This is a genomic window from Rickettsia endosymbiont of Hedychridium roseum, assembly GCF_964028255.1.
Lineage (GTDB): Bacteria > Pseudomonadota > Alphaproteobacteria > Rickettsiales > Rickettsiaceae > Rickettsia > Rickettsia asembonensis.
In genome coordinates this window covers 1,210,025-1,325,367 of the sequence record NZ_OZ034753.1, presented here as the reverse complement: position 1 = coordinate 1,325,367, position 115,343 = coordinate 1,210,025, and the positions used below count along the sequence as shown (strand labels likewise).

Below are 115,343 nucleotides of genomic sequence, written 5' to 3'. Positions count from 1 at the left end.
AGCGGCTGAATTTGTAAAAAAGTTGAGGAATTTGTTACGTTATATCGGCAGCTGCGACGGTGATATGGAAAAAGGCTCAATGCGTTGCGATGCTAATATTTCAGTAAGACGTAGTGGCGAACCACTAGGCACAAGATGCGAAATTAAAAATATTAATTCAATTCGTAATATTATTAAAGCAATAGAATTTGAAGCTAAAAGACAAGTAGATTTGCTTGAAAGCGGTGAAGCAATAATTCAAGAAACACGCTTATTTAATGCCGATAGCGGCATCACTAGAACTATGCGTTTAAAAGAAGAAGCACTTGATTATAGATATTTTCCTGATCCTGATTTATTACCGCTTGTTATTTCTGATGAGTTAATAAATGAACTAAAAGCAAACTTACCTGAGCTACCTGATCAAAAGACTGAAAAATATACGAAAGAATTTGGCTTAAGTAAATATGATGCCGAAGTAATAGTAGCCGATGAATCGGTTGCTGAGTATTTTGAGAAAGCAGCAAATGAATGTAACCCTAAAATGCTTACTAATTGGCTAACTAGTGAGTTGTTCGGACAATTAAACAAAGCATCGATAGGAATAAATGAATGTAAAATTACTCCTAGTAACTTTGCAAAACTGGTAAAATTAATAGAAAATGATACTATTTCCGGTAAAATTGCAAAAACCGTTTTTGAAATTATGTTTGAAACCGGTAAAGCACCTGATAAAATAGTAGAGGAAAAAGGACTAATGCAAGTTTCGGATAATAACGTGCTGAACACAGTAATTGACGAGGTAATAGCTGAAAATCCTGAATCAATAGAGGGTTATAAAAGTGGTAATGATAAATTATTCGGTTTCTTTGTAGGCCAAGTAATGAAAAAAACCGGCGGTAAGGCTAATCCGACGCTTGTGAATCAGCTTTTAAAGGATAAGCTGGATTCTTGATGTTTACCGATGTTGTCTGCATGGCTTCTATGTCATTCCTAGCTAAAGACATTATTGCGTGGCTTGGTTTCATCGTCATTGCGAGCAGGTATTATTGCGTGGACCGGTAAAATCCACTGTGTCACCTAGTTCGCTTGACCACGGGGTCCATAACAACAATAAAAAATACTAATAATTTTAGTATTTTTAACTGGACCCCGTGGTCAAGCCACGGTATGACACACCAAACGGGTTTTTCAAGCCATACAACAAGCTCAATGCCTTACGGAAATGACACGGAACACACTAAAACTTAAAACATTATTTTTATGAAATTTCTAAAAATATTTCTACTATCTTTCTTACTAGTTTCTTGTGAAAAAAAAGAAACGGAAAAAACTTTAATAGTCGGTACTGCCGCAGATAATCCTCCTTATGAATTCATCCAAGACGGAGAGATTGTTGGGATTGATATTGATATTATAAAAGCAATAAGTGAGCGTCTAAATAAAAAAGTTATCATAAAAAACTTCGACTTTAACGGTTTACTTGCAGCTTTAGTTAGTGAAAATATTGATGTTGCGGTGGCGGAGCTTTCCGTAACACCGGAGCGTTCCGAATATATCAGCTTTTCCGATAACTACGCTACTGCAAGATTTGCCATAATATATAGAACAGGCGATAATATACAAAATAGCAAAGATCTAGAGAATAAAATAGTAGGGGTACAGCTCGGTAGTGTTTTAGAAAAAAAAGCACAAGATCTATCACAGACAATGAATATTAAAGTTCATTCTTTAGCAAATCATTTAATGTTAGTTGAAGAGTTAAAAGCCAGAGTCATAGATGCTATTATTTCTGAGGAATTTCAAGGCAAGAAATTAAAAGAAAATAATTCAAATTTAGAAAGCAGTACTTTAGAAGAATTTTCATCAGATTTTGCTATAGGTATGTCTAAAAACTCAGGACTAATTAATGAAATTAATGAGGCAATCGATTCATTAAAAAAAGACGGAACCATTAACAAAATTATGAAAAAATGGCTGGGACAGTAACAGAAAGTCAATTTAAAGATACTATGAGTCGATTCCCCCAGGGAGTGACTATTATAACAACAAATTGTAATAACGAGCTTTTTGGCTTTACTGCTAGTTCTCTTACTTCTGTATCTTTAAAACCACCGTTAATATTATTTTGCCTCAATAAAAACTCTTTTAGTATAAACAGTTTTCAGAAAAGTGATAAATTCGCAGTTAGTATTTTAGCAGAGAATCAAATTGATATCTCAAAACATTTTGCTAAATCACAACCTAATAAATTTACAAAAATTGCTTATGAGCTTGGCAATAAAACCAATTGTCCTTTAATAAACGGTGCAACTTGTTATATAGAATGTAATAAATATGCTTCTTATGATGCCGGTGACCATGTTATATTTATTGGTGAAGTAATAAATACTGCTATTAAAAATGATTTAAAGCCTCTATTATATTTTCATAAATCTTATACAAATTTACAATAAATCAAACATGATTAATATCGGTCTTAGCGGTTCTACCGGTAAAATGGGAAAAACCATTACAGAGAGAATAGATAAATTTAAAGATTGCAAAATTTCAGCAAAATTTAATAGTACTAATAATTTAGATGATTTAGATAATTTTTGTAAAAATTCTGATGTAATCATCGATTTTTCTACTCCTGAAATATTAGAAAAATTAATTAATTATGCATTAAAACATAATACAAAATTAGTAATCGGAACCACAGGACTTCAGCCTCAACATTTTAAGCTTTTAGAAAAAGCAGCTCAAACTTTACCTATTTTATATTCTGCAAATATGAGTATCGGGGCTAATTTGCTCAGCTATTTAGCAAGAAAGACAACAAAAATACTAGATGATTACGATATTGAAATTCTAGAAACCCATCACCGTAATAAAAAAGATTCACCCTCAGGAACTGCTATTATGCTTGCTGAAACAATTGCAAGCGAAAAAGGATTAAATATAGCATTTAATCGTGGCAACAGACCGAGAAGCGAAAAAGAAATAGGTATTTCCTCGCTTCGTGGTGGAAATGTTCACGGTATACATGAAATATCTTTCCTAGGTGACGATGAAATAATCACTTTAAAACACGAAGCTCTGAATAAAAACTCTTTTGTCATTGGTGCAATTAAAGCTGCTATTTGGCTACAGGATAAATCACCGGCTTTATATTCAATGCAAGATATTTATAATTATCACTTGAAAAAGAGCCTTTAAAGGGCTATATTTTATTATTATACCTTGGTAAATGAAGAATTGGTAGACGAAGCTCAATTTGAAAAAGAGCAAGGGGTCTGTAAACCGAGGAGCGGAGCGTATACTTAATACGTGAGCATCCGAGGGCTTACAAAGACGACGTAGCCAATTTTTCAAATTCAGCGAGTATAAATAACATAATCCTAAGGTTACTTATGATCGATTATACAAAAACTTTAACTGCCACCTCAAAGAATAAAACTTTTGATGAAGGCTTAAGAAAATACATGCTTAAAGTATATAATTATATGGCTTTAGCACTTTTACTAACCGGTGTAGCAGCCGTAACGACTATATCAGTTGAACCTATTTATAATTTAATGTTTCAAACAGGTTTCGGCACTATTATAATGTTTGCTCCGCTCGGTATCGCTTTATATTTCTTTATGGGCTTCGGACGAATGAACCTGAAAACGGCACAAATATTATTTTGGGTTTATGCCGGTTTAACCGGTATGTCGCTTGCATATTTAGCTCTTATTTATACCGGTGCCTCGATAGCTCGTACTTTCTTTATTTGCTCTTCCGTTTTTGGAGCAATGAGTTTATACGGTTATAGTACAAGTAGAGATCTAACATCTATGGGTTCATTTTTTGCAATGGGTCTTATAGGTCTTATCATTGCTTCATTAGTCAACTTGTTTCTAAAAAGCTCGGCTCTTTCTTTTGCTACTTCTCTTATTGGAATAGTAGTATTTATGGGATTAATTGCTTGGGACACTCAAAAGATTAAGTCTATGTATTACATGGCAGGAAACGATGAAGTAGGACAAAAGCTTTCTATTATGGCAGCCTTTACTTTATATTTAGATTTTATAAATCTTTTCCTATATTTAATGAGATTTTTAGGCAATAGAAGAGATTAATTGGTATCCTTTCTGCAAAGTCATGATTTATTCATGGCTTTGTTTTTTTCATTGTCATATCACGATCAAATCTATAGTACCGAATAGTTTTTAAAAAGACCTCGATGTTATATCCCCACAAAAGCGGGATCTTGTTGTATGGATACCGACTCCTCATTGTGAACGGTCTAAGCGAGTTGGCGTTGTTGCGTGGATACCGATGTCATTCCTGCGAAAGCAGGAATCCAGCATAAAGCGAGATAAATCGAGCTTTTAATTTCAAAAATTTGCTGTACTTATACTTTTTTCTGGATTCCCGCTTTTAGCTAAGAATGACATAAAGAGCATTTACCGGTCCACGCAACAATGCCAAGCTAGTTCGACAATCCAGAAAAAATAATAAAAAAATTCTGCAAATTAGAATTTTTTCTTCCCTGCAATTAATAATAATTAATTAATTTATATAATAAATTTTTGAAGCATTAGTTAATATAATCAGGTTATTTTATGTCTAAAGAGAAAACTCAACAGGAATTATTATTACAAGAGCAACTTTTTAAAGCCCTGAAAACAGAAGATACAGCATTGAATGCCAAAATATCTAGAGCCTGCGAAGCCATTGCCTCATCTGCTATTGATCTTTACTAATGACCAATCCCCTACTACTGCAAGTCTATATGTTAGTCAAATGGAATTAGCCAATTTGGATGGTCGGGGTTTGGCTAAAGCCACAACAATAATAAAAAATGCATTTCCAGGAGATAAACACAGGGAATTCAGAGAAATAATCGATGCACCTCTTTTACAGCATTTAGTTATGGAAGAGGCAATTGAACGACAAGTTGGATTAGATAATAGCCGATATAACGCAGATTACAGAAAACTTGAAGAAATAAGAAATCCTAATGACCCTAAAAAAGCAATTGATGCTATGCTACGTGATAAGAGGGTGGCACAGCAAGCTGAGTTTGAGGAGAAAGGAAAAAAGGCAGCAGGAGTTTCTGCCGGTTATGTTGCTAAAGATGAGCTAGGAAATACTTTTATTTTTAAACATTTTTATAAAACTCATGCTGCATGCCAAAAAATACAAGATAATAATGCACGAAAACAGGCTATTGCTGACCGAAGAGACGGGGTACAAGAATTAATAGGCTCTACCATGTATCAATTTTTATTACATGATCGAGCACCAAAAGAAGGGCTGGTAAAAGCGGATGAAAAACACCCTGATTCACTTTATGTACGTTCTAAATTTTTTGATAATGCTGTAACACTAACAGAATTTTCCGGTTTATCAGGTCAAACTAGAGTCAGAGCTAATGATCAAAATTTAAAAAAGCTGGAAGGATTTGAAAAAGCCATAGCTGCTTGTCATATGCTGGGGTAAGTAGATTATCATGCTGGTAATTTAATGGTGCAGGATGGTAAAACAATAACCAAAATTGATCATGGTCGCTCTTTTTTAGCATTTCATAAGGATTTTGGCAGTATGATCCAATCAACAAATGAAATGTTTGCACATCCTGGAGTCGGCTACAGTGCTGCTATTAAAGCAGGTAATTTCTCATTTAGTATCGATAAATATAGCGAATCGTTAAATCAAATGATAAGTCAATTTGATGAGAAACAGATGGAAGCAATAGTTGATCAAAAAATTGATGAATTTAAAAAAGCTGGGTTTGATCCGAAAAATATTGCGTTATCCACTAATATTAAAAATTTTGATGATTTGAGGAAACACTATAAAGGCAGTATAAAAGAAAATCTTATTAATATGCAAGAAGTTGCCAAAGGAGCTGAGATAGTAACAAAATTTAGTAATGTTTTACCTGAATTTAACAATGGTGGTTGGTTAGAGGCTTTCGCTAACTCACCTGTAAAAGACCCAGTACTCTATGCAATAAATAATAACATTAAAATTGAAGGTATAGATGCTAAAGAGTGGGCGTATGAAAATAATTACCAAATTAAAACTTCTATAGGCTTGAAAAAAGAAATAATTAAGGAACAACAATGGAGCAAAGATTTAGAAGGAAAATGGAAAGAAACAGAAGTTGAGGTTAAGAAAGATAAAGTAGAAGTACAAATTTCTGATCCTGTAAAATCAATGCGTACACAAGATAAATCTACAGGCGAAAAGTTGGAGTCACTAATCGTTGATTTTACAAAGCAGGCAACAACTAAAAACATAACCGATAAAGAAGTAACAAAATTCTACGACAATATAATGAAAGAGCTAAAAAAAGAAAATTATCTTACCGAGCAGGATATTGAGGGTATAAAGAAAGATTTAAAATATCAGGATAATATCGAAAATACGACCAACTTATTAAATGCTAAATCTTTCAAATTAAATTCCAAAGATACTATATATTACAAGGTAGGAAATTTTTGTGAAAAGATAGGTTTATCTAACGTTTCAAACTATTTTATGAAAAAAATTTCTCCTGAAAATTTAAATAAAATTCATGATACACATAAGCTGATAGCAGAAAGTATAAAAATTGGCAGCATATTAAAACAAAAAGGAAATCAAGGCATTCAGCCAAAAAGAGTAGAAGCGGTAAAAGAAATTGCATTCTCTAAATTACAAGCTAAAAGGGAAAATCAGAAACAAAGATAGGCATTGTTGAGGATATGCCTTAAACGTCATTGCGAGTAGTCACGGTATTGTTGCGTGGATACCGAGTCGTCATTGTGGGTGCCTGAAAACTTTGTTGCATGGCTTTTAAAAAGCGTTTAATGTCATTCCTGCGAAAGCAGGAATGACATAAAGAGCATTTACCGCTCCACGCAGGCAACGCCAGCTCGCAATGACAATGCCTAAAAGGTGCTGTCTCACTAAGTGTGTAAATTTCTAGGATAGGTTATATTAACAATAATATAATTTATCAGGAATAACATGAGTAACAGTAACCAAGAGAAGATAAAACAAGCAGTAGATTTGCTAATAGATAAAGATACTGATTTAACGAGTTTTTTTGCCAAAGACGGGATATTAAAGCAGTTAACTAAAAATATATTTGAAAGAGCCTTAAAAGCTGAGATGGATGAGCATCTTGTCTATAACAAATATGGCAGGATAGAGACTGACAATAGTAGAAATGGTGTATGCAAAAAAAGCCTAATTACTGAAGGTGGAGTATTGGAACTTGAAGTACCACGTGATAGAAATGCTGAATTTTCTCCTGTACTAGTGCCAAAGCGTCAGACTAGGATTAGATGGATTAGATCAGAAGATATTATCCTTATATGCTAAAGGGATGAGCCTCTCTGACATTAAGATTCAGATTCATAAGCTATATGGTGCAGAGAACAGTGAAAGCCTTATTAGTCGGGTTACCGATAATGTTATGGATGAGGTCAGGAGTTGGCAGAATAGGCCTCTGGAAGCCATATATGCTATAGTATATTTTGATGCACTTATAGTTAAAGTACGTCAAGATAAGAGAATTATCAATAAGGCAGTATATGTAGCTTTAGGTGTAGATTTAACCGGAAGGAAAGATATTTTAGGCTTGTGTATTAGCGAGAATGAGGGAGCTAAATTTGGTTAAATAATTTTACTGAAATGAAAGACAGGGGATTAAAAGATATCTTAATTGCTTGTAGCGATAATCTAACGGGCATGAGTGAGGCGATATCTGCAGTATATCCACAAACTGAGCATCAGCTGTGCATTGTACATCAAATCAGAAATAGTTTGTCATATGTAAGCTATAAAGATCGTAAAGAACTTGCAGCAGATTTGAAGCTAGTATACAGCTCTATCACTGAGGATGAAGCACTTACTGCCTTATCTGATTTTGATATGAAATGGGGCAAACAGTACCCACATATTGCAAAATCATGGCAAAATAATTGGCAGAATTTGATAATTTTTTTACAATACCCAGAAGTGATTAGGCGTATCATTTATACAACCAATGCAATCGAAGGTTTAAATAGTCAATTACGCAAGGTTACTAATAACAAAAGGGGTTTTCCTAACGACGACTCTGTATTTAAGACTTTGTACTTGACAATTGACTATATTACGCGAAAATGGAATATGCCTATCCAAAATTGGGGAGAGGCCATGGCTCACTTTTTGATAAAATTTGATGGGCGAATTTAATGCCTATTTTAGAATTTACACACTTATATATCCAGAGCCTATTTAATATATCACCTGAACTTTTTATATCTCTTAAAAAATTTTCTAATCCCTGTACTAGATTTTGACCGCCGCTTTCTAATGTTTCACGTAAAACTTTTGGGTTACAAAAAGCAAAATTTGAAGGTGAAAAAGCATCGATAAAATGTTTAGTTACAAACTCTAAATGTTGCTTGAGATCATTTGATAGCTCATACTGTTCTATATTCTTCTTAAGCCACTCACTAGATAGTAAATAATATTGTTTAACAAAGTCAAAATAAGCATTATCCTCCCATGAAGAATCTTTAAATCTTTTATCTCGATTATCCGGAGAAAATACAGCTTTTGCCGGACTACCAACAAATTTTGCAAAGCTATTCGTTGTAAGCTCTCTTAACTTATCAATATATTCAATATTAAGCTGACAAAATTTTTCAGGATTTGCCCAAAACTGTTCTACCATTAAAGAAGCTATAATCCTGTTTTTATCACTATCAATTAGGCTCCTAGGTATCTCCCCCCTACCTTGCATGAAATGCAAAATAAGCTCTTGATATTTATCGGCTATTTCTTTGAAATTATTAATTATCGTCTCGTGCTGGATGTTATACATGTTTAGTTCTGATAATGTTATATGATTGTATGGCTCTCTATGTCATTCCCGCTTTCGCGGGAATGACATAAAGCAACCCTATATCTTTAAACCATCCCACATACTATCAACCTTGTCGATAACTTCCTTACTCATTTCTATTTTTTTACCCCATTTTCTATTTGTCTCAGGGTATATTTTATCGGTTGCATCTATTCCCATTTTACTACCAAGCCCTGAATCAGGTGATGCAAAATCTAAATAATCTATCGGAGAATTATCTATAAAGCTCGTATCGCGCCTTGGATCGCTTCTTGTTGCTATTGCCCAAATTACTTCTTGCCAATTATGAACATCAATATCATCATCTACAACTATAATAAACTTACTATACATAAATTGCCGTAAGTACGACCAAATCCCAAGCATTATTCTTTTAGCATGACCGGAATAAGATTTTTTAATCGATACTACCGCGACTCTATATGAACAACCTTCAGGTGGAAGCCAAAAATCGACTATTTCCGGAAATTGCTGCTGCAAGATAGGAATAAAGATTTCATTTAATGCTTCACCTAAGATTGACGGCTCATCAGGCGGTTTTCCGGTATAGGTACTTAAATATACTGGATTTTTCTTCATCGTTATTGCAGTTACGGTAAAGACCGGAAACTCCTCAACATCATTATAATATCCGGTATGATCCCCAAAAGGGCCTTCAGGCAAATATTCCTCTAAACTTACATAACCTTCTAGCACTATTTCACTATGTGCAGGTACTTTTAAGTCAATAGTTTTGCATTGCACCAGTGCTATTTTTTCATTACCGAGTAAACCTGCAAAATTATATTCTGAGATATTCTCAGGTATCGGTGTAACCGCTGCCAAAGTTACCGCTGGATTTGCCCCAATAACGATAGCGGCAGGAAACGGCTCTTTTTTTGCTTCTTTCCAACGTTTATGATGCTCTGCTCCGCCCCGTAACTTTAACCAACGCATCAATAGCTTATTAGGAGCTATTGTTTGCATCCTATATATACCAAGGTTGTAATTATCTATTTTATCATTACTAGGTCCTTTAGTAACTACTATCCCCCAGGTAATTAAAGGCGAAATATCATCAGGCCAACATCTTTGGATCGGCAATATATTGATATTCGGTTTGTCAATGACGATTTCATGACAGGCTGCTTTTGATATTGTTTTAGGAGACATAGCAAAGACACGCTTAGCAAGAGGTAACATTGATAATGTTTCTTTAAAAGATGCGGGAGGTTGCGGCTGTTTAAGGAATGCTAGTAAAACGCCAAGCTCTCTTAATTCTTTGGGTGACTTAAGTTTAAGTCCCATACAAATACGATTTATACTAGCATAAAGATTAGTTAGAACAGGTATATCGGATTTAGTGCCGTCGGCTTTTATAACATTTTCAAAAAGTAATGCAGGTCCGCCTTGTGCTAATACTCTTCTACTGATTTCAGTAATTTCTAGGTCAGTTTTAACTTCAATAGAAATACGCTTTAACTCACCGTTTTTTTCTAAAAATTTTAAAAACTCCGGTAAATCTTTAAAGCTCATAGTTCTATTTTTTTGTTTATAATGTTTGTTTTATATTGGTCTCTTTTTATGTCATTCCCGCGAAAGCGGGAATCCAGTAATCATTTAATGTCATACCGCGACTTGATCGCGGTATCTTAGGACCAAGACTGTGATACAAGATCCCGTGGTCAAGCCACGGGATGACAATAAAAAATCTGGATTCCCGCTTTCGCAGGAATGACATTAGAGATACTTTCCCTACTTACTAAAATTAGCTTTTACTTGCATATCATTCTGAATAATTGTGTAGTTAATTAGCTCGTCAATTACAGAATTTTTAATATTATATATTATATTTTTTTCTGAATTTATATGAATATTTTTAGCCGTTAATTCATCGATAGTTCTAGATTTAATATGTGCAAAATATACTTCATCACCTACTTGGAATATAGGTGTATTACTTCCTATTTTAGTATTAAAAATTGATAATAATATTTCAGGAGTTAGGGTTAGATCATTTTCCATTTCGGATCTAATATAGCTTTTTTTGCTTATTTTTATTCCGGTAGCTTTAAGCTCTTTTATGTTCTCTTGATCTGAATTATACTCCTTTGCTAAATCCTTGATAATTTTTAAGTTTACATCTGCAATATTCCGCTTTATCCAAGCTTTATTTACCTGCTCTTTAATAGCGTCAAATTCAGGTATTTTTGCCGGCTGAATCGACTTTAATTCTACCAATATAAGATAGCTTTTATCTTCTGCTTCTATAGGATAAGATAATTCTCCTTCCGAAAGCTCAAAAATACTATCAACATTTTCGGAAATTATTTTATCTTCAATAAGCTCTGCATAACTTATATAGTTAACGTTTTGTATCGGTAGCTTATATTTTTCGGCAATTTCAACTAAGCTAGAACCGGCTGCCGTCTCATCTTCCAGCTTTTTAGCAAACTCCATATTAAGTATATCGATTTTTTGAGCCTTTAATAAATCCTGTAATTGTTTCTGTACTGCTTCAAAACTTTGATCACCGAATTCATCTTTATTTTCATTATAAAACTCTAACAACTCATCTTGAGTAACTGAGACTTTTAAATCCTTAATATTAGCTTTAATATAAGAAAAGCTGCGTTTCTCAGGTACTTCAAACGAGGTTTTATTATCTTGGTAAAAATCCTTTAATTGCTGATCGGTAGGAGTAGAGATTTGTAAATCTTTCGGTTTATTTTGTAAATCTATCTGCACTAATTCTACTTCTCTTTTTTCAGCCATATAATCTACTATATTGTCAGTCATAGCTTTAGGAACATAGAAACTTTCTACAAAAGTACCGACAAAAATATTTTTTAGAGCTTTTTCTTTGAAGTTTAATAAATATTTTTCTTCATCCATATAAGAATTTCTAAAATAAGTTTTAAAAATTTTTATATCGAAAACACCTTGCTCATTTTTAAAAACCGGTGATTCTTTGACTAAAATTTTAACTGTATCATCACTTAGATCTAAGTCGTAATAGCCAACTAAATAATCTAAAACATTATCGTAAACAAGCCTTTTTAGGATTCGGTTATCAATATTTAACTGTGCTATTTCTTCATCCGTTAAACTTGTTCCTGTTTGCTTACTTATAGCATTAATTTCTAAAGATTTCGCTCTCAAAAAATCTTCTTGGGAGATATTTTTCACATGAGAAAAAGTAACAATATCACCGTTTCTTCTTCCGTTTAATACATCTTTAATACCAAAGCCGACAAAAGCAAAAGCTATCATTGCGAATAAAACTCGCATTATAAAACTATCGGCAGTTTTTCTAATATTATCTAACATAATTTTCCTCAGTGTCACCCCGTGGCTTGTACCTGCGGGGTCCATAAAAAAAAGACTGGATACCGTGGACAAGCCACGGTATGACACAGTACAAATATACACAATAGTACATTATAAAGCAAAAAAGCCTATATAGTCAAACTATATAGGCTTTTATATTGTTTTTTGTAGACGTTCAATGTTATTCCTGCGTGGTTCGGAAAACATACTCTATGTCATTCCCGCGGAAGCGGGAATCTAGTAATTAAAAACTTTTAAAAAGCTCGATTTATCTCGCTTTACCTGGATTCCTGCTTTCGCAGGAATGACATAAAAGGAGTCCCACAGGATGACATTAGAAGTTTACACGTACTTTTACACTACCTTGCTGAGCGAAATACTTACTTCCGATATTGGTATCGTAGTTAATACCGTATTCCATCATTTTGTGCTTAGCAGTAACACCGACGCCGACATCAAAGCTTGTTTTGCTTAAAGCTGTTGGTTGGGAAAGGAGCAGTCATAATACCTTGTAATCTTGCATCAATCGCCGGAACTTTATTCTTGAATGCATAATCAACCATTGCGTAAAGCTCAGGTGTTAGCACTACTTCTTCATTGACATTGATATTACTTGATACTTTAGCACCGAGTAAACCATCGAAGCTATTATAGTTCTTGCCTTTAACTATAAGGTTTTGGTTAGTAGTACCGGTTTCCTTATAGCTCTTATCTTTGATAGCTGAATATCTAAGCCCTGCAAGCGGTGTTAGGTTAATATTTTCAGGCATCATATAGGTATAACCAGCCATTAACTGACCTGTATAGCTTTCAGATTTATACTTACCGCTTGCGGTTTGATAGCCGACAGTCTCTAGTGCCGTTGCAATAACGCGTCTTGATTTACTTCTTATCTTATTATCTGAGTAAGATGCTATAGCTTCAACGAAGAGATTTTCATAAGGTACATTATATAAACCGTATACGGAATAGATGTTATTCTCTACCTTATTCTTATCGCCCGTCTTATTATTTTTCAGCTTAATATCGGTATCGGCTCTTGTATATGCAGCCCCTAGTGCTAGATCATCGCTAACTAAGCCTTCAAAACCTATAGTACCACCGGTTGTATCCGACTTATAACCGCTTATATTGTTACGCATCTTCTGCGTTGCATTACCGACAAACGGACTTATCCATGCACCAAACTTAGCATCTCTGTCCTCATCACCGGCAGCTACGGCAGCCGGCTGTATTGCATCCATTCTAGCATTTAGATTAATTAAGCTACTTGAGATATTACTTAGTATAACTTGATTATTAATAGCAGCTATAGTATCGCTAGGCTTTACAACGTCTTGCATGAGGTGAGTTACAGCATCTGCTTCTTGGATTGGATTCAGTTTACCCCAGTTACCGAAAGCTAAACGTGCATCTGAACCGATTGGTGCTTGCTCCATTAACTCAAGCGATTTCTTTATATTTGCAGCATTTGGGATATTTGCAAGCGGTCCGCCCGGTTTGAAGTCGTTATCTATAACTTCTTGAGATACATCTTTCGCAAATAACGTTAAAGTCGATTCATCAAAAGTAAAGTTGACAAAGCGGTTGTCATTATTAACGGTTACTTTAACATTACCTGCGGGAGTAGGCTTTAATCCACCTGCCGCTTCTGCAGATATTACCGTATATTTTGTATCCGGACTTATATTATTAATGTCGAAATTAGTAGCAGTAACAACAAGTGCTAAAGTTGAAACCCCTGATAAATCAAGAGTACTACCTGATTTAATTAGGATATTACCTCCTGACTTAGCTGCTCCGTCAAAAGTAGTATTTAAGGTTAGCGTATCGGTAAAGCTACCGGTACCGGTATATGTTACTTGATTTGTACCTAAAGTAAGTGTAGTACCGCTACCTGTTATATTACTATTAAAGGCTAGGCTATTACCGAAATTAATAGTAGCATTATTAGCTGCAAAGCTGGTAGCCGTTACATTTTTAGCAAAATTAGTGATAGAAGCTTTAGCTAAAGTAACTGCACCGGTGTTAGTAAATGTATCGGCAAAACTTGTAGTACCGCCGAGCGTCGCCGCACCTTTTGCATTAACACTGCTTGCAAAGTTTGTTGTGCCTGCCGTTGTGATATCACCAACCGAATTAGCCGCAGTCCCTACAACACCGCTAACACTACCGCCATTCGTGAAGTTTAACTTCAGAGCCTGACCGCCAGTTTTATTTATGCTGTCTGTTAAGTTAAAGTTTGCAGGTAATGTTAAGAGTGCAGTACCGTTACCTTGGATTTCAGTAATACTAGTATTACCGCCTTGGGTTATGCTTACAGCCCCGGCACCTACTTTCAACATAGCAATATTAGTAATAGGTCCATTAATAGTACTTGCACCGGTTGCAATGATTGTACCGTTAACACCACCGGTACTTGTAACACTACCGGTGATATTTTTATTTGCACCAAGTGTTATAACTGCTGCTTGATTATTGAAATCTACATTACCGTTAATATTACCGTTTTGAGTTAAAGCAGTAGCAGCACCGAATGATAAATTAGAGTTGATATCCTTATTATAGGTAACTGCCGGCACTAATAATTCTAAATCGTTAGCAAATATCTCAGTATCTATTTGGAATGTTCCGTTTCCTCTAAATTCTAATTCTTTTAATTTATTTACTACAGTACCGTAAGTAGCATTTCCGACACTTGCAAGAATTACTTTCCCGCTCGCAGCTCCTGAATCTACAGCAAGTTTACCTTTATTTGGAGCTAATGGATCAAGTACAGCATTTAATGTTATCGTACCGTTTACCAGCTGCACTATTTTTTAATACTAAAGTTGCGTCTTCATGAGCAAAATTAATAGTCTGACCATTTGCTAAAATTCCTACATTACCGCCATTTGCATCAATCGTATAAGAACCACCAGCGGCAGCAATCGCTGCACCTGCAGGCGATACACCTGCAGCACCGATATTTATTACATTAATTTGGTTAGTAATACCGCCTACATCAACAAAATTTGTAGTACCTAAGATATTAAATGCGAGAACATTCGTAGTATCTATATTATTAAAGGCTACACTACCTAAAACATTTAATGATGCTAATTCACTTCCTGCCGTACCTATTGTTTTAGCTCCACCGTCACCTTGTAAGGTTACAAGTTTTGTTGTACCAGCAAGAAGTAACGTACCGCCACCGGTTGCAAACGCCGGTAAATCATTTTTAAGAGTTATAACTCTATTATCTGTAGTACTATCGTTAAGTAAGAAAAGCTTTGAGTTTGCTCCTTTAAAATTAATCGCTTGAGCGTTTAATATATCAACATCAGCGTTCTTAGCATTTATTGCAAAAGACTTATTATCTTGAATGTCAATTTGTGCAACTGTGCCTATACTAGCATCATTTGCAACCACTGTACCACCGGCATTAATATTAAGTATACCGGTAGCACCGTTTTCTATAATTCCGCTTAAGTTATAAGTGTTACCGCCGGGACCGTTAAACTCTAAAGTACCACCGGCTGCATTAGCACTGAAGTTTACGTTTGTAGCTACTAAATTACCGCCGACTTGTATCGTACCGACTGCATTATTTCCATTATTTGCAACACTAGCAAAATTTACGGTTTGTGCATAAATATCACTTGTAAAAACAAGATCCGCAGCACCATTATCAACTTTAGCATTCAGAGCTTTTAGAGATGCTCCATTTGTACCTACCGCTCCGGTAACCCCTACTCCGGCTGTTGTTAATGTACCGTTACCCCCTGCTGCAGTTACTGCTCCGGTTATACCGTTATTTGCTGTTAACGCACCGTCTACTGCAAAATTTACTGCTGCCGTGATTGCGTTTGCTGCCTTTACATCCGCTGCTCCATTATTAATGGTCACATTTGTTGCATCAATACTTGTTACGTTACTCGCTCCATTAAAAGTGACTTGCTTTAGTATATTTGCTCCGCCGTGAGTACCTATTGCTCCGCCAACATCTCCTGCATTAACTATAAGTGTACCGTTATTACCGACAGATGTTACAGCGTTAGAAATACCGGCACCCAAAGTTAATGTACCGTCAGCATTGAATACTGCCGTACCGGTAACTGCTCCAGTCGCACTTAATTTACCTGCCTGTGCAAAATTAATCGCTCCATTTACTGCACCTATTGTATCAACTTCACCACCATTCACAACAATATTTGTTGCTGCAAGCATAGTAGCATTATATATGGTTACGCCAGCATCAACAGTTATTGAAGCTAAGCTCTTAGTTGCACCTACCGCAGCAGCAAAAGTGGTATCTGTGCTAACTCTTAATACACCCTGACCGGCAGCTCCACCGTCTATAGTCCCGTCAAGCATTATCAAGTTTGGGGCTCCGGAATTTATAGTTAAACCTGCGTTGGCACCGTTTAAGGTAATATTCCCCAAACCGTCATAAGTATCGGCGTCACCAGTTCCTAATCCATCTTCACCGGTTAAAGTTAGCGTAAAGTTATTACTAATGCTAACAGGAAATGCCGTACCGCTTACCGCCACCGAGCAAAACAGAACCTAAAAAAATATATTCATTTACCGTAAATAAATCTGGAGCGAAACCGTGTATATCTATTGCCGTAATGTTTACTGCTGCATCAGCGTCAACCGTAACAGCATCATTTCCATACTGTAAAACACCACCACCAAACGGTCCTGCAGGATTAAAGCCCGCTCCTACGGTAAAGTTTGTATTTGCATCTATCGTTGCAGCACCGAGTGCCCCGCTACTACTCAGCATTATCGCTGCGGTTGAGGTGGTGAATAAAGCGGTCTTAAGACCTTTTTGAATTGCTTTTTGAAATAATTTTGGAGAAATATTCGCCATAATATGTAAACCTTAATAAAAATTAAATAACTTAGGAATTGTTACAATTTTAATACAATTTTTTTAATATGTCTATTATAATTAATAATTATATATAATATTTTACAAATTTAGTATGAATATGTGGCATTTGCATTCTGCAGGGGCGGTAGCTTTGCGGCGTGGACCGGTTTTCCGTCATTGCGAGAAGAATTACATAGTAATTCGACGAAGCAATCCAGTAAAAATGCTAATTTATAGCATTTTTTTAATTATTTTTTCTGGATTTCCGCCTCCGCGGGAATGACATAAGAGCATTTACCGGTCCACGCGGGAAGACCTTGTTGCGTGGACCCAACAATCAGTTCGGTGTCATACCGTGGCTTGACCACGGTATCAAAAAAAAACAATAAAAATACTAATAATTTTAGTATTTTTAACTGGATCCCGTGGTCAAGCCCCGGGATGACAGGGAGGGAATCGCTCCACGCAGGCAACGCCCGCTCACAATGACTATTTAGTATCCGTATTCTCCTAACACCTTAATAACATCATCATACATATAATCGTCATAAGCACCGGCTTCGAGTAATAATTTTGTAGCTACGGTACAATTATTACTCTTTGCTAAGCCTAGAGGATTTAAGCCCGATTTATCACGATAATTAATATCCGTAGTGTGTTCAATCAAAAACTGGATTAATTCTTCACCGCAATTAGCTTTTATAGCATGATGTAAGCCGCTACGTCCTAATGGGTCTTTATACTGGGCATCAACACCCTTACTATATAAAGTTTCTACTAACTCCAAATCATCAGCATATATTGCTTTTTGTAAAAGCTTTTGTCCTAAAGCTTTATCAAATCCTGCATTATATTTAATCAAAACTTTTACTAGTTTCGAGAGATTTATATTCTTGTCATAAATTTGAGCTACTTTTTCCAGAAGAGTTTGCTGCCCCGTGTTTTTACCGACTAGCGTATGATTTACTAGATACTCTATTAATTTCATATCTTCAGAATCAATAGCAAGTTCAAAAATCTTATAACCGAGTTCGCTTTTAATATCAAATTTAGCACCTTTGCTAATTAATGCTTTTACTGATGAAATGTTCTTCGATTCTACGGCTAACTCTAAAGGGGTTTTATTATTATGATTTTTATCATGAAAAAACCGTACTATTTCTCCACGCCCCATTGCTTCTGCCCAATCATGTAAAGTATATCCATATTTATCGTACTTTTGAAATTCCGTATTTTCATATAAATATTCTACCATTTCTACATTACCGATTTTTATTGCTAAATGAATAGCAGACCAACCATACATGTTAGGAGCAATTTTTCCTCCCATCTGAACTAAAAATTTTACTGTTTCTAAATCATTACCAAGTATTGCTAACTCCAAAGGAGTTCTACATTTAGCATCTGCAGCATTAATATTTTTTTCATTACATAAGGCTTTTACTAACTTTATTTCTTTAGCTCCTACCGCTATATGTAAATCCGACCATTTATTATCTCTTATAGCCATCGGGTTTACTTTCGCTATCTTAGCTTTTAAAGCTTTAAGACGTGATATTATATTAGAAGTAGTTTTGGTATATGGGATGTAGTAACTTGGGTATCTGGTTCCAGTATTAGAGGTAGTCATTGAATTATTTCCATTATTTAATATATTGCGGTGGCAATTATTAAAATATATTAATAATAATGTCAATGAAAAATGTAAGCCGAGCCGTCATTGCGAGGAAATTGCATAGCAATTGACGAAGCAATCTCAGGATATTTGACGAGATTGCCACGCAGCCTAGGGCGGCATTGTTGCGTGGATACCGATGTCATTCCCGCGGAAGCGAGAATCTACCGTGTCACCCCGTGGTCAAGCCACGGGATGACAGCTAAAAGTACTGGATTCCCGCTTTCGCGGGGATGACATTAAGAATACGAGAATGACATTTACCTCTCAGGCAGTAATATCTCTCTTTTACCTGTATGATTAGGAGGCGAAACTATTCCCTCTTTCTCCATCTTCTCAACTAAGTTGGCAGCTTTGTTATAGCCGATTCTAAGCGATCTTTGGATATAGCTAATGGAGGATTTACGCTCGTCACGCACTATCTGCACGGCTTTTTTGTAAAGCACTTCATCAGATGTGCCGTCACCGATATCAATGTTACTATCGTCTTCTTCAGGTTGCTCGGTAACGGCAGAGATATATTCAGGCGTACCGGTCTCTTTCAAATATTCCGTAATTTTCTCGATTTCGGCTTCATTAACAAACGGTCCGTGTACCCTACTTATCTTTGAAGTATTACCCATAAATAACATATCACCCATACCGAGTAACTGCTCGGAGCCTTGCTCGCCTAAAATCGTTCGGCTATCGATTTTAGAGGTAACTTTAAAGCTAATACGGCTTGGAAAGTTGGCTTTAATGACACCGGTAATAACGTCTACAGAAGGTCTTTGAGTTGCCATAATAATATGGATGCCTGCCGCTCTTGCCATCTGAGCAAGCCTTTGAATCAACATCTCGATATCCTTACCGGCAACTAGCATTAAATCAGCCATCTCATCGACAATAACCACTATGTAAGGTAGCTTTTCCATATTCATCGTAACGGTTTCGTAAATAGGTTTACCTGTTTCAGGGTCAAAACCCGTTTGAATCGAACGCTCAATTACTCTATTCTCTTTAACCGCTTCTAAGATTTTTGTATTATAACCTGCAATATTCTTAACACCGATATTGCTCATCATTCTATAGCGATTTTCCATTTCCTTAACCGCCCATTTAAGAGCAACTACCGCTTTAGAAGGCTCGGTTACCACAGGAGTTAGCAAATGCGGTATTCCATCATAAGCCGATAATTCAAGCATTTTCGGGTCAATCATGATAAAGCGGCATTCTTCAGGAGTATAGCGGTACAAGAGCGAGACTATCATAGCGTTAATACCGACCGATTTACCTGAGCCGGTGGTTCCTGCTACTAATAAATGAGGCATTTTAGCAAGATCGGCAATCAGCGGCTTACCTGCTAAATCTTTACCCAAAACTAATGGTAATAAAGTTGATTTGTCTTGGTATTCGGGAGTTTCTATCAGTTCTTTTAAACAAAAGAATTCACGCTGCTTATTAGGAAGCTCAATGCCAAGCACATTTTTACCGGGTATGACTGCTATCCTTGTCGATAGAGCCGAAAGCGAGCGTGCTATATCGTCGGATAATCCTACTACCCTTGATGTTTTCGTACCTGCTGCCGGCTCAAATTCATATTGAGTTACAACAGGTCCTTGATTGATATTAATTATATGCCCTTTAACTCCAAAATCATTCAGCACGGTTAATAGCTCCTCGGCTTTTTGTTTTAGCTCTGAGGAAGAAGCCCCTTTTACATGATGGTTTTCAGGATCACGTAATAACGAAATAGGCGGCAATTCTGCTATTTCGCTTTGAGATATTTTAGGAACTGCTGGGGGTTTGCTAAAGAATTTTATAGGATTTGCAGGTACGGGTTTTGCTTCTTCAGTGAATTTTACTTTTTCACTTACAGGCTTTTGGTAAGAAGAAGTTATATTTATCTTATCATTATTGCTAGTAGGGAATAATCTTACTGAAGATAATTGTGAAAATATATTATGTAAAAAAGATTGTACCCGATAGATTAAAAATTTACCTAGCTTAATAATAAAATTACTTAAAGAAGTAAATTTAATTTCAAGTAAAACAACTAATATAATAAAGGTAAAAAATATTAATAATAAGTATAGTTGATTTGTAAATCGCTCAAAAAAATTAGAAGCTATTATTCCAACAGCTCCGCCTGCATTTGCAGGTATGAATTCTAGCTTAATCTTAGATAATAATGTGCTACTGCTAATGAGAGCAAGCAACATTACAAATATACGGATAAATGAGCCGCGATATCTTCCATACCAACAATTTCTACCCCAAACAAAGCAAGCAAGCGGTATAATAAAAGCAGCCAACCCAAAAAATTGATATAAAAAGTCTGATAAATAAGAGCCAGGAATTCCGACTAAATTACTAGGATACTCTGTTGTAACCGAGTTAAAAGACGGATCGTCTATATTATATGACGTGAGAACAGTAACAATAGCAAACCCAATTATCCCTAAGATAACAGCTTGTACTTTATTGTTTGAAAGAATTTTATTTATGTAATATAGCATAGTTTTAAATATTAAGCTAAATTATGAGTTTTATATCTTTTTCTATAATATTCTATAGGCTTTTCAATAAAGAAATAAATTAAAAAAGAAATAATTATTACTGTTATAAAAGTAACCAACGTATTAAGAAATGTCCCATTATCAGCCCAATATGAAATAGCAGGTAATATATTATACAAGACAATTAAATGACAACAATATATTAGGTAAGAGAGTAAAGCAATTAATTTGTCTAACTTATTATCTGTGGTTAAGTCAAATATTTTTCCTAAAGATAGAGCAAATAAACAATAACAAAGTAATTTTTTTAATTGAGGCTCTATTGGGATAAAAGGAAAAGTAATAATTATTAATATAATATATAAATAGAGTAATTGACTAAGCCAAGACTTTTTTTCGTTTATTTCTTTACCAGAATAAATATAAAATGCTTGACTACCAATTAAGAAAATTGCAAGTTCAGAAGGAAAGAATCTATAAGACCAAGGATCTCCTATAAATCCGTTAAGTTGAAGGATAATTCTAGTAATTAAAGATATACAAATTATAGATAAAATATAGATATTTTTCTTTTTTAGAATCCAAGGTGCTATTAAATAAAAAGAAATTTCTAACCCAATTGACCAACCAGGAGGTATCAATAAAAATTGATAAAGAGGAGGGGTGGAATCAATAAAGTATTTTGTAAAATGTACTGTATTATTATTAATTCCAATAAACATTGTTACATCTTGAAATAACATTGTTAGGTTTGTAAAAATTAAAAAAAACCAGCCGGAAATGGAAGATTATACAATTGACTTAAAAAAGAAAATTTTTGCTGCAAGAAGAAAGTAACTAAAATACAAAAGATATAAGTAGGATAAAGCCTTAAATATCTACTTTTCCAAAATTTTATTTTGCTTGTATAATTGCTCTGAATCATAGCCATATAAAAGCCGGAAATCATGAAAAAAGATTGTACTGCGATTTCTGAACCTACAAATTTAAGAAATGGATGAGAATTTGAATGTGAAGCTACAACAGAAAGAGCAAATAATAACCTAACTACACCCATTATGTTAAATAATAATTATATTAACAATATTATATAATATCCAAAACCTAAATCAAGTAACATAGCAACACTTCTCAATAATAGGATAAGTTATTTACATTAAAAGAACCATTTTGTATTATGAAAAATATATTTTTTTTACTTAGAGGGAAAGGTAACCAAAATTCATGACCATAAAAATCCACACGGAAAAAGATTTCATAAAGATGCGGCTAGCTGGAAAATTAGCTGCAGAGACGCTCGATTTTATTACTGATTACGTAAAACCGAACGTCACTACTAATAGTTTAAATGACCTTTGTCATAATTTTATTACTTCTCATAATGCCATTCCTGCACCATTAAATTATAAAGGCTTTCCAAAATCGATTTGTACTTCTATAAATCATGTGGTTTGTCACGGCATTCCAAACGATAAACCGTTAAAAAACGGTGATATAGTAAATATTGATGTTACAGTAATTTTAGACGGTTGGTACGGCGATACTAGCCGTATGTATTATGTCGGTGACGTAGCAATTAAGCCAAAGCGTCTTATTCAAGTAACTTATGATGCAATGATGAAAGGGATTGAAGTAGTTAGACCCGGTGCTAAACTCGGTGATATTGGCTATGCTATTCAAAGCTATGCCGAGAAACATAATTATTCTGTGGTTAGAGATTATACCGGTCACGGTATCGGAAGAGTTTTTCATGACGAACCATCAATATTAAATTACGGTCGCAGCGGCACGGGTCTAACGTTAGAAGAAGGGATGTTTTTCACCGTTGAACCTATGATCAATGCCGGTAATTATGATACTATATTAAGTAAATTAGATGGATGGACGGTTACTACACGTGATAAATCATTATCGGCTCAATTTGAGCATACTTTAGGCGTGACTAAAGACGGTTTTGAAATATTTACGTTATCACCTAAAAAACTTGATTATCCTCCATACTAAACTATAGGATAAAAATTGATTGTATGGTTTGATACAGTGATTTGATGTCATTCCTGCGAAGCAGGAATCCAACAGAACATATTAAAAAACTTGTTTTTTATATGTATTTTGTACTAATAATTATAGGTTATTTTTTTGGATTCCTGCTTTCGCAGGAATGACATCAGCAACAAATTTGAGTAAACATAAAGAATGTTAGAAAATAATTTGATAGAATTTAGTAATGATGATACGCCTCATTATATAGGTCACCGTAAAAGAGTAAAAGAACGCTTCGTCGCTGCTGGAGCAGAACATTTTTCCGATTACGAATTACTTGAAGTAATGTTATTTTCGGCTATCCCTCGTAAAGACGTAAAACCTCTTGCTAAAAAATTACTTGATCATTTTGATATTACGGATTTAATTAACCTTGATAAGGAAAGGCTACTTAGTATTAAAGGCACCAATGAAAATTTATATATCAATTTTGCTTTAATACGTGAGTTGATAAATAGAGTATTGAAACAAAAAATAATAAATAAAAATATTATTGCTTCTTGGAGTTCTTTGATTGATTATTTAAAAGTTAATATGGGTAATATGCGACTAGAGTAATTTCGTATATTATTTTTGAATAAGAAAAATATTTTAATTGCCGATGAGGTTTTAAGTCAAGGAACTATAGACCAAGCTGCAGTATATCCACGTGAGATAATTAAACGAGCTTTATTTAATGAAGCAAGCAGCCTTATACTTGTGCATAATCATCCAAGCGGCAGCCCTGAACCTTCAAAAGCCGACAATTCATATGACAAATAAGATAGTAGAGACATGCCAAACCGTAAATATTATGGTACATGATCATGTCATTATAAGTAATAACAAATATTATAGTTTTAAATCTAATATAATATGTTACTATGAATATAAATAGCTATAGCACTTTAGACTTTTTACATAACGTAGCTGATAAGGAGGAATTTGAAGGAGACACGGAACGCAGCACCGCAGCATACATACTAGTACGTGAGGATGCGAGTACCGGATCGACGTACAAATTACCCTTAGAAGCAAGTTATGTAGGAAGTCTATTGTTTATGTTTTCTTTTATAGCAACCGCTATATTAACATATATATTAACTAAATATCTTCCTGCAATCGGTTTAGTTGATGTACCTAGTAGTCGTCGCTCTCATGATAAGATAACACCGCGCGGCGGCGGTCTTGCTATTGTAATTGTCGTAATGATTGCTTTGAGCGGGTTTGAATATATAACGAGCAATAACCTTGCTAATTCAATAAAAATATTACCGTTATTATTGGTAATTGCCTCGATTTCCTTTTTAGATGACTTAAAAGCCGTACCTATTCTAATTCGTTTAATATTCCACTTAATTTGTGCAGTCTTTGCTATTTTTCTTTTTTCGCAGGTAAATTCCATTCATATACTAATATATTATATTTTAGTTATAGCTTTAAGCGGTTTTATTAATATATATAATTTCATGGACGGTATAGACGGTATGAGTTGTGTGGAATCTATCCATCTATCTAGCACCATGCTTATATTATGTTTCTTACAATTTCCTGCTATTGATAATCCGTATTTTATAGCTAGCGTAAATGTGATTATTCTTGGTTGTTCTTGTGGTTTTTTAATATTTAATTGGCATCCGGCAAAAATATTTTTAGGAGATGTGGGAAGTATTAGCCTTGGATTCTTAACGGGCCTTTGCTTACTCTTGCTTGCTCTTACAAGCACTAATTTATTTGTAGCTTGTGCTATTGCTAGCTTATATTACATCACTGATGCAGTGCTAACCATATTAATTCGGCTACTCAATAAAGAAAAAATTTGGCAACCTCATCTAAAACATTTTTTTCAAAAAGCAGTACAAAAAGGTAAGTCTCATAAACAAGTAGTATCGATTATAGCAGTTTGTAATATATTTTTAATGATTATATCGGTTACATCTTTATATTTTCCCGTAATATCTATAATGCTTGCAATAGCCGTCATAACTTTAACAGTGCAGAGTTTATTAAAATGAAGCTAATTAAAGAGGATATCGATAAAATAGTTAGACGTATATTTGCCAAACAACATCCATTGCTGCCTGAAATCATGATTAACTGGAATAAAATAGTCGGATTTAACTTCAGCACTAAAGCATTACCTTTAAAAATCACCACATATACTTACAAAAAACAAAAGATTAATACGCTATTTATACAAGCAGAAGATAATGCTACGGCAGCAGAATTACCTTATTATCAAGATATTATTCTAGAACGTATTAAAATTTATTTAGGCTTTGAAGCAATACATCAAATGAACGTAACGTTTTATAAAGGAAAATCTAAGATATGATAACTCTATTATGTCATTCTTAACTCAGTAGTGTATACCTAATCGTCATTGCGAACGGGCGTAGACGTTGTTGCATGGCTCAAAAAAAGCATACAATATCATTACCGCGAAAGCGGGAATCCAGAAAAAATATAAATACAGAAAATTTTTGAAATTAAAAGCTCGATTTATCTCGATTTATGCTGGATTCCTGCTTTCGCAGGAATGACATCGGTATCCACGCAACAACGCCTCCTCGCAATGACGATTTGGTATCCATACAAGCAAAAAGCACACAAATAAAAAAAGGAGTTTTATTAAAGACTCCTTTTTCGTGTTAATAGTTTGTAAAAAGATTTGAGATCTAATTACATATCAAATCTTAATCCTGCCATTAAGTTATTACCTTTATAACGGGTTCCACCAAATTTAACCTTATTTCCGGCAACATTTTTAGTATTAGTTTTTGATTTACCGTAATCTGTCCAGCTATAAACGAGTTCTGCTTTCACACCTTGTGCTACTTCAAATGAAGTCCCTAAAGATAATTGATAAGCAAAGTTGGTTTTGTTTTTAGTGGTTCCTGAAAAATTAGTACTACTAATAACATTATTATTAGCAACAGTCTTAGTTGAAATATTTACTTTTTCTTTTACTAACGCAGCACCGACACCTGCTCCTGCAAACACTTTAAACATACTTACATCAATAAAATCTACATAACCGTTAAGTAATGCACTTACAATAGTAGGTTTATGTTTTACTGATACTGTAGTAGCAGTGGTGGTAGTGCCACCAGGACCACTTGTAAGTACACCTCCTGGAATCACAACACCATTAATAATAAGTTGTCCACCTGCTGAAATAACTGATGGTACAGTAGTAACAGTAGAGCTAGAGGTTGAGGTTGAAACATTTGTAGACTTTTTCATGTGGTTATTTGTTACCATTCCAATTGTAAAATCAGTTCTTAAATTATCCATGATATAATAACCTGCTCCAATATTACCGGTAAAACCTGTATTGGATTTTAACTTAACACTGCTATTTGAAGGCTTTGCTTTATCAAAAATCACGCCACCGGCATTAAGTTTTAAATAATATTGATTTTCCATAGATGATGACATCGATGAATTAGTAGATGAATCTACGGAAGAATTCATATCGCAATCAGCGAATGAAAGACCGGAAGTTAAAAGTGCTGTGCTTGCAGCTGCTATTAAAAGTAATTTTTTCATATTGTTAAATTTTTCCTTTAAATTTTATTAGTTGTTAGTAAAAACGATATTAGATAATAATTTTTACCTAAATTCAATAAAAAATAGTTTTAGGTGACATTTCTGAGTTGTCGCTTAATGTCACTCCGTGGCTTGACCACGGAGTCCAGTCTTTTTTTTATATTTCTAGATACCGTGGTCAAGCCACGGTATGACATTGGGCTATCACTTAAAACTATTAATATATTCTTGTTAATTATATATCAAATCTTATACCGGCTGTTAAGTTATGGCTTTGATAACGCATGCCACCGGTTGGTACACTTGTTCCTTGGTAAATTACATTCTTACTTTTTGTTCTACCATCATCTATCCAGCTATAAGCTAGTTCTGCTTTAACACCGTCGGCGATTTGTGCAGAAGTACCTAAAGTTAGCTTGTAAGAGATATTAGTTCTGTTTTTAGTGTTAGATGAAAGACCTGTTATACCATTATATGTAATTTTCTCTTTAACTAATGCAGGACCAACACCAGCACCGGCAAAAACATCAAACATATCAAAATTAGTTAAATCTACATAACCGTTAATAAGTAAACGTGTAATAGTAGGTTTACGGCTTGCTGAAACGTTAGTACCGGTAAAAGGTGCATTAGTTGCAGCTCCAGATTTCTTTAACTTTCCACCTATTATAGTGCCTAATGTTAAATCGGCTCTAAAATTTTCGGAAATATAATAACCGATACCTAAATCAACCGGAACAGTCGTATTAGATTTTAATTTAACACCGGTTGCCTTATCTTTTTCTTTATTAAACATTGCTGCACCGGCATCTATTCTTAAATACCATTCATTATCCATGCCCTCAGCAAATGATACGCTAGAAGATAAAATTGTTGCACTTGTAGCAGCTATTAAAAGTAACTTTTTCATGGTTAGCACCTCAAATTAAATAATTAAACATTATCTTTAATGGCATATATAACATATTATATTTTTTAGTTCTATATTTAATCGGTAATTAGATTCATATAATAAAGCTTTTATAAAGTTTTGTGACAAAATAAACACATGTATTTAATTCATATTATTTATATATTTATTAAACTTATTTTTCTCATCTTTAAATTTATCGGCATCAGGCAAAGCAGGTTTTTTTTTGGTAATATTTTTCCATCCTTTATTTTCTATAAAATCTTTTGCACGTTCTACCCATTCTATTAACTCCGGTGATTCGGGTTTGATAGCATCTATAGGACAATCAGGAACACATACGCCGCAATCTATACATTCATCAGGATTGATAACTAGCATAAATTCACCCTCGTAGAAACAATCTACAGGGCATACGTCAACGCAATCGGTATATTTACATTTTACGCATTCATCAGTTATAACATAGGTCATTTTGTTATCTGTTTTTGATTTTGTCGATTAATATAGAAGTTCTTAAAAGTAATACTAATAGAAAATATAATATAAAACTGATAAACATGATAATTAAAGGCTTTAGCATTGAAGAGTGAATAGTTGGACTCCCTAGCCTTAAAACACCAGCAGGCTGATGCAAACTATACCAAATATTTACCGAGAATTTTACTATCGGTATGTTAATCAGTCCGATAAGAGCAATAATAGAAGCAGGATTTTGTGCCTTTCTTATATTATCCGCACTATTTACTATGATAATATAGCTTAGATATAATAAAAATAATATGAGCATAGAGGTAAGTCTTGCATCCCAAACCCACCATGTTCCCCATATAGGTTTTCCCCATAAAGAACCTGTTACTAAGCTAATCAAAGTAAAAGTAGCCCCAACGTAACTAGAAGCTACGGCTAGCAAATAGCTAATAGTAGTTTTCCATACTAAATAGCTAAAGCTGCATGCTGCCATGAAAACATAAATACCAAGGGCCATCCAAGAAGCAGGAACATGAACATACATAATGCGTACAAACTCACCTTGTTGATAATCTACCGGCGAAACTATTAGAGCTAAATAAAGACCTATAATCATCATGACAAAAGTAGATATAGCTAATATAGGTATTATAACCTTTAATAATTTATTAAAATAATAGGGGGTTAATAGTTTTAACATATTTTCTTACTTCTTTATATCATTCTTGCGAGAGGCTTACGTGCGTGGATACCGATGTCATTCCTGCGAAAGCAGGAATCTAGCATAAAGCGAGATAAATCGAGCTTTTAATTTCAAAAATTTTCTGTATTTATACTTTTTTTTCTGGATTCCCGCTTTCGTGGGAATGACATAAAGAGCATTTACCGGTCCACGCAACAATGCCTTGCGAGAAGAATTATATAGTAATTCGACGAAGCAATCTCAGGAGTTTGTTATTATTTCATGAGATTGCCACGCAGCCTACAGCTGCTCGCAATGAGGACTCCGGTATCAACAGTTCTACCATGATTATCGTATCCTCTTAAAAAACTCTTTCATTAATAGCCTCGAATCTTCCGCAAGAATTCCGCTATATATTTCCGGTCTATGAAAACAAGCACTACTATTAAAATATCGTAAATTACTTTCTACTGCTCCGTGCTTGGAATCAGAAGCCCCGTAAAATAAACGTTTTAACCTGCTATGAGATATAGCTGCCGCACACATAGCACAAGGTTCTAAAGTAACGTAAATATCATAATCATTTAAATTTTTAGAAGATATAAGATTACATGCTTCATTAATAGCAATAATTTCAGCATGATAAAGAGCGTTATTTTTTTCTTCGGTATTATTATGACTACTAACAATTATTTTTTGATTTAACCTATCTACAATCACTGCTCCAACCGGAACTTCATTTTTATCAAAAGCAATCCGTGCTTGTTTTAAAGCTTGCTCCATGAAAAAATTATTAAAATCCGTTTTTTTATCTAACAATATATTCACGGTAATTTATGTGTTCTTTGATTCCAAAAGGATCTTGGTGGATAATTATTTCAGCCTCCGGAAATTCCTGCAATATTTCAAAAGCAATCTCATCGCTAATTTTATGAGCATTATAAAGCGACATATTGCCGTCCATTTCCAAATGACACTGAATAAAAGCTTTTTGAGCAGCATATCTAGTTTTCATTTCGTGCATACCTTTCACGCCTAAATGGTTATTAACTATCGAGATAATTTTTTGTCTATCTTGTTCAGGTAATTCATGATCAACTAAATTTTTAAATGCCTTTTTAAATAAAGAATAAGAAGAGTGAAATATATATAACGAAATAACTACACCAAATAATGGGTCAACAAACCAAAAATAATCACTTAAATTTATAGAGATAATTACTATAACATTAGTTAGTAAGTCTGTGAAATAATGAAGCTTATCGGCTTTTACTATCTCCGATCCTGTTTTTTTAATTACATAAGTTTGATAAAGTACTAAAATAATTGTTAAGAATATACATACATACATTACTGTAGTACCGTCACTGATATTCTCCGGTTTTGTTTTTTCAAATAAAGATTTAACCGAAGAAAAGCCTACAAAAAAAGCTGAAGCAAAGAAAAATATCGATTGAGAAAAAATTGTTAAATCCTGCATTTTTTCATGCCCAAATCGATGATGATGATCGGGCGGTTGCAGGGCAAATCTTAAAGCTATTAAATTAATAAAGGAAGAAGTTATATCAAGCATTGAATCAATTAAAGAAGCAAAAATTGATTGCGAATCGGTAACAACCCAAGCGTATAATTTTATACTTAAAATAATTAATGCCGTAGTAACCGATAAATAAGATGCCGATTTTATTAACCGATTACGGCTATTAGTATCCATAACGAATCTTTCCAATTTATTTTTTGTAGTTTAACAAAGAAAATATAAAATTCAATTATAATTAGGTTCCGTGAACAAAATTAAAAATAATATTTTAAAATACAAATAATTTAAATTTTGTTTACAGAATCTAGTTTTAACTTTACAAAATTCTAAAAACCATATACTTATTAAATTATATATTTAATAAGAGAGAATTTATATGAAACTATTATCTAAAATTATGATTATAGCTCTTGCAGCTTCTATGTTACAAGCCTGTAACGGTCCGGGCGGTATGAATAAACAAGGTACAGGAACACTTCTTGGGGGTGCCGGCGGTGCATTACTTGGTTCTCAATTCGGTAAGGGCAAAGGACAGCTTGTCGGAGTAGGTGTAGGTGCATTACTTGGGGCAGTTCTTGGTGGACAAATAGGTGCAGGTATGGATGAGCAGGATAGAAGACTTGCTGAACTCACTTCACAAAGAGCTTTAGAAGCAACACCTAGCGGCACTAGCGTAGAATGGCGTAATCCGGATAACGGTAATCATGGTTACGTAACACCTAATAAAACTTACAGAAATAGCACTGGTCAATATTGCCGTGAGTACACTCAAACAGTTGTAATAGGCGGAAAACAACAAAAAGCATACGGTAATGCATGCCGCCAACCTGACGGACAATGGCAAGTTGTCAACTAAAATGTTATACCGAAAAGTACTCTATGTCATTCCCGCGAAAGCGGGAATCCAGAAAAAAGCGAAATTATCTTGAGCTTTTAATTTAAAAAATTTAGTGTGTTATACTTTTTAGTGTCTAGATTCCTGCTTTCGCAGGAATGACATAAACAACACTCATAGGGGAGAGCATTTATGACTTTCATAATAACAAGTACGGCGTTTAAGCATAATGAGCGTATTCCTGATAAATTTACTTGTAAAGGACAGAATGTTTCTCCGCATTTAGAGTGGAATGATGCTCCTATAGATACTAAATCTTTTGTGCTTATCATGGATGATCCTGATGCACCAATAGAAATAGCACCACCGCACGGTATATGGGATCATTGGATAATATATAATATTCCTGCTTCTATTACTGAGCTTTCAGAAGGACAAATAGATAGCAATATTAAAATTTTAGATAATAGCTGGAAAGAAAAGAAATACGGAGGTCCTTGTCCACCTGCCGGTAAACCTCATCGTTATTTTTTCAAACTATACGCTCTAAATGATTATCTTGAGCTTGATGAAAACGCTAGCAAGCAAGATTTAGTATTAGCTTTGCAAAAACATTTACTAACTGAAACTGAATTAATCGGCATTTATTCTACGTGATGTCATGGCTTACCCGCATTAAACCGTCATTGCGAGCAGGTGTTGTTGCGTGGATCAATTTCACCTCTGTCATCCCGCGACTTGATCGCGGGATCCAGTTAAAAATACTAAAATTATTAGTATTTTTATTGTTTTTTGGATACCGTGGTCAAGCCACGGTATGACACCGAACGGATTTTTTGGTCCACGCAACAATGCCATGCAGGAATGACGTAAAACTTTAAACACAAAATATTATCTTGGAAAAACCTATAATCGAGTTTCGTAACGTATCTAAAAAATTCGGTAATAAATTGCCGATAAATAACGTTAGCTTTACCGTCAAAAAAAACAATATCACTACTTTAATCGGACCTAACGGTGCAGGTAAAACTACCATAGTACGGTTAATGCTTGGGCTTGAAAAACCGACAAGCGGTGAGATTATAATTGATTCCAAATTAAAAATCGGATATGTACCACAGAAGTTCGGCCTAAGCCCTGATTTACCTATTACGGTGAAAAAATTTTTAGATTTGTTAGCACCGAGTAATTTTAATAACAATATTAAAGAGATTAACTCATTTATTGATTTGGAACATATAAAAGATCAAGAAATTTCTAAGCTCTCAGGAGGGCAGTTTCAAAAGGTAGTTCTTGCATGTTCAATAGTTAATAATCCTGACTTAATTATTTTAGATGAACCGCTGCAATCTTTAGACGTAACAAGCCAGCAGGAATTTTATCAGCTTATTAATCTGATTCGTAAAAAGCTAAATATTACGGTCTTTATGATCTCTCACGATTTATTTACCGTAATAAAAAACTCCGATCAAGTGATATGCTTAAACGGTCATATATGTTGTAGCGGAATACCAAACGAAATAACTCCTAACTCTGAATTCTCAAATGCACTTTCTTCTCTAGGCTTCTATACCCACCACCACGACCATAGGCATTAGACTTACTCCAAATATTGCTTTAAATATCTGCCGGTATGGCTTTCCGCACAAGCAGCAATGTCTGCAGGAGTGCCGCATACAACTATCTTACCGCCTTTGTCACCCCCCTCAGGACCGACTTCAATAATATAATCTGCCGTTTTTATAACATCTAAATTATGCTCGATAACTAAAACGGTATTTCCCATATCAACGAGTTTATGTAAAACTTTCAGCAATTTATTAATATCGTCAATATGTAGTCCCGTAGTCGGTTCATCAAGTATATAAAGCGTTTTACCGGTTGAACGTCTTGATAATTCTTTAGCAAGCTTAACACGTTGTGCTTCACCGCCTGAAAGAGTAGTAGCAGACTGACCGATTTTAATATAGCCTAGACCTACTTCATTTAAGGTAATTAGTTTTTCATAGATTAACGGAATTTTCTCAAAAAATTGCATTGCATCTTCTACCGTCATCATCAAAATATCGGCAATAGATTTGCCTTTATATTTTATTTCAAGTGTTTCTCTATTATATCTGTGACCATTACAAATATCACATTTTACATATACGTCAGGGAGAAAATGCATCTCTATTTTAATTAGCCCGTCACCTTGGCATGCTTCACATCTACCGCCTTTAACGTTAAACGAAAATCTGCCTACTTTATACCCTCTAGCTTTTGATTCAGGTAATTCCACAAACCAATCCCTAATATGGGTAAAGGCACCTGTATAAGTCGCAGGGTTTGAACGAGGAGTTCTACCTATCGGGGATTGATTAATATCGATAATTTTATCAATATATTCAAGTCCTTTTAATTCTCTATATTTGCCGGGAAATACTTTACTAGTCGGCTCTAAATGCTTTAGAGCCGCTTTATATAGAGTATGAATCATCAAGCTTGATTTACCACTTCCCGATACTCCCGTTATAGCAGTAAAAGTACCAAGTGGAATTTTGATATCAACATTATCTAAATTGTTAGAAACTGCCCCAAGTAATTCAATTGACCTATTATCATGCCCTACTCTTGTTTCAGACGGCACTTTGATTGTTTGACGACCACTTAGATACCTACCTGTAATACTTTCTTCAAAATTCTTTATTTCTTCTGCATTGCCTTCTGCAATAACACGACCGCCGTGAATACCGGCTCCCGGTCCTATATCGATAATATGGTCTGCTTCATACATTGTTTCTTCGTCATGCTCGACTACCAAAACGGTATTACCCAGATCTCTAAGTCTTTTTAGGGTTTCGATTAATCTTGTATTATCTCGTTGATGAAGCCCTATAGACGGCTCATCAAGTACGTATAAAACACCACTAAGCCCTGATCCTATTTGAGATGCAAGACGAATACGCTGACATTCTCCTCCCGATAAAGTACCTGCTTCTCGTGATAACGTTAGATAATCAAGCCCGACATTCATAAGAAATTTTAATCTCTCAGTAATTTCTTTGAGTATACGCTCAGCAATAAATAATTGCTTTTTATTTAATTTTTCTTCTAAGTGACTAAACCATTTTTGCAAGGCTGCAATACTCATACCCGCTACTTCGCCTATATGAAAATTCGCTATTTTAACGCATAATGCTTCGTCTTTTAATCTAAACCCTGAGCAGGCAGTACATTTATGTTCTGACTTAAATTTAGCTAGTTCTTCTTTAATTAAAACTGACTCTATAGTACGGTCCTTTTCCTGCAAACTTGGTATTATACCGGCAAAAGGTTGTTTTATTATTTGCGTTTTAGAACCGTCGTGAAATTCAAACTTTATTGCCTCTTCTCCTGAACCTTCAAATAAAATATCCTTAACATTTTGTGATAAACTTACAAAAGGTACTTCAATAGAAAATTTATAATGATCGGCAAGAGCCTTTAATGTCTCTAGGATAAATTTAGAAGATGTGCTACCCCAAGGCACTATTGCACCGTCTTTAATAGAAATTCTTTGATCTGGAACAATTAATTCTCTATCAAAGAAAAACTCTTTACCTATCCCTTCACATTTAGGACATGCTCCAAAAGGACTGTTAAAAGAAAAAATTCGAGGCTCTATTTCAGTAAGCTGAAAACCGGATACCGGACAAGAATATTTTTCGGAAAAAGTAATACGTTGATTTTTTTCAAATTCGGTCTTAACTGCCGGCGGCAATTCTACAATTTCTAAATAAGTAATACCTTCGGCAAGATTTAACGAACTCTCTAAGCTATCTGCAAGCCTATTACCTAAACTTTCGTCTAGAACTATTCTATCAACGATGACTTCTATATTATGCTTCTTATTTTTATCAAGTTTCGGTAAATCATCAATTTCACAAACTTCACCGTTAACTATTAATTTCTGAAAGCCTTGCTTTTTCAGGTTCATAATTTCACGTTTGAACTCCCCCTTATGTCCTCTAACAATAGGAGCAAGTAAATATACTTTCGTGCCTTTAGGTAGTTCATTAATTATATCTACCATCTCAGAAATCGTTTGGCTATGTATCGGAAGACCGGTTGCCGGAGAGTAAGGAATACCCACCCTTGCATATAATAACCTAAGGTAATCGTAAATTTCCGTTATAGTTCCAACCGTAGAACGAGGATTTTTAGAAGTAGTTTTTTGGTCAATTGCAATAGCAGGCGATAATCCGGAAATAGATTCCACATTCGGTTTATTTTGTAAATGCAAGAATTGCCTTGCATATGAAGATAAGCTTTCAACATATCGCCTTTGACCTTCTGCATAAATAGTATCAAAAGCTAAAGAAGACTTGCCTGAACCACTAAGACCGGTGATAACAACAAATTTATTCCTTGGAATATCAACATTTATATTTTTTAGATTATGCTCTTTAGCACCGCGTACCTTAATATATTCTTGGTTCATAATCACTTCACTACAAAATTTTTGAGATATTTTTTAAAAAACCTGTAGTATTATAGGCTCTTTTATTTTATTATTGCAATAATAATATTTTAAAATAGGTAGTAATCTATGGCAGGTAGTTTAAATAAAGTAATATTAATAGGTAATGTAGGGCGTGATCCGGAAATTAGAACTACGGGCGAAGGGAAAAAAATCATTAATCTTTCCTTAGCAACAACCGAAACTTGGAAAGATCGCATTACCAGCGAACGAAAAGAACGAACTGAATGGCATAGAGTAGTCATATTTAGCGAAGGATTAGTATCTGTTGTAGAACGCTATGTCACAAAAGGTAGTAAATTATATGTTGAAGGTTCATTGCAAACCCGTAAGTGGAATGATAATTCAGGTCAAGAAAAATATACCACGGAAGTTGTGTTACAAAATTTTAATTCACAATTAATATTATTAGATAGTAAAAACTCTAATAATCATACTCAAGATTCAGGGCATAGCGAATATAAACATCCTGAAGCTAAAAATCATTCCTTTGACCATAGCGACTTAGACGACGAAATACCGTTTTAATTATTTTCTGTCATTGCGAGAAAAATTACGTAGTAATAAGGGCGAAGCAATCCAGTAAAAAATTCTGTAAATCAGAATTTTTTATTATTTTTCCTGGATTGCCACGCTCCCTACGGTCGCTCGCAATGACGATTTGGTGTCCACGCAGGAATATCATTAAAGACATGCAAGTAACTTCTACCAAATATTGCCTATAAATATTATGAAAAAACTTCTTTGTATAATATTCCTTACATCAATATTTCTTTCAGGGTGTTCTACCACTCATGATGTAGCTAGTAGGGTAAAGCATTCACAAGATATAGCAACTCAAAATAACTTTCAGATGAGGCTAGTAAACGGTGGTGATTTTACTCTTACGACTTATCAGCGTATTACCGACCATAACCTACCTTTCGTATTCTATATTGAGGGAGATGGGCATCTTGCGGATGGCGGCGTTAACTCTGACAACCCTACCCCTGTTAATCCGATGCTCTTGAAGCTTGCTACAATCGATAAAAGACCGAATGTTGTTTATATAACACGACCTTGTCAATATACTCCTTTAGAAATGAATCCAAAATGCGTTAGCGATTATTGGTTAGATAAAAGAATGGGGCAGGAAGTTGTAGATTCAATTAACAATGTCATAAATATTATCAATAACGGACAAAAATTTAGCTTAGTCGGCTTCTCCGGTGGCGGCGGGCTTACAATATTAATTGCCGCTCAAAATAGTAATGTTAAAGATATTATAACGATTGCCGGTAATTTAGATACTAAAAAGTTCGATAAATATCATAATTATCGTGGTTACTTAGTTAAATCGTTAAATCCGATAAATTATACAAAGCAGGTTAATAATATCCCTCAATTACATCTCTCCGGCATGGATGACAAAAGGGTCCCGCCTTTCATAGCAGAACTTTACGTAAAAACAAGTAACTCACCATGTGTAAAAAAGCAAACTTTTCCTAATATTTCTCATGAAAAAGGTTGGGATAAAATTTGGTCTAATATATTAGATATTCCTCTGATTTGTAATTAAGCATTAGGAAATATTATTAATCTATTTAAACATATAAGACAAAATTCTTTATTGACTTTTATACAAAACAGTATTAATTCTTTTTACAATTTAATTTTTTATACAAGAATTATGCTAGGCTACGAAAAAGAACAAAGAAGTTTGACAAAAGAACAAAAACAAGCTGTAGGGTTGTTATCTGTAGGAACCTTATTGGAATATTTTGATCTTATGCTTTATGTCCATATGTCCGTACTTCTTAATGAGCTTTTTTTCCCAAAAGCTGATGCTTATGCTACTTCGCTTTACTCTATAGCAGCTTTATGTGCTACTTTTATCTTTAGACCGCTCGGAGCTCTCGTTTTTGGATATTTAGGCGATACATATGGGCGAAAAACTACAGTAGTTATAACAACTATGATGATGGCTACTTCGTGCATAGTAATGGCATTACTTCCTACTTACAATGAAATTGGTATAACAGCTTCTATTATAATAATATTATGTAGAATTGTTCAAGGTATGTCCTCAATGGGAGAGGTAATAGGAACAGAAGTTTATTTAACCGAGTTTACTAAGCCTCCAATACAATATCCTATTGTAGCCTTAGCTACGGTTTTCGCTACTGTAGGAACTTTCGCAGCTTTAGGGGTTGCTACTATTGTTACTTCTTATGGCTTTAATTGGCGTTATGCATTTGGTATCGGTGCAATTATTGCCGTTGTAGGAACATTAGCAAGAACCGCATTACGAGAAACCCCTGAATTTGCTAATGCAAAGCTTAAATTACTTAAAACTTTTGAAAAAGCTAATAGGGATATAAAAGTATTAGAAAATAATCCTATTTGGAAAGAAAAAATTAATAAAAAGACAGCAATAGCTCTATTTATAATGGATTGTGCATGGCCTGTATGTTTTTATTTTGCATATATTTATTGCGGCAATATTCTTGTAACCAAATTTAACTGTACTCCTGAACAAGTTATAAAACAAAATTTCAAATTATCTATAATAGAACTTATAAGTATAATAATAGTAGCAGCATTAAGTTATAAGATATATCCTTTAAAAATTCTAAAAGCATTATTAGGTATTTTTACTATTACAATATTACTATGTCCATATTTATTAAATAAGGCTTCTAATCCAAATCAAATATTCATTATTCAATCACTTATCATGGCTTTTGCCCTTAATGTTATGCCGGCTGTACCAAATTGTTTTAGACATTTTCCAATCTTTAAACGCTTTACTTCCGTAACATTTACATATGCTTTATCAGCTGCTTGTATGTATGTTATTAGCTCTTTTGGTTTTCCTCATTTAATAAAAACCTTTGGAAACTGGGGAGTATTAATTATTATGATTCCAACAAGTATTGGATTTGGATTTGGTATATTTCATTTTGAAAAATTGGAGAAAGAAAGTGGAAATTATCCAAAGAAATCTTTTGCCCCTTCTCCAGTGATGTCTGCTTAATTGATAAATATTTTTGCATTTTATTATTAACCGGCAGCAGGTACAAAATCACCGCCTAACATGCTAACATCATCATCATTTATATTTTGGCTATCAATTATTTCGTTAAGCTGGTTCTCTATAATCATGAGTTTTAATTTTGTAGATTTATCAACTATAAGCTCTTGCATACTAGCAGTTATTGTCTCTATATCGGTTGTATTATTAAGTTCTTTAGCTTTGTGTATTATCTCATCTATAGTGTCTTTTATTATAGCTTTATCTTTAGCATTTATTGCAATATTAGTGTCTACTTTATCGTTTATTCCATCAGCCAACTTTTGAAAACCATCTATTTTATGCAATAAGTCAGGCTCTGGATATATAAGTGTGTAAATTCTAAAATAGGCATTAAATTCACCCCTCAAATTTTATCAAAAAGTGAGCCATGGCCTCTCCCCAATTTTGGATAGGCATATTCCATTTTCGCGTAATATAGTCAATTGTCAAGTACAAAGTCTTAAATACAGAGTCGTCGTTAGGAAAACCCCTTTTGTTATTAGTAACCTTGCGTAATTGACTATTTAAACCTTCGATTGCATTGGTTGTATAAATGATACGCCTAATCACTTCTGGGTATTGTAAAAAAATTATCAAATTCTGCCAATTATTTTGCCATGATTTTGCAATATGTGGGTACTGTTTGCCCCATTTCATATCAAAATCAGATAAGGCAGTAAGTGCTTCATCCTCAGTGATAGAGCTGTATACTAGCTTCAAATCTGCTGCAAGTTCTTTACGATCTTTATAGCTTACATATGACAAACTATTTCTGATTTGATGTACAATGCACAGCTGATGCTCAGTTTGTGGATATACTGCAGATATCGCCTCACTCATGCCCGTTAGATTATCGCTACAAGCAATTAAGATATCTTTTAATCCCCTGTCTTTCATTTCAGTAAAATTATTTAACCAAAATTTAGCTCCCTCATTCTCGCTAATACACAAGCCTAAAATATCTTTCCTTCCGGTTAAATCTACACCTAAAGCTACATATACTGCCTTATTGATAATTCTCTTATCTTGACGTACTTTAACTATAAGTGCATCAAAATATACTATAGCATATATGGCTTCCAGAGGCCTATTCTGCCAACTCCTGACCTCATCCATAACATTATCGGTAACCCGACTAATAAGGCTTTCACTGTTCTCTGCACCATATAGCTCATGAATCTGAATCTTAATGTCAGAGAGGCTCATCCCTTTAGCATATAAGGATAATATCTTCTGATCTAATCCATCAATCCTAGTCTGACGCTTTGGCACTAGTACAGGAGAAAATTCAGCATTTCTATCACGTGGTACTTCAAGTTCCAATACTCCACCTTCAGTAATTAGGCTTTTTTTGCATACACCATTTCTACTATTGTCAGTCTCTATCCTGCCATATTTGTTATAGACAAGATGCTCATCCATCTCAGCTTTTAAGGCTCTTTCAAATATATTTTTAGTTAACTGCTTTAATATCCCGTCTTTGGCAAAAAAACTCGTTAAATCAGTATCTTTATCTATTAGCAAATCTACTGCTTGTTTTATCTTCTCTTGGTTACTGTTACTCATGTTATTCCTGATAAATTATATTATTGTTAATATAACCTATCCTAGAAATTTACACACTTAGTGAGACAGCACCGAAATAATTTTAGTACGGCAATTTCTTTATTTATTGATACTTTTATTGTAATTGGGATTATGAGCTTATTTAATATTTTTCCTTTTGACCAATTGGGTCAGCTTGTACTTAATAGCTATTCATTTAAACTATTTTTTACCGTATTTAGTACGCCGATATTCTATTTGGCAGTTTGGTTAATAAGCTTGTTTATTAAGAAAGGATAAGCTCTTAGGAGAAACTTATCCTTATTTATTTTACAAATTGACTTTTAGTTTAATAAGCCCTTGATGGCTTTGATATTTTCTATGAGTGTAATAATTATACTCAAGCAGAACATTTATATTTTTTCTGCTCATAAGTATATTACTACCGATATTATATCCAAGCTTAGGTTGTTTTGGTATAATAATTGTTTCTTGTAATGTTTGCCCTTTAAAAGTTGCTTTTGCATTAACTTTTGTATTTTTATTATTGAAATGATGCTCAATATTACCGTACAAACTTGGTGTTAATACTATATTATTTACGGTCGCTATAGGCTTAAACACTATTTTACCGCCAATACTACTTTCAAAGGATTGATTTGATTTCTTTTGAATCATTAAGTTTTCTATATCTACATTATATTCTTTATAGTTGCTAGCTCTTGAATAATCATATTTAAAACCGATATTAGGAATAAAATGTAAATCGTATTTTGTACGATATTTATAATTTAATAAGGTTTGAAAACTTAAATTATTGTTTTGATATTTGCCAATTATATTATTAATACTTTTAGATTTATTCTTAATATAATTATGACCGTAAGATGTTATAGCCTGCAACGAGAAGCCTTTAATTAGTTTTTTTAGACCGTAAATACTTAAAAGATGACCGTTAACAGCTGTTTTTCCTAGTTTTTTATTATATTTAATTTGGGATTCTAAACGGCTATAAGCTATTCCTATAACATCATGACTATTAATGAATTCAGCATCAGCCCCGATAGTTACACCGGTGGTACGACCTTGATATTTTGGAATATTTTTCCAAGCTCCTTGTTTATTGATGCCGTATAAGCCGCTAATCCATACCCCTCTGTTTATACTAGCTTCTTCATCACCGGCACCTATTGCAGCAACCTTTAATCTATCACTTAAAATATTATAGTGAACAGGTTTGTGAAGAGTTGAAGCCGCATTAACTAATATTGCTACTTTCCTATTGGTGTCATCAGATACTTGCTGTCTCTGTGTCGCTTCATCTTGTTCTGCAATTGCTTCAGTTTTGAATGACAAATCGATAGCTTCGTCTTCGCTTTCTAAAGCTATATCTTTTTTTGATTCTTCATCAGTTTCATATCCTTTATCTTCTTCTTCACTAGATCTTAAGGCTAGAAGTGATTTTTTGTCATCTGATGATTTATCATTTTTGCTATCGCTAGAACTCAATAACCTCGGTGATAAAGAAGTTGTTGAATCAGATTTCTCTGACTTTTTATTGCTATCTTCAAGTTGTGTATCATCCTTTGTTAAGGAGTCGTCATTTGTCGCTTCGTTTTCTTGCCGGAATAATGATTGGAATTGTTTCATATCTAAACGTCCTACTTTCTTTTCCTGGTTATTATCTTCTGATTGAACATCACTACCGTATTTTTGTTCTAGTTCAGGACGTTTAGACTCTATTTGTTCAATAAAGCTTATTAATAATTCTCTTTCATCTTTTTGTGTATTATTATTGTTTTTTACATACTCAATAAATACCGGATCTCTTGCAAGTTTTAGAAGCTCTTGTTCATAAAGTTCGTATATCTCTTGTCCTACTTCGGTTCTTGGTCCTATGAAGTTTGGATCAAAATTTACTTCAGATGGTTTAGGAATTACTTTTGTATTTTTATCTTCAGCATAGTAAAATTTTTCTTCAAATGCTTGTTTTAAAAGAGAATCATCTTGCATATCTCTATTTGGTTCTTCTATGTATTTTGCTAATACTTCTTTTTTAATAGCATTCTCTAACTTTTGTGAATCAGTTAGTAATATATCTGTTCCTCCTAATTTTGAAGTAGATTCATAATAATTTTTTCCTACATTAGATTTAAAATCCTTAGCTTTATAATTATGATTGTTCTTTTTACCAAAATTATTGTTAGGTGTTACCTTATCCATTCTATCTATAAATTCCTGTGTATAACCCATGCTAATTAGATAATCATTAGTTCCAAAGTTATTGCCATTAGGAATCGGGGGAGGCATTGGAATACCGTTATTATAAATCAGCGGCTTTTCAGTATTATTAGATACGGTTTTATTTTTTTGCTCCCATTTAGCCTTAAGTGCTGTTTTTACTCCTTCTATAGTTATTCTATTAATTAAGCTTGTTAATTGCTCTGAAGTTAAATAATTAAGAGAAGGTATAATTTCCTTTAAATCAACTTCATTAGCTGAATTATTAAGTTTATTCTCTTCTAAAATAACCTTAGCTTCAAGAAGTGATTTTAATAACTCAGGATTTTTATTATTTAGTATATCCAATAAATCTTTTCGGCTTATATCCTTATTTGCGATTAATTGTTGAATTTCAACTTTTTCTAAAATATTTTGTTTTAATTTATTTAGATTAGCTTTAGCGGTAGGAATTTCCCTAGTTAATTCTTGATACCCTTGAAGTACAAAATTAATTTTTTGTGAGGACGTTAACTTATTAGGGTTTTCTATTAATTCATTAAGTTTACCATTAAAGGTACTTTGTCCAAGAATATTTATATATTTATTAGAAAACTTTAATTGCTCTAGAGGATTTGTAATTCTTAAGAATTCTGCTACATATTCTTGTTTATTTCCATATTGTTCAATTCTTTTATATTGTTTTGCATTTATTATATTAGATGAACGAAGACGTTGTTTTGTTTGTTCTAACGATTCATTAAAAATCTTACTTACAAAAGTAGATGTTATTTTTATATCATTATCTTGAAGTATTTTTTGTATATCCTCTCTTTTAGCAATTTGTTCAATTTTCTTGATAACCTCTTCGTTCTCAGTGTTAAATAAATTTACAAAAGTTTTAGGAGAAAAGTTATACAATTTTGTTACTTCATTACGTATTAAGCCTATTACCTCATTCTGCTTAGCAACTTTCTGTTTAAGTAATTCAAGTGATTCCCCCATTTTAGCCTTAATATCAAGTATATTATTAGACGTTGTGGTTGCCTGACTTTGACTTGCTGAAGTTGTATTTTGAATAAATTCATTATACGATTTATATAATCTAGGATATGTAGCTTCAAAATTTTTTAAATCAAATTTATGATTAGGATTTGAACTATTAAAAGCTGTAGAAGTCGGTGTTCCATTTAACGGAGGCGGGGGTGGAGGAGGTGGAATACTCCCATTTAGAGGAGGGGGTGGCGGAGGAACAGGAACGCCATTTTGACCTTTATTTGAATTATTATTAACATTGTTTTCTACAGGTAACTCAAAAATTTTATCTATTCCTGCTTTTAATGTGGTTTCATCAGATAAAAGTATAGAGATTAAAGACTCTATTTCCGTATTGCGTTTATATCCGTTATTACTCAGCCAGTTATCTAATGATGCTTCTAGTACTTTTTTATCTTCTGTTGCAGCCAGTGTTGCAAGCGTTAATTTTTTTTTGTCACTAACGTCTTTATCAGATATAGATGTTGGTAAAGTTTGTATGGCATGGTGTTGAGCTTGCTTAATAAGTTCATCTTTATGTTCCGGAGTAGTAGTTAATATGGTATTTAATATTGTTCTATTGCCTTTATCATCAACAGTAAATAATATCCTGTCTATATCTTTACTTAAGTCAATATTAGATATAGCTTCCTGTTTAAAAGAATTACCTAAATTATTCTGTTCTGCAAATTGTAATGCGTCTATAGGATTTTTTGTTAAAATTTCCTTAAACTCTTCTTTATTTTCTTCTAATTTTATTTGCTGTTTTAAGTGTTGTTCAGTCTTGCTTAATTGATCCTCCTGTTTACTATTTAGAAGACTATGCATTGATCCTTTAAAGTCGAATGATTTTGTTTCTGGTTTTGTTCTACCTGTGTCAAAAGGAACCCCCGAAGATGTTCCTGCAGTATTTGTAGTTGTTCTAGAATGCTTAGTAAAGGGTTTAGTAGTAGTTTGATTATTGTCTGCTAGAAGCTTTGCTTCTATTCCAGCTTTTATTTGTTTTAAATAAAAATTTGCACGTCCTTTATCTACCTTAAATTCATTCATTATTTCTGAAATTTTAGGAAGAAAATCTGTATTTACATATTCTTGTTTTTTAGTATACATAACCTCAGTGGTTATATCGTCAATATATTTTGTGTCATCTGTAGTAGTGTCTTTACCAAAACGTTTATGTAGTTCCTTTTTTGTAAGAACCGTACCACTACGTACAAGCTTTGGTCTTTCATTTGCCATAACTTGATCTCTTATTATGGTTCTACGGTGTTTTGCTTCTTCTTTACTTATATTAAGAGCTTTCTCTAGTTCATCTAATTCAGGGACTTGACCGGTAGTTATGTATTCTTTTTCTTTAACTGAAGTTGTTATTGAGTGAATATACAGGTCTAGTAATGCTTTTTTATCCTTTTCTGCACGGCGTACATTTTGATTTTTTTCTAGTTTATTATCTGTTTTTTTAGCATCATAAGCTATTTCAAGGTTTTGTGCTGCTTCTTCAGGCGTAGGAATTTTTCCTTGTGAAATATACCAGTCAACTTTTTCCTTAAAGTCTTGTTTCGTTCCGGCAATATATAAGTCAAGCTCTGCTTTTTTTTCTCTTGCTTTGTGCCTAGTTTTGTTATTGCTACTCGATAAATCACTTTCAGTAAAACCGGTTTGCATATCAATCATTGCTTGAACAAAATCAGGTGTCAACTTTGCTCTTCTCCATGCTTCTTGTTTTTCTTGTAAAGTATAACTATTCCATTTCTGTTTTCTTTGTGCTTCGGAAAGACCGCTCAAGGTTGGTATTTGGTTAGCTAATTGGGTAAAGCTTGCCGCTGCACTTGTACTTAAAAAGCTACTAGTCAACAAACATGTTGACATGAAAAAAGTTAAAACATATTTTTTTGAGTGGGAATTTTGTAAGCTCATTTAAACCTCGAACAATTATTATTTTTTTTAATATACAACGAGGCGAATTATATAATGTTTATTAACTTATGTAAACTATTAATTACTAATTTTTGTTAACTAATAGATTTTTTAACCAAAATGTGCTTAATACATCACATACTAATGGCATCTCAATTTTTGGTAAATAAAATATGCAAATTCAATTTCACTTATATAACACTCTTAGCCGTACTAAAGAGGTTTTTAACCCTCAAGATAAGACTAACGTAAAAATGTATGTATGCGGACCGACTGTTTACGATAATCCTCATATAGGTAATAGCAGGTCGGTAGTGGTATATGATTTACTTTATCGTATAGTTATAAAAATATTTGGTGAGCAATCTGTAAAATACGTACGTAATATTACGGATGTTGACGATAAAATTATCGATAGGGCTGAGCTACTTAGCATTACTATTAATGAGTTGACTGATAAAGTTACACAAGAGTTTCATACAAATATGGCATATTTAGGTTGCCTACTACCGAGTATTGAGCCGAAAGCTACAGAGCATATTGATGTAATGATCGAAATAATAGAACGCTTAATAGCAAAAGATCATGCATATATTGCGGATAATCATGTTTATTTTGATGTTTTATCAGCTCCAAATTATACGGAATTATCTAACCGAAATTTAGAAGAAATGTTTGAGGGAGTGCGTATAGAAAACAGCAAAACCAAAAAGCATCCACAGGATTTTGTATTATGGAAACCGGCAAAGCCAAATGAATCCGCAAATATGAATTTTGAAAGTCCTTGGGGGCTTGGTCGCCCTGGATGGCATATTGAATGTTCAGCCATGAGCTACAAATATTTAGGTGAGAATTTTGATATTCACGGTGGCGGAGCAGATTTAATCTTCCCGCATCATACTAATGAAATTGCACAAAGTAGATGTGCTTTTCCGGATTCTACCTATGCTAAATATTGGGTACATAATGGCTTTCTAACGGTGAACGGTGAGAAAATGAGTAAATCTCTCGGTAATTTTATTACCGTAAGGGATTTAATGGATAAAGAAATTTCAGGAGAGGTAGTAAGGTTATTTTTATTAAGTACTCACTATAGACGTCCACTTGATTATAATGATAAAGCTATAGAAGATGCTAAAAAGACTTTAGATTATTGGTATAGAGCCATAGAAAATATTAATGTACAAAAAATAGATTTACCTCACAATTTCATGCAAAGCTTACTTGATGACATGAATACACCGCTTGCCGTTAAAATAATTAATGACTATGCTAAAGGTGTTTTTATTTCTAAAATTGAAGAAGCAAGACAGCTTAATGCCTCTGCTATTATTACTTGTGCTAATTTTATTGGTTTAATGAATAAGACTCCCCATGAGTGGTTTAATAGCGGTGTGGATGAACTCTATATAAATGAGCTTGTAAATAAGCGTTTGGAAGCAAAAAAACAAAAAAATTGGTTATTAGCCGATCAAATTCGTAACCAGTTATTGGAGAAAAAAATAATTCTAGAAGATAAACCTGATGGTACTACTATTTGGCGAAAAGAATAAAAGCTTGTAAATTATGCAATATACGTATATAGTTTGTAGGCTTATTGTAGAACGTCATTGCGAGGAAATTATGTAATATAATTGTACGTACGCAATCTCAGGATATTGGACGAGACTGCCACGCAGCCTACGGCTGCTCGCAATGACGATTATTCAAAACTTAAGCAAAAAATTCACACGTAAGATATATGTTAGTTCATGTATAGAGCTGTCATGCCAGTTCCTTGATCACGGCATCCAGTAAATATATGATAATAAGTTGTTTTTGGATCCCGTGATCAAGCCACGGGATGACAAATATACACAATATCTTACGGAGGTATAAACTAACAATTAGGAGAATTTAAAAATGTCAAAAATACCATCTGTTAACATTAAAGAATTATTAGATGCAGGCGTGCATTTCGGTCATAAGACTTCACGTTGGAATCCTAAAATGGCATCTTATATATATGGTGAACGTGATGATGTTCATATAATCGATTTAAGACAAAGTGCCGCTTTAATGAGTGTTGCTTTGAATACAATATATGAAACCGTAAAAAAAGACGGTAAAATATTATTTGTAAGTACTAAAATACAGGCTAGTGATATTATAGCGGAATATACCGAAAAATGCGGACAATATTATGTAAATCATAGATGGCTTGGCGGTATGCTAACTAACTGGAAAACTATTGCGGGTTCAATAGAAAAACTAAATAAGTTAGAAAAAACCTTAGAAAGCGAAGAAGCACTTATGGGTTATACTAAGAAAGAGATACTCGATATGAGCCGTAAGAAAGAGAAGTTACTTCTATCTCTTGCCGGTATTAGAAATCTTAATTCTAAACCTGATCTTCTAGTAGTTATTGACACTAATAAAGAGCATATCGCAATTAATGAAGCGGTAAAGCTTAATGTTCCTATAGTTGCAGTAGTCGATACTAATTCTAATCCTGATAATGTAGATTATCCGATTCCGGGTAATGACGATTCTATAAGGTCAATAAGACTTTATTGTAGTTTATTTGCAGATGCGGCATTACAAGGACTTGAAGAATCAATGAAAGCTTCAGGGGTTGATATGGGTGCTATGCAGGAGCATACAGATAAGGCGTTAACTTCTAAAAATGTTTCTAAATTAAAACAAGCTAAAAAATTCTCTAAAACGAAAAATATTGATGAGGAGACAAATACAGAATTTGAGCAAGCATTAAATGATGCCGATGAAAATAAAAATTCTGATAATGTATAAATGTTGTTGTGTGGATTGAAGAACCTACTCGATGTCATCCCCGCGTGGCATTGTTGCGTGGACCTAAAAATATGTTCGGTGTCACCCCGTGGCTTGACCACGGTATCCAGTTAAAAATACTAAAATTATTAGTATTTTTTGTTGTTTTTATGGACCCCGTGGTCAAGCCACGGGGTGACACCGAGGTCCTTCTTCAAGCGACACCCCAAGCCAAATATAATAATTAAGGAGAAAGTAAGGTATGAGTGAAATAAATATAAGTGCTGCAGCGGTTAAAGAATTAAGAGAAAAAACCGGTGCAGGTATGATGGACTGTAAAAAAGCATTAATAGAAACCATCGGTAATTTTGAAGAAGCTATAGATTTTCTGCGTAAGAAAGGCTTAGCTGCGGCAGCAAAAAAAGCCGGACGTATTGCTTCTGAAGGTTTAACGGCTGTAAAAGTTGATGGGCTTACTGGAGTGGTGGTTGAAGTAAATTCCGAAACGGATTTTGTTGCTAGAAATGAGCAATTTCAGGATCTAGTTAAGGATATTGCAAATCTTGCAGTAATTGCAAAAACTATAGATACGCTAAAAACATCTAAAATGCAAAGCGGTAAATCAGTTGAAGAAGAGATTATAGAAAATATCGCTACAATCGGTGAAAATTTAACATTACGTCGTATGGATATATTAGAGATATCCGAAGGAGCAATCGGTTCCTACGTACATAATGAAGTTGTACCGAATCTAGGAAAAATTTCCGTATTAGTAGGTCTTGCGTCTAACACAAAAGATAAAGCAAAACTAGAAGCTTTAGCTAAACAAATTGCTGTTCATGTAGCAGGAAATAACCCGCAAAGTATAGATGATTCAAGCTTGGATCAAGCACTCGTAGAGCGTGAGAGAAAAGTATTTTTTGAGAAATCTAAAGAAGAAGGAAAGCCTGATAATATTATAGAAAAAATGGTAGAAGGTAGAATACTTAAATTCTTCTCTGAAGTTGTATTGCTTCAGCAAAATTTCTTATTTGAGCCTAAACTTACTGTTGCGGAAGTAATTAAAAATGCTGAAAAAGAACTCGGTGCAGAAATTAAAATCGCCAAATTTATTAGATACGAACTTGGTGAAGGTATAGAACACGAAGAAAAAAATTTCGCCGATGAAGTAGCAGCCATCACACAGGGTTAACGGTCTTGTTTCATAGCTTCAATGTCATTCCCGCGGGCTCTGGATATATAAGTGTGTAAATTCTAAAATAGGCATTAAATTCGCCCCTCAAATTTTATCAAAAAGTGAGCCATGTCCTCTCCCCAATTTTGGATAGGCATATTTCATTTTCGCGTAATATAGTCAATTGTCAAGTACAAAGTCTTAAATACAGAGTCGTCGTTAGGAAAACCCCTTTTGTTATTAGTAACCTTGCGTAATTGACTATTGACTATTTAAACCTTCGATTGCATTGGTTGTATAAATGATACGCCTAATCACTTCTGGGTATTGTAAAAAAATTATCAAATTCTGCCAATTATTTTGCCATGATTTTGCAATATGTGGGTACTGTTTGCCCCATTTCATATCAAAATCAGATAAGGCAGTAAGTGCTTCATCCTCAGTGATAGAGCTGTATACTAGCTTCAAATCTGCTGCAAGTTCTTTACGGTCTTTATAGCTTACATATGACAAACTATTTCTGATTTGATGTACAATGCACAGCTGATGCTCAGTTTGTGGATATACTGCAGATATCGCCTCACTCATGCCCGTTAGATTATCGCTACAAGCAATTAAGATATCTTTTAATCCCCTGTCTTTCATTTCAGTAAAATTATTTAACCAAAATTTAGCTCCCTCATTCTCGCTAATACACAAGCCTAAAATATCTTTCCTTCCGGTTAAATCTACACCTAAAGCTACATATACTGCCTTATTGATAATTCTCTTATCTTGACGTACTTTAACTATAAGTGCATCAAAATATACTATAGCATATATGGCTTCCAGAGGCCTATTCTGCCAACTCCTGACCTCATCCATAACATTATCGGTAACCCGACTAATAAGGCTTTCACTGTTCTCTGCACCATATAGCTCATGAATCTGAATCTTAATGTCAGAGAGGCTCATCCCTTTAGCATATAAGGATAATATCTTCTGATCTAATCCATCAATCCTAGTCTGACGCTTTGGCACTAGTACAGGAGAAAATTCAGCATTTCTATCACGTGGTACTTCAAGTTCCAATACTCCACCTTCAGTAATTAGGCTTTTTTTGCATACACCATTTCTACTATTGTTAGTCTCTATCCTGCCATATTTGTTATAGACAAGATGCTCATCCATCTCAGCTTTTAAGGCTCTTTCAAATATATTTTTAGTTAACTGCTTTAATATCCCGTCTTTGGCAAAAAAACTCGTTAAATCAGTATCTTTATCTATTAGCAAATCTACTGCTTGTTTTATCTTCTCTTGGTTACTGTTACTCATGTTATTCCTGATAAATTATATTATTGTTAATATAACCTATCCTAGAAATTTACACACTTAGTGAGACAGCACCTGTACTTGACAATTGACTATATTACGCGAAAATGGAATATGCCTATCCAAAATTGGGGAGAGGTCATGGCTCACTTTTTGATAAAATTTGAGGGTCGAATTTAATGCCTATTTTAGAATTTACACACTTATATATCCAGAGCCCGGTTTAAATGCTCTACTACTTTTTTTGCATTATCAGGTGCAACTTGAGCTAAGTTTGCTACGAATAATAAAGATTGCTCTTGCTTTGTTTTACTCACTACAACAGTATCATCGTTAGCCACTTCTTTAAGCTCAGCTTTATTATTTATTAATTCTTTAGCAAGTTCTACCGCATGTTTTTCAGGATTTTTCATAACAAGTGCAGATTTTTCTCTGATCACTTCTTTTTGCACTTCTGCTACAAAAGTATTTTCCGTATAGGCAACGATAGTATTATTGATTGCCTCAGCTAATTTTTGCGGCTCAGGTTTTTTAACATATTCCTCAGCTACTCTTATTTCATTAGCTTGACGTTGCTGATACTCCGCTTGCAGTCTTTGCTCTTCTATTCTTCTATTATTTTCTTCGGCTATCGCTCTTTCATTAGCCTCTTGTTGTGCTAATCTTTCATTTTCATTTCTTCTTTCTTCTTCTTGCTGTTGTTGTTGCTGCTCTATTCTAGCATTTTCTTCACGTTCTGCTTGTAGTCTTTGCTGTCTAACTCTTTCATTAGCCTCACGTTGAGCTTGAGCTTGCTGCTGTTGCTGGTTCTGTTGTGCTTGTGCTGCTCGCCCCTGACCTTGCACTAATTCCTGTGCTAAAACTTGAGCATGAGCATTTTGGACTTGTTGCTCTGCCACTGCATCAGCTTGAACTTGTTGTTGTTGCTGTGCTAATCCTTGAAGCTGTCTATTGGCTTGGACTCGTTGCTGTTCAAATCCTCGAGCCTGATTTTGTAATTGTAGCCGCTGTTGATTTAATGCGTCAGCTGGAGCTTGAAGTGCATCTTGTTGTCGTTGTAACGGTTCAGCTTGAGCTCGTGCTTGCTGTTTTTCTAAGAGAGTTGCACGTGGATTGTTTATTATTTGTTCGAATGGTGCTATCTGCTGACGTAATCTCTCAGTCTCAACTTGTACTCTTGCACGTTCTACCACTCGTTGCTGAGCGAGTACCGGAACTTGAGCTTGAGCTTGGTCTCGTTGCTGAGTGAATGCTTGAACTTGAGCCTATTTTTGCTTCTGTTGCTGCTGTAATGTTTGGACTTGAGCTTGAACTTGCTGTGCTTGAGCCTGCATCGCTTGTGTTTGGGAATTAACTCTTGCTTGCTGCTGTGCTACTTCTTGAGCCGCTGCTTGCCCTGCTTGCTGCACTTGTAGTCCGTTCCTAAAGTTCATAGTTCCTGTAGCCGGATTATAATTATGCCCTTCAGGAATAAATGCACCGCCATTGACCCTAAAAATAGATAATGCTGATACTGCATCTACAGGGTGAACACCGTTAACACTAATTATAATATTTGTACCGGCTACGCTAGAGAGGTTATTTTGAAAAAATACACTACATCCTCCGGTTACATTAAATGTAATATTACCGGAAAATTCTACATCACCGTTAAGAATTAAGTCACGTCTAAGGTCAAATGTTGAGCCGTTAATTTTAGCATTTCCATTGATTGTAACAGAATTAGCATGAACATTATAAGTTCCAGCATCAAAGTTAACTTGGTTAGCATAAATATTTTTACGTAAGTTACGAACATGATTACCCGTAAATGTTAACTTCTCAATCCTTTTATTTACTGCACCGACTTCATAAATATTAGGAGTATTTACAAAAGTTACTTCACCTATATTGGCTTTGCTAGTAGTAATGGTACCGACATAATCTTTATTAAACTTTACTTTGCCGCGATTTGTAAACTCTAAATTACCGGTATGTATTAAATTAGTTCTATTACCTCTATTATTCTGATTATACTGAGCCATATCAAGTTTTTCTTCAAATACGACATCATTACTTGCTACTGTAATCTTCTTTGCATATACCTTTTGTTTGAATTCAGTTTTCTTTCCGTTTTCAATCTGTATCTCAGCAGCTCTAAAATCTTGCACCCCTATATTTTCATGAAAAGTTACCGTATTTTTTGCGTGCCCTCTTACTTGAACTATACCTTGGTTGTCTACTGTATTATTGACTACAATTCCGGAACGTACATCTATATTTCGTTTAGTAGTATCTATAATTACTGTAGAATTTTTCCCTAAACTAATATCTTCGGCAGCAATGTTATTTTCTAAGGTTACTGATATATTATCATCTACTTTAAATATAGAAATACTATGATTATCTCTCCCGTCATTACCAATAGGGCTTTCAAAAACAATATTATTACTTTCTATTTTTACTTTCCCTTGTAAAATATTTCTAGCGTATATTTTAGACTTTACTTTAATAGGGTTCCGGAAAATTATTTCATTAGTTCCTCCGCTCATTACTATAGAATCAACAGCACTAATATCATTGCCGGTAATAATTAATTTAAGATCATTTAAAGATTCTAAAAGATCAATCCGCACTTTTGTGTTTTTATTACCATATATTAATGCTTCCCCTAAAGCGTTGCTGCCTGCAATACGGTAATTATTGGCATTACTATTAATAATATTATTAATAGTAACAATACGGTTAGCACCAAATCCGGGAGTAATTGCAATTCCTCCCATTTCTCTTCGATCGTTAATACCGTTATGCCAATTGTCAATAAAGGTACTTGTACTATAACCGTAAATATTAATATCATTAATTAATTATGATTGAGTGATTTATAAAATTTAAAGAAATAGACCGATTTAATGAAAGGGTAGGGGATTATGGTGTTTGTTTGGCGGATAATTCATTGTGAGAAAATTGCAGCTTTATTGTTTGGCTCTTTTATATCATTCCCGCGAAAGCGGGAATCCAAGTTTCTTTGGTGTCATACCGCGACTTGATCGCGGTATCTTAGGACTTAGTCTGCGATACGAGATCCCGTGGTCCAAGCCACGGGATGACATTAAAGGTTACTGGATTCCCGCCTACGCGGGAAGGTATTGTTGCGTAGATACCAAAACCGTCATTGCGAGGAGCGAAGCGACGTAGCAATCCAGAAAAAGATTAAAAAAAATTCTGTAAATAAGAATTTTTTACTGGATTGCTTCGTCGAATTACTACGTAATTCTTCTCGCAATGACGGAAAACCGGTCCACGCAACAACGCCACGCGGGAATGACATAATAGCTATGAAGTAACATCCTATTCATCATCTATATTAGAAAGCTCATCTTGTAATTCTTGAGAAAATATATCCTCAATCCTCATCATCGTTAGAATCATTTGATTTCTTAAGGGAGTTTTTGAAATTATTTAAGTCTTTATTTTCAAATATTTCAATAGATTTTAAGGTCTCGTTTGGAATTATAACTATAATATTTTTACTTAATTCATCTAAATAATCAGTGGTGACGGAAACTTTTAGCACTCCTCCATATTTGCTCTGTTTGCTACTTACTACAAAATCTTTTAAAGATTTACTTTTAAAATAGTTTTCAGAAGTAAAGACCATTGTTATAAAAAATAGTACTAACGAGATAGTAGTACCTACGGCAAATCCTGCTAATAGCCCTAAGAATCTGTCAATAAAACCGTTTCTCATAAACGAAATTATAGCAAGAAATTTATAAACTATAAAAACACATAAAATTAAAGAGATAACATAGGATATAACACCGGCTATAATTATTCTTATAACCTCATTCTCCATATATTTCCCGATTAGTTCAGAAATATACGGATATAAGAAATATCCTAACATTATAGAAGTAATAAAACCGAGTATTCTAGTTGAAAACCCGATTATACCTTGATATAAGCCGAAAAATGAGAAAAGAGTAATAATAGCAAAAATAGTAATATCAAAAAATGTAATCATTATTGTTAACTTCTATTGAATAATTGGATTTAAATCTTATATACTTTAAGAGGTGATCTATAAAGATATTTTAAAGCTAGCTAAATTCTTTCTTGCTGCAAATTGTAAGATTTTTTTGAAATAGGAACTACTATTACTACAAAAATCTTATTCATTTTCGCTAAAAAAGCTCTTTAATTATCAATTAAAATATCTTTATAGATCACCTCTAATATTATAATTAAAGTTTTATTTATGGGCGATAAAATTTTTCATAACTTATCCGGTAAAACACTCGTTGCTACACCGCATGTAATTACAAAAGGTATTTACCATAAATCCTTAATTTATATGTTATCACACACGGAAGAAGGAGCAATAGGGTTAATATTTAACCGCTTAGTAAATCATATAGATTTAAAATCATTTTTTAAAATAAAAAATGACGAAATAACAACCCCAGTTATGGTTCCTATATATCTTGGCGGACCCGTAGAACATGAAAAAGGTTTTTTTCTTCATTCTAGCGATTATAATAAAAATTTGTTATTGGACTTCCAGAATGATTTAGCAGTAAGCTCTAATTTAGAAATTTCAGAAGATATAACTTTCGGTAAAGGGCCTAAAAATAGCTTATTCATTGTCGGTTATACCGCATGGAAACCAGGGCAGCTTGAAGAAGAATTAGAAAAAAACCTATGGTTGGTTATGGATTGTAATAAAGAATTTATTTTTGCCGATAATCCTGAAAGTAAATGGCATAATGCATTAAAACATTTAGGCATTGATGAAATACATTTCTCATCACAAATAGGAAATGCTTAGAGATTACCTGTTAACCATTTTTCGGTAAGCCTAAGCAATAATGCTTTAAAAATTTTCCCTGGCTGCTAATTAAATACACAAAATTAGAATGTTGTAATTCATATTCGTTTGTTTTTACATCAAATATTTTGGATGTATAGAAGACCTTAAATTGATCTGCTAATTGTTCAATATCTTGGACTCTTCCTGTTAAACCTATAAAATTACCATCTATTTTTTCTAAATATTTTTTTAATACCTCACTTGTATCATGCTCAGGATCTAGAGTAATAAAAACTACTTGTACTACAATATTCTCTTTCTTCAAAATCTTAATAATATCTTCTACTCTTTTTAGTGCTTGGTTGTCATATAAGGAATAGGTAGTACCAAAATAAATCAAACTTAAATGACCTTGCAAATGGGTACTATCAAATTTCTTTCCTTCTTGATCTATAAGAGTGAACTTAATTTTAGGTGAATCGTCCATATTACTAGTTTTTGCACCAATCTTAAGCTTAGACGGAGTTAATGAAGAATAACATAAACATATTACGCCCGTAATCATAGCTAGGGCTATAAAAATTTTTATAATATACATTTGGTTTTTATTATTTCTCATAACCTAAGTAATTATTAATATTTATTTATAATAAAACTTATTCTTATCATATATGCAATAAAAATCATCTTTTACTGTATTAAATAATCGTAATATCTAAATTGTGATATTTTTATCATATACATATTTTTAGTTAAAATAAATTAATTAATTTATTAACTAAGTTGAAATTTTTTAAGTTAATCTTACAGTTAAGATTATTAAATAAAAAAACAACTGATAAGGATAATTAATATGTTAGATTGGTCAAAAATGACTAAAACACACCAACAGCAAGAAATAGAAAAATCTGTTCTTGAAATATTAGAACCTGTTAAGCTTATAAATGAATATGAGCAGAAATATGCACCTATTATTAATCAAAGTAATAAAGCTATAGTCACCTTAGGACCAAACAAAGAAGATTTAAATATTCTAACTAAATTTTTTAAAGATAAACAATTAGAAGTTAAGAGTGATCAATTTGGAAATTTTGAATTTATTGGAACAAGCAAACATGATGATAAAATAGACATCTTTAATGTTCTTGCAAATAAAAATCAACCGAATTTAATGATTTATAACAGTAATTATTTAAATAACAACCATTCATTTGCCCAGTCAATTCTTAATACATTTTTTTTACAAAAGATTTTAGATACTAAACCAACCAAATTTATTTTAGTAATAAAAGATATTGCCATACAAAACGCTCAATCGCCTGATACTCAAAATAAGATAAAAGAGCTTACTAGTGTATTATGGGAATTTACTAATTTATTTGAATTCATGGACACAGATAATAATATATCCGTAATTTTTACCGACACAATAAATGAGAAAACTCAGATTCAAATATCTAATATTTTTAATGAAGCTCTTAAAGAAAAAAGCTTTAGTGAAAAACAAAAATCTATTATTGCTAAATTAACATCCAATTCATACTTTTTCCCTAAGCCTAGTAATAAGCCAAAATACGGAAAAATATTAAAGATAATATATGATAAAGATTATATCACACCTAATAAAAGTAATAAAATAACCATCAATGATTATAATTCACAAGAAATTTTAAGTGCAATAAAGATGATTAATCTAGAAATAAAATCTAATATAGATGCACTTAAAACATAAATAGATAAAATATGGGATAAAGAAAAAAATACAATATTTGATCCATCTAAAAATCAAAAATTAGTACAATTAATAAAAATCCTAAATGATTCTCAAACTAGGAACAATAAAGACAAGACTATAGCAAATTTTCTTAAAGTTAGTGATGAATTATATTCTATTTTGCAAATTTCAAAACCGGAAGATAGTTTAAATTCTCTTATAAATTATTTGAAATATTTTTCCAATATCAATAATTTTCAAGAGAATTCAAATTTAATTAATTCTTCAGAGTGGTTTGATAATTTATTTAGCGATGTAGCAAGCTATAATATAAATGGAGAATTATTAGTAGCTTTCATAGCAATGATAGAGAGTACTAAAGATTCGTTTCTTAAAAAATTAAATGAAACTGTTCAGAACTTTTATAATAACATAAAAACTAACAAAACTTTAGATACTGCAGAAGTTAATGATATATTTAAGCTAAGAGAATTTTTAACAAGAATTAAAACCGCTAATATAAAAAATTTAGAAGATATTAAAACTAACTTAAAATCAAATTTAATAAATTTATCTTTGAATTTATCTATAGATAAAAATATTACTAATTTACAAAAACTAATAAATCCCATAAATGAAGAAGATGCTAAATCGCTATGGGAATATATTGCCGGTTCTATAACAGAAATTATTAAAGACGAAGATATAAATATAGTAATCTATAATAAGCTACTTACTTCTAAAATACTTCCACAACAAGAGATAGATACTTATAATAAGTTAGAGACATTATTAAAAGATGCTTATGACAATATGTCTAAAAAACATAAGGAAGAACAATTATTAAAAAGCACCTATGAAGAGATACCAAAGAATATAAAGAAGAACAATTTTTTAAGCGTCAATTAGCTGAAATTTATTGCCAAAAAGCCAAAATCTCCACAATAACGCCGAATCAATCAATAGAGTTATATAAAAAAGCTGCTGAACTTGGCTCTGTTAAAGCAAATATAGAACTCGGAACTATAGAACTCAGCAAGAAGAATTATTATGAAGCTCTCAAATATTTACACTTAACTCCCGATGCAACCGGCGTATTAAAAGCTTTTGAAAGCTTAATCAATACTCATAAATCAGAAATAATAAGCAAAATACCACAGGGTGGTATCGAAGATATAACAAAATTATCTTTAGTATTAACTGAAGCATATTTAGAACAAGCAAAATATTTTAAGAGTAAGGGGCTAACAAAGTTAGCAGGAGATGCACAAGAATTAACAAGAATAGCATTTTTGGATATTATAACAGCAACAATAACCATAGATGAATATAACAATAATATAATATTACATAACCTTTATAAATGTCTAAGTACTTTATACTCCTCTCTTGATACTCAGCTTAAATTTAATAAAATAGCCGCAAAATATAAAGATTTTACTCAACAATTTAATAATACGGGAAAAGATGAGAACCCATATCTACTTAGCCTTAAGGATATACCTAACGATTATAATGAAGATTCTAGCAATATGTTAGGTGCTTGTTATAATTCCTCAGAGTATCCTCAATGAGAAAAATTTAATATCTCTTAATACAATTTTTATAGACAAGTAGAAATGTGGTGCTAGTATAAAAATAGCTATATTTAACGATGAATTAGATTATGACAAATAATCAATTTTCCGAAGATACCAAAAAAATCGCCGATCAAATAAAAGATGCATTAATGGGTATTAGTGACGATCTTGTACTTGAGAGTAAAGAGGTGGAGGAAATTTTTGAAGAATTAAGCCAAAATGAAGAGTTTGAGTATGAGATAGAGCGGATACTTGCTATCTTAAACGAACAAACTATGGATTTAACTCAACTGCAAAGCCGAATTATCTTATTAATCCGTAAGTATTTAGGTAAAACTAAAAACTTAAAGCTTAAAATGCTTAAAATGGATGAGAAGCTCATTAACAAGAATGTTGCCGAAGTCAGTAATTATTTAATGCATCAGCATTCTAAAATAGTGAGAGATGCTAATAAAAACCTTGCAAACCCAAAAGATAAATTGCAAGGTATAACGCGGCAAGCTAGAATGGACTTAAAGCGTTTAATAAAGAGCTTTGCCGTTTATCAAGTTTATATGTTTATGAATCCAAAAAGAATAGCAGGAGAAACAAAGCTAATGAACTTCGCCTATAATATGATCAGAGGGGGAATGAAACTCGCTAAAAAATATGAAGGCGGCAAGGAAAAAGACATTAAATCATATTCACCTAGACTTATTAAAAAACTTGAAAAAGCTCATGCCGGCTTTAAAAAAAGTGGCGGTATATCAATTTAACTATTGTATCTTTTTATAAAGAGCTTATATTAAACTATAGTAAACGCAGTTGAATTATGTGCTATTTATAGGAAATGTTTTATTTTTTAAGAATATAGCGAATGCCAGCGAATAGCTAACCCATTTACGGCATGAGATATGTTTTTAAAAAATTAAAATATAATGTATAAATCGTATATAATTCAACTGTGTTTACTATAAAATTAATATTATGATAGGTATCAAGCTTTCAACTTAAATTATTCATGTAAACTTAATATTTCGGAACTAATAACTTGGGTACATCTTGGCTGCAGTACTCAAGAAAAACACCACGCTCAACCTGTAAAAATTAACATACAATTTGTTATGCAGAAATCGTACGACTAGTACAAAAACTTTCTCAAGAAAATCACTTTAATCTTATCGAGTATTTAGCTGCACAAATATATGATATTATTTATCAAAATTTTATCGAATCTAAATTAGAAAAGATTTTTCTAAACGTAACCGTTACTAAATTAAAATCACCGGTTTCAGGAGTGCATGGCGGAGTTTCTTTTTCTTATTCCGGAAAGGATATATACTACAAGTCAATGAAGAGTTGGGTAGACGAAGCTTAATTTGAAAAAGAGCAAGGAGATTGTAAGCCGAGGAACGGAGCGTATAATAATACGTGAGTACCGAAGGACTTACAAAGCGACGAAGTCAATTTTTCAAATTCAGCGAGTATACTATGATTTATATTTCTATAGGCAGTATTTAGGTAATAGACTTTTAAATATTAAAAAAGCTCTAAATTTACTAAAAAGCTGTAATTTTAGATTTCTTAAGCAATCTATTATTTTTGAAACACAAGTTATTCTACCACCTAATGCCGATAAAGCTTGGAATAAGTCATATTTAAATATGGTGGTGCGGGGTAAAAGTACTTTAACGCCTAGTAAACTTCTAATTGAGCTTAAAAAGATTGAAAAACAACTAGGTCGAGCAGACTCTTACGATAAATGGTCTCCAAGAGTTATTGACTTAGATATCCTACTTTGGAGTAATTGCCATATAGATTTACCTGATTTAAAAATACCGCATCCTGAATTATTAAACAGACCGTTTCTTATTCATCTAATTGCAGGTTTAAGCTTGGAATGTCGTTATTCATGTCCGACTAATAATTTTTACAATAATAAAACCTTTGCAGAAATAGCACATTTAATTGAAAATCAAGGAGTTATACGCTCTCTTGTTTTAAATCCTCAATTTATCGGTATTTTAAATATTACTCCTGATTCTTTTTCTGATGGAGGATTAAATTTTCATAAAGAAGATGCCGTTAGAAATTTTGTACGCTTGATAAATGAAGGGGCTACAATAATTGAGCTTGGATCACAATCAACACGTCCTTCTGCTTTAATTATTAATGAAGATGAAGAATATGAAAGGCTTGAGAATGTTCTTGAAGAGCTTAGGGAAGTTATAGTCAGTATTGATAGTTTTACTCCTGAAGTAATTAAAAATGTTTTAAAAAAAATACCCTATTTCCTGTATAAACTTGGTTAAAAATAATCTAGATAATTATACATTACGATTAATTGCCGATTATAATTGTAAAATTATTACTATGCACTCATTAACCGTTCCACCGCAAAAACAAAAATGTCTTGATTTCGATAACTCTCCACTTGCTAGCTTAAATATATGGGCAGAGCAAGAAATAACAAGATTAGAAAAATGTGGATTTGATAGAAAAAATATCATTCTTGATCCTGGAATTGGTTTTGGAAAATCCGTTTATCAAAATTTATATATATTACAACATATTAAAAAATTTAAAAATCTAGGATGTGAGATATTGGTAGGACACTCACGAAAATCTTATATTTCTGCTTTTTATAATTCCAAAGCATCGGAAAGAGATTTAGAAACAATAGCAATATCAAAATATTTAACAAAGCATGGAGCTGATTATTTACGAGTGCATAATGTTATAGATCATCAAAGATTTTTTGTAACAGACCATATGACTAGGCACTGTTAACAAAGTTATTTTAATTGATAATTAAAGGGATTTTTTAGCAAAAATTAATAAGATTTTTGCTGGAATAGCTAGTCCTATTTCAAAAAAATCTTATAATTTGCAGTAAAAAAGAATTTAATTAGCTTTAAAATTAACTTTGTTAACAGTGCCTAAACATTCATCTCATGAAAAATAGAAAAATCATCGGTATAATGGCATGTGACCCACAAGGGGTGATAGGTAATAAAGGTCAGATGCCTTGGTCTTATATTAAGGAGTTTGAATATTTTTATCAGACGGTAAAATATAATATTATAGTCATGGGACGAAAAACCTTTGACTCTATACCTGCAAAGATTTTAAAAAATTGTATTTGTATTGTTTTTTCAAGAAATACACCATTACAATCTTATAATAATATATTTTTTATTAAATCTTTAGATGATTTTTGGCGGGTAATAAAGCCTTTTACTGATAAGAAAATTTTTATGGTTGGAGGGGCAGAAATAGCGACTCTTTTCCTAGAACAAAATCTTATTGATGAATTTTTACTTACAAAAATAAATAAAAATTATGATGGAGATACTTTTTTTCCTATTGATTTTCTAGCAGAATGGCATCCTGTAATAATAGATAAAACAAATGATTATCAAATTTACAAATTCATTAAATAAAGAGGTAAGATGAAATTTTTAGAACAGCTTAATATAGATCTTGAACAATATAATCTTTTAAATCATCCATTTTATCAATTATGGAATATGGGGAAACTTACTCATTATACTTTACAAATTTACGCAAAAGAATATTATCATCACGTTACAGCTTTCCCACGTTATATAAGTGCAATACATTCCAAATGTAGTGATATACAAGCTAGGCAAATATTACTTGGTAATCTTATAGAAGAAGAGCAAGGTGAAAAAAATCACCCGGAACTATGGAAACGTTTTGCTGAAGGGCTTGGATGTTTAAGAAGCCAGCTCACTTCAGAACCTAAATTAAACTCAACTCAAAAACTTGTTCAAGGTTATTTTAACTTAACAGAGAAATCTTTTTCTATAGGTCTTGGAGCACTTTATGCTTATGAGCGTCAGACTCCTGAAGTATCTGACTCTAAAATTCAAGGGTTACAAAAATTTTATGGAATTTCAGATTACAGAACTTTACAATTTTTCATTGTTCATAGTAAAGTTGATCAATGGCATACACAAGAATGTGCAAATTTGATTAATAATTTAAGCTCAAAAGAACAAAAATTAGTATATCAAGGAGCGATAAAAGGTGCAAAACTACTATGGCAATTTCTAGACGGTATACCTCGAGTAAATGAAGAGTTGGTATACGAAAGTCAATTTTAAAAAGAGCAAGGAGTTCAAAGTCCTCGGAGCGGAGTGTATACTTAAACGTTCAGCACCACAGCTCTTGTAGAACGACGTAGCCAATTTTTGAAATTCTACCTGAGTATACAACGTATCAATAATTTAACTATTATTCTCTTTCATAAAATGAAAAATATCTTCCTACATTCCTTAAGCCTTGAAAATTATCGTAATTTTAAAAATCTTGAATTAAAAACAGATAATACACCAATAATTTTAATAGGTGAAAACGGTAGCGGTAAAACTAATATTTTAGAAGCTATATCACTATTTTATCCAGGCAGGGGCTTGCGATCAGCGAAACTTGCCGATATATGCAAGGCTTCAGAAGATCAGTGTCTAGTTAAAGCTCTATTGCAAAGCAAATTAGGGCTTGCAGAATTTACCACACAATTTAAACGTAGCTCTAATAGAAGAATAACCGAGTATAACGAAAGTAAAATAGCCAATAATGAGTTAAGTAAATTTACCAGCATGGTATGGCTGACTCCGCAAATGGAAGGTATCTTTACAAGCGGTAGTAGTGATAGAAGAAAATTTCTTGATAGAATAGTTTATAATTTTGATTCAAAGCATGCAGAATTAGTTAGTAAATATGAATATTACATGTATGAGAGAAATAAAATTCTAGCAGAAGATATAAGAGATGATAATTGGCTGAAAATCATCGAAGAAAAAATGGCTGATATATCTAGTCATATTGCTAATAATCGCTTAAAAACCTTAGAATTTATGCAGCAAGCAATAGATGAACTTGAAAATGAGTTTCCAAAAGCCGATTTATCGATTGACGGCATTGTTGAACAAAAAATATTAGACGGCGAAGAAAATATTGTTAATTTTATTACTGCAGAACTTTATCAAACAAGAAGCAAAGATAAACTACTTGGTCGCACTAGTTTTGGAGTTCATAAAAGCGACTTTTTAGTAAAGCATCAAAAGAAAAATATCTTAGCCAAATTCTGTTCTACCGGTGAACAAAAAGCTATATTAATTGCAATAATTCTTGCTGAAATGAATTATGCTATAAAGCTAACTAAAATAGCACCGATTTTACTTTTAGACGAAGTCTTTGTGCATCTAGACGACAAAAGACGAGGGTATTTAATCGAATTTTTTACCGCTTTAAACATGCAACTATGGGTTACCGCTACCGATCTAGAGGGAATAGAAAATTTTGCAAGTAAAGCACAATTGATTAAGTTATAATTATTTAGCTTGGATTATTTTTAAATAACCTAAATTGGCATATTCTATAATTTTTTGATCAAAACACGCATTAGTAGTTCTAGTAGCTGCTATAATAAATCTATCTGCCGGGTCTTTATGTTCATAATGAGGTAAGAGGCAGCTTTGTATTAAAATTGAAACCGACAGGTCAATTAAATTTAAGCCAGGTATAGATAGTAACTTATCAATCCAATCATTTAACTCAATTGAAAATGCTATTTTACCTTTATTTTCAAGCATTACTATTTCCCATATAGATATAGCAGATATATATAGCTATTTTGCTCTCTTATTTTATCTATTAAATTGATTTGTGCTTCAGATAATCTAATTCCTTCTACATACCAAATTAATATATGAGTATCTAAAATCAACCCATCTTGGTTACTAGCCTCAATATCAGTCATTATTTACTTCCCAGTCAGATTCACAAGAAAAATTTACTATATCATCATTAATTTTAACAGTACCTCTTAAACAACCAAAATAACTTTTTTTATTTTCTTTGGTATAAGTATCTAGAGGCACTACCTTAGCAACCGGCAATTTTCTTTTTTTAATAATAAAAGAATTATGTTTACTTTTAACTTGATCAACTAGATTTAAGAAATGCTTTTTAAACTCAGTAACAGATATTTGAACATTACTATTTTTCATAATATAAATACAATTAATATTTATCTTAATACTATATGACTACTAAATATAGGTTATATAGTACTTAGAGTATAGTCATAAAATATAAAAACAGCAAACTAAATTTAAAGTTTTTTGTATGTAAAATCTATTGCTTAATCTTTTAAAACTCCTTAGAATTATTTTTTTATTTAAGAAAAATATATGACAACACAAGCTAATAAAATATCCTACGATGAAGTACCTTACTCTCCATTTACTTTCAGTTATACCTCCCCACCGTATTTAAGAACTATCGGTAAGCTATTTGGACTAAACCCTCCGCCTCTTGAAACTGCTAAAGTACTTGATATCGGTTGTGGAGTTGGTGTTAATCTGCTTAACTTTGCTGAAATATATCCTAAATCACAATCTCTAGGTGTTGACTTATCCAAAACACAAATAGAATTAGGTAAAAAAATTATCAGTGATTTGAAAATAAAAAACGCCGAACTAAAAGCATTATCTATATTAGACCTTGATGAGTCATACGTTAAGTTTGATTATATAGTTTGTCACGGCATATATTCGTGGGTGCCTAAAGAAGTACAAGATAAAATACTCGAAGTCTGTAATAAACTGCTAAATCAAAACGGTATCGCTTTCGTAAGCTATAATACGCTGCCTGGCTGGAATATGCAGAGAACAATACGTGAAATGATGATGTTCCATTCAGAGCTATTTAATACTAGCCATGATAAATTACAGCAAGCTAAATTACTTTTAAAGTTCATCAATGACTCATTAGAAAGCTCTACAACACCTTATTCTAATTTCCTACGAGATGAAACAAAATTATTATCTGCATATACGGACTCATATGTATTGCATGAATATTTAGGTGAAATTAATACAGGTACATATTTTCACCAATTCATAGAAAAAGCTCAAAAAAATCATCTAAATTACTTAGGTGATACGTCGCTTACTGCAATGTTTATCGGTAATTTACCGGCTAAAGCAGCAGAACAACTACAAGCTGTTAACGATATTGTTCGTACAGAGCAATATATGGATTTTATCACTAATAGAAAATTCCGTTCGACATTATTATGTCATCAAAACATACCTATAAACAGAAAAATTGAATTTAATAATTTAAAAGGGTTTTATACTAGCCTTAATATTAGACCGGTAACTCCAGAAAAAGATGTTGATTTAACTAACGAACAGGAAAATGTTAGCTTCTATTACGAAAATTTACCTGATCCTTTTATTTCAACCACTTCACCGATTATGAAAGCTATTTTATATGTATATGCTGAAAATATTAGCAATCCGATAAGCTTAGAACAAGTAGCAAAAGAAGCTTTTAAAAAGCTTGGTAAATATCAATTACAAGATTTCTTAGCAGCATTAGAACAGCATTTTATCACATTCATTTTTCAAGGTTATCTAAAAATATTTGAGACCAAGCCGCATGCTATAGCAACTATCACCGAAAAACCCAAAACTAGCGAATTTGCAAGATACCAAGCAAAACAAGCACATTTTAATAATGTAACTAGCGTGTTTAGCGTCACTAATAGACTTAACGATATGGTAGGTATACCGATACATGAAAAATATATTTTAGAAATGTTAGACGGTACGCATAATATTGATGATATTAAGAAAGTAGTTCTTGAAAAAATTAATTCAAAACTTTTAACCGCTCGTGACGATAAAGGGCAAGAAGTAACTGATCCAAAACTATTAAAAGAATTTGTTGACTATGTAGTTACTGCATCCCTTGAGAAATTTCGGATGAACTATCTGTTAGTAGGGTAAGTTAGTATGACCTTGTCGTCATTGCGAGCGACTAAAAGGAGCATGGCAATCCAGCAGAAATATACTTCGAGTAATGAAGAGTAGCTATACGAAGTTAGTTCAACTTAGAAAAGAGTAATAGGTCCGTAAACCAAGCGTTGTTGTATGGCTTGTTTATGTCATTCCTGCGAAAGCAGGAATCCAAAAAAAAGCATAAATATAGCAAATTTTTTAAATTAAAAGCTCGATTTATCTCGCTTTATGATGGATTCCTGCTTTCGCAGGAATGACACCGAGCGTGTTTTTCGAGCCATGCAACAAGACCGCAGCCATGGCTGCGTGGTAATCTCATGAAATAATAACAAACTCCTGAGATTGCTTCGTCAATTTACTATTGTAAATTTCCTCGCAATGACAAAAAATATACTCCTGTGAAATGAAGAGTTGTTATACGAAGTTCAACTTGAAAAAGAGCAAGGAGTCTATAAGCCGAGGAGCGGAACGTATACTTAATACGTGAGCATCCGAGAACTTACAAAGACGACGTAGCCAATTTTTCAAGTGGGGCGAGTATCTACGCTACTAATTTTTCACGTAATACTTCAACTAACTTATTAATTGCTTCGGTTGGGTGGATGTTTTCAAGGATAGCAAGCTCGCCTGCGAGTCTATTTAAAGCTGATTCGTAGAGTGTTCTTTCACTGTAAGAACGATCATTATCAACATTTTTATGTAAGTCCCGTAATACTTCGGCTATGGCTACAATATTACCTGAGTTAATTTTGCCTTCATATTCTTGGGCTCTTCTACTCCACATTCTATTTCCTTGTTTTGGTTTACCTTGAAGAGTTGAATATATGACATCTAAATCTTTTCTGCTTGCAACCGCTCTAAGACCAACAACCGCAGCTCTACTAACAGGCACTTTTAATGTCATTTTATCTTGCGAAAAGGAAATTACATATACTTTAATTTCAGTACCTGCAATAGTATGATATTCAATATTTGTTATTTCACCAACTCCATGTGCAGGATAGACAATTCTCTGCCCTATTTTAAACTCGGATTTTTGTTCGGTTTTATTTTCGGATTGTGTTGTATTTGCCATTATTAATTCCTCCGTAGTGGTTTTAGTGCCTAAGAACTTAATGTTAGACTATTATTTTCTATAGCATAGCACATTTTGCTTCTATTATAAAGTAGATATTTTTATTGAAATAAAATTGATATGCTTTTATTGTAGAGAAAGTTAATAGTTAAGGGAAAGTTATGCGAAGTATTTTTATCGTGCCGATATTTTTATTATTTTTGAGTAGTTGTTCAGAAGAAAAAACACAAAATAAGAACCAAGAAGAGAAACAAATAATAGGGCAGGAAACTCTGCAAAACAACAACACTTCTCAAGAAATAAATCAAGAAGCAGTAAATTCTGAAAATGCAGCTGAATCGATAGCACCTGCTAACGATAATAATCAGACTGATGAAGTATCAACGCCGGCTTCACAAGAACAAAAAAATCCTGAAATAAAACCTGTTAAAGTTACTTTTAAAGTTGATGATAATGATATCGTTCTCGGTAACAAAAAATCAAATGTTATAGTAGTCGAGTATTTTTCTCCTACCTGTCCGCATTGTGCTTATTATCATCAAACAATTTTTCCGGAACTTAAGAAAAAATATATAGATACTAATAAAATTGCATATGTGGTTCGTGAATTTATTGCTACAAAACAAGATTTAGACGCTGCAATTTTAGCCCGCTGCAAGGGTGATATAAATAGTTTTGTACAGTTTCATAATATCATATTACAACAACAAGATAAATGGGCATATAGCAATAAATACAGAGAATTATTAACTGATATAGGTCAGCTTGGCGGTGTTCCTCCGGAAGAATATAAGCAATGTTTAAATAGTGATAAAATTACTGAAACGCTAATTGCTAATACTAATTTTGTAGCAAAAGCACCAAAATTTATAGGTACTCCTTCTTTCTTCGTTAACGGAGTACAAACCGGAAATTATAGTATAGATAGTATTTCTACGGCAGTCGATAAAGCTTTAGAGGAACAGAAAGAAAAAGCAAAAAATGAGATGAGTTTGTAATTTTGACAGTAGATCGTCATTGCGAGCAGTCGTTAGACTGCGTGGTAATCTCGTCAAATATCCTGCGATTGCTTCGTCGACGCCTATGGCGTCTTCTCGCAATGACGGAGATAAACTAATGAATACGGAAAAACTAAAAGATATCAAAGCAAGAATTAAAGACTTAAAAACTCCTAAGTTTTCTAATCCTAAAATTCGGCAAGAAATTAGCCCGTTCACTATCGCTGTAGATTTAGTTTCAGGTACAATGGTAGGTGTCGTAATTGGAAGATTTACGGATAAGTTTTTTAATTCTAAACCTTTATTTCTTATTATATTTACAATAATAGGAATGATTGCCGGCTTTAACATTATAAGGCAAAAAGTGAATAATAAAAAGTAAGGAAATGACTCATAGCCCTTTAGCACAATTTGATATCAAAAAATTGATAGACATCAAAATGTTCGGTTTTGACGTCAGCTTTACTAATTCGAGTATATATATGTTACTTGCTAGCATCTTAGCCTTAACTTATTTTTACTTAGCTTTTTATAACCGGAAATTAGTACCTTCTAGATTACAAGTAAGTGCTGAAATAGTTTATAATCTTGTAGCTGATATGTTAAATCAGAATATAGGAGTAAAAGGACGCAAATTTATTCCGTTAGTTTTTAGTTTGTTTATTTTTATTTTATTCTGTAATTTACTTGGTATGACACCTTATAGCTTTACTGCTACTAGTCATATTATCGTTACTTTTACCTTAGCAATTCTAGTATTTTTAACGGTCACTATAGTCGGTTTCGTAAAACACGGCTTACGTTTTTTAACTCTTTTTTTACCACACGGTACTCCTTTATGGTTAGCACCGTTGATGATAGTAATTGAACTGTTTACATATTTAGCAAGACCGGTTAGTTTATCATTGCGACTCGCCGCTAATATGATGGCGGGACATGTTTTATTAAAAGTAATAGCCGGTTTTACCGTTTCATTAATGATTTACTTGAAATTTCTGCCAATCCCTCTTATGGTGATACTAATTGGGTTTGAAATTTTTGTTGCAATACTTCAAGCTTATATTTTTACTATTTTATCTTGTATGTATCTTAATGATGCTATTAATTTACACTGATGCGAATAGCGGATTATTACATAATTCGCTATTCGGTTAGCAATAATTTATATACCTTGAGTAAATGAAGAGTTGGTATACGAAGCCAATTTTTTAAATTCAGCGAGTATATATTTATTTTTTGATTAATTAAAAGTTAGGTTTTTTATGGATATGGTTTCTTTAAAATTTATTGGTATAGGGCTTATGGCTATTGGCATGTACGGTGCGGCTCTAGGCGTTAGTAATATATTTAGCTCTCTACTTAGTTCAATAGCACGAAACCCTTCAGCTGCAGAAAACTTACAAAGAATGGCTCTGATCGGTGCAGGTCTTGCTGAAGCAATGGGACTTTTTTCCTTTGTAATTGCTATGTTACTTATTTTTTCTTAAAATTCATTTTTAAATAAGATGCCTCAATTTGATATTGCTACCTATTATTCACAAATTTTTTGGCTTATCGTTACTTTCGGCTTATTGTATATCTTTGTTTATAAATTTATCACTCCAAAAGCCGAAGAAATTTTTAATAATAGACAGACAAATATTCAAGATAATATTACGCAAGCCGATACGCTAACCCAAGAAGTAGAAAAGCTAAATAAATATTATAACGAGGAAATAGACAAAACAAATACCGAAATAAATAGGCTAAAAAAAGAAAAAATAGACTCTTTAGAATCAGAATTTTTAATTAAAAAAAAGAATCTAGAGCAGGATTTAAAAAACTCTATAAATCAAAATATTGAAGATATAAATTTAGCTGCTAAGCAATTTAGAACTAATAAAAGCGAAGCAATCATAAAGCTCGCAGTTAATATTATTGAAAAAATAGCCGGAACTAAAGCAGATATGAATTTACTACAAAATATAAAAGTAAAATAATGAATTTCCTAGATGAAAGCTTTTGGCTTGCCGTTAGTTTTGTAATTTTTGTATATTTAATTTATAGACCGGCAAAAAAAGCCATTTTAAATTCTTTAGATGCTAAGATTTTAGAAGTCCAAGAAAAAGTTCTAAAAGCTGAAAAGTTAAAAGAAGATGCTGCTTTGCTCTTTGAACAAACCAACGCACAAATACAAAAATTAGAAACTTTACGCTCTCAAATGATAGAAGAACGCAATGAAGTTACTAAGAAAATCATTCAAGAAAAAACTAAAGAAATTGAAGAATTTTTAGAGCATAAAAAATCTGATGCTATACAGTTAATTCAAAACCAAAAATCAACCGCAACTAAAGAGCTACAAGATGAATTTTGTGATGAAGTGATAAAACTTGTTTCCGAATATTTTCAATCAGCTAAATTTTCAGAAAGCAATATCGCTAAAAATTTAATGGATAAATCTGATTTTCCTCAGGAGGAGGATAAATCTACATAGCCACACTAACCGCTACCTAGCAATTTCCTTAAGATTTCCTCGTCATTAATACATACCCGTAATATTGAGCCGTCAATAAAATATTCTGGATGTTCGAGTCAATCATAAATTTTGTGTAAGTATCTAAAATTCATTTTCTAATAATTCATATTTAAAATCTCCGCAAAGTATCTCAAATTGATTTAAAGCAAGGGACCATTCTCTAATGGGCATGGTCCATTTTTTTGCAGCATTTTTTAGAGCCAGAAAGACGATTTTTGTAATAGATTTATCATCTGGAAAAACTCCCTTATTTTTGATAATTTTACGGATTTGACGATTTACCGATTCAATCGTATTAGTAGTATAGATGACCCTTCTAATTTCTTCTGGAAAGGCAAAAAAAGGCACTATTCCAGTTCAATTACGTTTCCATATATCAGAAATAACCGGATATTTGCTATCCCATTTTTTAGCAAACTCTTCTAATGCTAAATTTGCCATGCTCTCATTATTTGCTGTATAGATTTGTTTTAAGTCAGCCGTTACTTCTTTAAGATCTTTATAAGAAACATATTTTACAGAATTACGAACCATATGCACGATACAAAGTTGTACTATAGTATTTGGAAAGATACTGTTTATAGCATCTCTAAAGCCTTTAAGCCCATCAATACATGCTACATAAATTTGTTCTATACCTCGATTTTTTAGCTCGGTTACAACTTGCATCCAAAATTTTGCACCTTCATTTTTGCTAATCCAAATACCAAGCAACTCTTTCTTACCTTCTGTATTAACTGCAATAGCAAGGTAAACAGCTTTATTTATAACCATATTATTATCTCTTGCTTTTACCATTATACAGTCTAAATAAACAATCGGATATATCCTATCTAAAGCTCTGTTCTGCCATCTTATTACATCTTCCATTACTCCATCGGTAATGGTAGAGATAAGTTCCTTGGAAACTTCTGTATGGTAGATTTCTTCTAAATGTGATTGTATCTCGCTCATAGTCATACCTCGAGCGTAGAGGGAAATAACCGTATCATCAAATCCGGAAAATCTTCTAACTCCTTTAGGGATTAGTTGCGGTTCAAACTCACTATCTCTATCACGTGGTACATCAATTACTATTTTTTGACCGCTCTCGTCTATTATTGTTTTTTCTGTTGTACCATTCCTACGATTGCTATCTATCTTCGCTACTTTGCTATGCCTAGAATATCCTAATTCATGATTTAGTTCACTTTCCAATATTCTTTCTACTAGACGCTTCTTTAGTTGCTGAAACAGTCCATCTTTACCAAATAGCTCAGAAGGATTAGCTTGCGATAATAGCTCTTCTACTAGTTCATTATTTATATTTGTTTTTGCTGTCTCTTGTTCTAATTTTTTAGCCATATTTTCCTTTGGTTAAGTCGTTATTTCTTACAGTAATTCTTTATCTGCTTTTTTTTAACTTACACAAATTATATGACTGACTCATAAAATTTGAGGGGCGAATTTAATGCCTATTTTAGAATTTACACACTTATATATCCAGAGCCAACGAACTAGGTGACAGTGAACGGTCACCTTAACAAATCATTAATGCTTACTTTAGATCTAGTAGTTTTATCGACTTGCTTTATGATGACTACGCAGTAAAGCCCAGGCTTACCTACTTCCTTAGCAGGTAATACTCCTGGAACTACAACAGAATAAGCCGGAATTCTGCCGTAAATAATTTCACCTGTATCTCTGTATATTATTTTTGTAGAGCTACCGATAAACACTCCCATACTAATTACTGCTCCTTCTTCTACTATTACCCCTTCTGCTATTTCCGATCTTGCACCGATAAAACAATTATCTTCAATGATAACGGGCTTTGCTTGTAGCGGTTCAAGTACCCCTCCTATTCCCGTACCACCTGAAATATGGCAATTCTTACCGATTTGAGCACATGAGCCGATAGTAGCCCATGTATCAATCATTGTTCCCTCATCTATATAAGCACCTATATTAATGAAAGAAGGCATAATTACAACATTTTTAGCTATATAAGTACCGGTTCTAACAACAGCTCCGGGAACTTTACGTATAGCTGCTTCTTTGAATATATTTTTATCAGTATCCGCAGAAAATTTAGGAGCAACTTTGTCATACCAACTATTATAATTGTTATTATAAAGTTGCGATTCCGTAGTGATAAAATATAGCAATATAGCTTTCTTTACCCATTCATTAACTTCCCAACTATTTTCTTTCTTTTCACAAACACGAATTGTACCTTGATTTAAGCTTTCTATAATATCATTAAGTGTTTTTTTAAATGTTATAAGCTTTGAAGAATCTTGAAGAAGTTTGTCCTTAATTTGCCAAGCTTCTTCAATTTCTTTAATAAGAGAGGACATATCTTTTAACTGTTTTATTGCCAAAAATAATAAATGAGATTATCATGAAGTCAAACATAATAATTATAATTAACTATGTATATTACTTGCCCAAATTGCCAAACAAGATTTATCGTTACAAGCAATCAAATAGGTATTAACGGACGACGAGTAAAATGTTCCAAATGTAGCCATTTTTGGTATCAAAAATTAGACTATAATACTAGTAAATTAAATGACTTTAAAGATAAAGTAAACACGGAAACTATTAAAACTCCTATTAAAAATCATTATAATGCTAATGTGCCGGTTATTTTACCGTATATTCCTACTAAGAAAAAATATAATATATTTCCAATATTATGGACTAGCTTTATAATTTTTTGTTTAGTGATATTACTAATAGATAGTTTTAAATTTTTAGGTAAATATGATCAATTAAAGATAGAAGAAATTAATTTAGGAAAATCTCATCATATAGGCGGTATGAAGATATTTTATAAATTATCTAATCAGTCTGATTATTTAATTTCTGATCCTATAATCAAAGTTAGAGTAATGGATAGTAATAATCAAGCTTTAGATGAATATGTATCAATTACAAAACTACAAACAAAAATCCCTGCAAAACAAGCAATATATCTAGAAATGAATATTGAAGGGATCCCTGTTACAGCAGAATATATTGATATTGCTATAGGTAATAGATTAGGGCTTTTATTTAAGTAAAGACGGTTGCGTGGATCAATTTCACCTCTGTCATACCGTGGCTTGACCACGGTATCCAGAAAAATAACTTGTAGCGTATATTATTTGGCTATTTTTCCTAGATCCCGCGATCAAGTCGCGGGATGACAGAAGAAAAACCGAGCTATGCAACAACGCCGGCTTGACCACAGGATCCAGTTAAAAATACTAAAATTATTAGTATTTTTTATTGTTTTTATGGACCTAGTTAGCAAGCCACGGGGTGACACAGTGGGTTTTACCCGCCCACGCAACAATGCCTCCTCGCAATGACGACTCGATATCCATACAGGCAATGCTTAGGCTATGCAACAACGTCACTTAAAAATAAAAATACCCATAAGCCGAAACTTATGGGTATTACTAAAGATATAATAATTTTTATTATCGTGTATTAGGAAACACCACAATTTGAGCTATTAGTATCACTTGATACCATATTAACAATATCTGGAGCTTTAAATAATATAATGATTGCAGTAACTACTACTAAAGCTACTTCCCACTGCAATTTTCCTCTTAATGTTTGAATTCCCAGAACAATTATACCGACAACAGCTATACCTTTTGCAGTATTGCCTCTGAATACTTTAATTAACTTACACAATGCATCACCTACAGGATCGTCGACACTACTACCTAAGCTATCAAAAGCTACCATAATAATAGCCACGCTTAGAACAGTAAATAGTATGCGTAATGATAGATTATAATCGATTAATTCTTCGTTTAATTTACGAATAGGAAAGTTCATATGTTTTACCTCAATAAAATAATTAGCATTTAAAAATTAATGTATAATTTATTTATATATAAATCAACTCCTAAATATATGCAATTTTAATTAATATGCAAAAATATTTTAAAAACACTTATTTTAAGTAACATTATAATCACATATAGTATAATTTAGCTTCCAAATATATAAACAAACGTAAATAAAAATAACCAAACCACGTCCACAAAATGCCAGTACCATGCGGCAAATTCAAACCCTAAATGTCCATTACCTTCTGTAGTAAAATCTCCTCTTTTTGCTCTAAAGTAGCAAACTATTAGAAATATAGTGCCTATAATTACATGAGCTCCATGAAAACCCGTGGCTAAATAAAAATTAGAAGCATATATACCATCTGTAAATTTAAACGCCGCATGATAATATTCATATGCTTGCATAGTTGTAAAAAATATTCCAAGCAATATGGTAAGAGCAAGTGCAGTTACGCAATCTTTTTGATTTTTTTCTTCTAAGGCGTAGTGAGCCCAAGTAACGGTAGTACCCGATAAGAGTAGTATTAAAGTATTGATAAAAGGAATATCAAATGGATCAAAAGTTTTAATTGTAGGTGGAGGCCAAATTCCCTGCTTTACAACCCATACACCGTCTAAAAGACCTACGGGTGATAGACTTGATTTAAAAAAAGAAGCAAAAAATACACCAAAAAATACTATTTCCGTTAAAATAAATAACGCCATACCTATTTGTAAACCTTTTCTAACAGGACTAGTATGCTGATGTTCGACTATTCCTTCTTTCACTACATCTCTCCACCAAGAATATAAACAGTAACCTACTGAAATAACTCCTGCAGATAAAATATATATATTAAATTTGTAGCCATGCATGAACGAGACGCCGCCTATAACCAAAAGAAGTAAAGCAAAAGATGTTAGGACGGGCCAAGGGCTTGGGTCTACTATATGGAATAAGTGCGATTTAGTCATAGGATGTGAATTTGGATTCATATTTTATTTTATCATTTTCTAATTATACTTACGAATAGATATACGAAGATCAACTTGGAAAAGAGCAAGGAATCTGTAGGTCGAGGAGCAGAGCGTATAATAAACATTCAGTATTCGAGGACTTACAAAGACAAGATAGTCAATTTTTCAAGTTCTATCTTAGTATATAAATAAATATAAATTATTATTGATGTAAAAGCAAATTCTAGAAACAGATTATATAGAAAATATACCTCGTAACTCAGAATTACATTATTTATTATTAATGATAACTAAAATCTCTTGACTCTTTATATTATTCAACTAATACATAGACCGCTAATAATGTTTAAGCTCCATTGTTGCAAGACCAATCTGTCAAAACTTAATATTAAGTTATGCCAGGGGTCTATTATTATAAGTGAGTAAAATCATGAAGTATAATGTAGGTTGTTGTCTTACAGCAACGGAGCTTAACCCCTGGCACCTTTATTTATTAATTCTAAAAAATACAAATGCAAAAAATAAAGAAAAAATTAGAAAAAAGTTTTTCTTTTCATCACCGTTTTTAATAATATTATTAATGTTTTTTTATTATCTTCTTAATATCTTAGAAATAAAATATTTCTAGATTTTTCAACTAATTAAGCTGTTAACTCTAAATTTCCTTACTTAAAATTATAGAGATACGACAAATTATCTTCACTATTTTACTAGTTATTTCTGCAAATACTGCCTCAGTACTATCATTCATTATAGCAATATTTTTATGTTCAATTTCATCAAGTCGAAATTTAATAATATTATTTAATAATTCCGGCTCAATATTTTTATTTTCTAAATAATTTATTTGCTGTTCATAATGTTTTTCTATTACTTCTTCTACACTCTCGGTAACAAGCATCGCCGTTTTTATTCCCATCAACGAAGATAAAGCACCAAGTAAAAATCCGTAATGATGCCAAAAAAATAATAAAAACGTGGGTCTTACTTCTTTTTCTAGTAATTTTTTTTCAAAATAATTTAAATGTACCTCTTCGTGATCAAGCATTTCTTTAATTAATATATGATCATTCTGAGATTTGATATATTTTAGCTGCCCTTGATAAATTCTTTTTGCCCCATACTCTCCGGCATGATTAACTCTAATTATTTCGTGAATTTGTTTGTCAGGGTCAGAAAAATCAGGTCTTGGCATATAATATATACTACTTTTAAAAGAAGTTTAAAATTAGGTAGACGAAGTTTAATTTGGAAAAGAGCAAGGCGTTTCATATTTTTTGACTGCAGCGTACATACTAGTACGTGAGGATCAAAAAATATAAAACAACGACGCCAATTTTTCAAATTAAACGAGTATACTCTGTAATAAATCGAAACCAGCAGGATTTAATTTATAATCTACCTCCGCTTGCTGTAACAATTTTAAAGTCTCTAAACATTCAGTTAGGCTTAGAGTGTTTGCTATCTTTGTAAAATCATTAATATATTGATAGAAAATCGGTGATGATAATGATTTTATTGCGAGTTCCACACTCTCACCGTTTTTTATTTTCGACAAAACTATATATAAATTTAAATAATGCCTTATTAATGCTCTAATAATTAAAACTTCATTGATATTTTGTTTTTTTAATATTTCTAGCTCTTGCAGAAAATTACTATAATCTTTTTTTGAAAAATACATTGCTAAATCACTGCCGTTTGCCGTAATTTCGCTACTTATAACTTTTAGAATATCGTTTAAAGTAATTTCTCTTCGATCATGAATAAAATATATCAATTTATTTATTTCGCTACAAATTAAATCATGATCACCTTTTAAATGAGCTTTTAAATAAGTGATAGCCTCTTTACTTATAATTTTATTAGTTTTTTCTACTTTACCTAAAATAATTCGTTCAATTTTTGCTTCATCGTCATGATAACAAGCAACTGCCGCTAAATATTCTTCTGTTTCAAAAAACTTTTTAAAGCTCCCGCTTGAAGTAATTTCCTCACCTATAAATACAGGGAAATTTATATAATCATTGTTTAGAATTGTTTTTAAATTCTTATCGATTGAATTCCCAACCGATCTAATTTTAATTAATTCTTTTTGACCAAAAAAATTAGGCGAATTAAGTAATATTTCTAAAGATGAAATATTAAGATCTGAGTATTCTATAGAAGTTTGTAGCATATTTAAGCTTTTTACTAAATGCTTACAAATTTTTTCTATATAGCCTTTATCAGGACCGTATAGTAAAAGAGCTCTAATCTTTCCGGCTTTTATTAGTTCAAATAATCTACCTATTTGTGAAAAATAAAATTTCATAGCTTAACTATTTCCGTGTAAAATATAAAATTAATCTGCTACGAATTTCTTCTGCTGCTTGATATGCCAAGTCTATTCCTGTTTCATCTCTTTCAACATTTGTTGCATATGGTGTAAAAATAGCATTATATGACGTGTTTTGGTAAAACTTCTCTTCAATTAAAACCTTTTGGCTTTCTATATCAATTAATTTATACCTAACTAATTGATTAATATATTCCCTTAAAACATTGGAGTTTTTTTCAATAGTAGCAGGCATAGTTGTTGCGATAAGCTCTGCTTTAAGCAGGTATTTTGCTTTTGCTTTCTGAGGTAAAATACTAGTTAAACGATGATAAAACTCAGCTCCTTCAATTGTTCTAATCGGCTCAACTTTAATAGCTTCTAAATCATTATTTCTACTGTATTTTTCACTATATACCGGTTTTAAATTACAACTACTCATTAGAAAGAATATAATTACTACAAATAAAGAACGCATATACTAGATTAAGATTGGTTTTTTATATTAATAACAGCTTATTTCGATTTTGTGAAAGAAAATTATAATAATTAGTATTTGTTAATACTTATAGTAATTACATATTAATTTATGTTGACATTTATAAATAAGACTTATATATGTCGCTTCAAAATAAATTTTTAAGGTATTAATTATGAAATTGGAAAGCTTTATACAAAAATTAAATAAGACATGCTTAAAGCTATATCAAAACATAACCACCGCAGTAAAAGATATATATCTTATTTTCCTTTAAAATCAACCTTTCAAGAAACAAACTCGAGTTCAGCGAGCTTAGGGGATTCTATACCTTCTAAAATGAATTTTGTTAAAAATGATGAAACACTGCAAGGAAAATTAATGCGTGTTGAAGAGCATACGTTACAAAAAACAACATATATAGCTAGCGAAGATGGGATAATAACACCTATTTGCGGTTATGATTCATACAAAACAGCGTATTATCAAGTTGAAGAGTTAGGAAAAGAAATACCTGTCACTGAGTTATAATTTTTAAGCTTAAAATACTTTATAGGTAAGTTTTACATACTTACCGTTTTTTATTAAAGAACTCTCTACATCTTCCTTGCAAATCTAATACTCTATGCTAAATTTACAAGGAAGAGGCTTGTCTAATAATTTACAAAATTTTTATACAAGCTCTATTATTTTACACTTAACTTTTCCGATTATAGACATATCATTTTTTGAATATTCGTGCATATCTTCTTCCCAATTATTACATGGTGTTATATTGTATTTTGATGATTCTATAGGAATTCGATCTTTAACATCGCGAGTGTAAGTTTGTAATATTTCTACTATCTCTACCCTACTTCCATAATATGTAGAATAATCTAATGGAGTAAGACCTGAAGCATCTTTTTTTGTTACTAAAGTAGGCTCTGCCTTTAATAGAATTTCAATAACGTCTTTATTATTAACCCCTGCAATTGCTGAATGTAACACCGATAGCCCCTGAAGAGTCTTAGAATCTATAGAATCCCGATTTACTTTTAAGATTGCTATCACTAACTCTTTTTTACCATGCTCAGCCGCTTCGTGTAATAAGGCAGTGGGATTATTTTCAATACATACCTTTAATGCACTATTAAAAGCTTTTATGCCGCTTTTTGTTTTATCTTTAAACAACACTTCCAGCTCCTCTATATCACTCTTTACCGATGCAGGTTTCATTTCTCTCTCTGAATCGGGGGAATTTAGGCTTGGAGTTTTATATTGACTTAAATCTGATGTAGGTAAAGTAGGTATTTCTTGTTTTCTCATTAATTCTCCTAAATTTATCAATGACGCAAATAGCAAATTATTACATAATCCGCTATTCGCATTAAATATCTATATTTTTGATGAGGACTACTATATCTACTCCTCCGGGGAAGCTCCCAAAAGATTTGAATATAGTTCATATTCTTCTGAGCAAGGGTCTGGGGCTTTTGTTATTAAACATTGAGTTATATTCTATGTTAAATTAGGAGCTAATTTTTGCATATACTTAATTAAAGCAGATTCTTTACTGTTAACTGCTAAATACAGTATCTCCTCTAAATTTGAGAGGGGGGCATATAAGGCAGGTCTTGTTATATGTGATAGGTCAGCACATGAATTAGATCTCGTCATATCTAATAAATATTGTGTACAAATTTCTAATTTATTGTTGTTGTGCAGGTACTTTAAATAATTTAACATATTTTCAGCATTGCATAATTCTTCCTTATTCATTAATTCTCCTAAAATTAAGATTATAAATTTAGGAGTAATAACGCAACAAACCGAGTTGAATTGATTGCGACTTAATTGATTAAGAATTGTTAATTTATCACAATCGATTAGTTACTGAAGTTTTATATTTTCCATATCCCAATCATGAGAAACAGTATTATACTTTAATATATAAGGCTTGGTATCTATAGAATCCAAGGTTACATCGGCAATCATATCATCATGTGAGGAGATAAGTTCGTTATAACCGAAATTAGCGTAATAAGGTTGATAATTTTTAAATCTAACCGTTATAAATTTCTCTTTAGTAATAGCAGGTAAGAATTTCACCAAATCTTCAAGATTACTTAAGGCCAAATCTTTCATCTCAAAAATTTGTAATCTATAAACATTTTTATAATCTTTGGTAAAGAATGTCGGTATAGAGCTAAAGCTACTACCGGATTGAACGGAAGCTATACTTAAAGCTTTAAGCGGGACACCTGATTTATTACTAAAATAATCATCGGCTTCAAAAAATACCGCACCACCGAAATTTATCATTTTAGCGATTTTATTATTGTTCACATCATATAAATCTACTGCTTGTTCTAGCTTTTTTCCATCACGAAATATAGTAAGTTTAATAGCTATTCCTTTAAAATTATCCATTTCTCTATCAAATAATGCTAGATTACCGCCGAGTTCCTTATCATTAACTGCCCAAATAATATCACCGGCTTTTAAAGATTTTTCAGCAGGCGAACCGGCTAGAACTGCCTTAACTCTTATCACCCTATTTCTACTGTCAGGAAATTTATTTATATATTTGTCCATTTCTTCTTTAGGGAAATTATGATGTCTAACTGCTTTATTTAAAGAATATAACTCGCTTATTATTCCTATATGTTTTCTGCTCGGTTGTTTATTATTCTTTAAACTTTCTAAGGTGCGAGCTACATAATCAACGTGCAGTGCTAGAGAATGAGTTTTACCGCCGCCGTATAATACTCCTATAGCCTCAATCTTATCGTTTAGTACCGGTGAACCGCTAGCACCGCCAGTACTATTTAAATTAATAACATAAGTACATTGCGGCATTAAACCTTCAATATTATAAAGATCGGACAAATAACCGGTATGGAAAGAAAAACCTTTTGCTTCCGTGTTACCAACTACAAAAACCTTTTGATTTAATTTTGGAATCTCATTTGAGAAAGTTATTTGTGTTGCCGATGCCGGTATATCTTTGCTCTCTACTTTTAAAACGGCATAATCCTGCCAAATATCGTAATAGATAAGTTTTGCTTCTGCCTGCTCGCCATTATAAAAAGTAACAAAATAAGTTCCGATAGACGCACCGCCGACAACATGAGTATTAGTAATTATATAACCGTTATTCTTATCGTTAATAAATCCCGTTCCTGTCCAACTACTTGTATCATCATATGCCGATACGGCAATTCTAGTATCAATTGTTACAATTGCTTTCTTCGCTTTTTCAAATATAGCACTGCTTGCTTCAGAAGATGCTAAAACTATATTATTTAGGAAAACTAAATTAATAATAAATAAAAGTTTTAGTGAAATCGGTAGTTTTTTCATTTTCACCTCTTGTAAAATCATTTAAGCCGCACTATATCAAATAAAAAGTCATAATAAAATAAAAAAAAGAAAACGAGGAATCTTATGGGAAAAGTAATAGGTATCGACCTTGGGACTACTAACTCTTGTGTTGCGGTCATGGAAGGTAAAGAGCCAAAAGTAATAGAAAATTCAGAAGGCGAGAGAACTACGCCGTCAATAATAGCTTTTGCAAACGGCGAAAAATTAGTCGGGCAGTCTGCTAAGAGACAAGCAGTAACCAACCCTCGCAATACTATATATGCGGTAAAGCGATTAATCGGTAGAAATTTCACCGATCCTATGGTTAAGAAAGACCAAGATATCGTACCGTATAATATAATTAAAGCCGATAACGGTGACGCATGGGTCGAAGCTGATAACAATAAATATTCACCAAGCCAAATTAGTGCTTTTATTTTACAAAAAATGAAAGAAACCGCAGAGAATTATTTAGGCGAAAAAGTAACACAAGCAGTAATAACCGTGCCTGCTTATTTCAATGATGCACAACGTCAAGCAACAAAAGATGCCGGTAAAATAGCAGGTCTTGAGGTCCTTAGAATAATCAACGAACCGACTGCTGCAGCTCTTGCTTACGGTTTTGATAAATCGGCAAGTAAAACTATTGCAGTATACGATCTTGGCGGCGGAACGTTCGATATTTCAATTCTTGAAATCGGTGACGGTGTTTTTGAAGTAAAATCAACAAATGGCGATACATTCCTTGGCGGTGAAGATTTCGATACAAGAATATTAAACCATTTAATAGATGTATTCAAAAAAGAAATCGGTATAGATTTACGTAACGATCCTTTAGCGCTTCAGCGTTTAAAAGAAGCAGCGGAAAAAGCTAAGAAAGAACTATCTTCTGCAGTAACTACCGATATTAATTTGCCTTATATTACGGCTGATAGCAGCGGTCCAAAACATTTAAATCTTAAATTTACTAGAGCTGAACTAGAAAAGTTAGTAGATGATTTAATTGAGAAAACTATTGAACCTTGCCGTAAAGCGTTAAAGGATGCAGGTTTAAAGCCTGCCGATATTCAGGAAGTAGTACTTGTCGGCGGTATGACTAGAATGCCGAAAGTGCAAGAAGCCGTAGAGAAATTTTTTGGACGCACACCGCATAAAGGCGTAAATCCTGATGAGGTTGTAGCTCTTGGTGCTGCTATTCAAGGTGGAGTGCTTAATAAAGAAGTAACGGATATATTATTATTAGACGTTACGCCTCTGTCCCTTGGTATTGAAACGCTTGGCGGCGTATTCACAAGATTAATCGATCGAAATACTACTATACCTACTAAAAAAAGTCAGGTATTCTCAACTGCTGACGATAATCAGCATGCCGTAACTATTAGAGTGTTTCAAGGTGAACGTGAAATGGCAGCTAGTAATAAATTACTCGGTCAGTTTAATCTTGAAGGCATACCTCCGTCGCCTAGAGGTGTTCCACAAATAGAGGTAACATTTGATATTGACGTTAATGGAATAGTGCATGTTTCGGCTAAAGATAAAGCAAGCGGTAAGGAGCAGAAAGTAACTATTCAGGCTTCCGGCGGTCTTAGCGATGCCGAAATCGAACAAATGGTTAAAGATGCTGAGCAGAATGCCGATGAAGATAAAAAGCGTAAGGAACTTATTGAAGCGAAAAATGCTGCCGATAGTTTAGTTTATTCTACTGAAAAGAGTCTTACGGAGTATGGTGATAAATTATCATCAGAAGATAAAGGAGCTGCTGAAGAAGCACTATCTGCTTTAAAAGCTATTCTTGAGTCGGAAGATGCTGCTTTAATTAAAGAAAAGACAGAGAGCTTAACTGCAGCTAGTATGAAAATCGGTGAAGCAATGTATAAAGCACAAAGCGAAAGCCAGCCTGCTGAAGAAAATACTGCTAATGATGAAAAAGTAGTAGATGCCGATTTTCAGGATGTAGAGAAGAAGTAATAATGTTAATGCGGTAACGGCTTCTGTGTCATTCCCGCCTCCGCGGGAATCCAGAAAAATAACCTTAACATTGGCACAAAGATTACATATTTAACAAAGTAGACATATAACAACAAGTTTTTATATGTCTTGCTGGATTCCTGCCTCCGCGGGAATGACATTAAAACCATATAACATAATTTCATGTCACAAGATTATTATCAAATACTAGGCGTTAGTAAAACAGCTAGTCAAGCTGATATTAAAAAAGCCTACCTCAAATTAGCCAAGCAATATCACCCTGATACTACTGACGCTAAAGATGCTGAAAAGAAATTTAAAGAAATAAATAGTGCTTATGATGTTCTAAAAGACGAGCAGAAAAGAGCCGCTTACGACCGCTTTGGGCATGATACTTTTCAAAATCAACAGTCACGAGGGGGAGGAGGAAATCACGGCGGTTTTCATCCTGATATTAACGATATTTTCGGCGACTTCTTTAGCGACTTTATGGGAGGTGGTAGAAGAAAGCCTACATCAAGTAAGGCTAGAGGTTCGGATTTAAAATATGATCTGACAATTAACCTAGAGGAAGCATTTCACGGTATAGAAAAAAATATTAGTTTTTCTAGCGAAGTAAAATGCGATACTTGCCAAGGCACTGGTTCTGAAAAAGGTGAAACCGTAACTACTTGCGATGCTTGCGGCGGTGTTGGAGCGACTAGAATTCAGCAAGGATTCTTTACGATCGAACAAGCTTGTCATAAATGCCAAGGTAACAGACAAATTATAAAAAATCCTTGTAAGAAATGTCATGGTATGGGACGTTACCATAAGCAACGAAATTTATCAGTAAATATTCCTGCCGGTGTCGAAAACGGTACTAGAATAAGACATACCGGAGAAGGAGAAGCAGGTATTAGAGGCGGAAATAGCGGTGATTTATACGTTGATATAGCAATAAAACCACATGATATTTATAAAGTAGACGGAGCAAATTTACATTGTAAACTACCTATTAGTTTTGTAAATGCCGCTCTTGGAGGAGAAATAGAAGTACCGGTAATTGAAGGTGGGAAAGTCAACTTAACAATTCCGGCAGGCACACAAAACGGTGATCAATTAAGGCTACGCAGCAAAGGTATGTCTAAAATGAGGTCAACTATTAGGGGTGATATGCTTACACATATTCATGTCGAAGTACCTAAAAATTTATCTAAAAGACAACGTGAACTACTAGAAGAATTCAAAAAAGAATCCATAAATGAAAAAGAAAATGACGATAGCTTTTTTAATAAAATGAAAAGTCTATGGTCATGAATTTTATTTAACTTTCCTATAGAAATGAAACCTCCGATGTTATAAAATATTATAGTCATATGTCATTCCCGCGTGGCATTGGCATTGTTGCAAGACTCAGTAAACCCCACTATGTCACCCCGTGGCTTGACCACGGGATCCAGAAATATAACTTAAAATATAATAATTTTAGTATTTTAAGCTGGATACCGCGATCAAGTCGCGGTATGACAACTGAAAAACCGAGCCATGCAATAATACCCGTGGCATTACCCGCGTGGATGCCAAATCGTCATTGCGAGGAGCGAAGCGACGTGGCAATCCAGCAAAAATAATTAAAAAAATTCTGATTTATAGAATTTTTTACTAGATTGCTTCGTCAAAACTTATAGTTTTTCCTCGCAATGACGTAAAATAATTCACAATTACCGGAGGTTTTTATGCCTTATAAAAATAATAACGATTTACCTGATTCAGTTAAAAATCATCTTCCAAGCCATGCTAAGGATATTTATCGCGAAGCTTTTAATCACGCATTTGAACAATATAAGGATGCCGATAAAAGACGCGGAAATGACTCTAGAGAGACAGTTGCACATAAAGTAGCATGGTCGGCCGTTGAAAAAAAATACCATAAAAATGATAAAGGACATTGGGTACACTGCTAATAAATGAAGAGTTGATACACGAAAGTCAATTTCAAAAAGAGTGATCGGTCTGTAAGACGAGGAGCGGAGCGTATACTTAAACGTTCAGTACCGCAGGACTTGCTAGACGACGCTGCCAATTTTTGAAATTCACCGAGTATTTTTAAATTGAATCCTTGAAATTCTTTAAGCCTATATGTATATTTAGTTATTAACTGAATTTAAGTTCTTATGAAATTAACAAAATTATCGAGTACCCTTTTAGTTATAGGGTTAGTTTTCAGTGGATGTAAAAGCAAAAAAAACAGTGATGATATAGTAGTTCCTATCCCTACTCTTTATAACGAAGGTGTTACTTTGTTAGAAAAGAAAAAATATAAGAAAGCTGCGGAAGAATTCGGAAGAGTATTTTACCAACATCCGGGTAATGAAATGACCCCACAAGCCGAATTGATGCAGGCTTATTCTTTATTCCTCGCCGCTCAATATGAAGAAGCGGTTGATGTGCTTGATATGTTCATTAATTTGCACCCTGCAAATGTTGACATTGCTTATGCATATTACCTTAAAGCATTATCATATTATATGTTAATTTCAGACGTAAATCATGATCAATCTAGAACTTTCTTAGCTAAAGATAGTTTTGAAGATGTAATAGTAAAATTCCCAAATACTAAATATGCTATTGATTCATCTTTAAAAATCGACTTAGTACACGATCATTTAGCGGGTAAAGAGATGATGGTAGGTCGGTTCTACTTAAAGAAAAAGAACCCGATGGCAGCTATTAATAGATTTGAAGAGGTAATTGATAATTATCAAACTACTTCTCACTCGGTAGAAGCTCTTTACCGTTTAGCTGAAAGCTATATGATGCTTGGGCTGCCGGATGAAGCAAAAAAATATGCCTCAGTGCTAGGTTACAATTATCCTGATAGTCAGTGGTATAGTTATGCATATAAGTTGGTCAAGTAGTAAGATATTCATGGTTCTTAAAAAGTGTTCGATGTCATTCCCGCGGAAGCGGGAATGACATAAACGAACCGTGCAACGCAGCTTTTCAAATTCATCGAGTATAACTATGTTTCATAGTCTCTCAGTTAAGAACTTCATTCTGATAGACGAGCTGGAAATTGAGTTTAATAAAGGTTTATGTGTTATTACCGGTGAAACGGGAGCCGGTAAATCTATTTTACTTGATGCTATTTTATTTTGCCTTGGTTATAAAACTTCAAATAATATAATAAAGCGTGGAAAAGATTACGCTGTTGTTAATATAATATTCTCTTTAAATGAAGAAATAAAAAATTTTCTGATTCAAAATTTGATTGAACCTGAAGAATTATTGCTTGTAAAGTGTTTACAAAAAGCCGAAGGACGGAAAAATTTTTTTATTAATAATCAAGTAGTTAATAAGGCTATCATGCAGCAATTAGCTACTTACTTATTTGAACTTCATGGGCAAAATAATAATATTTCCCTTCTAGAAACAAGTACGCAGCGTGATATTTTAGATAGTTACGGAAATCTTTTAGGCTTCCGAGAGGAGCTTTCCAAATGTTATCAGACTTGGCAAAATATTCGAAAAGAAATTGCCGAAATAACATTTAAACAAAATTCTATAGACCAAGAAATTGAGTATTTAAGTTTTGCAACGGAAGAATTAATTAAATTAAACATTCAAATAGGCGAAGAAGAAAAACTCGCAAATATACGAAAAGATTTGCAAAATAAAGATAAAGATTTACAGCTAATAAAAGATATTCTAGAACAGATTAATAATCCCGAAATAAATACATCGATTAATAGAGCAGAGAAATTATTAGTAAGACAAGGTGATAATAAGCGTTTTGAAACTATAGCTACAAGTTTAGAAGAAGCATATAATAATCTAGAAGAAGCACGCCAAGAATTATCAAATCTGTTAGATAGTTTTAATTATGAGGAATATAATCTTGAAGAAATAGAAGAAAGATTATTTTTAATAAAAGCTATTAGTCGTAAATATAACGTTCCCGCTGATGAACTCGGAATATTTTTAGATAAATCTTTAGAGCAGCTCGGTATATTAAAAAACAAAATAGCAAATAGTAATGAGTTAAAAGCTCAAGAAGTGCTATTGCAGAAAAAATATTATGAACTAGCCGGCGATTTATCCGCAAAGCGTCTTATCGCTGCAAAACATTTAGAAGAATCGTTGCATCAGGAACTAAAACAGCTTAAAATGGCGAAAGCAATTTTTGAGATTGAGATAGAAGCTAGAAAAGAGCCGGCGGCAATGACGATATTGTGTTTAAAGCTTCTACTAACCCAGGAACGGCAGCGGAAGCAATTAATAAAATCGCTTCCGGCGGTGAATTATCAAGGTTCATGCTTGCTTTAAAAACTTCTTTGTTTGATAAAATGGTAAAACCATCTATTATATTTGATGAAATAGATGTCGGGATTGGTGGAGAGGTCGCAGATAAAGTAGGTGAGCGATTAAAAAAACTTAGTAGCGTTACTCAAGTAATAGTTATTACGCACCAGCCGCAAGTAGCAGGTAAAGCGGATTTGCATATAAAAATCGAGAAAACACAGCTAGAGAAAGAAACGAAAGTAACGGTAAAAGCTTTAAATTTAGCTGAAAGACAGGAGGAACTCGCCCGCATGATTTCAGGTAAAACAATCACCGAGGCAAGTTTAAAAGCAGCAAAGGAGTTGTTATACTCCGATGTCATTCCCGCATAAGCGGGGTGTTGTTGCATGGCTTGAGAAAAGTGCTCGATGTCATTCCTGCGAAAGCAGGAATCCAAAAAAAGTATAAATACAGCAAATTTTTAAAATTAAAAGCTCGATTTATCTCGCTTTATGATGGATTCCTGCTTTCGCAGGAATGACATAAAGAAAATGGGACTGACATAGCAGGAAAAAAATATGAACAACAACTATACAAAACTAGAAAACGAATTTGCGACCATTTCGCATTTTAATAATATTTTGAGCATATTATACTGGGATGTTGCCGTAAATATGCCTATGGGTTCAGGTGAGAGTAGGACAAACGAAATAGTAACTTTAACGTCGCTCGTTCACTCGCTGCTCAAATCTCCTATGCTAAAAGAGCTAGTTAGCAAGGCAAAAGAAGAATCAAAGAGTCTTGACGATTGGCAAAATGCTAATATTAGAGAGATTGAGAGGCAAATAATAGATGCGAATTGTATTGACGAGCAGCTACAAAAGAAACTAGTAGCAGCGACTACCAAAGCTGAACTTGTTTGGCGAGAAGCAAGAAAAAATAATGACTATAATTTATTCAAACCGCATTTACAAAAAGTTTTAGATTATACGAAAGAAGTTGCAAAAGTACGAGCATATGCTTTTAATTGCGGATTATACGACTCATTAATAGATATGTTTGATCCAAGCAGAAAAAGTAACGAAATCAAACAAGTTTTTTCAGTGCTTAAAAAAGAACTCCCGCAGCTCATAAATAAAGTTTTAGAAAAACAGAAAAGCGAGAAAGAACTAGTAAAGAACGCCGAACTAGCTCCTGAAATGCAAAAGCGTATCGGAAAACGCATTATGGAAATTATGCAGTTTGATCTAACAAAAGGACGATTAGACGAATCTACTCATCCTTTTTGCGGTGGAACACCAAACGATATACGTTTAACTACTAGGTATTATAAAGATAATTTCATAAGCGGTTTAATGGGAATTATTCACGAAACAGGTCATGCTCTATATGAGCAGAATCTACCGGAAATGTATAAAGGACAGCCGGTAGGACGTGCTAAAGGTATGGCTTTTCATGAAAGCCAGTCTTTATTTATGGAGATGCAAGTAGGTAGATCAAGAGAATTTACGGAGTTTTTAGCTAAATTACTTCGAGACGAATTTGCTTTTAAAAGCGAAGAATATTCAGCAGAAAATTTATATAGAAAGATTACTAAAGTAAAACCTGATTTTATAAGAGTGGATGCAGATGAAGTAACTTATCCATTGCATGTAATATTGCGTTTTGAGATAGAGGAGCTACTCATCACCGGTGATTTGAATCTTGATGAGCTACCAAGCTTTTGGGATAATAAGATGCAAGAATATTTAGGCATTAAACCGGTAAGCTTTAGTAATGGCTGTCTTCAAGATATTCACTGGTCACACGGAAATTTCGGTTACTTTCCCGCTTATACAAACGGTGCAATTATCGCATCAATGGTGATGAAAAAAGTAAAAGAGATGTATCCTAATATAAAAGATGATATATTAAAGGGTGATTTTAGTAATCTAAATAATTATCTAAATAAGAATTTTAGAAATCTCGGTTCGTTAAAAAATTCAGCTGATTTATTAAAAAGTGCTAGCGGTGAGGAAAAAATTAACCCTGAAGTGTATATAGGGTATTTAAAAGGGAAATATTTATAGGCGAATAACCGATGTCATCCCGTGGCTTGACCACGGGATCCAGAAAAACAATAAAAAATACTAATAAATTTAGTATTTTAACTGGATCCCGGGAACTTCGTCCCGGGATGACACCAAAAAGGACTGGATTCCCGCCTACGCGGGAATGACATAAACGAGCCATACAACAACGTCCGTAGGTGGAATGACATACTTATGTGCAATCAAACAATACAAACAACAATATGGAAGAATATCTAAAAAAAACCGATTATTTATTTGGCGGGAACGCTGTTTTTGTTGAAGAATTATATAGGCAATATCTAGCTAATCCCGCTTCAGTTGATCAAACTTGGCAAGAATTTTTTGCCGGCATTAAGGATAATAGTGCTGTGCTTAATAAAAGTACGGCAAAGATAATTATTCCTTATGAAATAAAAAAAGAACCGTTAAATAATTTATCTTCTGAAGGCTTAAGTAGTTTAAAAGCTAAAGAAATGATTAATGCTTATCGCAAGCATGCTCATTATTTAGCAAATCTTGACCCGCTTGGTCTTGAGCTACGTAAAACAAAAAATGATTTAAAGCTTAATATAGAAACTTTTGGTCTTGATAGCGGTCAGCTAGAAGAAAATATCAATATTATGGATGAATTTGTTGGTAATTGGAACTGTAAATTATCTGAATTAGTTACCAAGCTCGATAAAACTTATACAGGTTCTATCGGGGTTGAATTTGAACAAATAGAAAATGTAGAAGAAAAAAGCTGGTTATATAGTCAGCTAGAAAACGAAGCTACATTTTCTCCTGAAGACAAAAAAACTATCTTAAATGATTTAGTAGAAGTAGAAGGGTTTGAGCAGTATTTACATACAAAATTTCCTGGAGCTAAGCGTTTTTCCGTTGAAGGGGGTGATGCTTCTATAGTTGCTATGAGTAAAGCTATAGATTTATCCATGAACCAAGGCGTTGAAGAAATCGTTATCGGTATGGCACATCGAGGGAGATTAAACACTCTGACTAAAGTAGTAGGTAAGCCATATAAAGCTATTATTGCGGGCTTCATAAGCGGCAGCGTATTCCCTGATGAATTAAATGTTTCAGGTGACGTGAAATATCATTTAGGCTATTCATCGGATAGAGTCATTGGGGATAAAAAAATACATTTATCACTAGCTGATAATCCTTCACATTTAGAAGCGGTAAATCCTATAGTTGCAGGGAAAGTAAGAGCAAAACAGGATATTCTTGTAGATACTAAACGCAGTAAAGTTAAGGCTATTTTAGTGCATGGTGATGCTGCTTTTTGCGGTCAAGGCGTAGTTGCCGAAAGCTTATCAATGTCACCGCTCATTGCTTATGATATCGGCGGAATATTACATTTCGTCATTAACAACCAGCTAGGTTTTACGGCTAATGCTGCGGATACTAGAGCTAGCAGATATTCTACGGAGTTTGCTAAAATCATCGCTGCTCCGATTTTACACGTTAACGGTGATGATATAGAGGCAGTGTTAAAAGCCACCAATATTGCGGTAGAATATAGGCAAAAATTCGGTAAGGATGTTGTAGTCGAAATTATTTGTTACCGCAAATACGGACATAATGAGGGCGATGAGCCGATGTATACTCAAGGCAAGATGTATAACATCATTAAAAGCAAACCGACTCCCGGCAATATTTACGCAAATGAGTTAGTAAAAAGCGGTGTAATTGACAATAACTATTTTACTAAGTTAAAAGAAGAATTTAAAGCAAAGCTAGATAAAGAGTTTGAGCAAGCCAAGAATTATAAGCCGGAAGCACATTTCTTAGGTGGGTTATGGCAAGGCATTTCTCGTACTCGTACACAAGCTGCAATAACGGGCGTCGGGAAAAAAACATTACAAGATTTAGGAACTAAACTATGCGAAATACCGAAAGATTTTGCCGTTAATCTAAAACTTGTAAAACTATTTGAAGCTCGAAAAGTCAATCTAACGGCTGAGCAGCCTATTGATTGGGCAACGGCTGAGCAGCTAGCTTTTGCAAGCTTGCTTGCTTCAGGTACCAATATAAGGCTAACCGGACAAGACTGCGGACGCGGTACTTTCTCGCATCGTCATTCAGTATTGCACAACCAAATTGACGATACTACCTATATACCTCTAAATAATTTATCTAAAGAACAAGCAAAATACGAGGTAGCCGATAGTAATTTATCTGAATATGCGGTGCTTGGTTTTGAGTATGGTTATTCACTCGCAAATCCAAAAAATTTAGTTTTATGGGAAGCACAATTCGGTGATTTCGCTAATGGAGCTCAGATCATTTTTGACCAGTTTATTTCAAGCAGCGAAACAAAATGGCTTCGTATGAGCGGACTTGTGGTTTTGTTACCTCACGCATTTGAAGGACAAGGACCGGAGCATAGTTCGGCAAGACTTGAGAGGTTCTTACAGTTGGCGGCTGAGGATAATATATATGTTACATATCCAACTACTCCTGCCTCGATTTTCCACCTGCTACGTCGTCAAATACTTGATGATACCCGCAAACCGCTAATCGTAATGTCGCCGAAATCATTATTACGTCATAAATATGCCGTATCTAAACTTAATGAGCTAAGCGAAAATACTACTTTCCTACCGGTTTTAGATGAAGTAAATAAACTAGACACAAGCAATATTACTAAAGTAATTTTATGTAGCGGTAAGGTATATTACGATCTATTTGAAATGCGTGGCAATAACAGTAATATAGTGATTATTAGGCTTGAGCAATTATACCCTTTTGAAAAAAAACTTGTAGCATCACTATTAAAAAAATATAATAGGACGCAGGAATTTATTTGGTGTCAGGAAGAACCAAAGAATATGGGAGCTTGGCATTATATAGCTTCTTACTTAAATGATGCTTTAAAAGAAGCAGTAATTAATAATGAATTTAAATATGTAGGTAGAGAGGAATCAGCCTCTCCGGCAGCAGGTTCGCTGCAAACACATAATAAACAGCAAGAGAAGCTATTAAGGGAAGCATTAAAGGTGTGAATATTGTGGTTCTTAATGTCATTCCCGCGTAGGCGGGAATCCAGCATAAAGCGAGATAAATCGAGCTTTTAATTTTAAAAATTTAGTGTGTCTGTGCCTTTTAATTACTGGATTCCCGCCTACGCGGGAATGACATAGGAAACGCATTTTTAGGAGTAAAATAAATTATGAGCGTTAAAATTATAGTACAGTCGCTTGGAGAGTCCGTAACGGAAGCAACTATTGCCAAATGGTATAAGAAAGAAGGTGATTCGGTTAAAACCGATGAATTACTGTTAGAAATTGAAACCGAAAAAGTAACTTTAGAAGTTAATGCTCCTTGTAACGGCACTATAGGTAAAATATTGAAAACTGACGGTGCAAATGTAGCGGTTGGCGAAGAAATAGGCGAAATAAATGAAGGGGCATCTGCAAATACTGCGGGTACTAATAATGAATCTGCTAAAGCTCAAGCAGTTACGCAGCCTACTTCAGAAAAGCCTGTAGAAAAACCTGCCGTGGTTAATAATATTCTTGCTCCTTCCGTACAAAAATTAGTTACCGAAAATAAGCTTGATCCCAATAATATAAAAGGAACAGGTAGAGACGGTAGAATTACCAAAAGTGACGTGTTTGAAACAATAAACACACCGTCTGCTGCTACTTCTACTCCTACAGTAAACAAAACTAATGAAGAAAGAGTACAGCGTGTTCGTATGTCACGCTTACGTAAAACTATTGCACAGCGTTTAAAAGATTCACAAAATACAGCAGCTATTTTGACTACTTTTAATGAAATCGATATGTCAAAAGTAATTGCCTTGCGTAATCAATATAAAGAAGAGTTTGAGAAAAAGCACGCTGTGAAACTTGGCTTTATGTCGTTTTTTGTTAAAGCAACAATTGAAGCTTTAAAGCTTATTCCGTCGGTAAATGCTGAAATAGACGGCGATGATTTAGTATATAAAAATTACTATGATATAGGTGTAGCTGTCGGAACAGAGCAAGGGCTTGTTGTACCGGTTGTTAGGGATGCCGATAAAATGGGATTTGCCGAAGTGGAAAAAGCTATAGGCACTTTGGCTAAAAAAGCTCGTGAAGGTAAGCTTTCTATGGCTGATTTGTCAGGGGGGACATTCTCGATTTCTAACGGAGGCGTATATGGCTCATTATTATCTACACCGATTATTAATCCTCCTCAATCAGGTATTCTAGGCTTACATAAAACCGAGGAAAGAGCTGTAGTTATAGACGGTAAAATTGAAATACGTCCGATGATGTATATAGCTTTATCTTACGATCATCGTATAATTGATGGGAAAGAAGGAGTATCGTTCTTGGTAAAAATTAAAGAGCTTATTGAAAATCCAGAGAAGTTACTACTGAATTTGTAGAAAGTTGTCATACCGACCGTTGCCCGCATGGCTCGTTTATGTCATTCCCGCATAGGCGGGAATCCAGGGTAAAGCGAGATAAATCGAGCTTTACATTTTAAAAATTTGCTGTATTTATAATCTTTTTCTGGATTCCCGCCTACGCGGGAATGACATTGAGTAGGTTTTTCGAGCCATGCAACAAAGTTGGCTTGACCACGGCATGACAATAGAGAAAGGAAGTATATAATAATGATAAAATGTACTCGTCGTATTGAGTTCGATGCAGGACATAGAATTATAGGACATCAAAATAAATGTCAATTCCTGCACGGTCATCGCTATGTTCTTGAGATCGCTATAGCCGCAAACAAAACCGATAAACTTGGTATGGTAATCGATTTTGGTTTAATTAAGGATTTAGCTAAAAAATGGATTGATGAAAATTTTGATCATAGCTTAATCCTACATCAAGACGATAAGGAAATGGGGCAGCAAATAGAAAATTGTACCGGTCAAAAAATATATTACATGCAGAATAACCCAACTGCAGAAAATATAGCGACGCATTTAAAGGATGAAATTTTTCCTAAACTTTTCGTAGGTCAAAACTTCTTCGTAGCGAGCCTCAAACTATATGAAACACCTAATTGTTTTGTTGAGGTTTAAGCATGCAAGATTGCTGTTTAATTTTAACGACTACTAATGATTTGCAAATTGCCGAGAAAATAGCATTTGTTTTGTTAGAATTAAATCTTGCTGCCTGCATTCAAATTGACGATGTCAAAAGTTACTTTAGATGGGATGGTAGAGTGACTTTAGAAACTGAATATAGACTTGTAATTAAAACAAAATCTTCTAATTATAACGAAATTGAAAATAAACTCCTTGAAATTCATAATTATGAATTACCGCAAATAATAAAAATAAATATTGACTATGGCTTTCAAAAGTACTTAGAATGGATTGACCAAAATAGTAAATGAACTTATAGTTGAGTAAATTTAAAAATTAAGTAAGTAAATTATGAAATTATGGCAAAAAGTTACCTTAGGGTTAATCTTAGGTATTATATTTGGTATATACTTACCACAATATGTTAATTATATTAAACCTATCGGTGACATTTTCTTACGCTTGATAAAAATGATCATTACCCCTTTAATTTTCTTTAGCTTGGTTTCCGGTATCACTAGTATGAATGATACTTCCGCCCTTGGCAGAGTAGGAATGAAAGCGGTAGCCGCTTTTTTAGGTACTACTTTTTTTGCCACGGTTTTTGGGCTTACTGTTGCCTTAGTATTAAAGCCGGGAGTAGGCATACATATAGATTTTACCTCTTCAGGAACGACTAGTAGAACTTCATTTAATATAATTGATTTTTTTGTAAATATCGTCCCTGATAATGCTGTTGGGGCTTTTGCAAACGGTGATGTCTTGCAAGTTGTATTTTTTGCTATTTTTGTTGGGATTACCTTAAACAAAATGAAATCTATCGGTAAACCTGTTACTGATTTAATTCATGTAATGTCAAAATTAATATTAAAAATGATATCGTTTGTTATTCAATTATCCCCTTACGGTGCTTTTGCTTTAACAGGCTGGATTGTAGGCATGCAGGGAGTTGAAGTAATGATTAGTTTATCGAAACTTGTTGTAGCGGTAGTTGTGGCGATGACATTTCAATATTTAGTTTTTGGCTTACTTATATATGTATTCTGCCGTGTTTCCCCTATACCTTTTTATAAAAAAAGTTTTGAATATCAGATACTTGCTTTTTTTACTTCAAGTAGTAAGGCAACTCTTGCAACTACTATGCAAGTTTGTCGTGAAAAGCTTGGCATTTCAGAGTCTAGTACTTCATTCGTACTTCCGATAGGGGCGTCAATTAATATGGACGGATTCGCCATAAATCTATCTCTTACTACTATATTCTTTGCTCAAATGATGGGAGTAACGCTTGCTCCTCACGACTATTTAGTAATTATTCTCACCTCAACACTTGGCTCTATCGGCGGAGCCGGCATTCCCGGGGCCTCTTTGATAATGCTTCCTATGGTTCTTTCTTCGGTTCACTTACCTATAGAGGGAGTAGCAATTATTGCCGGTATTGACCGAATACTTGATATGCTACGTGCTACTATAAATATTACCGGCGATGCAACAATTACTATGATTATAGATAACAGCGAAGATACTTTAGATAAGGAAGTATATTTATCTTAATGCTTATCTACATTTCTAGCTAATTATGTCATTCCTACGAGGCATTGTTGCGTGAACCGGTAAAACCCACTGTGTCAAGCCACGGGATGACAGAGGTAAAACTGATCCACACAACAATGCTCACTCGTAATGACGGCTTAGGTATTAACAAACAATACTCCCCCTATTCATTTACTTGAAGTATAATTATCAAAATTTTTTCTCTTATTTTTCAATTTTTAATTTAAAAATGCTATTAACTTTAGAATCTAAAGTATGTATTACAATAGCTATATTAACTTAAGGTTGAGGATATATGTTAAATTTCCTAAATAATACTGCATCACCAAAAAGATTTGTATCTATAAATAATAGAACTACGGCAAGCGATTTACCTGAATCGTTTTGGCATTCTATTGCTGAAAATAGCTGTGATATTAATTGGAAAAATATACCATTACAAAAAAGTCCTTTTCAGATTGTTACTACTCAAGGTTTAATTCAAGAATTAAAACCCAAAACCATAATTGAATTTGGAAGTTTTAAAGGAGCTTCCGCCCTTTGGTTGGCTGATATACAAAGTTTATCAGTAAAAGACGGTAAAGTTATTAGTATAGATATCGATTTTGAAAATATTGATCAAACCGTAAAAGATGATAATAGAATAGAATTTTTACAAGGCGATTCTAATAAAGTAGAGGCAATATTCCCAAAAGAAAAAATATCCGAAATAGTACATCCTATACTTTTAATAGAAGATGCTCATATTAATACTATAGGTATTTTAGAATATTTTCATAATAATATCTTTGAAGAAGGGGATTATTTCATCATTGAAGATACTAATATTGACTATAATAATGCTTGCTATGATGTTTGGAGGAAAACTTTAGATGAAAAAACTTGTATAGCAAAATTAGAAAATTTAAACAATAAAATCGTTAGATTAACTAGCTGGTTGAAAGAAAAAAAAGATTTATATTTAGTAGATACACAATATGTAGATCCTTTCGGTATTATTAATGCTTCTAAAAATTGGAACTCAGTCATAAAAAAGATTTAAAGATAATGACTGTGTATTATGAGAAAGGAAATTTATCTAAAAAATTATAATATAATGACTCCCTATGACGGTGAGGTACGGGTTAGCGAAATAGAAGAGCTAATTTATCATATGTATGGAGTAATAGGGATAATTGGTAGTTTTCCTGTATTATATAAAGATGAAGATAAGAATATCATTAGAGCAGTAGCACCAAAACGTAATTCTCATAATGAACGTAGCTCTCAATCGCCGTATAATGATTTAGATTGGCATGTAGATGCTGCATACCGTCCAATGACAGAGAAGAGTGATAACTTATCTCCTATAGTTGACTATTTAATTTTCGGGATTGTACATAAAGGACATGAGAATCTACCTATAGTATATATTAGCCTTAAAGATATATTAAATCAATTGAGCTACCAAGATATCTTAATCGGATGTAGTAATGAATTTACAGTAACAAGTGCAGATTCTTTTTCATGTAAAATATTAAGCAACAACATACCTTTATTAGTAGAACACGCTACCGGCTATTATAGCAGAATAAAAATGGATGCTATTCCTGAAACACAAAGAGCAGCAGGGTTTTTAAATAAAATTAGAGAAATCGTAGATCAAAAACTTATTCAAAACTATATATATGTTACTTCCGGTGATATTGTTGTATTAAGCAATAAAACGGTTTTACATAAAAGAGATAGCTATAGTCCTAAATGGGATGGAAAAGACCGTTATTTTATTAGAATATATTCAGTGAAAGATATAAACCAAGGTATATTAGCAAATTCTGCTCAACCTTGGATATGGGTATAGTAACCATAATACAGCTAAATTCACAAAACTTCAGACAAGATAAATTTAAGGATGAGTCTGCACAGCGTACATCAGTACAGACGAGTCCTGCAAAATTGCTTGTATCAAGCTTTGTGAATGACGCTGTGCTAGACGGTTTTATGTAAATAACATAAAAACATCATTGCGGGCAGATATTGTTGCGTGGTTCAATTTTACCTCTGTCATCCCGTGGCTTGACCACGGGATCCAGTTAAAAATACTAAAATATTAGTATTTTTTATTGTTTTTATGGACCTAGTTAGCAAGCGAACTAGGTGACACAGTAGGTTTTACCGGTCTACGCAACAATGCCACGCAAGTACTACGAATGCTCGCAATGACGGGGTGGTAACCAAGCAATAACGCCATAAAAATTTAAAAAAAATTAGAATAGGTTTTTATCTTAACTTGTAAGATATAAATAGAAACACTACCAAAATTTAACGGTGAGAATTGAAAAAGGCTCTGGATATATAAGTGTGTAAATTCTAAAATAGGCATTAAATTCGCCCATCAAATTTTATCAAAAAGTGAGCCATGTCCTCTCCCCAATTTTGGATAGGCATATTTCATTTTCGCGTAATATAGTCAATTGTCAAGTACAAAGTCTTAAATACAGAGTCGTCGTTAGGAAAACCCCTTTTGTTATTAGTAACCTTGCGTAATTGACTATTTAAACCTTCGATTGCATTGGTTGTATAAATGATACGCCTAATCACTTCTGGGTATTGTAAAAAAATTATCAAATTCTGCCAATTATTTTGCCATGATTTTGCAATATGTGGGTACTGTTTGCCCCATTTCATATCAAAATCAGATAAGGCAGTAAGTGCTTCATCCTCAGTGATAGAGCTGTATACTAGCTTCAAATCTGCTGCAAGTTCTTTACGATCTTTATAGCTTACATGCTAAATCATAACAAATTATTGCATATTGTAATTTATCAAGCTCCGTTAATGCTAAACCTTTATAAAAATAAGCATATGCAAACTCCGGATTGTTTTGAATTGCTAAATTGAAAGATTCTAAAGCTTCTTCTAATTTTTCCATTCTTATTAATGCTTCACCTTTTCCTGCATACCCATTGGCTACATGTTCATTAGCTTTTATTTTTGAATAGAGATTAATAGCCATATCATAGGATTTTATAGCCTCCTGATATTTTCCTAAATTAAATAGGGCATTACCTTTATTATTGTATGCTGCCGGATCTTCAGGATCATATTTAAGAAGGATATTATATGTTTCTACTGCTTCTTGATATCTTCCTATGTAACTAAGTAAAACCCCTTTATCAAGATAAGAAATAGTATTATTTGGTTCTTTCTTAATGACCGTATTGAATTCTCTAAGTGCTTCTTTATATTTGTGGGTATGAAATAACATTAAACATTTCTCTAAGTAATTATCTGCTTTTACATCTATACTTAATAAGCTTAAAGTTTTAAATATGATTGTTGTAATTGTTTTCCTTATATTTAACATACTGATTTTTTTGAGTAGGATTATCAATTCATTATTAATTTTATTATATTTTAATATATTTTTAAGCAAAAATTAATAAGATTTTAGAAATTTATTTTTTAATAACTTTCTTGTCCTAGATATAAAAATTGATTAGTTGAGTTGAAACTTAATTTATACAAACCTCATGTTCTATTAGCGGCACAATAAATATGTGATAAATAAACTAATTGAAAGAAAAAAATAAGTAATATATAGTAATGGTTCATTTTTAGATTGAAAAGCAAGAAATACTATACTATCTTTGGTAGTATAATTAAATATATTAAAAATATGCTTTTTCAATCACTAAATTTATACTCTATCTTAGTTTCAGGTCTTACAGCTACAATTATCGTTTTTATGCATCAATTATCTTATTACAAACAGCAAATTATTAATAAGGATTTAAAAATGATACCTGCATATTTTGATAAAAAAATGTTATATAAAATTCTTAATAATAACTGCGATAGATATTCTGCTCTTGAAATGATTAAATCATATTTTAAGTTGAAAACTGCAAGATCGTTATCATATGAAGAACTTCAAAATGATCAGCAATTAAGCGAATTATTTGGAGATTCTTTAAACTATTTTATTGATAATTTTATATCAAAATCTGATAAATCAGTTGTAGCAAATAAAGCGTTTAGCATACAAGATGAATATAACAATACTCATAAATTATATGTGTTTTTAGAGAAAAATAAAATATCGGACAAAACACATCAAATGCTTATATATGTTAAAGTACCTTATATAATGACTAAAGACGACGAAGAAAGCTTAAACACTTTCATACACTTGGCTAAGATAATGTAGATTTCCCAAAATTAAAATCAGAAACTCTAGGTTCTGTGAAGGAAAATTATTTTAAAAAGCACCAGTAATTTATATTAAATCACAACTAATGATTAAAAATTGTTGACTTATTTTAAGTATCTTTATATCGTAATTTACTTAAATGATATTTAAACTCTATCATTAATTTTTAATAAACTTAAGATATTGGTAACGCATGGAAAATAAAGAAGAAGAATAAGATATATTACCTGAGTTTATAATTGATAGAAGAGGAGGAAAAGCGATTAAAAGCTGAAAACTCTAAAAAAGAACTTAAATTAATATTAATAACGTTTGCAATCATTTTAACTAGCTTTTTAACATTTTGTTATTTCTTTTTTAACTACATAGAAGAAAAAGCAGCAGAATATAAACTACAGCAAGAAGCAGAAGCAAAAAAGTTAGATAAAACTGAATGATGTGTCATCCCGTGATTTATTCACGGGATCCAGTTAAAAATACTAATAATATTAGTATTTTGAGTGGTTTTACTGGATACCGTGGACAAGCCACGGTATAACACCCTGCAGATTTTCCGAGCCATGCAACAACGCTCGTCAAGCGAACTAGGTGACATTGTCTAACATTTCGGCAATTCTCAAATAATCTTGAGGAGTAAGATTTTCAGCACGATAATTATCATTGATTTTCAACTGAGTTAATATTTCATGTATATTAGGTACAAGATTTTTCAGTGATGATTTGATCATTTTCCGTCGTCCTGTAAAAGCAAGTCTTGTTATTTGCTCAACTTTATTTATCAGAGCAATAGACGGCGGATTTTCTAAGGGTATTAGTTTGACTATCGCAGAATATACTTTAGGAGGTGGATAGAAAGCAGTCGGTGCTACGTCAAAGCATTTTTCTACTTTAGTAATTAACTGACATATTACCGATAACCTGCCATATGCTTTAGTTGACGGCATAGCACAAATACGTTCTACTACTTCCTTTTGTAACATTAGCGTCATATTAGTAATTAACCGTGCTTCTTTCAGCCATCTAATTACTAACTCAGTACCTATATGATATGGTAAATTAGAGATTATAGTTACTTTATCATAACCTAAATCAGTTAAATTTATTTTAAGAGCATCTTGTTTAATAATATTTAGATTAGGATAATATTCTTTAATCTCATTAAGGAGCGGGATACATCTCTCATCTGTTTCTATAACAGTTAAGGATTCAGGATTTTTCTGCAATATTGACCTAGTTAACCCTCCGGTGCCGGGTCCTATTTCTAGCACTCTGCTATTTTCTGCAAGGTTACTCGCACGTACAATTTTATCACATAGACTACTGTCAAAAATAAAATTTTGTCCGTGCTTTTTAAGAGGATTAATTTGATGAGATGCTGCATGTTTTGCAATTGAAGGGAGCATATGGCAGGTCATTCCCGCGAAGGCGGGAATCCAGTAAAACGTTTATTTTTATCAAGTATATAATTCTGTTAATAATCAAGGTTATTTTTCTGGATTCCCGCCTTCGCGGGAATGACCTAGAACAACCACATACTAAGACGGCAGCATTATTTTTATAGCTGCTTTCTTACGCATATGTTCAAACATTTTTTGTGCTTTTTGTGAAATCTTTTTATTGGTTAGGAAGTTTACTACATAATTATTTTCATCTTCATTAACATTTAAGATTTTTTTGCTGCACACTAATATTATTTCAAATTTGTTATTTACTTCAAAAACATTGCTTGCTTTATCCGAGCTTAAGTCCTTTACAATAGTTTGTTTTACGCCTTCTATCTTGCTAAGCTTATCGGTAATAATTTGCATATTAGCAAAATTATCATAAAGCGATTTTTTAACATCTGCACATTTTTTTAGTCGATTTTTCAAATTATTCATCTGTGTAAACGCTTTATTGCCACCATCTTTAGATGTAAATACTTGCATTGAAATTTCTACGTCTTTTTGATCACTAGATAAAATTGCGACATCTATTTCTTTATTACTTACTTGTACCGATCTTGATAGACTTGATAAAATATTCATTTTAATCAACTCGGATTTAATTTGGGAAATAAAACTATCAGGATTAACCGATCTGCTTTTTAAATACTGAAGAAGAGAACCGTGAGGCATTTTATTACGATCTTCAATAGATTTAATAGCATTATCTATCTCTTCTTGCGGAATTTCTCTATCTCCGGCATATTGAAAAAGCAAAGATTCATCAATTAAGCTCTTGATTGCTAAATCACTTAGCTGCTTATCTTGAGCAGGCGTTAGACTTTCAACATTATTTAGTGCCATAATCATTTTTTTTCTAGCACGGAACTCATTAAGAGTAATAGGTTCATCATTTACGGATGCTACTATATTCGGCAGCGAAGCTTGTGCTACATTAAAAGCAAAAAAAACAGTAATGATTAATAATAATTTTCTCATATTTCTAGACTCACATAACGTAATAATTGGAATAGTTTTTATCCTGACTATCGATAAAAAGCTAAATAATCAAGTGACTTGTTGTATTGATGTCATTCCCGCGTAGGCGGGAATCCAGTAATTAAAAGATATACATAATATCGAATAAAGCTCGATTTATCTCGCTTTACCCTAGATTCCCGCCTACGCGGGAATGACATAAACCGATCCACGCAGCCTATGGCTCCTCGCAATGACGATTAAATATCCGTACAAGCACAATGCTAAACTCACATATTCAAAACTTTTAAACCGATAGAAATAGTCGGCGAAGAGGTAGTCTTTTTGATTCCTCTGCTTCCATCGGCTAGATAATCGGAATAAATCTTTGCAGTAATTCTAACACAATCTTTAGCATATGTCACCCTAATAGTTCGAGTAAGTAAATTTGGAGAACGTCTAGAGAGATCAATACGTGCACCAAAGCCTATAGTCCAATTTTCTGCTAGCTGATAATTTATGTCTCCATAAAATTGTCGTACTCTATTATTTGAAACCTTTATACTTTCTACGGAATAATATTTTTTAAGGTTTGTAAGCTGAATAAAACTACCTAGCAAGTTAATCTTATCATAGTTAAAATTTCCTCCCACCTCATCTCTAATAGATCTGAAATATCTATCTTTCTGAAAGCTATAAAACACTTCTAAATTATTAGAAAGATTACCTAGAATCTGCCCTACATTTTCCGTATCATCAGCAGGCAAATCTATACTATATCTTGTATTACGCGACTGTCCTAAAAATAATTTTAAATAATTTTCTTCTTTAGCAATACTAGTATTTAAGCCGTAACTTAATCTATTACCGAAATCATGGCAATCAATACCGCTATAACGATTTGATAAAAAGATATTTTTTTCGGATAATTCATATTTAACAGGATCAATTATAACAAATTTTTTATCTTTCTTAGATAGTTTACGCCCCATAGTAAAAGAAACTACCGGCTCAATAAGTAAATTTATTGTTTTTGTTATATTACCTACTAACGGATAACGCCATAAAGTTTGCAATTCCGGTATATTCCTTTGAAATGATTTACTTTCTCTCGTCTTATCTAAATAAGCCCGTCTAGCAAGATAAAAATCACCTCTATCTTTTGCTACAAAATCAAAAATTTGCCCTGAAGAAGTCAGCACATTATGCATAAAGGATAGTTGCAAAGAGGTTCTAGCGACTTGTTTCCCTATTCTTTCTTTGTACATTAACGTATTATTTTCAACAACGATATGGCTGTTGTCATTATCATTCAAATTTATCACGTTTTTTGTATTGATTTTCGGTAATACTAAAGGGTCAGTATACTTAATATCATTACTACCTAAGCCTTGAAAACTTAATCCTTCCGCCGAAAAATAATCAGCTTCATGAATTTTATTTAAGAATATTTTAGAAGTTAAATATGAAGCGTAGTTATTATAATAATTTTTTAAATAAGCTTTATCCGATGTACGCTCCACCCTGAAGCCGTAATCATAAACTTTATCGGTACTAATAAAATTACCGCTTGCTATATAATGATAAGAAGAAACCTTTTTATTTTTCACTACATTTCCGTCTTTTTTTAGAAAATACGGTAATTTACCGTAACTACCTTGAAAATTCATATTATCGGTATCATTCGGACGATAGCGTGTTTCTAGCTCATAAGTTTGATATTTACTAAAAATTCTTGGAGTGAGAGTAAAATCCATATTAGGTTTTGCACGTAGATATAGAGGTATACCAAACCCTTTATTTTTGACGTCAGGTACCAATAATCCGGAAGTTGCAGGGGCCGTAGGAGTCGGATGGAAAAAATACGGTAAGTAAAAAATCGGTACGCCGTATACTTCAAAAAATACGTTTTTATAAACTATTCTATGCTCTTCAGAATGAATATAAGTATCCTTAGCAGCAATTTGCCAAATAGGGTTTCTATTACAAGTAACATCGCAAGGGGTAAATTCGGCATGGTGCAGCTTAAGATTATTTTCATCTATTCTTTCGGCAAGTTTAGCAATTAAAAGATTATTATCACCGGATAGTAAAATGAATTCCGATATGATCCCTTTCTTAAATTCGTCTTTTAAAACTGCTTTATCACCCTCTATTATTCTGTTTTGTTTATCCTTAATTCGGATATTACCTTCTGCCCATAAAATATCATTTTCTATATCATAAAGTAAATTATCTGCCGTTAATAAATACTCATCCGTGATAATTCTTATATTACCTTTAGCATATATCAAATCCTGACTTTCGTTATACTCTACGAAGTCGGCTATCATATTACTAATTTTAATATTCTGACCATTCTTAGAAAGATCGGCAAAGCTTACCAAAGAAAATATTATGATAATAAGCAAGCATATTATTCGCAATAGCATTTATATTAATAAATATATTTTAATAGTAAAAAATAATAGCAAGCTATTAGTAATATATCAAATAATAAAAAATTTTGCTTGCTCTTTTGCAGTGCAAGGTTATTCTATGGAGAGATGTATGTCATTAATGGATGTCATTCCTGCGAAAGACTGGCGTTGTTGCACGGCTCGAGAAACCTGCTGGGGGTCATACCGTGGCTTGTCCACGGTATCCAGTTAAACATACTATTAGTATTTTTTATTGTTTTTATGGACCCCGTGGTCAAGCCATGGGGTGACACAGTGGGTTTTACCGCTCCACGCAACAATGCCTCACGGGAATGACATAAACCCCCGTTCAAACTACAAGTAACCTTAAACAAATGCTAGACAATTTCATTGCAAATCAAGCAACTAAAGAGTTTTCAGTTAGTGAGATTTCTAATAAAATCAAAGAATTATTAGAAAATAATTTTGGCTATATTAAGGTAAAAGGAGAAATTTCAGGTTTTAAAATAGCAAGCTCAGGTCATGCTTATTTTAACTTAAAAGAAAATACCGCTATTTTAGCTTGTACTTGCTGGCGTCCTATTCTTGCTAAAATCAAATTTCCTTTAAATGACGGTATGGAAGTGGTGATTAGCGGCAAGCTTTCAAGTTATGCAGGTAATTCACGCTATCAATTATCGGTAGATAATTTGCAACCTGCAGGACTTGGTGCTATGTTGCAAATTCTAAATGAACGCAAAGCTCGTTTAGAAAAAGAGGGACTATTTAATAAGAAACGTATTCCTATACCTTTTTTACCTGATAAAATAGGCGTTATCACTTCAATAACCGGTGCTGTTATTAAAGATATTATTCATCGCATTCGCGAACGTTTTCCGACTCGGATAATAATATGGCCGGTTAGCGTACAAGGCGAAAATTCCGGCAATGAAATTGCTGAAGCAATTGAAGGATTTAACAATTTAGAAGAGATAAATAAACCAAGTGTTATAATTGTTGCTAGAGGCGGCGGTTCTATAGAAGATCTTTGGTCATTTAACGATGAGATATTAGTACGTGCCGCTTATAACTCAAAAATTCCTATTATTTCCGCAGTAGGTCATGAAGTGGATTATACTTTAATAGATTTAGCGGCCGATAAAAGAGCTCCAACACCGACGGCTGCCGCAGAATTTGCTGTACCGGTACGATCTATTTTAAATAATACTCTACAATCTTATGAAAAAATATTATTGAATAATACTAGCAGGTTAATTAAGTATCACGAACAAAATATAATAAATTACGATAAAATACACAGATATCTCTCTCACTATATGAATAATAGACAGCAATTACTGGACGAAACCGGTTTTAATTTGCTAGATGCTTTACCGTGCTTCATTGAACTACAAGAAACAAAGCTTAAATCTTTTTCTAAAGAAAGAGTTAACCCTACTAAAATACTCAATTACAAAACATTAGAATTAACACATCAAACAGCTTATCTATCAAAATCGGCAAATAATACTTTGAAAAATTTTGAGTATAAATTAGAATTAAATAGTACGTTACTTGCAAGCCTTGATTATAATAACGTATTAAAACGAGGTTTTGCTATAGTTAAAGGAGAAACGGGTAATTTTTTATCTTCTAAAATTACTGCTGCAAATGAAAAAATTTTTAATATTAAATTTTCTGACGGCGAAATTAAAGTAGTTCGTAGCTAAACATGTCATCCCGTGGCTTGACCACGGGATCCAGTTAAAAATACTAAAATTATTAGTATTTTTTATTGTTTTTATGGACCCCGTGGTCAAGCCACGGGGTGACACAGTGGGTTTTACCGGTCCACGTGGGCAATGCCTTGCGGGAATGACAATAAAAAACACAATTCTAAAAAAATACAGACCATGAAAATTTTAAAGCTTTTTATTTTTATACTTCTCATTTCTAAAAATTTTTATGCTTTGAGCATAGGTGCAAACGAACAACAAGCAATTTTAGAATGCGAAGGGACAGCCGATAAAAAAACTTTGATAAATGCCTGGTATATAAATGAGCCTTACCAATACTTAATTGCTACTTCAAAAGGTCATACTACTGTTTCCGGTATGGATATAGAATTAATTAACGCTATTGCTACAAAAATAGGTATCAATATTGAGTATAATCAAGATAGCTGGTATCAAGATCAATTAGATATTCAAAGTGGAAATGCCGACATGACAGCAGGAGCCACTTATACTACTGAGAGAAGTAACTATGCTTATTTTTCAAAGCCTTATCGCCTTGAAGAATTATCATTATTTATTATTGAACCACTTGCCAAAAAGTTAAATTTCCAAAATGTTAATGAACTAACAGCACAAATACGTCTATTTAATCTCCAGCTAGGAATAGTGAAAGGTACTGTATACGGAGACCCTAAATTTACGGATTTTTTATATAATGAGAAAAATCAAGATATAATTAGAATATATCAAAATAATATGGAATTGATAAATGGACTAATCAAGAAAGAAATTGACGGTTTCATTAGTGATCGAATTGTCGGTGCCGTTAATATTTTAGGAAGAACAATGGACAGGAATATATTAGAAGTTCCCTTAAATATTAAAACTCCCCTACATTTAATGTTTAGCAAAAAAACCGTATCTTTAAATATAGTTGAACAATTTAATTTTGCGATAGATGATTTTCTTGCAAGTAACGAGTATAAAAAAATTATTAAGACATACATATATCATATTCTATTGCCTAAATCTATAGATTCTCGTTGGTGCCATGTTATAGGTTTACTTGGTTGCCTTGCTTTTGCTTTTTCGGGAATTATTTTGAGTAGCAGAAAAAATAGTACTTTATTCGGTACATTTTTATTTGCGGTATTCCCCTCTGTTAGTAGCTGAATAATGTTAGATTTAATAGTAAACCATGATCGGACATTTAAACTTCTATTTTACTCCTTCTTATTTCTATTACATATTTGTAGTAGTTTTACTCGGTTTTACAATTATTAAATTATTCAGCTATTATAATAAACAGATTGCTAAAGATAATTATTTAGAACAATCATTAAATAATATAGTAGCAATTTGCGATTCATTCGGACAAGCAACTTTTATAATTATAGGAGTTGCAATGGTTATTATTCACAAAATTGAGCCTCTAAGTTTTTGGGGACCGTTTTTTGCTTTCATTACGGCTAATTGCGGTGCAATATTACGAGATTTTATTATGAAAGAAAATTCAATTAAGAGGATACCAAGAGGAGTTAGTATTGAAATCACTGTATTATGGGGTATAGCTTTTAGCTTATTATTAGATATGTATGGTAGTAATCCAAATTATCATACAATAAAATATTCAATGATTATAGTAATTTCCGGAGCATTTATTACTAGTCTCTTAGTTTATCATTTTGGTTTTCTTGAGTGGCGATTCCGTAATGAAAAATTAGAAGACATAGAAAAACAAACATGAAGATAGCTACTTGGAATATTAATTCCATAAAAACAAGACTTAATTTATTGCGTAATTTTTTATCTAAAGAAAATCCGGATATTTTATTATTGCAAGAAATAAAATGCGAAACCGAAAAATTTCCTTTTGATGAATTATCCGATTTACCTTATAATTTTTATGTTCACGGGCAAAAATCATATAACGGTGTTGCTATAATTTCAAAATTTCCTGCCGATGAAATAATTAAGGATTTTCCGAATAATTACTGCAGTGATCAAGCAAGATTCTTAGAAATAAAATTATCATCACCTATAGGGTTTTGTAATATAATCTCGCTCTATGCTCCTAACGGTTCATTTGTCGGTAGCGATAAATTTGTAGCAAAGCTAGCATTTTATGATAATTTTATCAATTATCTATCAACTAAAAAATCTTTTGATGAAAAAACTATCATAGGCGGTGATTTCAATATTGCACCGTTCGATATAGACGTATATTCACCTAAGCTACTTGCTGAAACTACTTGTTTTACTGAAATTGAACAAAAAAAACTACGTACTATTCTAAATTCCGGGTTTGAGGATTTATATAGATTGAGGCATCCGAGTAAACAAGAATTTTCATGGTGGGATTATAGAGCCGGATGTTTTGAACAAAATAAAGGTATGCGAATTGATATGATTCTTGGTTGTAATAATACTATTGACTATTTAGAAAATTGCTATATGGATTATAATTTAAGGACTCAAGAAAAACCTTCAGATCATATACCGGTAATTGCGAGTTTTAAAGGGTAGCCTGAGTCGTCATTGCGAGGAGCCATAGGCGTTATGGCTCGATTTATGTCATTCCCGCGTAGGCGGGAATCCAGAAAAAAGCGAAATTAATTGAGCTTTTAATTTTTAAAATTCAGTGTGTTTACACTTTTTAGCGACTGGATCCCCGCTTTCACGGGGATGACATCGAGTAGGTTTTACCGATCCATTTAAAAAATAAACATATGTCTCCAAAATTCATGAAATTTTACGAAAAATATATGACGATTGTCGGTACAATCGGCAATTTTATGTTTTATGTACAGGCTCATAAGATTTTTACCTGTAAATCTTCGGCTTCCGTTTCTATGCCCGCCTTTACTATAAGTGCTATTGCTCTTTGTAGTTGGCTTATATACGGCATATTAATAAAAAATACACCTATTATAATAGCAAATATAGTAGTTTTATAGGAGCATTATTAGTTCTCTTAACCATAATAATATATTAATAATGACTAAGAAAATCATTACTTTAATTGGTCGTCCGAATGTAGGCAAATCAACACTTTTCAATAGATTAAGCATACGTAAAAAAGCTATCGTTCACGATTTGCCGGGCGTCACTAGGGATAGAAAATATACAGAAGGCAAAATCGGCTCTTTTGAATTTTTGTTAATTGATACTCCAGGACTTGAAGAGAATCCTGATAGTATGGGAGAGAGGTTAATGGAGCAGACTACTAAAGCAATTTTAGAGGCAGATTTAATTTGCTTTATGGTTGACGGTAGAAGCGGAATATTACCTGATGATAAGCTACTTGGTAGCTTTGTTAGAAAATATAATAAGCCTGCTATATTGGTAGTTAATAAATGCGAGAAAGCTTTTGATTTTGATAAAGAGTACTACAAATTAGGGTTTGATAGTATGGTGGCTATCTCTGCCGAGCATGGCACAGGCTTAATTGATTTATATGACGAGATTATTGCCAAGTTACCTGAAGAAGAATCAATCGAGACAAATATAGCCGATCCAATTAAAGGAGATTGTTTGCAGATAGTAGTTAGTGGCAGACCTAACGCCGGAAAATCTACTTTTATAAACGCTCTTATTAATGATGAAAGATTATTAACCGGTCCTGAAGCCGGTATTACTCGTGAATCAATTGAAATTGATTGGCAATATAAAAATAATCACATTAAATTAATCGATACGGCAGGACTCCGCAAAAAATCTACTATTACAGAGTCTTTAGAAAAATTATCGGCTTCAGATGCTATTAACTCTATTAAATTTGCTAATACCGTAATCTTAATGATTGATGCTTTAGCCCCTTTAAAACAGCAAGATTTAAATATTGCAAGCCATGTGGTAAATGAGGGGAGAAGTATAGTTATAGTAGTGAATAAATGGGATTTAGTTAAAGAATCTGAAAAAGAAGCATTTCAGGAAGAATTTTATTATCAGATAAATACTCATCTGCCTCAGGTTAAAGGTGTACCTGTTCTATTTATTTCAGCAATAAATAAACAAAATATAGAGCAGGTTTTAGATGCGTGTCTTAAAATCTATAAAATTTGGAATAAGAAAATAACTACTAGCAAATTAAATGAATGGCTTAATTTTACTACGGAAGCACACCCACTACCTCTACAAAAAGGCGGTAAAAGAGTGCGTGTAAAATATATGACTCAAACAAAAACCCGTCCCCCTACTTTCAAATTATTCTCCAATAATCCGGAAAAAATTACCGATAGCTATACCAGGTATTTAGTAAATAATATGCGTGAAGCTTTCGACATGCCTGGTATTCCTATCAGATTCACTTACGTAAAAACCAAAAACCCTTATGTGTAGTTTAAAATTAACTAATAACAGTTTAAGTACAGAAAAATCTGAATTAGATATCTTTAAGCTGTTTAATATAAGCATGAGCTAAAGTAGTTTTACCGCATTGCCTTGGACCGAGAATGGCACAAATAGGAAATATTTCAAAAGAATCGGCTCTGGATATATAAGTGTGTAAATTCTAAAATAGGCATTAAATTCGCCCCTCAAATTTTATCAAAAAGTGAGCCATGGCCTCTCCCCAATTTTGGATAGGCATATTCCATTTTCGCGTAATATAGTCAATTGTCAAGTACAAAGTCTTAAATACAGAGTCGTCGTTAGGAAAACCCCTTTTGTTATTAGTAACCTTGCGTAATTGACTATTTAAACCTTCGATTGCATTGGTTGTATAAATGATACGCCTAATCACTTCTGGGTATTGTAAAAAAATTATCAAATTCTGCCAATTATTTTGCCATGATTTTGCAATATGTGGGTACTGTTTGCCCCATTTCATATCAAAATCAGATAAGGCAGTAAGTGCTTCATCCTCAGTGATAGAGCTGTATACTAGCTTCAAATCTGCTGCAAGTTCTTTACGATCTTTATAGCTTACATATGACAAACTATTTCTGATTTGATGTACAATGCACAGCTGATGCTCAGTTTGTGGATATACTGCAGATATCGCCTCACTCATGCCCGTTAGATTATCGCTACAAGCAATTAAGATATCTTTTAATCCCCTGTCTTTCATTTCAGTAAAATTATTTAACCAAAATTTAGCTCCCTCATTCTCGCTAATACACAAGCCTAAAATATCTTTCCTTCCGGTTAAATCTACACCTAAAGCTACATATACTGCCTTATTGATAATTCTCTTATCTTGACGTACTTTAACTATAAGTGCATCAAAATATACTATAGCATATATGGCTTCCAGAGGCCTATTCTGCCAACTCCTGACCTCATCCATAACATTATCGGTAACCCGACTAATAAGGCTTTCACTGTTCTCTGCACCATATAGCTCATGAATCTGAATCTTAATGTCAGAGAGGCTCATCCCTTTAGCATATAAGGATAATATCTTCTGATCTAATCCATCAATCCTAGTCTGACGCTTTGGCACTAGTACAGGAGAAAATTCAGCATTTCTATCACGTGGTACTTCAAGTTCCAATACTCCACCTTCAGTAATTAGGCTTTTTTTGCATACACCATTTCTACTATTGTCAGTCTCTATCCTGCCATATTTGTTATAGACAAGATGCTCATCCATCTCAGCTTTTAAGGCTCTTTCAAATATATTTTTAGTTAACTGCTTTAATATCCCGTCTTTGGCAAAAAAACTCGTTAAATCAGTATCTTTATCTATTAGCAAATCTACTGCTTGTTTTATCTTCTCTTGGTTACTGTTACTCATGTTATTCCTGATAAATTATATTATTGTTAATATAACCTATCCTAGAAATTTACACACTTAGTGAGACAGCACCAAAATCCCCTAATTTAGCTGCTATTTTAATGAATATTAGAGGAATTTTAATTAGTCTTCCAGGATTAACTCCAAGCCATCTTCTAAATCCAAGCAAGATATCCTTCATGGTAACTATGTCTGGTCCAACTATTTTTAATAATTTGTGGATTTTTCCTTCCCTTTCTATACAGTGAATAATTACTTTCGTTAAATCATCAATATGAATAGGTTGAAATTGTTGTAAACCATCGCCTATTAAAGGAATAAAATACGGTAATGTTGCAAGAGCCCTAAATAGTGAGGTACCACCGTAACAACCGCTTGCGTAAACAAGAGATGGCTGTAAAATCCCCCAATCTATATTTTCTAATTTTTGTAAATATGCTTCAGTTGCTTTTTTAGTTAAAGCATAAGCAGTGTTTTTTTCATCATCTATTCCAAGAGCTGAAATATGAATAATTCTTTTTACGTTAGTAAGGGTGCAAGCCTTAAATAGAGCCTTTGGACCATTGACATGAACATTTTCAATATTATTAGCATGACTAGACGTTAATACACCTGATACATTAATAACTATATCTATGTTATTTAATCTATTTATCCAGCTTTGTGGGGTTAGGTCTATATTAAAATCACAATATATCACTTCTGCAGTAGGGAATTTTTTCCTGGTAGATTCAACATCTCTAACACAGCATATTACTTCATAATTATTCTTTAATAATTCAGCTGTAATATATAATCCAATAAAGCCGTTAGCTCCTGTTACTAGTATTCTCATTATAATATAAACGATTTAGATATTAGACTTCTTGCATAACCTCCTTCTAAAGGTAATTTGTACGTCAATCCGGTACTCGCATCCTCACGTACTAGTATGTACGGCTGCGGTTCTGTGTTCCGTGTTTCCTTCAAATTCCTCTTTATAAGATAGGTTATGCAAGAAGTCTATTGATATTTTTTATATCATTAATCAAATTCTGTTGCAAATAGAAGATAAAAAAGGATATGTTATGTCCACAACTATTGTTTTTTGGTTAAAAACTTTTATACCCCAATACTCTTCTCTCTTATCATAAACCGGCGTTGCCCGTGTGTGATTTTAATGTTATCTCATAATAAAATAATTAAAGATTATAAATAATTACATATAAAAGATTTGAATAAATATTAAGAGGTTTTTATATTTTTTATTTTAACTTTAATATTTATTTAATTGAAATTATGAGTAATAAACTAGAAGTAATAATAAAATATTATAATGATATATCAAATTTAGGCGTAAGATTATGGAAAACTACTACAGCACTTGCTAGTTTTAATTTAGGTGAGGTATTGAAAATATGGTTCTGTGATAAAAATTTTTAAGATTTAATGATACTAGATCAAAGTTTTATTTATACTCAATATTTAGAAACAATGTTAAGTAAAACAGCTACTACCGGAAAGTATCAAGATCAGAATATTGGTGATTCTCAGTGGGAAAATTGTTTCAAAGAAATAAATAACCGAGATCATTTTTTATGTATGAAGCTACAGGAGCTAATAGGAGTAGAAAACAAGAATATCATTGATTCTATGCTAGATAATATAGGGGATATAAATTCACTAGAGTTTAGTACCCTTGTTACTAAAGCCCAAGGATTTTTAAAAAATAATTTAGATCAATCTGAAAGCTTGATTAAAGCAGCCAAAGAAATCGATGCTATGGCATATCCTCTGACGAGAGAGTATTTTTTATATCGCTATATAGCTAAAGCAATATTACTTA

The 115,343-nt window shown here is 32.9% G+C and carries 114 protein-coding genes and 21 pseudogenes (2 of these 135 running past the window's edge); 75 read left to right on the top strand and 60 right to left on the bottom strand.

Annotated elements, in window-relative coordinates:
* The 8 genes and pseudogenes from gatB to AC5587_RS07645 all read left to right on the top strand — a co-directional run.
* Window positions 1–934: the 3' portion of an Asp-tRNA(Asn)/Glu-tRNA(Gln) amidotransferase subunit GatB gene (gene gatB / locus AC5587_RS07680; protein ID WP_499162352.1), read on the top strand. Its footprint begins 518 nt before the window's first position; the window shows 934 of its 1,452 coding nt (coding positions 519–1,452); the start codon falls outside the window, past its left edge; the stop codon is at window positions 932–934.
* Window positions 935–1,068: 134 nt separating this feature from the next.
* The gene (locus AC5587_RS07675) at window positions 1,069–1,230 is read left to right on the top strand and encodes a hypothetical protein (protein ID WP_499162351.1); all 162 of its coding nucleotides are present in this window, start codon (window positions 1,069–1,071) and stop codon (window positions 1,228–1,230) included.
* A 12-nt stretch (window positions 1,231–1,242) separates the two neighbouring features.
* On the top strand, window positions 1,243–1,968 hold the full coding sequence (locus AC5587_RS07670; protein ID WP_011271441.1) for an ABC transporter substrate-binding protein: 726 nt from the start codon (window positions 1,243–1,245) through the stop codon (window positions 1,966–1,968).
* Complete coding sequence (locus AC5587_RS07665) at window positions 1,953–2,435, top strand: flavin reductase family protein (protein ID WP_011271442.1); 483 nt, start codon at window positions 1,953–1,955, stop codon at window positions 2,433–2,435. The genes AC5587_RS07670 and AC5587_RS07665 overlap by 16 nt, the downstream gene beginning before the upstream one ends.
* A gap of 7 nt (window positions 2,436–2,442) precedes the next feature.
* Window positions 2,443–3,180, top strand: coding sequence for a 4-hydroxy-tetrahydrodipicolinate reductase (dapB, locus tag AC5587_RS07660; protein ID WP_410527872.1), 738 nt, complete (start codon window positions 2,443–2,445; stop codon window positions 3,178–3,180).
* A 194-nt stretch (window positions 3,181–3,374) separates the two neighbouring features.
* Entirely contained in the window at window positions 3,375–4,085 is a 711-nt protein-coding gene (locus AC5587_RS07655; RefSeq protein ID WP_040256992.1) for a Bax inhibitor-1/YccA family protein, read from the top strand.
* 486 nt (window positions 4,086–4,571) lie between these two features.
* Window positions 4,572–6,687, top strand: a pseudogene (gene risK1 / locus AC5587_RS07650) (T4SS effector phosphatidylinositol 3-Kinase RisK1).
* A gap of 279 nt (window positions 6,688–6,966) precedes the next feature.
* Window positions 6,967–8,181: pseudogene (locus tag AC5587_RS07645) on the top strand (IS256 family transposase).
* A 40-nt stretch (window positions 8,182–8,221) separates the two neighbouring features.
* On the opposite strand, the pseudogene AC5587_RS07640 reads toward AC5587_RS07645, so the two are convergent.
* The 6 genes and pseudogenes from AC5587_RS07640 to AC5587_RS07615 all read right to left on the bottom strand — a co-directional run.
* A pseudogene (locus AC5587_RS07640) lies at window positions 8,222–8,815 on the bottom strand (PHA/PHB synthase family protein); the annotation flags it as partial.
* A 78-nt stretch (window positions 8,816–8,893) separates the two neighbouring features.
* Window positions 8,894–10,372, bottom strand: a complete 1,479-nt coding sequence (locus AC5587_RS07635) for a UbiD family decarboxylase (protein ID WP_499162350.1) — start codon at window positions 10,370–10,372, stop codon at window positions 8,894–8,896.
* A 46-nt stretch (window positions 10,373–10,418) separates the two neighbouring features.
* Window positions 10,419–10,577: a hypothetical protein gene (locus AC5587_RS07630; RefSeq protein WP_410527809.1), complete on the bottom strand. Its 159-nt coding sequence runs from the start codon at window positions 10,575–10,577 to the stop codon at window positions 10,419–10,421.
* 14 nt (window positions 10,578–10,591) lie between these two features.
* Window positions 10,592–12,166, bottom strand: coding sequence for a SurA N-terminal domain-containing protein (locus AC5587_RS07625; protein ID WP_499163022.1), 1,575 nt, complete (start codon window positions 12,164–12,166; stop codon window positions 10,592–10,594).
* 334 nt (window positions 12,167–12,500) lie between these two features.
* A pseudogene (locus AC5587_RS07620) lies at window positions 12,501–16,642 on the bottom strand (autotransporter outer membrane beta-barrel domain-containing protein); the annotation flags it as partial.
* 25 nt (window positions 16,643–16,667) lie between these two features.
* A complete protein-coding gene (locus tag AC5587_RS07615) occupies window positions 16,668–17,024 on the bottom strand; it encodes a hypothetical protein (protein WP_499163043.1) in 357 nt (118 codons plus the stop codon).
* A 327-nt stretch (window positions 17,025–17,351) separates the two neighbouring features.
* On the opposite strand from AC5587_RS07615, the gene AC5587_RS07610 reads away from it, so the two are divergent.
* Window positions 17,352–17,516 carry a hypothetical protein gene (locus AC5587_RS07610; RefSeq protein ID WP_499162349.1) on the top strand — a complete coding sequence of 55 codons (165 nt, stop codon included), beginning with the start codon at window positions 17,352–17,354 and terminating at the stop codon, window positions 17,514–17,516.
* A gap of 4 nt (window positions 17,517–17,520) precedes the next feature.
* Here the strand turns inward: AC5587_RS07610 and AC5587_RS07605 are convergent.
* Both AC5587_RS07605 and AC5587_RS07600 read right to left on the bottom strand, forming a co-directional pair.
* A pseudogene (locus AC5587_RS07605) lies at window positions 17,521–17,778 on the bottom strand (ankyrin repeat domain-containing protein); the annotation flags it as partial.
* Between the two features lie 405 nt (window positions 17,779–18,183).
* Window positions 18,184–18,525: pseudogene (locus AC5587_RS07600) on the bottom strand (ankyrin repeat domain-containing protein); the annotation flags it as partial.
* A 267-nt stretch (window positions 18,526–18,792) separates the two neighbouring features.
* On the opposite strand from AC5587_RS07600, the gene AC5587_RS07595 reads away from it, so the two are divergent.
* Window positions 18,793–18,939 (top strand): hypothetical protein, encoded by a 147-nt coding sequence (locus AC5587_RS07595; protein ID WP_499163042.1) that lies wholly within the window; start codon window positions 18,793–18,795, stop codon window positions 18,937–18,939.
* A gap of 23 nt (window positions 18,940–18,962) precedes the next feature.
* On the opposite strand, the gene AC5587_RS07590 is transcribed toward AC5587_RS07595, so the two are convergent.
* From AC5587_RS07590 to AC5587_RS07580, 3 genes are read right to left on the bottom strand one after another with little or no spacing between them, the layout of a single operon-like run.
* Window positions 18,963–21,200: a DNA translocase FtsK gene (locus AC5587_RS07590; protein WP_499162348.1), complete on the bottom strand. Its 2,238-nt coding sequence runs from the start codon at window positions 21,198–21,200 to the stop codon at window positions 18,963–18,965.
* An 11-nt stretch (window positions 21,201–21,211) separates the two neighbouring features.
* Window positions 21,212–21,943: an acyltransferase family protein gene (locus tag AC5587_RS07585; protein WP_499162347.1), complete on the bottom strand. Its 732-nt coding sequence runs from the start codon at window positions 21,941–21,943 to the stop codon at window positions 21,212–21,214.
* Between the two features lie 17 nt (window positions 21,944–21,960).
* Entirely contained in the window at window positions 21,961–22,257 is a 297-nt protein-coding gene (locus AC5587_RS07580) for an acyltransferase family protein (RefSeq protein WP_499162346.1), read from the bottom strand.
* A 167-nt stretch (window positions 22,258–22,424) separates the two neighbouring features.
* Here AC5587_RS07580 and map point away from each other — a divergent pair, with 167 nt between their 5' ends.
* The 6 genes and pseudogenes from map to AC5587_RS07550 all read left to right on the top strand — a co-directional run bounded on the left by map (window position 22,425) and on the right by AC5587_RS07550 (window position 25,557).
* Entirely contained in the window at window positions 22,425–23,204 is a 780-nt protein-coding gene (map, locus tag AC5587_RS07575) for a type I methionyl aminopeptidase (RefSeq protein ID WP_499162345.1), read from the top strand.
* A gap of 192 nt (window positions 23,205–23,396) precedes the next feature.
* Window positions 23,397–23,699 (top strand): annotated as a pseudogene (locus AC5587_RS07570) (UPF0758 domain-containing protein); the annotation flags it as partial.
* A gap of 6 nt (window positions 23,700–23,705) precedes the next feature.
* A pseudogene (locus tag AC5587_RS07565) lies at window positions 23,706–24,120 on the top strand (JAB domain-containing protein).
* Window positions 24,121–24,136: 16 nt separating this feature from the next.
* Window positions 24,137–24,269: pseudogene (locus tag AC5587_RS07560) on the top strand (palindromic element RPE1 domain-containing protein); the annotation flags it as partial.
* 14 nt (window positions 24,270–24,283) lie between these two features.
* Window positions 24,284–25,237, top strand: a complete 954-nt coding sequence (locus AC5587_RS07555) for an MraY family glycosyltransferase (RefSeq protein WP_499163021.1) — start codon at window positions 24,284–24,286, stop codon at window positions 25,235–25,237.
* Window positions 25,234–25,557 carry a DciA family protein gene (locus AC5587_RS07550; protein WP_410527598.1) on the top strand — a complete coding sequence of 108 codons (324 nt, stop codon included), beginning with the start codon at window positions 25,234–25,236 and terminating at the stop codon, window positions 25,555–25,557. Before AC5587_RS07555 ends, AC5587_RS07550 begins: the two co-directional genes overlap by 4 nt.
* A gap of 347 nt (window positions 25,558–25,904) precedes the next feature.
* Here the strand turns inward: AC5587_RS07550 and AC5587_RS07545 are convergent, their stop codons facing one another.
* The 7 genes from AC5587_RS07545 to AC5587_RS07515 form a co-directional block, all read right to left on the bottom strand.
* Window positions 25,905–26,774 (bottom strand): outer membrane protein, encoded by an 870-nt coding sequence (locus AC5587_RS07545; RefSeq protein WP_499162344.1) that lies wholly within the window; start codon window positions 26,772–26,774, stop codon window positions 25,905–25,907.
* A gap of 235 nt (window positions 26,775–27,009) precedes the next feature.
* Window positions 27,010–27,684 (bottom strand): adhesin Adr, encoded by a 675-nt coding sequence (gene adr / locus AC5587_RS07540; protein ID WP_499162343.1) that lies wholly within the window; start codon window positions 27,682–27,684, stop codon window positions 27,010–27,012.
* A 144-nt stretch (window positions 27,685–27,828) separates the two neighbouring features.
* Entirely contained in the window at window positions 27,829–28,158 is a 330-nt protein-coding gene (gene fdxA, locus AC5587_RS07535) for a ferredoxin FdxA (RefSeq protein WP_040256521.1), read from the bottom strand.
* A gap of 4 nt (window positions 28,159–28,162) precedes the next feature.
* Entirely contained in the window at window positions 28,163–28,855 is a 693-nt protein-coding gene (locus AC5587_RS07530; protein WP_499162342.1) for a heme ABC transporter permease, read from the bottom strand.
* 57 nt (window positions 28,856–28,912) lie between these two features.
* Window positions 28,913–29,056 (bottom strand): hypothetical protein, encoded by a 144-nt coding sequence (locus tag AC5587_RS07525; RefSeq protein ID WP_499162341.1) that lies wholly within the window; start codon window positions 29,054–29,056, stop codon window positions 28,913–28,915.
* A gap of 129 nt (window positions 29,057–29,185) precedes the next feature.
* The gene (locus tag AC5587_RS07520) at window positions 29,186–29,665 is read right to left on the bottom strand and encodes a nucleoside deaminase (protein WP_410526755.1); all 480 of its coding nucleotides are present in this window, start codon (window positions 29,663–29,665) and stop codon (window positions 29,186–29,188) included.
* A complete protein-coding gene (locus AC5587_RS07515; protein ID WP_499162340.1) occupies window positions 29,646–30,551 on the bottom strand; it encodes a cation diffusion facilitator family transporter in 906 nt (301 codons plus the stop codon). Before AC5587_RS07515 ends, AC5587_RS07520 begins: the two co-directional genes overlap by 20 nt.
* Window positions 30,552–30,753: 202 nt before the next feature.
* On the opposite strand from AC5587_RS07515, the gene AC5587_RS07510 reads away from it, so the two are divergent.
* Together AC5587_RS07510 and AC5587_RS07505 are read left to right on the top strand one after the other, a co-directional pair.
* On the top strand, window positions 30,754–31,233 hold the full coding sequence (locus AC5587_RS07510) for an RT0821/Lpp0805 family surface protein (protein ID WP_485440760.1): 480 nt from the start codon (window positions 30,754–30,756) through the stop codon (window positions 31,231–31,233).
* Window positions 31,234–31,404: 171 nt separating this feature from the next.
* Window positions 31,405–31,869 (top strand): YbhB/YbcL family Raf kinase inhibitor-like protein, encoded by a 465-nt coding sequence (locus AC5587_RS07505; RefSeq protein WP_499162339.1) that lies wholly within the window; start codon window positions 31,405–31,407, stop codon window positions 31,867–31,869.
* A 37-nt stretch (window positions 31,870–31,906) separates the two neighbouring features.
* On the opposite strand, the pseudogene AC5587_RS07500 reads toward AC5587_RS07505, so the two are convergent.
* A pseudogene (locus AC5587_RS07500) lies at window positions 31,907–32,070 on the bottom strand (MFS transporter); the annotation flags it as partial.
* 38 nt (window positions 32,071–32,108) lie between these two features.
* Between AC5587_RS07500 and AC5587_RS07495 the strand changes: the two are divergent.
* Window positions 32,109–32,810 (top strand): ATP-binding cassette domain-containing protein, encoded by a 702-nt coding sequence (locus tag AC5587_RS07495; protein WP_499162338.1) that lies wholly within the window; start codon window positions 32,109–32,111, stop codon window positions 32,808–32,810.
* Window positions 32,811–32,812: 2 nt separating this feature from the next.
* On the opposite strand, the gene uvrA is transcribed toward AC5587_RS07495, so the two are convergent.
* On the bottom strand, window positions 32,813–35,674 hold the full coding sequence (gene uvrA / locus AC5587_RS07490; protein WP_499162337.1) for an excinuclease ABC subunit UvrA: 2,862 nt from the start codon (window positions 35,672–35,674) through the stop codon (window positions 32,813–32,815).
* Window positions 35,675–35,782: 108 nt separating this feature from the next.
* On the opposite strand from uvrA, the gene AC5587_RS07485 reads away from it, so the two are divergent.
* Window positions 35,783–36,241 (top strand): single-stranded DNA-binding protein, encoded by a 459-nt coding sequence (locus AC5587_RS07485; protein WP_499162336.1) that lies wholly within the window; start codon window positions 35,783–35,785, stop codon window positions 36,239–36,241.
* A gap of 25 nt (window positions 36,242–36,266) precedes the next feature.
* Here AC5587_RS07485 and AC5587_RS07480 read toward each other — a convergent pair whose 3' ends face one another.
* Window positions 36,267–36,398, bottom strand: coding sequence for a hypothetical protein (locus AC5587_RS07480; RefSeq protein WP_410527926.1), 132 nt, complete (start codon window positions 36,396–36,398; stop codon window positions 36,267–36,269).
* Between the two features lie 45 nt (window positions 36,399–36,443).
* Between AC5587_RS07480 and AC5587_RS07475 the strand changes: the two genes are divergently transcribed.
* On the top strand, window positions 36,444–37,271 hold the full coding sequence (locus tag AC5587_RS07475; protein ID WP_499162335.1) for an alpha/beta hydrolase family protein: 828 nt from the start codon (window positions 36,444–36,446) through the stop codon (window positions 37,269–37,271).
* Between the two features lie 111 nt (window positions 37,272–37,382).
* Window positions 37,383–38,729 carry an MFS transporter gene (locus AC5587_RS07470; protein ID WP_499162334.1) on the top strand — a complete coding sequence of 449 codons (1,347 nt, stop codon included), beginning with the start codon at window positions 37,383–37,385 and terminating at the stop codon, window positions 38,727–38,729.
* A 26-nt stretch (window positions 38,730–38,755) separates the two neighbouring features.
* On the opposite strand, the gene AC5587_RS07465 is transcribed toward AC5587_RS07470, so the two are convergent.
* Window positions 38,756–39,073 carry a hypothetical protein gene (locus AC5587_RS07465; protein ID WP_499162333.1) on the bottom strand — a complete coding sequence of 106 codons (318 nt, stop codon included), beginning with the start codon at window positions 39,071–39,073 and terminating at the stop codon, window positions 38,756–38,758.
* Between the two features lie 52 nt (window positions 39,074–39,125).
* Window positions 39,126–40,334, bottom strand: a complete 1,209-nt coding sequence (locus tag AC5587_RS07460) for an IS256 family transposase (RefSeq protein ID WP_499162332.1) — start codon at window positions 40,332–40,334, stop codon at window positions 39,126–39,128.
* A gap of 72 nt (window positions 40,335–40,406) precedes the next feature.
* Between AC5587_RS07460 and AC5587_RS07455 the strand changes: the two are divergent.
* Window positions 40,407–40,613 (top strand): annotated as a pseudogene (locus AC5587_RS07455) (VUT family protein); the annotation flags it as partial.
* Window positions 40,614–40,643: 30 nt separating this feature from the next.
* On the opposite strand, the gene AC5587_RS07450 reads toward AC5587_RS07455, so the two are convergent.
* Window positions 40,644–45,485, bottom strand: coding sequence for an autotransporter outer membrane beta-barrel domain-containing protein (locus AC5587_RS07450; protein ID WP_499162331.1), 4,842 nt, complete (start codon window positions 45,483–45,485; stop codon window positions 40,644–40,646).
* A 173-nt stretch (window positions 45,486–45,658) separates the two neighbouring features.
* Here AC5587_RS07450 and cysS point away from each other — a divergent pair, with 173 nt between their 5' ends.
* The 4 genes from cysS (at window position 45,659) to tsf (ending at window position 49,446) form a co-directional block, all read left to right on the top strand.
* Entirely contained in the window at window positions 45,659–47,038 is a 1,380-nt protein-coding gene (gene cysS, locus AC5587_RS07445; RefSeq protein WP_499162330.1) for a cysteine--tRNA ligase, read from the top strand.
* A 349-nt stretch (window positions 47,039–47,387) separates the two neighbouring features.
* On the top strand, window positions 47,388–48,275 hold the full coding sequence (rpsB, locus tag AC5587_RS07440; protein WP_499162329.1) for a 30S ribosomal protein S2: 888 nt from the start codon (window positions 47,388–47,390) through the stop codon (window positions 48,273–48,275).
* A 50-nt stretch (window positions 48,276–48,325) separates the two neighbouring features.
* Window positions 48,326–48,502, top strand: coding sequence for a hypothetical protein (locus tag AC5587_RS07435; protein ID WP_499162328.1), 177 nt, complete (start codon window positions 48,326–48,328; stop codon window positions 48,500–48,502).
* Window positions 48,503–48,516: 14 nt separating this feature from the next.
* Complete coding sequence (gene tsf / locus AC5587_RS07430) at window positions 48,517–49,446, top strand: translation elongation factor Ts (protein ID WP_499162327.1); 930 nt, start codon at window positions 48,517–48,519, stop codon at window positions 49,444–49,446.
* Between the two features lie 74 nt (window positions 49,447–49,520).
* On the opposite strand, the pseudogene AC5587_RS07425 reads toward tsf, so the two are convergent.
* From AC5587_RS07425 to AC5587_RS07415, 3 genes and pseudogenes are all read right to left on the bottom strand, one after another.
* Window positions 49,521–50,742, bottom strand: a pseudogene (locus AC5587_RS07425) (IS256 family transposase).
* Between the two features lie 200 nt (window positions 50,743–50,942).
* A complete protein-coding gene (locus AC5587_RS07420; protein WP_499162326.1) occupies window positions 50,943–51,932 on the bottom strand; it encodes a hypothetical protein in 990 nt (329 codons plus the stop codon).
* Between the two features lie 72 nt (window positions 51,933–52,004).
* Window positions 52,005–53,501, bottom strand: a complete 1,497-nt coding sequence (locus AC5587_RS07415) for a hypothetical protein (RefSeq protein WP_499162325.1) — start codon at window positions 53,499–53,501, stop codon at window positions 52,005–52,007.
* Between the two features lie 175 nt (window positions 53,502–53,676).
* Between AC5587_RS07415 and AC5587_RS07410 the strand changes: the two genes are divergently transcribed.
* Window positions 53,677–53,916, top strand: a complete 240-nt coding sequence (locus AC5587_RS07410) for a hypothetical protein (RefSeq protein ID WP_499162324.1) — start codon at window positions 53,677–53,679, stop codon at window positions 53,914–53,916.
* Here AC5587_RS07410 and AC5587_RS07405 read toward each other — a convergent pair.
* Together AC5587_RS07405 and AC5587_RS07400 are read right to left on the bottom strand one after the other, a co-directional pair.
* Window positions 53,891–54,049 (bottom strand): hypothetical protein, encoded by a 159-nt coding sequence (locus tag AC5587_RS07405; RefSeq protein WP_499162323.1) that lies wholly within the window; start codon window positions 54,047–54,049, stop codon window positions 53,891–53,893. The two genes, AC5587_RS07410 and AC5587_RS07405, sit on opposite strands and share 26 nt — an antisense overlap.
* A 20-nt stretch (window positions 54,050–54,069) precedes the next feature.
* Window positions 54,070–54,745: pseudogene (locus AC5587_RS07400) on the bottom strand (CvpA family protein).
* A 234-nt stretch (window positions 54,746–54,979) separates the two neighbouring features.
* Here AC5587_RS07400 and AC5587_RS07395 point away from each other — a divergent pair.
* Window positions 54,980–55,549, top strand: coding sequence for a YqgE/AlgH family protein (locus AC5587_RS07395; RefSeq protein WP_499162322.1), 570 nt, complete (start codon window positions 54,980–54,982; stop codon window positions 55,547–55,549).
* 10 nt (window positions 55,550–55,559) lie between these two features.
* Here AC5587_RS07395 and AC5587_RS07390 read toward each other — a convergent pair whose 3' ends face one another.
* The gene (locus AC5587_RS07390; protein ID WP_499162321.1) at window positions 55,560–56,150 is read right to left on the bottom strand and encodes an SCO family protein; all 591 of its coding nucleotides are present in this window, start codon (window positions 56,148–56,150) and stop codon (window positions 55,560–55,562) included.
* Between the two features lie 234 nt (window positions 56,151–56,384).
* Between AC5587_RS07390 and AC5587_RS07385 the strand changes: the two genes are divergently transcribed.
* The 10 genes from AC5587_RS07385 (at window position 56,385) to recF (ending at window position 64,164) form a co-directional block, all read left to right on the top strand.
* Window positions 56,385–57,263: a hypothetical protein gene (locus tag AC5587_RS07385; RefSeq protein ID WP_499162320.1), complete on the top strand. Its 879-nt coding sequence runs from the start codon at window positions 56,385–56,387 to the stop codon at window positions 57,261–57,263.
* Window positions 57,264–57,425: 162 nt separating this feature from the next.
* A complete protein-coding gene (locus tag AC5587_RS07380; protein ID WP_499162319.1) occupies window positions 57,426–58,154 on the top strand; it encodes a hypothetical protein in 729 nt (242 codons plus the stop codon).
* Window positions 58,155–58,537: 383 nt separating this feature from the next.
* The gene (locus tag AC5587_RS07375; RefSeq protein ID WP_499162318.1) at window positions 58,538–58,819 is read left to right on the top strand and encodes a hypothetical protein; all 282 of its coding nucleotides are present in this window, start codon (window positions 58,538–58,540) and stop codon (window positions 58,817–58,819) included.
* A gap of 92 nt (window positions 58,820–58,911) precedes the next feature.
* Entirely contained in the window at window positions 58,912–59,580 is a 669-nt protein-coding gene (locus AC5587_RS07370; protein WP_499162317.1) for a DUF5394 family protein, read from the top strand.
* A 341-nt stretch (window positions 59,581–59,921) separates the two neighbouring features.
* On the top strand, window positions 59,922–60,182 hold the full coding sequence (locus AC5587_RS07365; protein ID WP_499163020.1) for a dihydroneopterin aldolase: 261 nt from the start codon (window positions 59,922–59,924) through the stop codon (window positions 60,180–60,182).
* A gap of 1 nt (window position 60,183) precedes the next feature.
* Window positions 60,184–61,116, top strand: a complete 933-nt coding sequence (gene folK / locus AC5587_RS07360) for a 2-amino-4-hydroxy-6-hydroxymethyldihydropteridine diphosphokinase (RefSeq protein WP_499162316.1) — start codon at window positions 60,184–60,186, stop codon at window positions 61,114–61,116.
* Window positions 61,109–61,594, top strand: coding sequence for a dihydropteroate synthase (locus AC5587_RS07355; RefSeq protein ID WP_499162315.1), 486 nt, complete (start codon window positions 61,109–61,111; stop codon window positions 61,592–61,594). The genes folK and AC5587_RS07355 overlap by 8 nt, the downstream gene beginning before the upstream one ends.
* A gap of 164 nt (window positions 61,595–61,758) precedes the next feature.
* Window positions 61,759–62,247: a dihydrofolate reductase gene (locus AC5587_RS07350; protein ID WP_499162314.1), complete on the top strand. Its 489-nt coding sequence runs from the start codon at window positions 61,759–61,761 to the stop codon at window positions 62,245–62,247.
* Window positions 62,248–62,256: 9 nt separating this feature from the next.
* The gene (locus AC5587_RS07345) at window positions 62,257–62,934 is read left to right on the top strand and encodes a CADD family putative folate metabolism protein (RefSeq protein WP_499162313.1); all 678 of its coding nucleotides are present in this window, start codon (window positions 62,257–62,259) and stop codon (window positions 62,932–62,934) included.
* A 147-nt stretch (window positions 62,935–63,081) separates the two neighbouring features.
* Entirely contained in the window at window positions 63,082–64,164 is a 1,083-nt protein-coding gene (recF, locus tag AC5587_RS07340; RefSeq protein WP_499163019.1) for a DNA replication/repair protein RecF, read from the top strand.
* On the opposite strand, the gene AC5587_RS07335 is transcribed toward recF, so the two are convergent.
* Genes AC5587_RS07335 through AC5587_RS07325 form a run of 3 tightly spaced genes read right to left on the bottom strand, consistent with a single transcriptional unit; the run spans window position 64,165 to window position 64,842 of the window.
* Window positions 64,165–64,425, bottom strand: coding sequence for a PIN domain-containing protein (locus tag AC5587_RS07335; RefSeq protein ID WP_499162312.1), 261 nt, complete (start codon window positions 64,423–64,425; stop codon window positions 64,165–64,167).
* Between the two features lie 2 nt (window positions 64,426–64,427).
* The gene (locus AC5587_RS07330) at window positions 64,428–64,592 is read right to left on the bottom strand and encodes a hypothetical protein (RefSeq protein WP_499162311.1); all 165 of its coding nucleotides are present in this window, start codon (window positions 64,590–64,592) and stop codon (window positions 64,428–64,430) included.
* Window positions 64,585–64,842 (bottom strand): type II toxin-antitoxin system Phd/YefM family antitoxin, encoded by a 258-nt coding sequence (locus tag AC5587_RS07325; protein WP_499162310.1) that lies wholly within the window; start codon window positions 64,840–64,842, stop codon window positions 64,585–64,587. The genes AC5587_RS07330 and AC5587_RS07325 overlap by 8 nt, the downstream gene beginning before the upstream one ends.
* A gap of 183 nt (window positions 64,843–65,025) precedes the next feature.
* Here AC5587_RS07325 and AC5587_RS07320 point away from each other — a divergent pair, with 183 nt between their 5' ends.
* Window positions 65,026–66,630 carry a methyltransferase regulatory domain-containing protein gene (locus tag AC5587_RS07320; protein WP_499162309.1) on the top strand — a complete coding sequence of 535 codons (1,605 nt, stop codon included), beginning with the start codon at window positions 65,026–65,028 and terminating at the stop codon, window positions 66,628–66,630.
* A 553-nt stretch (window positions 66,631–67,183) separates the two neighbouring features.
* Here the strand turns inward: AC5587_RS07320 and AC5587_RS07315 are convergent.
* A complete protein-coding gene (locus tag AC5587_RS07315) occupies window positions 67,184–67,717 on the bottom strand; it encodes a CarD family transcriptional regulator (RefSeq protein ID WP_011270389.1) in 534 nt (177 codons plus the stop codon).
* Between the two features lie 161 nt (window positions 67,718–67,878).
* Here AC5587_RS07315 and AC5587_RS07310 point away from each other — a divergent pair, with 161 nt between their 5' ends.
* The 6 genes from AC5587_RS07310 to AC5587_RS07285 all read left to right on the top strand — a co-directional run bounded on the left by AC5587_RS07310 (window position 67,879) and on the right by AC5587_RS07285 (window position 71,188).
* Window positions 67,879–68,715, top strand: a complete 837-nt coding sequence (locus tag AC5587_RS07310) for a DsbA family protein (RefSeq protein WP_499162308.1) — start codon at window positions 67,879–67,881, stop codon at window positions 68,713–68,715.
* 118 nt (window positions 68,716–68,833) lie between these two features.
* Window positions 68,834–69,097 (top strand): AtpZ/AtpI family protein, encoded by a 264-nt coding sequence (locus AC5587_RS07305; protein ID WP_410526714.1) that lies wholly within the window; start codon window positions 68,834–68,836, stop codon window positions 69,095–69,097.
* Between the two features lie 4 nt (window positions 69,098–69,101).
* Window positions 69,102–69,830 carry a F0F1 ATP synthase subunit A gene (locus tag AC5587_RS07300; RefSeq protein ID WP_011270386.1) on the top strand — a complete coding sequence of 243 codons (729 nt, stop codon included), beginning with the start codon at window positions 69,102–69,104 and terminating at the stop codon, window positions 69,828–69,830.
* Window positions 69,831–69,977: 147 nt separating this feature from the next.
* On the top strand, window positions 69,978–70,202 hold the full coding sequence (locus tag AC5587_RS07295; RefSeq protein ID WP_010420727.1) for a F0F1 ATP synthase subunit C: 225 nt from the start codon (window positions 69,978–69,980) through the stop codon (window positions 70,200–70,202).
* Between the two features lie 18 nt (window positions 70,203–70,220).
* Window positions 70,221–70,694 (top strand): F0F1 ATP synthase subunit B family protein, encoded by a 474-nt coding sequence (locus tag AC5587_RS07290; protein WP_410526713.1) that lies wholly within the window; start codon window positions 70,221–70,223, stop codon window positions 70,692–70,694.
* The gene (locus AC5587_RS07285) at window positions 70,694–71,188 is read left to right on the top strand and encodes a F0F1 ATP synthase subunit B (RefSeq protein WP_410526712.1); all 495 of its coding nucleotides are present in this window, start codon (window positions 70,694–70,696) and stop codon (window positions 71,186–71,188) included. The genes AC5587_RS07290 and AC5587_RS07285 overlap by 1 nt, the downstream gene beginning before the upstream one ends.
* Before the next feature lie 123 nt (window positions 71,189–71,311).
* On the opposite strand, the pseudogene AC5587_RS07280 reads toward AC5587_RS07285, so the two are convergent.
* Both AC5587_RS07280 and dapD read right to left on the bottom strand, forming a co-directional pair.
* Window positions 71,312–72,574, bottom strand: a pseudogene (locus AC5587_RS07280) (IS256 family transposase).
* 170 nt (window positions 72,575–72,744) lie between these two features.
* Entirely contained in the window at window positions 72,745–73,569 is an 825-nt protein-coding gene (gene dapD, locus AC5587_RS07275; RefSeq protein ID WP_499163018.1) for a 2,3,4,5-tetrahydropyridine-2,6-dicarboxylate N-succinyltransferase, read from the bottom strand.
* Between the two features lie 75 nt (window positions 73,570–73,644).
* Between dapD and AC5587_RS07270 the strand changes: the two genes are divergently transcribed.
* A complete protein-coding gene (locus AC5587_RS07270) occupies window positions 73,645–74,277 on the top strand; it encodes an MJ0042-type zinc finger domain-containing protein (protein ID WP_499162307.1) in 633 nt (210 codons plus the stop codon).
* Between the two features lie 110 nt (window positions 74,278–74,387).
* Here AC5587_RS07270 and AC5587_RS07265 read toward each other — a convergent pair whose 3' ends face one another.
* From AC5587_RS07265 to AC5587_RS07240, 6 genes are all read right to left on the bottom strand, one after another.
* Entirely contained in the window at window positions 74,388–74,552 is a 165-nt protein-coding gene (locus AC5587_RS07265) for a proline/betaine transporter (protein WP_499163041.1), read from the bottom strand.
* A 137-nt stretch (window positions 74,553–74,689) separates the two neighbouring features.
* Window positions 74,690–75,049, bottom strand: coding sequence for a TrbC/VirB2 family type IV secretion system protein (locus AC5587_RS07260; RefSeq protein ID WP_410527462.1), 360 nt, complete (start codon window positions 75,047–75,049; stop codon window positions 74,690–74,692).
* 155 nt (window positions 75,050–75,204) lie between these two features.
* On the bottom strand, window positions 75,205–76,041 hold the full coding sequence (locus tag AC5587_RS07255; protein WP_041078917.1) for a cytochrome c oxidase subunit 3: 837 nt from the start codon (window positions 76,039–76,041) through the stop codon (window positions 75,205–75,207).
* 637 nt (window positions 76,042–76,678) lie between these two features.
* A complete protein-coding gene (locus AC5587_RS07250) occupies window positions 76,679–77,218 on the bottom strand; it encodes a demethoxyubiquinone hydroxylase family protein (protein WP_499162306.1) in 540 nt (179 codons plus the stop codon).
* Between the two features lie 150 nt (window positions 77,219–77,368).
* Entirely contained in the window at window positions 77,369–78,337 is a 969-nt protein-coding gene (gene holA / locus AC5587_RS07245) for a DNA polymerase III subunit delta (RefSeq protein ID WP_410526945.1), read from the bottom strand.
* A 7-nt stretch (window positions 78,338–78,344) separates the two neighbouring features.
* Complete coding sequence (locus AC5587_RS07240) at window positions 78,345–78,818, bottom strand: hypothetical protein (protein ID WP_041078920.1); 474 nt, start codon at window positions 78,816–78,818, stop codon at window positions 78,345–78,347.
* 213 nt (window positions 78,819–79,031) lie between these two features.
* On the opposite strand from AC5587_RS07240, the gene AC5587_RS07235 reads away from it, so the two are divergent.
* Window positions 79,032–79,349 carry a hypothetical protein gene (locus AC5587_RS07235; RefSeq protein WP_499162305.1) on the top strand — a complete coding sequence of 106 codons (318 nt, stop codon included), beginning with the start codon at window positions 79,032–79,034 and terminating at the stop codon, window positions 79,347–79,349.
* 141 nt (window positions 79,350–79,490) lie between these two features.
* Here the strand turns inward: AC5587_RS07235 and AC5587_RS07230 are convergent, their stop codons facing one another.
* The 3 genes from AC5587_RS07230 to AC5587_RS07220 all read right to left on the bottom strand — a co-directional run bounded on the left by AC5587_RS07230 (window position 79,491) and on the right by AC5587_RS07220 (window position 82,184).
* Complete coding sequence (locus AC5587_RS07230) at window positions 79,491–80,126, bottom strand: ankyrin repeat domain-containing protein (protein ID WP_499162304.1); 636 nt, start codon at window positions 80,124–80,126, stop codon at window positions 79,491–79,493.
* Window positions 80,127–80,318: 192 nt separating this feature from the next.
* Window positions 80,319–80,579, bottom strand: a complete 261-nt coding sequence (locus tag AC5587_RS07225) for a hypothetical protein (RefSeq protein ID WP_499162303.1) — start codon at window positions 80,577–80,579, stop codon at window positions 80,319–80,321.
* A gap of 111 nt (window positions 80,580–80,690) precedes the next feature.
* Window positions 80,691–82,184: a S1C family serine protease gene (locus tag AC5587_RS07220; RefSeq protein WP_499162302.1), complete on the bottom strand. Its 1,494-nt coding sequence runs from the start codon at window positions 82,182–82,184 to the stop codon at window positions 80,691–80,693.
* A gap of 63 nt (window positions 82,185–82,247) precedes the next feature.
* Between AC5587_RS07220 and dnaK the strand changes: the two genes are divergently transcribed.
* Complete coding sequence (dnaK, locus tag AC5587_RS07215) at window positions 82,248–84,131, top strand: molecular chaperone DnaK (RefSeq protein WP_499162301.1); 1,884 nt, start codon at window positions 82,248–82,250, stop codon at window positions 84,129–84,131.
* A gap of 5 nt (window positions 84,132–84,136) precedes the next feature.
* Here dnaK and AC5587_RS07210 read toward each other — a convergent pair whose 3' ends face one another.
* Entirely contained in the window at window positions 84,137–84,292 is a 156-nt protein-coding gene (locus AC5587_RS07210; protein WP_499162300.1) for a hypothetical protein, read from the bottom strand.
* A gap of 22 nt (window positions 84,293–84,314) precedes the next feature.
* Here AC5587_RS07210 and dnaJ point away from each other — a divergent pair, with 22 nt between their 5' ends.
* The 8 genes and pseudogenes from dnaJ to AC5587_RS07170 all read left to right on the top strand — a co-directional run bounded on the left by dnaJ (window position 84,315) and on the right by AC5587_RS07170 (window position 93,471).
* Window positions 84,315–85,430 (top strand): molecular chaperone DnaJ, encoded by a 1,116-nt coding sequence (gene dnaJ / locus AC5587_RS07205; RefSeq protein ID WP_499162299.1) that lies wholly within the window; start codon window positions 84,315–84,317, stop codon window positions 85,428–85,430.
* A 59-nt stretch (window positions 85,431–85,489) separates the two neighbouring features.
* Complete coding sequence (locus AC5587_RS07200; RefSeq protein ID WP_499162298.1) at window positions 85,490–85,744, top strand: hypothetical protein; 255 nt, start codon at window positions 85,490–85,492, stop codon at window positions 85,742–85,744.
* Window positions 85,745–85,849: 105 nt separating this feature from the next.
* Entirely contained in the window at window positions 85,850–86,077 is a 228-nt protein-coding gene (locus tag AC5587_RS07195; protein WP_499162297.1) for a ChaB family protein, read from the top strand.
* Window positions 86,078–86,287: 210 nt separating this feature from the next.
* Complete coding sequence (locus tag AC5587_RS07190) at window positions 86,288–87,031, top strand: outer membrane protein assembly factor BamD (protein WP_499162296.1); 744 nt, start codon at window positions 86,288–86,290, stop codon at window positions 87,029–87,031.
* 106 nt (window positions 87,032–87,137) lie between these two features.
* Window positions 87,138–88,786 (top strand): annotated as a pseudogene (gene recN, locus AC5587_RS07185) (DNA repair protein RecN).
* A gap of 186 nt (window positions 88,787–88,972) precedes the next feature.
* Complete coding sequence (locus AC5587_RS07180) at window positions 88,973–90,463, top strand: carboxypeptidase M32 (RefSeq protein WP_499162295.1); 1,491 nt, start codon at window positions 88,973–88,975, stop codon at window positions 90,461–90,463.
* 11 nt (window positions 90,464–90,474) lie between these two features.
* Complete coding sequence (locus tag AC5587_RS07175; RefSeq protein WP_499162293.1) at window positions 90,475–90,612, top strand: palindromic element RPE4 domain-containing protein; 138 nt, start codon at window positions 90,475–90,477, stop codon at window positions 90,610–90,612.
* 75 nt (window positions 90,613–90,687) lie between these two features.
* Window positions 90,688–93,471: a 2-oxoglutarate dehydrogenase E1 component gene (locus AC5587_RS07170; protein WP_499163017.1), complete on the top strand. Its 2,784-nt coding sequence runs from the start codon at window positions 90,688–90,690 to the stop codon at window positions 93,469–93,471.
* A gap of 18 nt (window positions 93,472–93,489) precedes the next feature.
* Here the strand turns inward: AC5587_RS07170 and AC5587_RS07165 are convergent, their stop codons facing one another.
* Entirely contained in the window at window positions 93,490–93,618 is a 129-nt protein-coding gene (locus AC5587_RS07165; protein ID WP_499162292.1) for a hypothetical protein, read from the bottom strand.
* Between the two features lie 20 nt (window positions 93,619–93,638).
* Here AC5587_RS07165 and odhB point away from each other — a divergent pair, with 20 nt between their 5' ends.
* Window positions 93,639–94,844, top strand: coding sequence for a 2-oxoglutarate dehydrogenase complex dihydrolipoyllysine-residue succinyltransferase (odhB, locus tag AC5587_RS07160; RefSeq protein ID WP_499162291.1), 1,206 nt, complete (start codon window positions 93,639–93,641; stop codon window positions 94,842–94,844).
* Between the two features lie 41 nt (window positions 94,845–94,885).
* Here the strand turns inward: odhB and AC5587_RS07155 are convergent, their stop codons facing one another.
* Window positions 94,886–95,053, bottom strand: a complete 168-nt coding sequence (locus AC5587_RS07155) for a hypothetical protein (RefSeq protein ID WP_499162290.1) — start codon at window positions 95,051–95,053, stop codon at window positions 94,886–94,888.
* 22 nt (window positions 95,054–95,075) lie between these two features.
* Here AC5587_RS07155 and AC5587_RS07150 point away from each other — a divergent pair, with 22 nt between their 5' ends.
* From AC5587_RS07150 to AC5587_RS07125, 6 genes are all read left to right on the top strand, one after another.
* The gene (locus tag AC5587_RS07150; RefSeq protein ID WP_041078891.1) at window positions 95,076–95,492 is read left to right on the top strand and encodes a 6-pyruvoyl trahydropterin synthase family protein; all 417 of its coding nucleotides are present in this window, start codon (window positions 95,076–95,078) and stop codon (window positions 95,490–95,492) included.
* Between the two features lie 2 nt (window positions 95,493–95,494).
* The gene (cutA, locus tag AC5587_RS07145; protein WP_499162289.1) at window positions 95,495–95,809 is read left to right on the top strand and encodes a divalent-cation tolerance protein CutA; all 315 of its coding nucleotides are present in this window, start codon (window positions 95,495–95,497) and stop codon (window positions 95,807–95,809) included.
* Window positions 95,810–95,849: 40 nt separating this feature from the next.
* A complete protein-coding gene (locus AC5587_RS07140; RefSeq protein ID WP_499162288.1) occupies window positions 95,850–97,049 on the top strand; it encodes a dicarboxylate/amino acid:cation symporter in 1,200 nt (399 codons plus the stop codon).
* Between the two features lie 44 nt (window positions 97,050–97,093).
* Window positions 97,094–97,228, top strand: coding sequence for a hypothetical protein (locus tag AC5587_RS07135; protein WP_499162287.1), 135 nt, complete (start codon window positions 97,094–97,096; stop codon window positions 97,226–97,228).
* A gap of 116 nt (window positions 97,229–97,344) precedes the next feature.
* A complete protein-coding gene (locus tag AC5587_RS07130; protein WP_499162286.1) occupies window positions 97,345–98,091 on the top strand; it encodes a CmcI family methyltransferase in 747 nt (248 codons plus the stop codon).
* 18 nt (window positions 98,092–98,109) lie between these two features.
* Window positions 98,110–98,889, top strand: a complete 780-nt coding sequence (locus AC5587_RS07125) for a Fe(II)-2OG oxygenase family protein (protein ID WP_499162285.1) — start codon at window positions 98,110–98,112, stop codon at window positions 98,887–98,889.
* 521 nt (window positions 98,890–99,410) lie between these two features.
* Here the strand turns inward: AC5587_RS07125 and AC5587_RS07120 are convergent.
* Both AC5587_RS07120 and AC5587_RS07115 read right to left on the bottom strand, forming a co-directional pair.
* A pseudogene (locus tag AC5587_RS07120) lies at window positions 99,411–99,818 on the bottom strand (transposase); the annotation flags it as partial.
* Window positions 99,805–100,296, bottom strand: a complete 492-nt coding sequence (locus tag AC5587_RS07115) for a tetratricopeptide repeat protein (RefSeq protein WP_499163016.1) — start codon at window positions 100,294–100,296, stop codon at window positions 99,805–99,807. The pseudogene AC5587_RS07120 and the gene AC5587_RS07115, both read right to left, overlap by 14 nt.
* A 411-nt stretch (window positions 100,297–100,707) precedes the next feature.
* On the opposite strand from AC5587_RS07115, the gene AC5587_RS07110 reads away from it, so the two are divergent.
* The gene (locus AC5587_RS07110; RefSeq protein WP_499162284.1) at window positions 100,708–101,238 is read left to right on the top strand and encodes a hypothetical protein; all 531 of its coding nucleotides are present in this window, start codon (window positions 100,708–100,710) and stop codon (window positions 101,236–101,238) included.
* 223 nt (window positions 101,239–101,461) lie between these two features.
* Window positions 101,462–101,678: pseudogene (locus AC5587_RS07105) on the top strand (RP671a family tick cell line-upregulated protein).
* A 20-nt stretch (window positions 101,679–101,698) separates the two neighbouring features.
* On the opposite strand, the gene AC5587_RS07100 reads toward AC5587_RS07105, so the two are convergent.
* Both AC5587_RS07100 and rsmA read right to left on the bottom strand, forming a co-directional pair.
* Window positions 101,699–101,836, bottom strand: coding sequence for a hypothetical protein (locus tag AC5587_RS07100; protein ID WP_410527057.1), 138 nt, complete (start codon window positions 101,834–101,836; stop codon window positions 101,699–101,701).
* Window positions 101,826–102,644: a 16S rRNA (adenine(1518)-N(6)/adenine(1519)-N(6))-dimethyltransferase RsmA gene (gene rsmA, locus AC5587_RS07095; RefSeq protein ID WP_499162283.1), complete on the bottom strand. Its 819-nt coding sequence runs from the start codon at window positions 102,642–102,644 to the stop codon at window positions 101,826–101,828. Before rsmA ends, AC5587_RS07100 begins: the two co-directional genes overlap by 11 nt.
* On the opposite strand from rsmA, the gene AC5587_RS07090 reads away from it, so the two are divergent.
* Window positions 102,626–102,802 carry a hypothetical protein gene (locus AC5587_RS07090; RefSeq protein ID WP_499162282.1) on the top strand — a complete coding sequence of 59 codons (177 nt, stop codon included), beginning with the start codon at window positions 102,626–102,628 and terminating at the stop codon, window positions 102,800–102,802. The two genes, rsmA and AC5587_RS07090, sit on opposite strands and share 19 nt — an antisense overlap.
* On the opposite strand, the gene AC5587_RS07085 is transcribed toward AC5587_RS07090, so the two are convergent.
* Both AC5587_RS07085 and AC5587_RS07080 read right to left on the bottom strand, forming a co-directional pair.
* A complete protein-coding gene (locus AC5587_RS07085; protein WP_499162281.1) occupies window positions 102,777–103,664 on the bottom strand; it encodes a SurA N-terminal domain-containing protein in 888 nt (295 codons plus the stop codon). The two genes, AC5587_RS07090 and AC5587_RS07085, sit on opposite strands and share 26 nt — an antisense overlap.
* A gap of 269 nt (window positions 103,665–103,933) precedes the next feature.
* A complete protein-coding gene (locus AC5587_RS07080; RefSeq protein ID WP_499162280.1) occupies window positions 103,934–106,075 on the bottom strand; it encodes an LPS-assembly protein LptD in 2,142 nt (713 codons plus the stop codon).
* Here AC5587_RS07080 and AC5587_RS07075 point away from each other — a divergent pair.
* On the top strand, window positions 106,041–106,295 hold the full coding sequence (locus AC5587_RS07075) for a hypothetical protein (RefSeq protein WP_499162279.1): 255 nt from the start codon (window positions 106,041–106,043) through the stop codon (window positions 106,293–106,295). The genes AC5587_RS07080 and AC5587_RS07075 overlap by 35 nt on opposite strands.
* Here AC5587_RS07075 and AC5587_RS07070 read toward each other — a convergent pair.
* A complete protein-coding gene (locus AC5587_RS07070) occupies window positions 106,210–106,416 on the bottom strand; it encodes a hypothetical protein (protein ID WP_499162278.1) in 207 nt (68 codons plus the stop codon). The two genes, AC5587_RS07075 and AC5587_RS07070, sit on opposite strands and share 86 nt — an antisense overlap.
* A gap of 21 nt (window positions 106,417–106,437) precedes the next feature.
* Here AC5587_RS07070 and xseA point away from each other — a divergent pair, with 21 nt between their 5' ends.
* Window positions 106,438–107,772 (top strand): exodeoxyribonuclease VII large subunit, encoded by a 1,335-nt coding sequence (xseA, locus tag AC5587_RS07065; RefSeq protein ID WP_499162277.1) that lies wholly within the window; start codon window positions 106,438–106,440, stop codon window positions 107,770–107,772.
* Here xseA and AC5587_RS07060 read toward each other — a convergent pair.
* A complete protein-coding gene (locus tag AC5587_RS07060; protein ID WP_410527049.1) occupies window positions 107,689–107,934 on the bottom strand; it encodes a hypothetical protein in 246 nt (81 codons plus the stop codon). The two genes, xseA and AC5587_RS07060, sit on opposite strands and share 84 nt — an antisense overlap.
* A gap of 21 nt (window positions 107,935–107,955) precedes the next feature.
* Between AC5587_RS07060 and AC5587_RS07055 the strand changes: the two genes are divergently transcribed.
* From AC5587_RS07055 to der, 5 genes and pseudogenes are all read left to right on the top strand, one after another.
* On the top strand, window positions 107,956–108,951 hold the full coding sequence (locus AC5587_RS07055; RefSeq protein ID WP_499162276.1) for a substrate-binding periplasmic protein: 996 nt from the start codon (window positions 107,956–107,958) through the stop codon (window positions 108,949–108,951).
* Between the two features lie 25 nt (window positions 108,952–108,976).
* Entirely contained in the window at window positions 108,977–109,525 is a 549-nt protein-coding gene (locus tag AC5587_RS07050; protein ID WP_499162275.1) for a trimeric intracellular cation channel family protein, read from the top strand.
* Window positions 109,522–110,304, top strand: coding sequence for an exodeoxyribonuclease III (xth, locus tag AC5587_RS07045; RefSeq protein WP_499162274.1), 783 nt, complete (start codon window positions 109,522–109,524; stop codon window positions 110,302–110,304). Before AC5587_RS07050 ends, xth begins: the two co-directional genes overlap by 4 nt.
* A 203-nt stretch (window positions 110,305–110,507) precedes the next feature.
* Window positions 110,508–110,773: pseudogene (locus tag AC5587_RS07040) on the top strand (SemiSWEET family sugar transporter).
* Window positions 110,774–110,775: 2 nt separating this feature from the next.
* Entirely contained in the window at window positions 110,776–112,119 is a 1,344-nt protein-coding gene (der, locus tag AC5587_RS07035; protein WP_499162273.1) for a ribosome biogenesis GTPase Der, read from the top strand.
* A 49-nt stretch (window positions 112,120–112,168) separates the two neighbouring features.
* Here the strand turns inward: der and AC5587_RS07030 are convergent.
* From AC5587_RS07030 to AC5587_RS07015, 4 genes and pseudogenes are all read right to left on the bottom strand, one after another.
* Window positions 112,169–112,276 (bottom strand): annotated as a pseudogene (locus AC5587_RS07030) (AAA family ATPase); the annotation flags it as partial.
* 27 nt (window positions 112,277–112,303) lie between these two features.
* Window positions 112,304–113,518, bottom strand: a complete 1,215-nt coding sequence (locus tag AC5587_RS07025) for an IS256 family transposase (protein WP_499161854.1) — start codon at window positions 113,516–113,518, stop codon at window positions 112,304–112,306.
* 49 nt (window positions 113,519–113,567) lie between these two features.
* Entirely contained in the window at window positions 113,568–114,353 is a 786-nt protein-coding gene (locus AC5587_RS07020; RefSeq protein WP_499162272.1) for an NAD-dependent epimerase/dehydratase family protein, read from the bottom strand.
* Window positions 114,354–114,355: 2 nt separating this feature from the next.
* Window positions 114,356–114,524, bottom strand: a pseudogene (locus AC5587_RS07015) (palindromic element RPE1 domain-containing protein); the annotation flags it as partial.
* Window positions 114,525–114,796: 272 nt separating this feature from the next.
* Here AC5587_RS07015 and AC5587_RS07010 point away from each other — a divergent pair.
* Window positions 114,797–115,343 (top strand): annotated as a pseudogene (locus AC5587_RS07010) (hypothetical protein); it runs 1,385 nt beyond the window's last position.

Excerpts from the sequence above, each read along its gene's own strand:
- AC5587_RS07335 (WP_499162312.1), bottom strand. The coding sequence starts at position 64,425 with ATGCTTGAAAATAAAGGTAAAATAGCATTTTCAATTGAGTTAAATGAT.
- AC5587_RS07670 (WP_011271441.1), top strand. The coding sequence starts at position 1,243 with ATGAAATTTCTAAAAATATTTCTACTATCTTTCTTACTAGTTTCTTGT.
- AC5587_RS07580 (WP_499162346.1), bottom strand. The coding sequence starts at position 22,257 with ATGGGTGTAGTTAGGTTATTATTTGCTCTTTCTGTTGTAGCTTCACAT.
- AC5587_RS07075 (WP_499162279.1), top strand. The coding sequence starts at position 106,041 with ATGATAATAAGCAAGCATATTATTCGCAATAGCATTTATATTAATAAA.
- AC5587_RS07295 (WP_010420727.1), top strand. The coding sequence starts at position 69,978 with ATGGATATGGTTTCTTTAAAATTTATTGGTATAGGGCTTATGGCTATT.
- der (WP_499162273.1), top strand. The coding sequence starts at position 110,776 with ATGACTAAGAAAATCATTACTTTAATTGGTCGTCCGAATGTAGGCAAA.
- AC5587_RS07180 (WP_499162295.1), top strand. The coding sequence starts at position 88,973 with ATGAACAACAACTATACAAAACTAGAAAACGAATTTGCGACCATTTCG.
- AC5587_RS07345 (WP_499162313.1), top strand. The coding sequence starts at position 62,257 with ATGAAATTTTTAGAACAGCTTAATATAGATCTTGAACAATATAATCTT.
- AC5587_RS07165 (WP_499162292.1), bottom strand. The coding sequence starts at position 93,618 with ATGCGTTTCCTATGTCATTCCCGCGTAGGCGGGAATCCAGTAATTAAA.
- AC5587_RS07125 (WP_499162285.1), top strand. The coding sequence starts at position 98,110 with ATGAGAAAGGAAATTTATCTAAAAAATTATAATATAATGACTCCCTAT.
- dnaK (WP_499162301.1), top strand. The coding sequence starts at position 82,248 with ATGGGAAAAGTAATAGGTATCGACCTTGGGACTACTAACTCTTGTGTT.
- cutA (WP_499162289.1), top strand. The coding sequence starts at position 95,495 with ATGCAAGATTGCTGTTTAATTTTAACGACTACTAATGATTTGCAAATT.
- xseA (WP_499162277.1), top strand. The coding sequence starts at position 106,438 with ATGCTAGACAATTTCATTGCAAATCAAGCAACTAAAGAGTTTTCAGTT.
- AC5587_RS07655 (WP_040256992.1), top strand. The coding sequence starts at position 3,375 with ATGATCGATTATACAAAAACTTTAACTGCCACCTCAAAGAATAAAACT.
- AC5587_RS07385 (WP_499162320.1), top strand. The coding sequence starts at position 56,385 with ATGTTAGATTGGTCAAAAATGACTAAAACACACCAACAGCAAGAAATA.
- AC5587_RS07255 (WP_041078917.1), bottom strand. The coding sequence starts at position 76,041 with ATGAATCCAAATTCACATCCTATGACTAAATCGCACTTATTCCATATA.
- AC5587_RS07210 (WP_499162300.1), bottom strand. The coding sequence starts at position 84,292 with ATGTCATTCCCGCGGAGGCAGGAATCCAGCAAGACATATAAAAACTTG.
- AC5587_RS07545 (WP_499162344.1), bottom strand. The coding sequence starts at position 26,774 with ATGAAAAAATTACTTTTAATAGCAGCTGCAAGCACAGCACTTTTAACT.
- AC5587_RS07055 (WP_499162276.1), top strand. The coding sequence starts at position 107,956 with ATGAAAATTTTAAAGCTTTTTATTTTTATACTTCTCATTTCTAAAAAT.
- AC5587_RS07325 (WP_499162310.1), bottom strand. The coding sequence starts at position 64,842 with ATGAAAAATAGTAATGTTCAAATATCTGTTACTGAGTTTAAAAAGCAT.
- AC5587_RS07085 (WP_499162281.1), bottom strand. The coding sequence starts at position 103,664 with ATGAGAAAATTATTATTAATCATTACTGTTTTTTTTGCTTTTAATGTA.
- recF (WP_499163019.1), top strand. The coding sequence starts at position 63,082 with ATGAAAAATATCTTCCTACATTCCTTAAGCCTTGAAAATTATCGTAAT.
- rsmA (WP_499162283.1), bottom strand. The coding sequence starts at position 102,644 with ATGCTCCCTTCAATTGCAAAACATGCAGCATCTCATCAAATTAATCCT.
- AC5587_RS07300 (WP_011270386.1), top strand. The coding sequence starts at position 69,102 with ATGACTCATAGCCCTTTAGCACAATTTGATATCAAAAAATTGATAGAC.
- AC5587_RS07630 (WP_410527809.1), bottom strand. The coding sequence starts at position 10,577 with ATGTCATTCCTGCGAAAGCGGGAATCCAGATTTTTTATTGTCATCCCG.
- AC5587_RS07665 (WP_011271442.1), top strand. The coding sequence starts at position 1,953 with ATGGCTGGGACAGTAACAGAAAGTCAATTTAAAGATACTATGAGTCGA.
- AC5587_RS07330 (WP_499162311.1), bottom strand. The coding sequence starts at position 64,592 with ATGACTGATATTGAGGCTAGTAACCAAGATGGGTTGATTTTAGATACT.
- dapB (WP_410527872.1), top strand. The coding sequence starts at position 2,443 with ATGATTAATATCGGTCTTAGCGGTTCTACCGGTAAAATGGGAAAAACC.
- AC5587_RS07390 (WP_499162321.1), bottom strand. The coding sequence starts at position 56,150 with ATGAGAAATAATAAAAACCAAATGTATATTATAAAAATTTTTATAGCC.
- AC5587_RS07140 (WP_499162288.1), top strand. The coding sequence starts at position 95,850 with ATGAAATTATGGCAAAAAGTTACCTTAGGGTTAATCTTAGGTATTATA.
- AC5587_RS07100 (WP_410527057.1), bottom strand. The coding sequence starts at position 101,836 with ATGTCACCTAGTTCGCTTGACGAGCGTTGTTGCATGGCTCGGAAAATC.
- dapD (WP_499163018.1), bottom strand. The coding sequence starts at position 73,569 with ATGTCCTCTCTTATTAAAGAAATTGAAGAAGCTTGGCAAATTAAGGAC.
- AC5587_RS07475 (WP_499162335.1), top strand. The coding sequence starts at position 36,444 with ATGAAAAAACTTCTTTGTATAATATTCCTTACATCAATATTTCTTTCA.
- AC5587_RS07225 (WP_499162303.1), bottom strand. The coding sequence starts at position 80,579 with ATGAATAAGGAAGAATTATGCAATGCTGAAAATATGTTAAATTATTTA.
- AC5587_RS07480 (WP_410527926.1), bottom strand. The coding sequence starts at position 36,398 with ATGATATTCCTGCGTGGACACCAAATCGTCATTGCGAGCGACCGTAGG.
- AC5587_RS07395 (WP_499162322.1), top strand. The coding sequence starts at position 54,980 with ATGGGCGATAAAATTTTTCATAACTTATCCGGTAAAACACTCGTTGCT.
- AC5587_RS07530 (WP_499162342.1), bottom strand. The coding sequence starts at position 28,855 with ATGTTAAAACTATTAACCCCCTATTATTTTAATAAATTATTAAAGGTT.
- AC5587_RS07230 (WP_499162304.1), bottom strand. The coding sequence starts at position 80,126 with ATGAGAAAACAAGAAATACCTACTTTACCTACATCAGATTTAAGTCAA.
- AC5587_RS07130 (WP_499162286.1), top strand. The coding sequence starts at position 97,345 with ATGTTAAATTTCCTAAATAATACTGCATCACCAAAAAGATTTGTATCT.
- AC5587_RS07555 (WP_499163021.1), top strand. The coding sequence starts at position 24,284 with ATGTTTTCTTTTATAGCAACCGCTATATTAACATATATATTAACTAAA.
- AC5587_RS07235 (WP_499162305.1), top strand. The coding sequence starts at position 79,032 with ATGCTTAAAGCTATATCAAAACATAACCACCGCAGTAAAAGATATATA.
- AC5587_RS07470 (WP_499162334.1), top strand. The coding sequence starts at position 37,383 with ATGCTAGGCTACGAAAAAGAACAAAGAAGTTTGACAAAAGAACAAAAA.
- uvrA (WP_499162337.1), bottom strand. The coding sequence starts at position 35,674 with ATGAACCAAGAATATATTAAGGTACGCGGTGCTAAAGAGCATAATCTA.
- AC5587_RS07080 (WP_499162280.1), bottom strand. The coding sequence starts at position 106,075 with ATGCTATTGCGAATAATATGCTTGCTTATTATCATAATATTTTCTTTG.
- AC5587_RS07405 (WP_499162323.1), bottom strand. The coding sequence starts at position 54,049 with ATGTCATTCCCGCGTGGCGTTGTTGCGTGGACCGGTTTTCCGTCATTG.
- AC5587_RS07450 (WP_499162331.1), bottom strand. The coding sequence starts at position 45,485 with ATGAGCTTACAAAATTCCCACTCAAAAAAATATGTTTTAACTTTTTTC.
- adr (WP_499162343.1), bottom strand. The coding sequence starts at position 27,684 with ATGAAAAAGTTACTTTTAATAGCTGCTACAAGTGCAACAATTTTATCT.
- AC5587_RS07250 (WP_499162306.1), bottom strand. The coding sequence starts at position 77,218 with ATGCCAAGACCTGATTTTTCTGACCCTGACAAACAAATTCACGAAATA.
- odhB (WP_499162291.1), top strand. The coding sequence starts at position 93,639 with ATGAGCGTTAAAATTATAGTACAGTCGCTTGGAGAGTCCGTAACGGAA.
- AC5587_RS07110 (WP_499162284.1), top strand. The coding sequence starts at position 100,708 with ATGCTTTTTCAATCACTAAATTTATACTCTATCTTAGTTTCAGGTCTT.
- AC5587_RS07220 (WP_499162302.1), bottom strand. The coding sequence starts at position 82,184 with ATGATTTTACAAGAGGTGAAAATGAAAAAACTACCGATTTCACTAAAA.
- AC5587_RS07020 (WP_499162272.1), bottom strand. The coding sequence starts at position 114,353 with ATGAGAATACTAGTAACAGGAGCTAACGGCTTTATTGGATTATATATT.
- AC5587_RS07590 (WP_499162348.1), bottom strand. The coding sequence starts at position 21,200 with ATGCTATATTACATAAATAAAATTCTTTCAAACAATAAAGTACAAGCT.
- AC5587_RS07305 (WP_410526714.1), top strand. The coding sequence starts at position 68,834 with ATGAATACGGAAAAACTAAAAGATATCAAAGCAAGAATTAAAGACTTA.
- holA (WP_410526945.1), bottom strand. The coding sequence starts at position 78,337 with ATGAAATTTTATTTTTCACAAATAGGTAGATTATTTGAACTAATAAAA.
- AC5587_RS07415 (WP_499162325.1), bottom strand. The coding sequence starts at position 53,501 with ATGGGAGGAATTGCAATTACTCCCGGATTTGGTGCTAACCGTATTGTT.
- AC5587_RS07115 (WP_499163016.1), bottom strand. The coding sequence starts at position 100,296 with ATGTTATTTCATACCCACAAATATAAAGAAGCACTTAGAGAATTCAAT.
- AC5587_RS07190 (WP_499162296.1), top strand. The coding sequence starts at position 86,288 with ATGAAATTAACAAAATTATCGAGTACCCTTTTAGTTATAGGGTTAGTT.
- tsf (WP_499162327.1), top strand. The coding sequence starts at position 48,517 with ATGAGTGAAATAAATATAAGTGCTGCAGCGGTTAAAGAATTAAGAGAA.
- AC5587_RS07510 (WP_485440760.1), top strand. The coding sequence starts at position 30,754 with ATGAAACTATTATCTAAAATTATGATTATAGCTCTTGCAGCTTCTATG.
- AC5587_RS07615 (WP_499163043.1), bottom strand. The coding sequence starts at position 17,024 with ATGGCGAATATTTCTCCAAAATTATTTCAAAAAGCAATTCAAAAAGGT.
- AC5587_RS07285 (WP_410526712.1), top strand. The coding sequence starts at position 70,694 with ATGAATTTCCTAGATGAAAGCTTTTGGCTTGCCGTTAGTTTTGTAATT.
- AC5587_RS07290 (WP_410526713.1), top strand. The coding sequence starts at position 70,221 with ATGCCTCAATTTGATATTGCTACCTATTATTCACAAATTTTTTGGCTT.
- AC5587_RS07370 (WP_499162317.1), top strand. The coding sequence starts at position 58,912 with ATGACAAATAATCAATTTTCCGAAGATACCAAAAAAATCGCCGATCAA.
- map (WP_499162345.1), top strand. The coding sequence starts at position 22,425 with ATGACCATAAAAATCCACACGGAAAAAGATTTCATAAAGATGCGGCTA.
- AC5587_RS07025 (WP_499161854.1), bottom strand. The coding sequence starts at position 113,518 with ATGAGTAACAGTAACCAAGAGAAGATAAAACAAGCAGTAGATTTGCTA.
- AC5587_RS07260 (WP_410527462.1), bottom strand. The coding sequence starts at position 75,049 with ATGAACTTTCCTATTCGTAAATTAAACGAAGAATTAATCGATTATAAT.
- AC5587_RS07240 (WP_041078920.1), bottom strand. The coding sequence starts at position 78,818 with ATGCGTTCTTTATTTGTAGTAATTATATTCTTTCTAATGAGTAGTTGT.
- xth (WP_499162274.1), top strand. The coding sequence starts at position 109,522 with ATGAAGATAGCTACTTGGAATATTAATTCCATAAAAACAAGACTTAAT.
- AC5587_RS07175 (WP_499162293.1), top strand. The coding sequence starts at position 90,475 with ATGTCATCCCGTGGCTTGACCACGGGATCCAGAAAAACAATAAAAAAT.
- dnaJ (WP_499162299.1), top strand. The coding sequence starts at position 84,315 with ATGTCACAAGATTATTATCAAATACTAGGCGTTAGTAAAACAGCTAGT.
- AC5587_RS07270 (WP_499162307.1), top strand. The coding sequence starts at position 73,645 with ATGTATATTACTTGCCCAAATTGCCAAACAAGATTTATCGTTACAAGC.
- rpsB (WP_499162329.1), top strand. The coding sequence starts at position 47,388 with ATGTCAAAAATACCATCTGTTAACATTAAAGAATTATTAGATGCAGGC.
- AC5587_RS07485 (WP_499162336.1), top strand. The coding sequence starts at position 35,783 with ATGGCAGGTAGTTTAAATAAAGTAATATTAATAGGTAATGTAGGGCGT.
- AC5587_RS07050 (WP_499162275.1), top strand. The coding sequence starts at position 108,977 with ATGATCGGACATTTAAACTTCTATTTTACTCCTTCTTATTTCTATTAC.
- AC5587_RS07515 (WP_499162340.1), bottom strand. The coding sequence starts at position 30,551 with ATGGATACTAATAGCCGTAATCGGTTAATAAAATCGGCATCTTATTTA.
- AC5587_RS07460 (WP_499162332.1), bottom strand. The coding sequence starts at position 40,334 with ATGAGTAACAGTAACCAAGAGAAGATAAAACAAGCAGTAGATTTGCTA.
- AC5587_RS07635 (WP_499162350.1), bottom strand. The coding sequence starts at position 10,372 with ATGAGCTTTAAAGATTTACCGGAGTTTTTAAAATTTTTAGAAAAAAAC.
- AC5587_RS07320 (WP_499162309.1), top strand. The coding sequence starts at position 65,026 with ATGACAACACAAGCTAATAAAATATCCTACGATGAAGTACCTTACTCT.
- AC5587_RS07315 (WP_011270389.1), bottom strand. The coding sequence starts at position 67,717 with ATGGCAAATACAACACAATCCGAAAATAAAACCGAACAAAAATCCGAG.
- AC5587_RS07550 (WP_410527598.1), top strand. The coding sequence starts at position 25,234 with ATGAAGCTAATTAAAGAGGATATCGATAAAATAGTTAGACGTATATTT.
- AC5587_RS07150 (WP_041078891.1), top strand. The coding sequence starts at position 95,076 with ATGATAAAATGTACTCGTCGTATTGAGTTCGATGCAGGACATAGAATT.
- cysS (WP_499162330.1), top strand. The coding sequence starts at position 45,659 with ATGCAAATTCAATTTCACTTATATAACACTCTTAGCCGTACTAAAGAG.
- AC5587_RS07195 (WP_499162297.1), top strand. The coding sequence starts at position 85,850 with ATGCCTTATAAAAATAATAACGATTTACCTGATTCAGTTAAAAATCAT.
- AC5587_RS07585 (WP_499162347.1), bottom strand. The coding sequence starts at position 21,943 with ATGTTATTTCAAGATGTAACAATGTTTATTGGAATTAATAATAATACA.
- AC5587_RS07310 (WP_499162308.1), top strand. The coding sequence starts at position 67,879 with ATGCGAAGTATTTTTATCGTGCCGATATTTTTATTATTTTTGAGTAGT.
- fdxA (WP_040256521.1), bottom strand. The coding sequence starts at position 28,158 with ATGACCTATGTTATAACTGATGAATGCGTAAAATGTAAATATACCGAT.
- AC5587_RS07625 (WP_499163022.1), bottom strand. The coding sequence starts at position 12,166 with ATGTTAGATAATATTAGAAAAACTGCCGATAGTTTTATAATGCGAGTT.
- AC5587_RS07505 (WP_499162339.1), top strand. The coding sequence starts at position 31,405 with ATGACTTTCATAATAACAAGTACGGCGTTTAAGCATAATGAGCGTATT.
- AC5587_RS07350 (WP_499162314.1), top strand. The coding sequence starts at position 61,759 with ATGAAAAATAGAAAAATCATCGGTATAATGGCATGTGACCCACAAGGG.
- AC5587_RS07170 (WP_499163017.1), top strand. The coding sequence starts at position 90,688 with ATGGAAGAATATCTAAAAAAAACCGATTATTTATTTGGCGGGAACGCT.
- AC5587_RS07200 (WP_499162298.1), top strand. The coding sequence starts at position 85,490 with ATGTCATTCCCGCGTGGCATTGGCATTGTTGCAAGACTCAGTAAACCC.